Origin of the sequence: Butyricimonas muris, from assembly GCF_046365375.1 — a bacterium.
Classification (GTDB): domain Bacteria; phylum Bacteroidota; class Bacteroidia; order Bacteroidales; family Marinifilaceae; genus Butyricimonas; species Butyricimonas muris.
Genome location: NZ_JBKEIT010000011.1, coordinates 115,343 through 230,685, shown reverse-complemented (window position 1 = coordinate 230,685; position 115,343 = coordinate 115,343). Strand labels below are relative to the sequence as shown.

97 protein-coding genes (2 of these 97 running past the window's edge) are annotated in these 115,343 nt (G+C 42.8%); 94 read left to right on the top strand and 3 right to left on the bottom strand.

Annotation, left to right across the window (positions count from 1 at the left end; all coding sequences use genetic code 11):
- The 27 genes from ACK8P8_RS17940 to ACK8P8_RS17810 form a co-directional block, all read left to right on the top strand.
- Positions 1 to 430, top strand: partial view of a UpxY family transcription antiterminator gene (locus ACK8P8_RS17940; RefSeq protein ID WP_186976419.1) — the 3' portion only. The gene continues 92 nt to the left of window position 1, outside the view; the window shows 430 of its 522 coding nt (coding positions 93-522); its start codon lies beyond the left edge, outside the window; it ends in the stop codon at positions 428 to 430.
- Positions 431 to 544: 114 nt separating this feature from the next.
- Positions 545 to 1,294, top strand: coding sequence for a hypothetical protein (locus ACK8P8_RS17935; protein ID WP_369858777.1), 750 nt, complete (start codon positions 545 to 547; stop codon positions 1,292 to 1,294).
- Between the two features lie 119 nt (positions 1,295 to 1,413).
- Positions 1,414 to 3,333: a polysaccharide biosynthesis protein gene (locus tag ACK8P8_RS17930; RefSeq protein ID WP_369858776.1), complete on the top strand. Its 1,920-nt coding sequence runs from the start codon at positions 1,414 to 1,416 to the stop codon at positions 3,331 to 3,333.
- A gap of 29 nt (positions 3,334 to 3,362) precedes the next feature.
- Entirely contained in the window at positions 3,363 to 3,791 is a 429-nt protein-coding gene (locus ACK8P8_RS17925) for a BT0820 family HAD-type phosphatase (RefSeq protein WP_099293435.1), read from the top strand.
- Positions 3,792 to 3,838: 47 nt separating this feature from the next.
- Positions 3,839 to 4,636 carry a polysaccharide biosynthesis/export family protein gene (locus tag ACK8P8_RS17920; RefSeq protein WP_186976425.1) on the top strand — a complete coding sequence of 266 codons (798 nt, stop codon included), beginning with the start codon at positions 3,839 to 3,841 and terminating at the stop codon, positions 4,634 to 4,636.
- Between the two features lie 30 nt (positions 4,637 to 4,666).
- On the top strand, positions 4,667 to 7,105 hold the full coding sequence (locus ACK8P8_RS17915) for a GumC family protein (RefSeq protein ID WP_369858775.1): 2,439 nt from the start codon (positions 4,667 to 4,669) through the stop codon (positions 7,103 to 7,105).
- Positions 7,106 to 7,134: 29 nt separating this feature from the next.
- On the top strand, positions 7,135 to 8,334 hold the full coding sequence (locus ACK8P8_RS17910; RefSeq protein ID WP_227217780.1) for a DegT/DnrJ/EryC1/StrS family aminotransferase: 1,200 nt from the start codon (positions 7,135 to 7,137) through the stop codon (positions 8,332 to 8,334).
- Positions 8,335 to 8,349: 15 nt separating this feature from the next.
- Positions 8,350 to 8,880 (top strand): acyltransferase, encoded by a 531-nt coding sequence (locus ACK8P8_RS17905; protein WP_410026115.1) that lies wholly within the window; start codon positions 8,350 to 8,352, stop codon positions 8,878 to 8,880.
- A gap of 81 nt (positions 8,881 to 8,961) precedes the next feature.
- Complete coding sequence (locus ACK8P8_RS17900) at positions 8,962 to 9,576, top strand: sugar transferase (RefSeq protein ID WP_227217777.1); 615 nt, start codon at positions 8,962 to 8,964, stop codon at positions 9,574 to 9,576.
- A gap of 23 nt (positions 9,577 to 9,599) precedes the next feature.
- Positions 9,600 to 10,781, top strand: a complete 1,182-nt coding sequence (locus ACK8P8_RS17895; RefSeq protein ID WP_227217776.1) for an ATP-grasp domain-containing protein — start codon at positions 9,600 to 9,602, stop codon at positions 10,779 to 10,781.
- Positions 10,782 to 10,803: 22 nt separating this feature from the next.
- Positions 10,804 to 12,075 (top strand): ATP-binding protein, encoded by a 1,272-nt coding sequence (locus ACK8P8_RS17890; protein ID WP_369858774.1) that lies wholly within the window; start codon positions 10,804 to 10,806, stop codon positions 12,073 to 12,075.
- A gap of 12 nt (positions 12,076 to 12,087) precedes the next feature.
- Complete coding sequence (locus tag ACK8P8_RS17885; protein ID WP_227217774.1) at positions 12,088 to 13,503, top strand: MmgE/PrpD family protein; 1,416 nt, start codon at positions 12,088 to 12,090, stop codon at positions 13,501 to 13,503.
- 19 nt (positions 13,504 to 13,522) lie between these two features.
- Positions 13,523 to 14,527 carry a glycosyltransferase family 2 protein gene (locus ACK8P8_RS17880; RefSeq protein WP_227217773.1) on the top strand — a complete coding sequence of 335 codons (1,005 nt, stop codon included), beginning with the start codon at positions 13,523 to 13,525 and terminating at the stop codon, positions 14,525 to 14,527.
- Between the two features lie 16 nt (positions 14,528 to 14,543).
- Positions 14,544 to 15,989, top strand: a complete 1,446-nt coding sequence (locus tag ACK8P8_RS17875; protein WP_227217772.1) for an O-antigen polysaccharide polymerase Wzy family protein — start codon at positions 14,544 to 14,546, stop codon at positions 15,987 to 15,989.
- A 25-nt stretch (positions 15,990 to 16,014) separates the two neighbouring features.
- Positions 16,015 to 17,550, top strand: a complete 1,536-nt coding sequence (locus tag ACK8P8_RS17870; RefSeq protein WP_227217771.1) for an oligosaccharide flippase family protein — start codon at positions 16,015 to 16,017, stop codon at positions 17,548 to 17,550.
- 105 nt (positions 17,551 to 17,655) lie between these two features.
- A complete protein-coding gene (locus ACK8P8_RS17865; protein WP_227217770.1) occupies positions 17,656 to 18,627 on the top strand; it encodes an aldo/keto reductase family protein in 972 nt (323 codons plus the stop codon).
- Positions 18,627 to 19,757 (top strand): phosphonopyruvate decarboxylase, encoded by a 1,131-nt coding sequence (gene aepY, locus ACK8P8_RS17860; protein WP_227217769.1) that lies wholly within the window; start codon positions 18,627 to 18,629, stop codon positions 19,755 to 19,757. Before ACK8P8_RS17865 ends, aepY begins: the two co-directional genes overlap by 1 nt.
- Before the next feature lie 59 nt (positions 19,758 to 19,816).
- Positions 19,817 to 20,719 carry a peptidase gene (locus ACK8P8_RS17855; RefSeq protein ID WP_227217768.1) on the top strand — a complete coding sequence of 301 codons (903 nt, stop codon included), beginning with the start codon at positions 19,817 to 19,819 and terminating at the stop codon, positions 20,717 to 20,719.
- Between the two features lie 93 nt (positions 20,720 to 20,812).
- The gene (locus ACK8P8_RS17850) at positions 20,813 to 21,958 is read left to right on the top strand and encodes an HpcH/HpaI aldolase/citrate lyase family protein (protein WP_227217767.1); all 1,146 of its coding nucleotides are present in this window, start codon (positions 20,813 to 20,815) and stop codon (positions 21,956 to 21,958) included.
- A 17-nt stretch (positions 21,959 to 21,975) separates the two neighbouring features.
- Positions 21,976 to 22,485, top strand: a complete 510-nt coding sequence (locus ACK8P8_RS17845) for a fumarate hydratase C-terminal domain-containing protein (protein WP_227217766.1) — start codon at positions 21,976 to 21,978, stop codon at positions 22,483 to 22,485.
- A complete protein-coding gene (locus ACK8P8_RS17840; RefSeq protein ID WP_227217765.1) occupies positions 22,478 to 23,338 on the top strand; it encodes a fumarate hydratase in 861 nt (286 codons plus the stop codon). The genes ACK8P8_RS17845 and ACK8P8_RS17840 overlap by 8 nt, the downstream gene beginning before the upstream one ends.
- Before the next feature lie 462 nt (positions 23,339 to 23,800).
- Positions 23,801 to 24,178: a LytR/AlgR family response regulator transcription factor gene (locus tag ACK8P8_RS17835; protein ID WP_099293413.1), complete on the top strand. Its 378-nt coding sequence runs from the start codon at positions 23,801 to 23,803 to the stop codon at positions 24,176 to 24,178.
- A gap of 375 nt (positions 24,179 to 24,553) precedes the next feature.
- On the top strand, positions 24,554 to 25,117 hold the full coding sequence (locus ACK8P8_RS17830) for an RNA polymerase sigma-70 factor (protein ID WP_186976451.1): 564 nt from the start codon (positions 24,554 to 24,556) through the stop codon (positions 25,115 to 25,117).
- 74 nt (positions 25,118 to 25,191) lie between these two features.
- The gene (locus tag ACK8P8_RS17825; RefSeq protein ID WP_369858772.1) at positions 25,192 to 26,358 is read left to right on the top strand and encodes a FecR family protein; all 1,167 of its coding nucleotides are present in this window, start codon (positions 25,192 to 25,194) and stop codon (positions 26,356 to 26,358) included.
- Positions 26,359 to 26,420: 62 nt separating this feature from the next.
- Positions 26,421 to 30,011: a SusC/RagA family TonB-linked outer membrane protein gene (locus tag ACK8P8_RS17820; RefSeq protein ID WP_369858770.1), complete on the top strand. Its 3,591-nt coding sequence runs from the start codon at positions 26,421 to 26,423 to the stop codon at positions 30,009 to 30,011.
- Positions 30,012 to 30,023: 12 nt separating this feature from the next.
- Positions 30,024 to 31,433, top strand: a complete 1,410-nt coding sequence (locus ACK8P8_RS17815) for a RagB/SusD family nutrient uptake outer membrane protein (protein ID WP_369858769.1) — start codon at positions 30,024 to 30,026, stop codon at positions 31,431 to 31,433.
- Between the two features lie 111 nt (positions 31,434 to 31,544).
- On the top strand, positions 31,545 to 33,524 hold the full coding sequence (locus tag ACK8P8_RS17810; protein WP_369858768.1) for a TlpA family protein disulfide reductase: 1,980 nt from the start codon (positions 31,545 to 31,547) through the stop codon (positions 33,522 to 33,524).
- Positions 33,525 to 33,571: 47 nt separating this feature from the next.
- Here the strand turns inward: ACK8P8_RS17810 and ACK8P8_RS17805 are convergent, their stop codons facing one another.
- Together ACK8P8_RS17805 and ACK8P8_RS17800 are read right to left on the bottom strand one after the other, a co-directional pair.
- The gene (locus tag ACK8P8_RS17805; RefSeq protein WP_369858767.1) at positions 33,572 to 34,969 is read right to left on the bottom strand and encodes an alpha/beta hydrolase family protein; all 1,398 of its coding nucleotides are present in this window, start codon (positions 34,967 to 34,969) and stop codon (positions 33,572 to 33,574) included.
- 340 nt (positions 34,970 to 35,309) lie between these two features.
- Positions 35,310 to 36,476, bottom strand: a complete 1,167-nt coding sequence (locus ACK8P8_RS17800) for a metallophosphoesterase (RefSeq protein WP_369858766.1) — start codon at positions 36,474 to 36,476, stop codon at positions 35,310 to 35,312.
- Between the two features lie 117 nt (positions 36,477 to 36,593).
- Here ACK8P8_RS17800 and ACK8P8_RS17795 point away from each other — a divergent pair, with 117 nt between their 5' ends.
- The 53 genes from ACK8P8_RS17795 to ACK8P8_RS17535 all read left to right on the top strand — a co-directional run bounded on the left by ACK8P8_RS17795 (position 36,594) and on the right by ACK8P8_RS17535 (position 99,130).
- On the top strand, positions 36,594 to 37,130 hold the full coding sequence (locus ACK8P8_RS17795) for an RNA polymerase sigma factor (protein ID WP_176555120.1): 537 nt from the start codon (positions 36,594 to 36,596) through the stop codon (positions 37,128 to 37,130).
- 63 nt (positions 37,131 to 37,193) lie between these two features.
- Positions 37,194 to 38,339: a FecR family protein gene (locus tag ACK8P8_RS17790; protein ID WP_369858765.1), complete on the top strand. Its 1,146-nt coding sequence runs from the start codon at positions 37,194 to 37,196 to the stop codon at positions 38,337 to 38,339.
- Positions 38,340 to 38,427: 88 nt separating this feature from the next.
- Positions 38,428 to 41,970 (top strand): SusC/RagA family TonB-linked outer membrane protein, encoded by a 3,543-nt coding sequence (locus ACK8P8_RS17785; RefSeq protein WP_369858764.1) that lies wholly within the window; start codon positions 38,428 to 38,430, stop codon positions 41,968 to 41,970.
- 19 nt (positions 41,971 to 41,989) lie between these two features.
- Positions 41,990 to 43,474 carry a RagB/SusD family nutrient uptake outer membrane protein gene (locus ACK8P8_RS17780; protein WP_369858763.1) on the top strand — a complete coding sequence of 495 codons (1,485 nt, stop codon included), beginning with the start codon at positions 41,990 to 41,992 and terminating at the stop codon, positions 43,472 to 43,474.
- Between the two features lie 9 nt (positions 43,475 to 43,483).
- Positions 43,484 to 44,506 (top strand): hypothetical protein, encoded by a 1,023-nt coding sequence (locus tag ACK8P8_RS17775; RefSeq protein ID WP_186976469.1) that lies wholly within the window; start codon positions 43,484 to 43,486, stop codon positions 44,504 to 44,506.
- Between the two features lie 105 nt (positions 44,507 to 44,611).
- On the top strand, positions 44,612 to 45,538 hold the full coding sequence (locus ACK8P8_RS17770) for an ABC transporter ATP-binding protein (protein WP_186976471.1): 927 nt from the start codon (positions 44,612 to 44,614) through the stop codon (positions 45,536 to 45,538).
- Between the two features lie 25 nt (positions 45,539 to 45,563).
- Positions 45,564 to 46,460, top strand: a complete 897-nt coding sequence (locus ACK8P8_RS17765; RefSeq protein WP_410026114.1) for an ABC transporter permease — start codon at positions 45,564 to 45,566, stop codon at positions 46,458 to 46,460.
- Positions 46,382 to 47,860, top strand: coding sequence for a Gldg family protein (locus ACK8P8_RS17760; RefSeq protein ID WP_410026113.1), 1,479 nt, complete (start codon positions 46,382 to 46,384; stop codon positions 47,858 to 47,860). Before ACK8P8_RS17765 ends, ACK8P8_RS17760 begins: the two co-directional genes overlap by 79 nt.
- Positions 47,861 to 47,907: 47 nt before the next feature.
- Positions 47,908 to 48,834, top strand: coding sequence for an ABC transporter ATP-binding protein (locus ACK8P8_RS17755; RefSeq protein WP_369858761.1), 927 nt, complete (start codon positions 47,908 to 47,910; stop codon positions 48,832 to 48,834).
- A 40-nt stretch (positions 48,835 to 48,874) separates the two neighbouring features.
- Positions 48,875 to 51,211 carry an ABC transporter permease subunit gene (locus ACK8P8_RS17750; protein WP_369858760.1) on the top strand — a complete coding sequence of 779 codons (2,337 nt, stop codon included), beginning with the start codon at positions 48,875 to 48,877 and terminating at the stop codon, positions 51,209 to 51,211.
- 87 nt (positions 51,212 to 51,298) lie between these two features.
- Positions 51,299 to 52,636 carry a MutS-related protein gene (locus ACK8P8_RS17745; RefSeq protein WP_369858759.1) on the top strand — a complete coding sequence of 446 codons (1,338 nt, stop codon included), beginning with the start codon at positions 51,299 to 51,301 and terminating at the stop codon, positions 52,634 to 52,636.
- The gene (locus ACK8P8_RS17740; protein ID WP_410026112.1) at positions 52,633 to 53,964 is read left to right on the top strand and encodes a MutS-related protein; all 1,332 of its coding nucleotides are present in this window, start codon (positions 52,633 to 52,635) and stop codon (positions 53,962 to 53,964) included. The genes ACK8P8_RS17745 and ACK8P8_RS17740 overlap by 4 nt, the downstream gene beginning before the upstream one ends.
- 17 nt (positions 53,965 to 53,981) lie before the next feature.
- The gene (locus ACK8P8_RS17735; protein WP_410026111.1) at positions 53,982 to 55,319 is read left to right on the top strand and encodes a TolC family protein; all 1,338 of its coding nucleotides are present in this window, start codon (positions 53,982 to 53,984) and stop codon (positions 55,317 to 55,319) included.
- Between the two features lie 14 nt (positions 55,320 to 55,333).
- The gene (locus tag ACK8P8_RS17730) at positions 55,334 to 56,521 is read left to right on the top strand and encodes an efflux RND transporter periplasmic adaptor subunit (protein WP_369858756.1); all 1,188 of its coding nucleotides are present in this window, start codon (positions 55,334 to 55,336) and stop codon (positions 56,519 to 56,521) included.
- Between the two features lie 38 nt (positions 56,522 to 56,559).
- Complete coding sequence (locus ACK8P8_RS17725) at positions 56,560 to 57,300, top strand: ABC transporter ATP-binding protein (RefSeq protein ID WP_369859071.1); 741 nt, start codon at positions 56,560 to 56,562, stop codon at positions 57,298 to 57,300.
- 95 nt (positions 57,301 to 57,395) lie between these two features.
- Positions 57,396 to 58,616 carry an ABC transporter permease gene (locus tag ACK8P8_RS17720; protein ID WP_369858755.1) on the top strand — a complete coding sequence of 407 codons (1,221 nt, stop codon included), beginning with the start codon at positions 57,396 to 57,398 and terminating at the stop codon, positions 58,614 to 58,616.
- Positions 58,617 to 58,795: 179 nt separating this feature from the next.
- Positions 58,796 to 59,716 carry an ABC transporter ATP-binding protein gene (locus ACK8P8_RS17715; RefSeq protein ID WP_186976488.1) on the top strand — a complete coding sequence of 307 codons (921 nt, stop codon included), beginning with the start codon at positions 58,796 to 58,798 and terminating at the stop codon, positions 59,714 to 59,716.
- A 20-nt stretch (positions 59,717 to 59,736) separates the two neighbouring features.
- Positions 59,737 to 62,079 (top strand): Gldg family protein, encoded by a 2,343-nt coding sequence (locus ACK8P8_RS17710; RefSeq protein WP_227217791.1) that lies wholly within the window; start codon positions 59,737 to 59,739, stop codon positions 62,077 to 62,079.
- Positions 62,080 to 62,227: 148 nt separating this feature from the next.
- Positions 62,228 to 62,806, top strand: a complete 579-nt coding sequence (locus ACK8P8_RS17705; RefSeq protein ID WP_303180809.1) for an RNA polymerase sigma-70 factor — start codon at positions 62,228 to 62,230, stop codon at positions 62,804 to 62,806.
- A 310-nt stretch (positions 62,807 to 63,116) separates the two neighbouring features.
- The gene (locus ACK8P8_RS17700; protein ID WP_227217793.1) at positions 63,117 to 63,416 is read left to right on the top strand and encodes a helix-turn-helix domain-containing protein; all 300 of its coding nucleotides are present in this window, start codon (positions 63,117 to 63,119) and stop codon (positions 63,414 to 63,416) included.
- Complete coding sequence (locus tag ACK8P8_RS17695) at positions 63,413 to 64,669, top strand: type II toxin-antitoxin system HipA family toxin (protein ID WP_303180808.1); 1,257 nt, start codon at positions 63,413 to 63,415, stop codon at positions 64,667 to 64,669. Before ACK8P8_RS17700 ends, ACK8P8_RS17695 begins: the two co-directional genes overlap by 4 nt.
- 154 nt (positions 64,670 to 64,823) lie before the next feature.
- Complete coding sequence (locus ACK8P8_RS17690; RefSeq protein WP_303180807.1) at positions 64,824 to 65,963, top strand: FecR family protein; 1,140 nt, start codon at positions 64,824 to 64,826, stop codon at positions 65,961 to 65,963.
- A gap of 247 nt (positions 65,964 to 66,210) precedes the next feature.
- A complete protein-coding gene (locus ACK8P8_RS17685) occupies positions 66,211 to 69,678 on the top strand; it encodes a TonB-dependent receptor (protein ID WP_303180806.1) in 3,468 nt (1,155 codons plus the stop codon).
- A 13-nt stretch (positions 69,679 to 69,691) separates the two neighbouring features.
- Positions 69,692 to 71,656 (top strand): RagB/SusD family nutrient uptake outer membrane protein, encoded by a 1,965-nt coding sequence (locus ACK8P8_RS17680; protein WP_303180805.1) that lies wholly within the window; start codon positions 69,692 to 69,694, stop codon positions 71,654 to 71,656.
- Positions 71,657 to 71,716: 60 nt separating this feature from the next.
- Positions 71,717 to 73,102, top strand: a complete 1,386-nt coding sequence (locus ACK8P8_RS17675; RefSeq protein WP_369858753.1) for a DUF4959 domain-containing protein — start codon at positions 71,717 to 71,719, stop codon at positions 73,100 to 73,102.
- A 5-nt stretch (positions 73,103 to 73,107) separates the two neighbouring features.
- Positions 73,108 to 74,634: a DUF4998 domain-containing protein gene (locus tag ACK8P8_RS17670; protein ID WP_303180802.1), complete on the top strand. Its 1,527-nt coding sequence runs from the start codon at positions 73,108 to 73,110 to the stop codon at positions 74,632 to 74,634.
- Between the two features lie 104 nt (positions 74,635 to 74,738).
- Positions 74,739 to 75,410 carry a hypothetical protein gene (locus ACK8P8_RS17665; protein ID WP_303180801.1) on the top strand — a complete coding sequence of 224 codons (672 nt, stop codon included), beginning with the start codon at positions 74,739 to 74,741 and terminating at the stop codon, positions 75,408 to 75,410.
- A gap of 10 nt (positions 75,411 to 75,420) precedes the next feature.
- Positions 75,421 to 76,191 carry a hypothetical protein gene (locus ACK8P8_RS17660; RefSeq protein WP_303180800.1) on the top strand — a complete coding sequence of 257 codons (771 nt, stop codon included), beginning with the start codon at positions 75,421 to 75,423 and terminating at the stop codon, positions 76,189 to 76,191.
- Between the two features lie 35 nt (positions 76,192 to 76,226).
- Positions 76,227 to 76,799: a hypothetical protein gene (locus ACK8P8_RS17655; RefSeq protein ID WP_303180799.1), complete on the top strand. Its 573-nt coding sequence runs from the start codon at positions 76,227 to 76,229 to the stop codon at positions 76,797 to 76,799.
- Positions 76,800 to 76,823: 24 nt separating this feature from the next.
- Positions 76,824 to 77,531 (top strand): hypothetical protein, encoded by a 708-nt coding sequence (locus ACK8P8_RS17650; RefSeq protein WP_303180797.1) that lies wholly within the window; start codon positions 76,824 to 76,826, stop codon positions 77,529 to 77,531.
- Positions 77,532 to 77,548: 17 nt separating this feature from the next.
- A complete protein-coding gene (locus tag ACK8P8_RS17645; RefSeq protein ID WP_303180795.1) occupies positions 77,549 to 78,151 on the top strand; it encodes a hypothetical protein in 603 nt (200 codons plus the stop codon).
- Between the two features lie 23 nt (positions 78,152 to 78,174).
- Positions 78,175 to 78,807: a hypothetical protein gene (locus ACK8P8_RS17640; protein WP_303180793.1), complete on the top strand. Its 633-nt coding sequence runs from the start codon at positions 78,175 to 78,177 to the stop codon at positions 78,805 to 78,807.
- A gap of 14 nt (positions 78,808 to 78,821) precedes the next feature.
- Positions 78,822 to 79,907, top strand: a complete 1,086-nt coding sequence (locus ACK8P8_RS17635) for a redoxin domain-containing protein (protein ID WP_369858752.1) — start codon at positions 78,822 to 78,824, stop codon at positions 79,905 to 79,907.
- Between the two features lie 47 nt (positions 79,908 to 79,954).
- Positions 79,955 to 80,626 carry a hypothetical protein gene (locus ACK8P8_RS17630; RefSeq protein WP_369858751.1) on the top strand — a complete coding sequence of 224 codons (672 nt, stop codon included), beginning with the start codon at positions 79,955 to 79,957 and terminating at the stop codon, positions 80,624 to 80,626.
- Positions 80,627 to 80,636: 10 nt separating this feature from the next.
- Positions 80,637 to 81,410 carry a hypothetical protein gene (locus ACK8P8_RS17625; protein ID WP_369858750.1) on the top strand — a complete coding sequence of 258 codons (774 nt, stop codon included), beginning with the start codon at positions 80,637 to 80,639 and terminating at the stop codon, positions 81,408 to 81,410.
- Positions 81,411 to 81,445: 35 nt separating this feature from the next.
- Positions 81,446 to 81,964, top strand: a complete 519-nt coding sequence (locus ACK8P8_RS17620; protein ID WP_369858749.1) for a hypothetical protein — start codon at positions 81,446 to 81,448, stop codon at positions 81,962 to 81,964.
- Between the two features lie 28 nt (positions 81,965 to 81,992).
- On the top strand, positions 81,993 to 82,724 hold the full coding sequence (locus tag ACK8P8_RS17615) for a hypothetical protein (protein ID WP_369858748.1): 732 nt from the start codon (positions 81,993 to 81,995) through the stop codon (positions 82,722 to 82,724).
- The gene (locus tag ACK8P8_RS17610; RefSeq protein WP_369858747.1) at positions 82,721 to 83,392 is read left to right on the top strand and encodes a hypothetical protein; all 672 of its coding nucleotides are present in this window, start codon (positions 82,721 to 82,723) and stop codon (positions 83,390 to 83,392) included. Before ACK8P8_RS17615 ends, ACK8P8_RS17610 begins: the two co-directional genes overlap by 4 nt.
- Before the next feature lie 21 nt (positions 83,393 to 83,413).
- Positions 83,414 to 84,157, top strand: coding sequence for a hypothetical protein (locus ACK8P8_RS17605; protein WP_369858746.1), 744 nt, complete (start codon positions 83,414 to 83,416; stop codon positions 84,155 to 84,157).
- Positions 84,154 to 84,840 carry a hypothetical protein gene (locus ACK8P8_RS17600; RefSeq protein WP_303179910.1) on the top strand — a complete coding sequence of 229 codons (687 nt, stop codon included), beginning with the start codon at positions 84,154 to 84,156 and terminating at the stop codon, positions 84,838 to 84,840. Before ACK8P8_RS17605 ends, ACK8P8_RS17600 begins: the two co-directional genes overlap by 4 nt.
- Positions 84,841 to 85,289: 449 nt before the next feature.
- The gene (locus ACK8P8_RS17595) at positions 85,290 to 86,879 is read left to right on the top strand and encodes a PD-(D/E)XK nuclease domain-containing ATP-binding protein (protein WP_099294674.1); all 1,590 of its coding nucleotides are present in this window, start codon (positions 85,290 to 85,292) and stop codon (positions 86,877 to 86,879) included.
- Positions 86,880 to 87,088: 209 nt separating this feature from the next.
- Positions 87,089 to 87,715 carry a DUF6266 family protein gene (locus ACK8P8_RS17590; protein ID WP_369858745.1) on the top strand — a complete coding sequence of 209 codons (627 nt, stop codon included), beginning with the start codon at positions 87,089 to 87,091 and terminating at the stop codon, positions 87,713 to 87,715.
- Complete coding sequence (locus tag ACK8P8_RS17585) at positions 87,712 to 88,410, top strand: hypothetical protein (RefSeq protein ID WP_303179911.1); 699 nt, start codon at positions 87,712 to 87,714, stop codon at positions 88,408 to 88,410. The genes ACK8P8_RS17590 and ACK8P8_RS17585 overlap by 4 nt, the downstream gene beginning before the upstream one ends.
- A gap of 29 nt (positions 88,411 to 88,439) precedes the next feature.
- Entirely contained in the window at positions 88,440 to 88,709 is a 270-nt protein-coding gene (locus tag ACK8P8_RS17580) for a hypothetical protein (protein WP_186976506.1), read from the top strand.
- Complete coding sequence (locus ACK8P8_RS17575; RefSeq protein ID WP_099293337.1) at positions 88,706 to 89,074, top strand: 3TM-type holin; 369 nt, start codon at positions 88,706 to 88,708, stop codon at positions 89,072 to 89,074. Before ACK8P8_RS17580 ends, ACK8P8_RS17575 begins: the two co-directional genes overlap by 4 nt.
- Before the next feature lie 191 nt (positions 89,075 to 89,265).
- Positions 89,266 to 89,646, top strand: coding sequence for a type II toxin-antitoxin system RelE/ParE family toxin (locus ACK8P8_RS17570; RefSeq protein WP_227217804.1), 381 nt, complete (start codon positions 89,266 to 89,268; stop codon positions 89,644 to 89,646).
- Positions 89,636 to 89,944: a helix-turn-helix domain-containing protein gene (locus ACK8P8_RS17565; RefSeq protein ID WP_227217805.1), complete on the top strand. Its 309-nt coding sequence runs from the start codon at positions 89,636 to 89,638 to the stop codon at positions 89,942 to 89,944. The genes ACK8P8_RS17570 and ACK8P8_RS17565 overlap by 11 nt, the downstream gene beginning before the upstream one ends.
- 116 nt (positions 89,945 to 90,060) lie before the next feature.
- Positions 90,061 to 90,663, top strand: coding sequence for an N-acetylmuramoyl-L-alanine amidase (locus ACK8P8_RS17560; RefSeq protein ID WP_369858744.1), 603 nt, complete (start codon positions 90,061 to 90,063; stop codon positions 90,661 to 90,663).
- 131 nt (positions 90,664 to 90,794) lie between these two features.
- Complete coding sequence (locus ACK8P8_RS17555; RefSeq protein WP_099293335.1) at positions 90,795 to 91,421, top strand: DUF6266 family protein; 627 nt, start codon at positions 90,795 to 90,797, stop codon at positions 91,419 to 91,421.
- Positions 91,422 to 91,512: 91 nt separating this feature from the next.
- Complete coding sequence (locus tag ACK8P8_RS17550; protein ID WP_176555116.1) at positions 91,513 to 91,686, top strand: hypothetical protein; 174 nt, start codon at positions 91,513 to 91,515, stop codon at positions 91,684 to 91,686.
- Between the two features lie 507 nt (positions 91,687 to 92,193).
- Positions 92,194 to 93,897, top strand: coding sequence for a TldD/PmbA family protein (locus ACK8P8_RS17545; RefSeq protein WP_099293327.1), 1,704 nt, complete (start codon positions 92,194 to 92,196; stop codon positions 93,895 to 93,897).
- 94 nt (positions 93,898 to 93,991) lie between these two features.
- Positions 93,992 to 95,641, top strand: a complete 1,650-nt coding sequence (locus ACK8P8_RS17540; protein ID WP_227217807.1) for a metallopeptidase TldD-related protein — start codon at positions 93,992 to 93,994, stop codon at positions 95,639 to 95,641.
- Between the two features lie 192 nt (positions 95,642 to 95,833).
- Entirely contained in the window at positions 95,834 to 99,130 is a 3,297-nt protein-coding gene (locus tag ACK8P8_RS17535; protein ID WP_369858743.1) for a golvesin C-terminal-like domain-containing protein, read from the top strand.
- Between the two features lie 2 nt (positions 99,131 to 99,132).
- Here ACK8P8_RS17535 and ACK8P8_RS17530 read toward each other — a convergent pair whose 3' ends face one another.
- Positions 99,133 to 99,516, bottom strand: coding sequence for a response regulator (locus ACK8P8_RS17530; RefSeq protein ID WP_099293323.1), 384 nt, complete (start codon positions 99,514 to 99,516; stop codon positions 99,133 to 99,135).
- Between the two features lie 265 nt (positions 99,517 to 99,781).
- Between ACK8P8_RS17530 and ybaK the strand changes: the two genes are divergently transcribed.
- From ybaK to ACK8P8_RS17460, 14 genes are all read left to right on the top strand, one after another.
- Entirely contained in the window at positions 99,782 to 100,264 is a 483-nt protein-coding gene (ybaK, locus tag ACK8P8_RS17525; protein ID WP_099293319.1) for a Cys-tRNA(Pro) deacylase, read from the top strand.
- A gap of 293 nt (positions 100,265 to 100,557) precedes the next feature.
- A complete protein-coding gene (locus ACK8P8_RS17520; RefSeq protein ID WP_369858742.1) occupies positions 100,558 to 101,355 on the top strand; it encodes a metallophosphoesterase family protein in 798 nt (265 codons plus the stop codon).
- Positions 101,336 to 101,995 carry a hypothetical protein gene (locus ACK8P8_RS17515; RefSeq protein WP_099293315.1) on the top strand — a complete coding sequence of 220 codons (660 nt, stop codon included), beginning with the start codon at positions 101,336 to 101,338 and terminating at the stop codon, positions 101,993 to 101,995. The genes ACK8P8_RS17520 and ACK8P8_RS17515 overlap by 20 nt, the downstream gene beginning before the upstream one ends.
- Positions 101,996 to 102,106: 111 nt before the next feature.
- Positions 102,107 to 103,243 (top strand): PDDEXK nuclease domain-containing protein, encoded by a 1,137-nt coding sequence (locus tag ACK8P8_RS17510; RefSeq protein WP_369859070.1) that lies wholly within the window; start codon positions 102,107 to 102,109, stop codon positions 103,241 to 103,243.
- A gap of 102 nt (positions 103,244 to 103,345) precedes the next feature.
- A complete protein-coding gene (locus ACK8P8_RS17505; RefSeq protein WP_369858741.1) occupies positions 103,346 to 105,529 on the top strand; it encodes a patatin-like phospholipase family protein in 2,184 nt (727 codons plus the stop codon).
- Positions 105,530 to 106,168: 639 nt separating this feature from the next.
- Positions 106,169 to 106,690: a UpxY family transcription antiterminator gene (locus ACK8P8_RS17500; RefSeq protein WP_303179915.1), complete on the top strand. Its 522-nt coding sequence runs from the start codon at positions 106,169 to 106,171 to the stop codon at positions 106,688 to 106,690.
- Between the two features lie 105 nt (positions 106,691 to 106,795).
- Entirely contained in the window at positions 106,796 to 107,554 is a 759-nt protein-coding gene (locus ACK8P8_RS17495; RefSeq protein ID WP_369858740.1) for a hypothetical protein, read from the top strand.
- 10 nt (positions 107,555 to 107,564) lie between these two features.
- Positions 107,565 to 108,962: an MraY family glycosyltransferase gene (locus ACK8P8_RS17490; protein WP_369858738.1), complete on the top strand. Its 1,398-nt coding sequence runs from the start codon at positions 107,565 to 107,567 to the stop codon at positions 108,960 to 108,962.
- Between the two features lie 16 nt (positions 108,963 to 108,978).
- On the top strand, positions 108,979 to 110,184 hold the full coding sequence (wecC, locus tag ACK8P8_RS17485; protein WP_369858737.1) for a UDP-N-acetyl-D-mannosamine dehydrogenase: 1,206 nt from the start codon (positions 108,979 to 108,981) through the stop codon (positions 110,182 to 110,184).
- A 2-nt stretch (positions 110,185 to 110,186) separates the two neighbouring features.
- Positions 110,187 to 111,341 carry a non-hydrolyzing UDP-N-acetylglucosamine 2-epimerase gene (gene wecB, locus ACK8P8_RS17480; RefSeq protein WP_369859069.1) on the top strand — a complete coding sequence of 385 codons (1,155 nt, stop codon included), beginning with the start codon at positions 110,187 to 110,189 and terminating at the stop codon, positions 111,339 to 111,341.
- 47 nt (positions 111,342 to 111,388) lie between these two features.
- Positions 111,389 to 112,681, top strand: coding sequence for an oligosaccharide flippase family protein (locus ACK8P8_RS17475; protein WP_369858736.1), 1,293 nt, complete (start codon positions 111,389 to 111,391; stop codon positions 112,679 to 112,681).
- On the top strand, positions 112,678 to 113,697 hold the full coding sequence (locus ACK8P8_RS17470) for a WaaS/CpsH family glycosyltransferase (RefSeq protein WP_369858735.1): 1,020 nt from the start codon (positions 112,678 to 112,680) through the stop codon (positions 113,695 to 113,697). The genes ACK8P8_RS17475 and ACK8P8_RS17470 overlap by 4 nt, the downstream gene beginning before the upstream one ends.
- Positions 113,698 to 113,718: 21 nt before the next feature.
- Positions 113,719 to 114,924 (top strand): O-antigen polymerase, encoded by a 1,206-nt coding sequence (locus ACK8P8_RS17465; protein WP_369858734.1) that lies wholly within the window; start codon positions 113,719 to 113,721, stop codon positions 114,922 to 114,924.
- Between the two features lie 24 nt (positions 114,925 to 114,948).
- On the top strand, positions 114,949 to 115,343 hold the 5' portion of the coding sequence (locus ACK8P8_RS17460; RefSeq protein ID WP_369858732.1) for a hypothetical protein. The gene runs 235 nt beyond the window's last position; the window shows 395 of its 630 coding nt (coding positions 1-395); it begins with the start codon at positions 114,949 to 114,951; the stop codon falls past the right edge of the window.

The following is a 115,343-nucleotide window of genomic DNA, read 5'->3' as shown; positions in this document are numbered from 1 at the left end:
TGAGAATTTTCTCCCGTTAGAGGAACAGGTGCGGGATACGCCGCTTGGACGGAAGATCATTCGAGTACTTTTGATTCACGGTATGATTTTTATCCGTACGGATAAGGTGACGAGTTTCTCCTTAATTAACGAGCATTCACTAAATATCGTTTACTTGAAAGATTTAGAAGGACGTCGTTCCTTGATCGTTCCCGACAAGCAGATGGAAGATTTCATGTTCCTGCTGGATTTCTCTCCTGATGGTATCGAGATATTGAATAAAGACCTCAAGCGAGGTGATCGGGTTCGGGTTATCAAAGGACCCTTGCAGGGGCTGGTGGGAGAACTGGTGCGCCTGAGGGGACACAAGCGGGTGGTGATTCGTTTGGAGGGAGTGGTATCAATCGCCACGTCTTACATCCCGGGTTCTTTTCTGGAAAGAATAGAGTAAAACAAAAGGATTAATTTAAGATTTATGAATTATGAATTACGATTTATGATTTAAGAAAGTGCCAACAAGTACAATTAAAATCATAAATCTAAAATCGTAAATCAAAAAATACAAATGGAAAAAGGTTTATTTCACAATTTGTACAAGCGATTGGAGGAGCTTGACGTTCGGTCATATCCCCCGGGGCAGTTGTCGGGCTTGTTACACGGTTACCTGACGGTGTATTCTATGGTACGGGTATACCCGTGGTTGGAGAATGATTTCGGCACCCCCGGTGATATTCACGAGCGAGCGAAATCGATCGTTCACTTGTTCCCGAGGCAATTGAGAAACGAGGATGTCCCCGTCGATACCCGTGCCGGTTACGCGGCGGACATGATGGATGTCTATCAGGTGTACTCGGATTTGGGTTACTTGAGAAACGGTTTGGATGCGGCGTACCGGATTTTTGCGGCACGGGGGAATGGTAAGATTGCGTTGCCTTGCCGTACTCCGAATGTTTGTCGTTTATTGTGCAATTGTTACTATTTTGCCGGGGACAAGGAATGTGGAGAACTTGCCGGACGATTGGTAACAGAGGTGTTGGGGTATATGCGGGGCGGAAACCGTGGAATGTTGTTATCTTGGTGGGATGCTATTTGTTTGTATGATGACGTTGTAGGTGCGATGGAGTTGCCGTTGGAAGAACACGGGCGATTCGGGGAAGAGCGTGCGCGTTTGGTTGTCACCGTGAGGCAAGAGGAGGAGGAGATTGTTAAACGATTCCTGCAATCGCGGGAGAATGATTTTGATGTTACAGTAAAAGTGTTTAATATACTTGCAAAGCGGGAGTTCGCCGTTTGCAACGAGAGATATACCGGGTAACGCAACCCCCGGTAACAGCGTCACCCTCGACGGTACTTCATAGGCCGGATCAAGCTATTAATACCGGAGGGGACGCTTCTTTAAACTTTTAGAGAATAAGAAGCCTTATCATTTTATAAATGGAAAATTTGATAAACGAGGTATCCAAGTACTTGGTTGAAAGGAAAAGATACGTGAGTTATAAGGTGATTCTTTTGGCGGATGTTTATTTGTCGCTTACTAGTTCGCTTGTGTCGCTTTTTTTTATTGATAGTTTTATCGCGGATCTGTCTTGGTCGGCTTATGCCACGGTACTGTTTGCGGGAGGGGTGACGACTTTTTTAGTTTTTTGGCTCTCGGGAACGAGTAAGAACATCATCCGTCACGCGTCAATGAAAAGTATGGGGAGATTGTGTTTCGCTATACTTTTGAGCGATATTCTTTTAGGAGGAGTGCTTTTTTTGTCCGGTTGGTGCTTGTTCGGCCATCATCTTTTTGCTTTTTGCTTGCTTGATTTTCTCGTGACAACGGTAGTTTTAAGCGGTTTTCGCGTAACGCTGGTACTGGTTTACGATTACGCGATTTCACGGGATGTTTCGGGTAAAAGCCGTGTATTGGTTTACGGGAGCGGGGATAAAAGTGTTGCACTCAAGAAGCGGATGTACACGAGTAAACACTATCAAGTAGTGGGGTTCGTGAACCCGGAGAGGTACTTGAAGTCCTGCGTGATATCCGATTTGCCGGTTTGTTATTTCGAGGACGAGGAAAATTTTTCCCGTTTCGTGAAGAAATATAACATTAACGCGTTGTTGTATCCCTCGCACGAGGAGGCTCGTCGGGAGGCGGATCGTTTGGTGCGTTTTTGTTCGGATTGCGGATTGAAAAATTTAGTGACGCCTCCGGTTGACGTGCTGGGCGATGGATTGAAGAAGACTATCGTTCGTGAAATACGGGTTGAGGATTTACTGGGGCGTGAAGAGATCAAGATAAACACGCGGGAGTGTGCTGAAAATTTTGCCGGCAAGGTGGTGATGGTCACAGGAGCGGCGGGCAGTATCGGTAGCGAGTTGTGCCGCCAATTGACGATTTTGAGTGTGGGGCATTTGATCCTGTTTGATAACGCGGAAACCCCGATGCACGAGTTCCGCATGGAACTGGAAAGAAATTTTCCGGGTTTGAAGTTTAGCCCTTTTATCGGGGATGTCCGTCAGAAGGAACGTTTGCGAATGGCTTTTGAAAAGTATCGTCCGGCGGTGGTTTTCCATGCCGCGGCTTACAAGCATGTTCCTTTGATGGAGGAGAATCCCTGCGAGGCGGTGCGGGTGAACGTGATTGGGTCGAGGTTGGTAGCGGACTTTTGCGTGGAGTACGGGGTGGAAATGATGGTAATGATTTCGACGGACAAGGCGGTGAACCCGACGAACGTGATGGGAGCCTCGAAGCGATTGGCTGAAATCTACGTGCAGAGTTTAGGGTTGGCGATGGAACGGGGAGAGGTAGAGGGGAAGACACGTTTCGTGACCACTCGTTTCGGGAATGTGCTGGGGAGTAACGGTAGCGTGATCCCGTATTTCAGGAAACAAATCGAGCAAGGCGGTCCGGTAACGGTGACAGACCCGAGAATAACCCGTTACTTTATGACGATCCCCGAAGCTTGTCGGCTGGTGATGGAGGCGGCGGTCATGAGCGCGGGGAACCAGATCTTCGTTTTTGATATGGGTGAACCGGTGAAAATCGTAGACTTGGCGGAAAGGATGATTCGATTAGCCGGGTATATTCCGGGTGAAGATATTAAAATCAAGTTTATCGGGTTGCGTCCCGGGGAGAAACTGTACGAGGAAGTGTTGAGTAACGAGGAGAATACCCTCCCGACGGGACATGCCAAAATTCGGGTAGCGCGGGTGCGTGAATACAAGCGGAACGATATCCTGAAGGTTTACGATAAATTGGCAGAATTGGCCTTGGCGGTAAAGGTGGAGGATACGGTGCGGCTGATGAAACGGGTAGTGCCGGAGTTTAAGTCGAATAATTCGGAGTACGAGAGGTTGGATGTGAAATAGACGAGAGTTGAAAATTGAAAAATTAAGAGATGATAATAGCTGTGGATTTCGACGGTACGATCGTCGAGCATAAATATCCGGCAATCGGTAAGGAGCTTCCTTTCGCCATAGAGACATTAAAAAAGTTACAATCGGAACACCATAAGTTAATCTTATGGAGTGTACGCGAGGGCAAGCTTTTGGATGAGGCTGTTGCCTTCTGCCGTGATCGCGGCTTGGAGTTCTACGCCGTGAACCGTGATTATCCGGAGGAGGAGAAAGAGCAAAACAACCATTTCTCCCGTAAGTTGAAAGTAGACATCTTTATCGATGATCGTAATCTTGGAGGTCTCCCGGATTGGGGTATGATCTACGAGATGGTGAGCAAAAAACTTTCCTATGAGGATTTGATGCGCGAATACGAGTCGGAATACGAACCGAAGAAATCGAAAGGTCTTTTCTCTCGTTTGTTTCGTTAAATCCGCGTCATCTGTGTTCAATGAAATAAAAATGATAACAAAATAATATGAAAATCAAAAGATTACTACTTTTATTGGCTTTACCTCTGTTGGTAGCGAGTTGCACCTCTTACAAGAATGTACCTTACCTCAAGAATCCAGAGGCTGTGAACGATTTTAAGGAGACACTTCCTTTGTATGACGCGAAGATCATGCCGAAAGACTTGTTGTGTATCACGGTCAATACGACAGACCCGAAGGCCGCGACTCCGTTCAACTTGACGGTGCAGACTCCGCTCAATGCGGCTTTGACAAATATCAGTACGACTACGCAACCGACCATGCAGCAATACTTGGTGAATAACAAGGGCGAGATCGATTTCCCTGTTATCGGTCGCTTGGCGGTGGGTGGTCTTACAAAGAACGAGGCCGAGGATTTGATTCGCGAGCGTTTGAAACCTTATTTGAAGGAATCCCCGATCGTTACGGTTCGTATGGCTAATTACAAGATCTCGGTATTGGGTGAGGTAGCCCGTCCGGGTAGCTTCACGATCGGCAACGAGAAGGTGAACGTGCTGGAGGCTTTGGCTATGGCGGGTGATATGACGATCTATGGTGTTCGCGATAACGTGAAGCTAATCCGTGAGGATGTGAACGGCAAGCGTAAGATCATCAACCTGAATTTAAACAATGCCGGAATCGTGACTTCCCCGTATTATTACCTGAAGCAGAACGATATTATTTACGTGACCCCGAACAAAACAAAGGCGAAGAATTCCGATATCGGTAACAGCACGACCCTTTGGGTGAGTTCGATATCGATTCTGGTATCTATCGCCGGTTTATTAGTGAACATACTTAAATAATTGAAAATTGAGAATTGAAAATTAGGAGAGATGGTAGACGAACAGATAAATAGTAATAGGAGCTTGGAGAATGAGGAACAAGAGATTGATTTTCTCGCTCTTTTATTCAAATACCTTTTTTATTGGCGTTGGTTTGTTGCTAGTATATTGATATGTTGTATCGCTACTTACCTGTTTCTGCGTTATCAAACGCCTGTGTATAATATTTCCAGTTCCGTGTTGATAAAGGAGGAGGATAAGCGAAGTGGTTCGGGTAACAATCCATTAGCGGCTATTCAAGATTTGGGCATGTTTTCCATGACAAATAATTTTGATAACGAGGTGGAGATCTTGAAATCCCGTACTTTGATAAAAAAAGTCGTGAATGACTTGAATTTAAATATTCGTGTAGCGAAAAAGCGAGCGTTCGGTTACGCGATTCCTCTTTATAAGAACACTCCGGTGCGGATTTATATGACACCGGAAGAAGCTTCTAAACTGGAGGAACCGATAAAGTTGGAACTCGCCTTTACGAAAGCAGGGAAATTGTCTGTTAAGGCTGAATATGTGCAAGACGGGGAAGATCAAGAGATGGTGCAGGCATTTGACCAATTGCCGGCGGTGTTGCCGACACCCGTGGGCGTTTTAAGCTTTACGCGAGGTGATACCTCGTGTATGGAAGAAGAGGAAATCGCTTTACGTGCGACTATAAACACTCCGATAGAGACCGCTGAGGAGTATATGAAAGATTTGAGTGTGAGTGCCTCTTCCCAGACCACGACCATTGCAAAGATCAGCGTGAAGAATACGGTAAAGGAACGGGGAGTGGATTTTGTTAATCGTTTGGTAGCGTTTTATAATCAAGACGCGAACGACGAGAAAAATGAGGTAGCCCAGAAAACCGCCGAGTTTATCGAGGAACGTATCGGTATCATTAACCATGAGTTGGGTGCGGCGGAGAGCGAGCTCGCGGATTTCAAGCAACGGTCCGGTCTGACTGATTTGACAAATGATGCCCGTTTGGCTTTGCAAGAGAGTTCCAAGTATGAGCAACAACGTGTGGAGAACGCCACGCAAATCCGTTTGGTTCAATATCTGCGTACCTATATCAACGATCCGGTCAACCAAGAAGAGGTCATTCCTGCAAACGTGGGATTGCAAGATCAAAATCTGGCTAGGGTGATTGAGCAATACAACACGATGATCGTCGAGCGTAAACGTTTGTTGCGTACCTCTTCGGAAACCAACCCGGCGGTGATAAACATGAATACGGGAATCGAGGCGATGAGGCGTAGCGTGGAAACAACAGTGAATAGTGTTTTGCAAGGATTGCAAATTGCCCAAAAAGATATAGAGCGTCAAGCGAGTAAATTCGAGAGCCGGATCAGCGACACGCCCAAGCAGGAGAAAGAGTTTATGACGATTTCCCGCCAACAGGAAATCAAGGCAACTCTATATATCATGCTGTTGCAGAAGCGAGAAGAGAATGCGATCACGTTGGCATCCACGGCTAATAATGGTCGTATTGTAGAGGAGCCCTTACCCGGCAAGGAGCCGGTAGCCCCGAGGAAGCTCGTTTTTTTATTGGCAGCTTTGGTGGTCGGCATGATTGTTCCGGTGGGAATCATCTTTATCGTGGAATTATTGAAATATAAGATTGAGAACCGGGGTGATGTAGAGCAATTGACGAATGTTCCTATTCTGGGAGAATTACCGTTAAGCCCTCATAAGTCATCAGATAAAGGTGCTATCGTGGTACGCGAGAATAAGAACGACATGATGGAGGAGACCTTCCGGGGATTGCGAACCAATCTGCTCTTTATGCTACAGAAAAACCAGAAGGTCATACTTTTCTCCTCCACGCAGCCCGGCGAGGGAAAATCTTTTGTGACCGGAAATCTCGCTGTCAGCTTGGCTTTTTTGGGAAAGAAAGTGATAGTGGTTGGTATGGACATCCGTAAGCCCGGCTTGAACAAAGTGTTCGGGCTGTCGAGCAAGAGGGAAGGAATCTCCAATTACTTGATGAACCCGGAAGACACCGATCTTTTCGGGCTCGTGCGGTCCTCCGGCATTCACCCGAACGTGGATATTCTTTTGGGTGGAACAATTCCCCCGAACCCGACGGAGTTGGTAGCCCGTGATGCATTAGAGAAGGCGATAGAACAATTGAAAGCCCGTTATGATTACGTGTTATTAGATACGGCTCCGATTGGAATGGTAACAGATACGGCTATAATAAGCCGTGTAGCCGATATGTGCGTTTATGTTTGCCGTGCGGATGTGACTCCAAAAGCCGCTTTCTGCTACATCAATGTTCTTAAGGACGAGCATAAATTCGATAAGTTGGCAGTTGTGATTAACGGAATCGACTTAAGCAAACGCAAGAACACCTATGGCTACGGTTATGGTAAGAAATACGGTTATGGCTATGGAAAACATTATGGCTATGGTTATGGCTACGGGTATGGTTATGAGTCTCAAAAGAAGTAATAAGAAAATTTTAGAAATTACAAAGAGTCATGAGAAATATACTGTTTAGTCCTCCTGATATAACAGAGATAGAGATCAATGAGGTCGTTGAGGCCTTGAAGTCCGGTTGGATTACTACCGGGTCTAAAACAAAAAAATTAGAACAACTTGTTGCGGAACGTTGTCGTACCCAAAAAGCCGTTTGTTTGAACTCAAATACGGCATGTGCAGAGATGACTTTACGCATATTAGGTGTAGGAGCTGGTGATGAGGTAATAGTTCCTGCCTACACTTATACAGCTACGGCAAGTGTGGTCGAGCATGTGGGGGCAAGATTGGTCATGATAGATTGTGAGCCCGAGAAGTTCACGATGGATTATGAGAGATTAGAAGCTGCTATAACCGAGAGAACAAAAGCTATAATTCCAGTGGATTTGTTCGGTATCCCCTGTGACTATGATACAATTTTTGATATAGTAGAACGGAAAAAGAATTTATTCCAGCCAAGTGATAACTTGATTCAAAAAGCATTGAATCGAGTTATCGTTATGGCTGATGGGGCGCATTCTTTCGGGGCTTCATATAAACAACTCCCAATAGGTTCTGTTGCGGATTTCACGAATTTCTCGTTTCATGCTGTGAAAAACTTGACAACGGCGGAAGGTGGTGCGGTTACATGGAGAGATATTGAAGGGATAGATAATAATGAGTTATATCACCAATACATGTTATTGAGCCTTCACGGTCAGAGTAAAGACGCATTTGCAAAAACGAAGTTAGGTGCGTGGGAATATGATATCATTGGGCCATGGTATAAATGTAATATGACAGATGTTTGTGCCGGCATAGGTTTAGGGCAAATAAGAAGATATGATGGGATTTTGTCCCGCCGAAGAGAAATCATAGACCGTTATAATAAAGGATTAGCAGGTTTACCAGTTACAGTGCTGACACATTATACATCAGATAGGATGTCTTCCGGGCATTTATACGTTATAAATCTGGACGGTAAAGATACCGAACAACGGAACAAATTTATAGAGAGAATGGCAGAATTAGGAGTTGCTACCAATGTGCACTATAAGCCGTTACCTATGCACACCGGATATCAGAAACTTGGATTTAAAATAGAGGACTATCCGAATGCTTATGAGCAATTTAAAAATGTAGTGACGTTGCCGCTTCATACCTGTTTATCGGACGAAGATGTGGATTATGTGATCGAGTGTGTGAAGGAATGTTTAAAATGAAATAAGATATGACATATGAAAAGATTGTATCATATAGTTCGAATCTCTTTGCTGAAAAATGGGTTTCAAAGGGCAAGGTATCTGAAACAGAAAAATATTTTTGCCTTAATAGGTGAGAATTGTTTTTGGCAACCTAGAAATGTTCCTCCAGAAGCAAAACTTATAAAATTGCATGATAATGTAGTGATTGCGTCAGAAGTATTGTTCGTTAATCATGATGTTATTCATTATATGTTAAAAAATATTAACAGGGGGGGTAATTTGAACCTTGGTGCTATAGAAATAGGAAGTAATGTTTTTATAGGAAGTAGAAGTATAATTCTTCCCGATACAAAAATAGAAGATAATGTGATAATAGGTGCTGGTAGTCTTGTTCGAGGAAAAGTGGCAGGAGGAGGCATTTATGCTGGAGTACCCATTAAGCGTATCGGTGAATTTGATGATTTAGCGGCTAAACGTAAAGCGATGCCTGTTGATAAACGTAGGAAGGTTGAGCGATTTGACGATGTTTGGCGTGTATTTAATAATAAATGGGAACGTTCGTAAATTACACAGGCGATTGTTGTTAGTTTGAATTTTATTTTGAAATATGATTAGTGTATTTTGTAGTTGAATTAAATTTTAGGTATGTATGAACGATATATAAAACGAGGAATAGATTTTATTCTTGCGTTGATAGTTTTGCCATTTGTACTATTTGTAATAGTCATAATGACTCCATTTATTCTTATCTCAGCTCCAGGCCCAATATTCTATAGTGGATTAAGAAGGGGACGTAAAGGAATACCTTTCAAAATGTATAAGTTTCGTTCAATGTATGTTAATTCTCCGGATGTAAGGAACGCTGATGGATCTACATTCAATGGACAGGATGATCCTAGAGTGACACCAATAGGTCGGTTTATGCGGAAGACTTCTATTGACGAAATACCACAATTGTTGAATGTCTTAATTGGGGATATGAGTTTTGTCGGACCGAGGCCTACTTTAGCGACGAAATCATTTGATGAGGTTGAAGTCGAAAGAAGAAAACGATATGATGTGAAACCGGGTATTACGGGATATGCCCAAGCTTATTTTAGAAATTCTATTTCTCAAGAAGATAAATTTAGATATGATTTATACTACGTAGATCATGTTTCTTTTAAGTTAGACTTGAAGATTATGTTACAGACTGTGTTTTCTGTGATAAGACGGGAAAATATTTATGTTTCAAGAGAAAAAAATAATGATAATCGATAAAATTAAACAAGAGCTATTTATAAGTGAAACGATTGTTAATTATAGGAGCTTCTATTTTGCAATTACCTGCAATACTGAAGGCTAAAGAAATGGGTTTGTATGTCGGGGTTGCTGATTTTAATCCACAAGCGATTGGTATATCTTATGCCGATGAATACTTTAATGTAAGTACAATTGATGAAGAAGGTGTGTATCTAGCAGCAAAAGAATTTAAAGCGGATGGTATTGTCACACTAGCCACAGACATGCCAATGCGGGCTGTTGCTTATGCCACACATAAACTAGGTCTTGTTGGAATATCATACGATACGGCGATTAAGGCAACTGACAAGGGAGAAATGATAAAAGCTTTTGAACTTGCAGGGGTGGAACATCCATGGTATTATATACTCCGTACACCAGAGGAATTGAGTAAGGTTGTTCAGGAAATTACGTATCCCTGTATCAGCAAGCCTGTAGATAATGCGGGTAGTAGAGGCGTTATTTTAATTGAAAGTTCTAAGGATTTGGAGAATGCGATTCAATATAGTTCTCTAAATGGACGAAATGGAGGAGTGATTGTAGAGGAGTACTTAAAAGGTCGTGAGGTCAGTGTTGAGGTTATGGTTATTAATTGTGATGTCCATATTTTACAAGTTACTGATAAACTGACAACAGGGAGTCCTCATTTTGTCGAGATGGGACACAGTCAGCCTAGTTTATTGGGTAATAAGGATATTTTGGCGATTAAAGACTTGGTAAAGAGAGCTGTGAGATCTATAGGTATTAATAATGGACCGGCTCATGTGGAAATAATGCTAACAGATCGAGGACCGAAAATGATTGAACTTGGAGCCAGGATGGGAGGAGATTGTATTACAACACATTTAGTGCCATTGTCTACGGGTATTGATATGGTGAAGGCTACGATACAAATAGCGTTGGGAGAGAAATCTTCTATTGCTCCAAAATTTGATAAAGGGGCGGCGATACGTTATCTAAAAGAGACAGAAGGTATTATTAAAAATATTTCGGGTGTTGATATAGTAAATAAAATGGATGGTATTAAGCAAGTTGTGTTGACTAAAACCGTAGGTGATATCGTTGGTCAAATTAGTAGTAGTGTAGATCGTGTAGGGTATGTAATTGCTCAAGCGAATACAGTTCAAGCTGCTATCGACCTCTGTGAAAATGCCATGAAACAGATCTATATTACTACAGAGTAATAATAAAAACTTGAATATTGTTATGGAATTGAAAGGGAAACGTCTTTTATATATAGGTGGAAGTGCTTCAATAAATGATATTGCATACTATACTAAGAGCCATGGCATAAAGTTACTTGTCGCAGGGAAATTTATATCACAAGATATACGTTCTTTAACAGATGAACAATATATTATTGATGTTTGTGATAGAGAATGTTTGAGGAAACTACTGGTAGAGCGGGCTGTTGATGGTATATTGGTTATCGGAAATGAGGATATTATAACTAGTGTGATTGATGTGGCTGAGGGCATAGGGCTTGATTTCTATGTGAAACGTGATCAATGGAATGAATTGCAGGATAAAAAGAATTTCAAAAAGAATTGTATAAAGTATGGTATTCCTATTGTGGAGACGTACGAACTGACAAGTGATTTTCATTCAGATCAAATACCTCAGAGTGCTTATCCGGTTATTTTGAAGCCGGCTGATAGTTGTGGGTCAAAAGGAATCTCGATATGTAATTCTGGAAATGAATTGAAACAAGCGATTCAGAAGGCCAAATTATATTCAAGAACAAATCGATTCTTATGTGAAAAATATATGGATTGTCCAGAGATTACCATTAAATATTTATTTGATCGTGGAAATATGTATGTGTGGGAAATAAATGATCGATTTGTTAATAGAGAACAGAAGAATGTGGGGGCAATAGCTGATTGTACTATATATCCATCAAAACACGTGAAGCTATATTTTGAAACGATGCATCCGAAAATGATCAAAATGCTTAAAGATTTTAATTTTTATAATGGAACGATGTTTGTACAAGCATTTGTTGATGGAGAAGTTATTCGGCCTTATGATCCCGGGATTAGGTTTTCAGGAGGATTATCCTATTTTATCACAAAGCATGTTTTTGATGTAAATCCATTGGAGTTGATGATAAATACGTCACTTGTTGGACGAATGTGTTTAGGAGATGAAAATCTTATTGAACGAATAAGTGTAGATATGAATGGTCGTTTCTTAGCCAATTATTCAATTTTAGCAAAGAGAGGAACTATTGCTAAAATTGAAGGTCTGGATCGTGTTGCAAAAATGCCAGAGGTGTTTAGAATGCTACAGTTACTTCATGTAGGAGATGAGGTTAAAATGATAGGTACTTTGCAACAGGTTTTTGCAAGATTTCATATAGAAGCCAAGAATAGAGAAGAGTTGAATAGGGTGATAAATGAAATATATAGCACAGTTCAGCTAAAAGATACAGAAGGAGAAGATATGAAGCTCTGTCAAAAAATCAGTATATTATAAGTAGGTTTAGATATGGAGGGATATACTGATGTCTTAGTTGATTTTGTTGTTGCGCTTAAATATGAGGATTTACCGCATGGTGTCATTGAACAGACTAAATTGTTTATAGCTGATTATTATGCAGCAAGTATAGCAGGATATAGAGTTAATAAGCAGTTTAATAGGGTGGCAATGTCTATTATAAAAGAAGAGGGAGGAGCAGAACAAGCGTCAATATTATTTGAGAAGAAAAAATATCCAGTGGGTAATGCCGCTTTTATGAATGCGGCTTATGCACATGGCGCAGATATGGATGATGGCAATCGAAAATCAGCGGGTCATATAGGGACTCATGTAATATCTGCCGTTTTTGCGTTGGGAGAGAAGCTAGGTGTAGCATGGAAGGATATTATTGTTGCCATAAATGTAGGATATGAATTTTTTAATAGAATAGCGGGTGCTGCCCAGCCAGGACTTTATAACAAGGGTTTTCATTCTACAGGGATTGCTGGTGCGATGGCTTGTGGAGCTGCTTGTGCTAAACTAATGAGGTTAGATAGATGCGGGGTCTATAATAGTGTATCTTTAGCAGCGATTCAGTCTAGTGGTTTGATTATTATAGATGAAAGTGGACAAAGTTGTAAGCCGATTAATCCTGCAAATGCGGCAAGGATAGGTATCCTTTCTGCTTTAATGGCAGAAAAGGGATTATTGAGTTCTCGAAATCCATTGGAGAGTAAAAAGGGGTGGTTTCATGCTTTTACAGATCATGTTGATGAAACGATCCTTTTGAGAGGTCTTGGTGTTGATTTTACTATTGGTGAAAGTTATTTGAAGTTATATCCAACATGCCGTCACACACATTGTTGCATTGACGGTGTTCTGAAAATTCGGGAACGGATGAATGATAAGAATACTTTTTTACCTAAGATTATAGAGAAAATTGAAGTGTATATTTATCCAAGTGCGATTAAGTCAGCGGGAATAATTAGGAATCCTCGTTCACAGGAAGAGGCGAAATTCTCAATTTATTATGCGATAGCTGTAGCATTCAGCAATGGAGATTTCTCCATAGAGGATCTTCAGGTTGAAAAAGCGGATTCTGTAATAAATAATTTGTTAGCGAAAATAGAATTAGTACCAGAGCCTTTGATGGAAGATAGAGCGTGTGGGATTAGGGGAGCTCGAATAAAAGTTGTATTGTGTGATGGAGAAATTTTAGAGGAAACGATATTAATACCGAAAGGGGAAGGAATAGGAGCGCTTGATTGGAATGATCTACAAATTAAAATGCACGCATGTTCATATGGAGTTGTCTCTAAAGAAACGTCTAATCGATTGATAAATAGGTGTATGAATGTTGATGTTAATGAAACTTTCGGATCGGTTATGTCATTTTTCGATAAGGATTTGCGATTGTTGGGTTATAAAGATCAACATGATTGTTAATGAGTAAAAGTAAGTAGATATGTCTAAAGTCTCGATTATTATCCCTGTATATAATGCGGAAAAAACACTTTGTAGGTGTCTTGACAGTTTAGTTGCACAGACTTATGAAGATATAGAGATAATTTTAGTAAATGATGGCTCTGTTGATAGTAGCCGGAATATTTGTGAAACATATAAAGATAAATTCTCTCAAATTTTATTGATTAATCAGAAAAACGCTGGACCTGCTACAGCTCGTAATGCTGGAATAGATTGTGCAAGTGGTAAATACATTTCTTTCGTGGACGCAGATGATTATGTTGAATGTAATATGATTGAAGAAATGGTTTGTGCTGCGGAAACTAGTCATGCGGAAATGGTTATCTGTGGGTATAATCAAGAGCATTCAGGCATTATTGTAAAACATGAATATAAATATGATTCTGGATTATATGTAGGGGAAGAAGCCAAGAAAATAGCAATAGATTTGATTAGTGATGTATCTACTAAAAGAATACCTCCTTATTCATGGGTAAGAATGATATTAAAAGATTCTTTGGAAAATCCTAAAATTCGATATGCAGAAGGGATGATTCGGAGTGAAGATTACTATTTGTTTGTACAGCTTCATTTCCGTGTAAAGAGATTGTATTTATTGGCAGATAAACCTCTTTATCATTATATGGAAATAGACAATTCTGTAACTCATAGATATGTTCCAAACTATTGGGCTTCAGTGAAAGAAATATATTGTGGATTGTTAGAAAAACTTCCTGATGATGAGGAAATTAAGAAACGATTAGGAGTGATGCTTACGCAGCGTTCTTTGGTTGCTTTAAATAATGTATCCAAAAAGAAAAGTAAGGATATGTTAAGAAAAGAGTTGTATGAGATAGTTTTGGATGAAGATTTGAATTTTGTTATTTCTAGGATGAATGATACCTCATATTTGAAATCTTATGTTTGGTTAATGAGTAATCATATATATTTCATTATATATTGGAGGTATTTGTTGAAGTTTTATGGAAGTAAAATATTTTCATAATTTTAATTAAGTGGAAATGATAAAAGTAGACAGGGTGAAATTTAATACTATATTTCGATTTAGCTTAGCATTCTCTTTAATTTCGATATATATTCTTGCCGTAAAAGATTATTCAGTAGTAATAATTCTTCCTTGCATGGTGTTTCTATTAGGTATGTATTTTTGTGTCAAGAATATTTACAATAATATTTTTTTATTTTCATTTTTAATTTGTTTCTTCACTTTCCTATTAGGTGGACAGTTACTCGATAAATTCATTAATGTGTATGGTTACGATTTTTCAGAAGATATAGAATTACATACTGATTTAGTTTTATTGATTGGGCTGACAGGGTTGATGTTTGGATATTTTTTGGCAGATAAAACAAAAGAAAATAGGCATGTTTTTAGTGCTGTGGATTATAATAGCACTTATTACGTGAACGTAAGAACTGTTAGTAAATATTTATTTTTTGTGTCATATGCATTATGGATACTTATCTTGTTAGATAATATTCTCTATGTTGTTCAATATGGATATATTAGTTACTATTTATCATATTCGAGTAGAGTGCCTGCTCTTATAAGAGTGTTTGGTTATATGGCTCCATCAGCATTCTTTTTGTATCTTGCAACAATGCCTGCCAAAAGAGAAGCTAAAATAGTTATTATTATGTACTCTTTTTACCTATTATTGTCGCTAGGAACAGGGAGACGAATTTATTTTATGACAGGAATCTTGATCATATTTGCTTATATGATGCTACGAAATGTTGTTAATCCTGAAAGAAAGCCTTGGATTAGTAAAAAACAGTTAATTTATATAGGTGCATCAATTCCTATATTGTTAATGTCTATGTATTTATTTGAATATATTAGATCAGAACATGTGGTGGGTACAGCTTCTGCATATTCCCCTTTACTAGGTTTTTTTGTTCGCCAAGGAACCTCTATAAATGTTATCAAATATACAGAATTATTTGAGGCAAGGCTAGATCCTGATGCTTATTATTCATTATATAATACTTTAAAGTGGTTACAAGATAGTTGGATTGATCATCTATTGAATTTAAATTTGAACTTTGAATTTGGACGGCAATCATTGGAAACTGCAATGTCTGGAACGTATCTTGCTGATTTCGTGTCGTATAATGCTAATCCGGCTATCTATTTGACGGGTATGGGATATGGTTCCTGTTATATAGAGGAATTATATGTTGATTTTGGTTATATCGGAGTATTCTTAGGTAATGTTATATATGGTATTCTGTTGTGTGTGTTATTAAAAAATGCGATAAATAGAGGAAATATATGGAGGATTGCGATTGGATTGTTTATGATAGATGCAATATTTAAAGCTCCAAGAGCTACATTCGATGCTTTTTGGGGACAGTTTTTGTATTTTAATTCGTGGGGGCCATTTTTGCTGATCTTTATTTTTGTTAATGTTTACATGACAAAGAATAATAGATATGTGAGATAGCTTGTTATAAACTCTATTTAGTGTAATGGTAGTAGGTTCTAATAGTATTTCCAAAAATAATAAACGTATCGCTAAAAATACATTTTTCTTATATATCCGGACGTTTCTGATAATGTTAGTGTCCCTTTACACCTCACGTGTGGTGTTGAGAGTGCTGGGTGTTGAGGATTTTGGAATATATAACGTGGTTGGAGGTATAGTAGCGATGTTAAATATTATTGTAAATACTTTATCCAGAGCTAGTACTCGTTTTATTACCTTTGCTTTGGGAAAAGGCGATGAGGAAGAATTGAAACAAGTCTTTTCAACCGTGATTTGTGTTCATCTTCTTTTGGCCGGACTTCTTGTTCTTGTAGGGGAAACTGTTGGTTTGTGGTTTGTATGTAATAAATTGGTTATACCGGCAGAAAGAATGACCGCTGCTTTATGGGTGTATCATAGTTCTATTTTAATTGCAGTTATCACTTTTGTAAATATACCGTATAATGCTTTGATAATTGCGCATGAGCGGATGGGTGCTTTTGCTTATATTTCTATAATAGAGGTGTTTTTGAAGTTGTTAATAGCATGGGCTTTGATTTATACGGCTCAGGATAAATTGATCGCATATGCCGTACTTCTATTTGTCGTTCAACTTTTAATACGGATAGTATATGGCTATTATTGTTCTACTCATTTCCCGGAGTGCAAGGTTAAGTTGGTTTGGAATGTACAATGGGTAAAAAAGATCTTTGCTTACGTGGGATGGACATTAAATGGGAGTTTTGCGATTGTGGGATATACGCAGGGTATTAATATACTCTTAAATCTTTTTTTTGGCCCTGTAGTCAATGCAGCACGAGCTATTGCTATTCAAGTAGAAGCCGCTGTTGTTGCTTTTGTGCAGAATTTTCAAACAGCGGTAAGACCTCAGATTGTAAAATCATATGCCGTATCTGATATGTTGTATATGCATAAATTGATTATGATGTCTTCAAAGTATGGTTTTTTTTTGATGCTATTAATCGTTTTGCCACTTACATTGTGCATAAATCCAATATTAAAGATATGGTTAGAAGATGTGCCTGAATATACTGCCGGTTTTGTACGTATAATGTTTGCTGTTGCACTGTTATGGCCTTTACGCGGTGCAATGATTGATGCAATTCATGCGACGGGGGATATAAAGAGGTTTCAAATATATGAAGGGACTTTTCTTTTATTGACTGTTCCTATTGCTTATCTGGCATTGAAATTTTATCATATTTCTCCAGAAATGGTCATGTGTATCTACCTTTTTGTTGAACTTTTAACACAGGGCATACGAATTTGGATTGTTTTGAGTAAAATATCTATTTCCTATCGTTGTTATTTTAGAGAAGTCTTATATCCGATTGGTATATCTTCTTTGTTTGCTTTTATTCCACTCTTCTTGATTCGTATGACAGAAAACGAGGAATTTTCTAAAGTTGTGCTTTATATGGCTACGTCTTTTTTTTACGCATTGATGTGCATATTGATTTTTGGAATGAAACGGACGGAGCGGATTTGGGCATTTAATTATATTAAAAAATTAGTATAGATATTTATAAGGAAAGTGACTTTCTGGTGATGAAGTGTATCAGTTGGTTAATACTGAAGGAACGAAAGTTCGGAAGGTTATGAAAATCATAAAAGGAGGTATAAAATGAAGTTAGTACTTGGAACAATGACATTCGGAGAGTCCGTATTTGCTCCGAATGTGGGTGAGTTTGTTGAGATGTTTCTGGATGCGGGATATGAGGAGCTTGATACGGCATACGTCTACAACGAAGGGAAGTGTGAAAAGCTGTTGGGAGAGGTTCTGCCTAGACTCCGCAACCCGTATAAAATTTCAACAAAAGTGAATCCTCGGATTACCGGTAAGTTGGACGGAGAAGCTGCCTATATTCAATTGAACGAGTCGTTGAAAAGATTAGGGGTTCCTGCAGTAGATACTTTCTATCTTCATTTCCCCGATCCTGCAACATCGGTGGAAAACGTTTTGGAGGCCTGTAATAATCTCTATCGAGAAGGAAAATTCAGAGAGTTGGGACTTTCCAATTTTCCCGCATGGATGGTTGCGGATGTATGGCGGATATGCGATAAAAACGGTTGGGTATCGCCGACCGTGTTCGAGGGCATTTACAACCCTTTGACCAGAAAAGCGGAAACTGAATTGAACGCATGCCTGCATCATTTTGGAATACGCTTCTATGCCTATAATCCGATGGCAGGTGGATTGCTCACGGGACGTTATGGAAGATATGAAGACACTCCGACAGATGGGCGCTTCACTCATCGTCCTAACTATCAGAAGCGTTACTGGAAAAAGAGCTATTTTGACGCTGTAGAAATTATCAAATCATCCTGTGAGAAAGAGGGTATTACTATTATTGAAGCAACTTATCGTTGGCTTGCTTATCATTCTATGTTGAGTGCAGAACGCGGAGACGCGATTATTATAGGTGCATCCAAGTTGAATCATTTGAAACAGAATATGGAAACGGTGAAAGCGGGTTCCTTGCCGGATTCTATTGTAGATGCCTTTGAAAAAGCGTGGCAGACCAGTAAGGCGGACAGTCCCGAATACTTCACTTTGTATAAAGGTAAAGGCTCTGTAGGAGGAGAGAAAAAATAATGTTGAATCAAGAAAGAGTATTTGAAGAGTTAGCAAAGCATGGTGTTACTTTCTTCACAGGTGTGCCGGATTCTTATTTGAACGGTTTTTGCAACTATGCCCTAAATAATTGTGGAAGCAGGAATATTATTGCTGCCAATGAAGGGAATGCGGTTGGTATTGCCTCCGGGCATTATTTCGCAAGTAAAGAGATTTCGCTTGTCTATATGCAGAACAGTGGGCTGGGAAATACGGTGAATCCTCTGGCAAGTCTTGTGGATAAGGATGTGTATGCTGTTCCCATGCTTTTGCTCGTCGGCTGGCGTGGGCAGGGAAACACTGAGCCGAATCATCCGCAGCATAAATTACAGGGGGAGATTACACCTGAACTGCTGGAAATCATGCATATCCCTTACACCATCCTTGAGGATGATGATGATAAGTTTGCTAAGACTGTGGAGAAAGCGGTCAAATATTGTAAGGAAACTCGACAGCCTTACGGTTTGATTGCACCGAAGGGTGTCATGGCGGCGAGCGATAAGCCGAATAACGTGGACAATACTTATCCGATGAGCAGGGAAGAGGCAATGGAAATCATTTTGAACAATATGCCGGGAGATGCCATCTATTCTGCAACGACAGGAAGAGCAACCAGAGAACTGTTTTTCTTGCGAGAAAAGAGATGCGAAACAAAAGAGCATGATTTTCTGAATGTCGGTTCTATGGGGCACGTGAGTTCTGTTGCGCTTGGGATTGCATTGGAGAAACCCGGACGGAAAGTTGTTGCTTTGGATGGTGATAGCGCCTGCATGATGCATATGGGTGCGATGACAATGGTCTGCAAACTTGATGTTCCAAACTTTATGCATATTGTATTGAATAATGGAGCGCATGAATCTGTGGGAGGACAACCATCTGCCGGTCATAAGGTTGACTTTACAAAAATAGCGGAAGCGTGTGGTTATGCGACAGTCGGACATTCTGTAACAACGGAAGTGGAATTGGTGGAGGCTTTGGATGTTCTACGTGATTGTGGTAAAGCATCTTTCATTGACTGTCGAATTCATAAGGGGTTGAGTAGGAAATTGCCTCCGATTGTATTTGACCACCGGGAAGTGATTGATGCTCTGATAGATGATCTGAATAAATGAAGAATTACAGTGAGAAATAAAATAGAGTCCCGTTTTAATCGGGAGAAAGAAATGTGATTATGAACAGTATGGAAAAAACAAGAGAATTTCTGAAGTCAATCGGGCTTCCTGGAGGGGATGCATATGATTTGCCGACTTCTGAAAAACGTTTCGTTGATGGCGGACAATACCGCTTTGAAGTCCCCGGGATTCAAGGCCCGAAGGTAATGCAGGCTCTTCTGGAGGCGATGGATGGGTACGGGCTGTATCTGCACCGTGTAACACAGACACAGGGTATTATGCGTTTAACTGATGAGGAAATCTGTAAGATGGTGGAGCTTGCTCACAAATGGCAGACCGATCTGATTCTTGCCATCGGTCCTCGAGCAACCACGGATACATCAGCATCGGTGCATACGGAGGAAGGTGTGCGTATGGGGTATCGTCTGCGTGGTCAGGAGCAGATTGTCCGTGCCATAGAGGATGTGAAACGCGCCGCCCGTCTAGGATGCCGCGGTTTCTTGGTTTATGATGAAGGATGCTTGTGGGTATTGAACGAAATGCGCAAAGCGGGAGAGATTCCCGCAGACTGTCACTTTAAGATATCTGCCCATACGGGACACGGAAATCCCTGTTCCGCAAAACTGTTGGAGAGTATTGGTGCAGACTCTATAAATCCTGTTCGTGACATCCAGCTCCAAATGTTGGCTGCTATGCGCCAGGCGGTGGACTGCCCAATCGACATTCATACCGAAAATCCGAAGTCCACAGGTGGTTTTATCCGTCATTATGAGGTACCGGAAATGATCCGTATTGCCGCACCGATTTACCTTAAGACCGGAGGTTCCGTGGCTGCGACTCATAGTTGGAACAGTACCGAGGATGATGCGCGTAAGCGTGCAAAACAGTGCAGTCTAGTGAAGCGCATGATTGATGAGTATTATCCGGAAGCAGTTTGGTCTCCGAGAGGTAGTCTGCTTTAAGATTGAGTTCTGATAGATTGAAAAGTCTGCATACATTGTCCGGAATCAATGTCAAAACATTATTCTGATAGATAGTAAAGGAAGAAAATAATCATGAGACATCATAGGTATAATCCGGGTTTCAAGTTTGTCGTGGAACCTGAGCCTTTTAATAAATATACTGACCGAGAGTTGCTTCAGTATTGCCTTGGCGCAACTATGTATATGCCGGGTTTTAAAGATTTTACTCCAAAAATATTAAATAACTCGATACCTGGCTTGACAACCATAGTTCTATGTTTCGAGGATGCTTGCCCGGAAGAAAAAGTTCCGGAGGCTATGAAGAATGTTCATTATTTGTTGGCAACGGTAACAGAAGCTGTGGAAAATGGAACGCTGGATGTCGATAAGGTCCCGTTGATTTTTGTCCGTATTCGTAACCTCGCTCAGTTCAAAGCGTTTGGGGAAAAACTGACGAAACAGGAGGTTAAGTCATTGTGTGGTATTAATTTCCCGAAATTTACCGCAGAGAATGGTTACGAATATTATGTATATCTGCAAGATCTGAATGACCGTTTTGATGAGATCCTTTATGGCTTGCCGATTATTGAGGATGCTGAGGTTGCCTACAAAGAAACCCGTATGCCTGAGTTGATAGGTATTAAAAAGATTTTAGACAAGTACCGAGACTTGGTGTTGCAGGTTCGTGTTGGGGGAACGGACTTTAGTTCCGTTTTTGGTGTGCGTCGTGGTGTTGATTATTCAATTTATGACATCATGATGGTACGTGAATGCTTGTCGGATATCATCAACGTTTGTGGACGTAACAATGATTATGTAATTTCGGGTCCGGTCTGGGAGTTTTTCCGTGTTCCAAAGGAATTGATGTTTGAGGAACTTCCACATCATGGCATTGAAGATTATCTGATGAAGCGTTTACCCATCGTAAATAATGAAATCGATGGACTGCTTCGGGAGGTCATTCTGGATAAAGCGAATGGATTCGTTGGACGTACTGTTATTCACCCCACCCATGTGAAGTTTGTTAACGCGCTGATGGCGGTAACGAAAGAAGAGTACGATGATGCCTGTCAAATTCTCGGTACGGGAGGTGGTGTAGTAAAGGGTTTTGGCGGCAATAAGATGAATGAAATCAAGCCGCATACTAATTGGGCGAAGAAGGTTTACAATAGAGCACGTGCTTTTGGCGTTATTGAGAATGAAAGCGCTTATGTTAAGTTGTTTGCTGTAAACGAGTAATGCGATAGAAGAATATTATGAATATTGAAATACATACACCTATCGCAGAAGAGGTTGCGGCCGGCTTGCAAATTGGAGATACTGTTACTATTACAGGTTATATACTCTGTGGTCGCGACGCTGTATTACCTATGGTAGTAGAAATGGTAAAAGAGGGCAAAATAAATGAACTTGGTGTTTCTCTACCGGGAAATGTCATCTTTCATACAGCGGTTAGTCCTGCTGGTGTCGGACCGACATCCAGTAATAAATTAGAGATTGAGAGTAGTATTGAGCCGCTAAGTAAAGCAGGAATCAAATTGCATCTTGGAAAGGGAGCGATCCATAAGGAAACGGTGGAAGCCCTAAATAAGTATAATGCTGTTTATGCGGTTATTCCACCCGTGACAGCTTTGCTTGCAGATAAAACCATTGAACAAAAATTAGTGGCTTTTCCACAACTTGGTATGGAAGCGTTATATCAATTGAAGGTTGTACGATATCCGGCTATTATTGCGGCAGCACATGGGAGGAGCATCTATGAATAAGAGTTTTGAGGAGATAGTTTCACTTGTTTGCGAAACCATTGTAGAGGCTGGCTCTACTTTTCGTGAGGATAAAAAGGAAGCTTATAAAAGAGCAATTATATCGGAAGATAATAAGAAAGCTAAGTGGGTTTTGGAGACCATACTTGCAAATGCGGAAGCTGCGGAGAAAAATCATTGTCCGCTCTGTGATGATACCGGCATTCCACATATGGTACTGGAAGTTGGCCGGGATGTGGCAGTGACAGGTCGGATGTTAGACGCTATTAGGGAAGGAATAGCTGAAGGTCTGCGTAAACTTCCAGGACGACCCATGGGCATTATGGGAGATGACAGTCATAGAATTGACCAGTCTGGTGGCCTGAATCCGGATAGTGCCGGAGTGGAGCCAGCCCCGATATTGCTCCGACGTTGTCAAGACAATGTTGTCAGATTGCATATTCTGATGTTTGGTGGCGGTCCTGCGATTAGAGCAAAAACCTATCGAGTATTCCATAAGCACAATACGCGGGTGGTGTTGGATGAAATCGTGAGTTGGGCGACAGAAGCTGTTGCTCAGCTTGGGTGTTCACCGTGTACATTGGCTGTAGGTGTTGGGAGGAGTCATTTTGAGGCTACATCTATGATGCTTCAGGCACAAGTGGATGGTAGATATGATTTTCAAAGTGAGATGGAACAGGAAATCACAAGACGTGTGAATGAAGCAAATATTGGACCTCTTGGTCTTCATGGTAAGACAAGCGTGATCGCGACTTTTATGAAGGTGGGACCACAGCGTGCAAGTGGCGTTCGAATTGTCTGTGTTCGTCCGAACTGCTGCTTTGAGCCAAGGATAGCGAGTGTTGAACTTGAGTGATCACTTACAAAGCGATGAATAGAATGGTAAGTTGTCACTTTAGGTCGTATTGATTGGCATCATCCGAATCGATAGTTTCGCTACGAATTAAAAAACATGGTGGATCATGAACAATAAAAAGAAAGAAGGAGGCTTCTACGCCTCAAAAGTTCGTTTGTTCTTAAATGAATATGGTGGCATGAACTAGGAAAAGTTCTGCAAGATAGAACGTGCGGTTTTGAGAAAAAGTTTGTTGTGAGTTATCAGTTCATGAAAGTAGAGCGTGAAGGTATGGAACGTGTGTATAGAATAGATTGGACGGATGTGATTCTGAAGTAACTTTTAAGTTGATGTTTTTCCCGTCAGAGGGTATAACGAAAGTTGTAAATGCTTTTGTTATACCCTTTTTGTTTTTTAGAGTTTCGCCACATGGGGCGTTTGCAGGTGAAAAGGTCATTTCGCGAGATATAAAATCAGGAAGTTATGAAAGAAACGAATGATCAATCGCAACGTCTCGTGGGAGATTGTTTTTTTGTACGTCAGGGAGAACGTATGGAGAAGTGTTTTTACTCGGAAGTCTTGTACGTGGAGGCTTCGGGGTGTTATAGTTATATTTATCGTCGGGATAAGCCCCGGCTTTCGATCGCCTATCCTCTTTTAGTGGTGGAACCTTGGTTGCCGAGGGATATGTTCCGCCGGATTCACCGGAGTTATATCGTGAATCTTCGGGAAGTGGAGGGATTTATAGGTAAGGCGATCTGCATTGCAGATCGGGTGTTGCCCGTGAGTCCACTTTACCGGGAAGAGGTGTTCGGGTGTTTCCTGTTCTGGGAATTAAAGCGCAAGAAGAAGGTGCAATAGAATGAAGGGATATAGAAGATAAGAGTAGTTAATCGTTCTTGTGAGGTGACCTTTCAAGGGAAGTTTTGTTTAGATAAATTTTCCGGGGATTCAGATGATAAATCGGGGCATTCGGATAATTTGGTTGGTAAAGGGCGTTCCGGGATGTACTTTTGGAATACAATTAAAAATTACAAAAGATTATGGGAGTGTTACAGAATGTGATTAGAGAGCTAGGTAAAGAGGTTTGCCGTTTTACAGGAGGAGTGGTACAAGATCAAATACCTCGTGAGTCGGATATCGTTTTAATCGTTTTTTGGGACAAGTAGGGCGGGGAATCAAAATTCTTTCTTTATATTTGTAAATCCAAACGATGTACAGGACACGAATAAATTTATGTCAGAACGGGAAGAAATAGAATGGCTGCGGGGATTGAAGGCTGGGGAAGACGGTGCTTACAAGGTGCTGTTCGAGAAATATTATGCCCCACTCTGTGCTTTTGCCACGGGGTTCGTGAATGACGCGGCTGCGGCGGAAGACATCGTGCAGGAAATTTTCTTCAAATTATACACGGACAAGCCGACATTCGAGGCGGTGGTTGCCTTGAAATCTTACTTGTATCTGGTGACGAAGAACCAGTGTCTGAATTACTTGAAACACGTTCGTATTGAACAAGAGTACGTGTCTTTGATGGACGAGAAGGAGAAGACAACCTTCTTTTTCAACCAGATCGTGGAGCAGGAGTTATTAATGTTGCTTTCGGAGGCGATCGAAGACTTGCCGGAGCAGACGGGCAAAGTATTTCAACTGGTCATGGAGGGGTTCGATAACGCGGAGATAGCGGAAAAATTGAATCTTTCGATTGACTCGGTGAAATCTCATAAAAAGCGTGGTAAGCAATTCTTAAAGAATAGATTAAGCGATATCACGGCTATCCTTTTGATTCTATCCAATTGTTAAAATCGCGGGAAAATGACATTTCGGTGACACTTTTTTGCCACTCGGTTGTTTTTAGTCCGTAAACAGATAAAGAAATGAAAGAGGCATTTGAAATAGCACGATTGATAAGGAAGAGTCTGCGGGGCGAATTGTCCGGGCAGGAGGAAAAGATACTTTCCGACTGGCGGCAAGCGTCACGTGATAACGAGGCGGCTTTTCAAAAAATGACCTCCGGAAGCTTTTATACTGACGGGACGGAATTGTGGGAAACGTTCGATTCTCGTGTTGCTTACGGGCGTTTTCTACAAAGGAAATACCAACAACGCCGCTCGAGGAGGCTGTTGTTTCGTGCGGCTCGTGTGGCGGCTGTTGTTCTACCGCTCACGATAGCGATTGTACTTTATATCGGTCTCGGGAAAGAGAGCGTGCCCGCGACGGATTATGCCGCCGCCGCGACCATTTTGCCGGGAACGAGCAAGGCGGTGTTGACGACGGGCGACGGGAACACGATCATGTTGGGACAGGAGTATTCCGACAGCACGATTATCGCGGACGGCACGCGGATCGATGCCTCGACGTCGGGGCTGACTTACGCGGGTATTTCAGGGAACAGCGCTCTCGTGTATAATAAACTGGAAATACCGCGGGGCGGGGAGTTCTGCCTGACGTTGTCCGACGGGACGAAAGTGTGGCTGAACTCGGCGACTTCAATCCAGTACCCGGTAGCTTTCGGGACGAAGGAACGAAGGGTGTTCGTGCAGGGAGAGGCGTATTTCGAGGTGGCGAAGGATGCCAAGAAGCCGTTTATCGTGCAATTCATGAGTTCGGCGGTGACGGTGCTGGGAACATCGTTCAACGTGCGGGCTTATCCCGAAGAGGGACACTCCTTGACGACGCTTGCCGAGGGTTCGGTATGTATCACGGGGGGCGACAACACGATAAGCATAAAACCGGGCGAACAGGTGGAAGTGGATGCTTTGTCGGGTGATATGGTGAAACGGGAGGTGGAGGTACGGGATTTTACCAGTTGGAAAGACGGACGATTCGTGTTCGTGCGACGACCGCTGGAAGAGATCATGCGAACGTTGGAACGATGGTACGATATCCGGGTAGTGTTCAAGGACGAGGAGGCGAAACGGATTTCTTTATCGGGTGATTTAAGACGATACGATAATTTCTCCCGTGTGGTGGAAATGTTGGGACTGACAGGAGATGCACGGTTCGAGATTAAAGGAAATGATGTCTATATAACTACTGAGTAGAGTTGCCCCGATGGCCACGGGGGAACGAGAGTGTGAACCATTTAAAATTAATAATTTACGTTATGAAGAAGAACCAGAATAAGTCTCTTCCGGGAGGTTTATGGTTATTAAAAAACCAACTGATGATGAAATTGACGGTTGTTTTCCTCTTCTTGTCGTCGTTCGCCGTTACGGCACAGAACGTGACGATAAAGATGCAAAACAGCACGTTCACGGGAATAGCTAAAGAGATACAGAAACAGACGAACTTGACCTTCTTGTACAATGACGCGAAGGTGGGTACTATCGTGAATTTGAATCCCGATTTCACGAACACGGACGTGAAGACGGTACTTGAATATTGTTTGCGGGGAACCGGTTTGACTTTCTCGATCGTGGATAACACGGTGGTGATATCTCCCGCACGGGTGACCGCCCAGACGGGAAGGAACGATTTGAGGGTTTCCGGTAAGGTGACCGACGAGAAGGGATTACCCTTGCCCGGCGTGAATATTTTAATCAAGGGGACGACGGTCGGTTTCGTGTCTGACGTGGATGGGAAGTTCTTGGTATTGTGCAGCAAAGGCGATACCTTGCTTTTCACGATGATTGGCTTCGAGTCCCGGATGATGGCCGTGAGTGACGACACGCCGGTCACGGTGCAGATGAAAGAAGCTACCGAGTCGCTGGACGAGGTGGTCGTGGTATCGACGGGATATACCCGCTTGCCTAAAGAGCGTGCCACGGGATCATTCGGCGTGGTTACCGCCAAGGAATTGGAGAAACGTCCCAGCCCGAATATACTGAACCGTTTGGAAGGTGTAGTCCCCGGCGTGTACGTGGATATCAAAAATTCGGACATGACATTCCTGTACGGGTCTAACCGTTCGGACGGGCAACTGGAGGAACAGAACAATATTTCGATGAATATCCGGGGAAGAAGCAGTTTCTCGGATGCGATGGCTCGCCCGTTGCTTGTTGTTGACGGATTCCCGACAGATATGGAATTGAAAGGTCTGAACCCGAATGACGTGGAGTCGATCACTTTCCTGAAAGATGCGGCAGCCGCTTCTATCTGGGGTGCCCGTGCGGCTAACGGGGTGATCGTTATCGAAACGAAAAAAGGAAAGAAAAACGGCAGACCGGGTACGGCGGTGAGTTTCGGAATGAATATCATGACGTCGGGTTCACCGCGTTTCAGTTCGTTGCCCGTGATGAATTCGGTGGAGATGATTGATTACGAGCGGGAGATGGTGGAGAAAGGTTATATCACTCGCCCGGTAAGTTCGGCATGGGGAGCGGGGTACGCTATCTCGGACGCGGCGAAGATTTTGCTGGATGCCAAGGACGGCGTGATTACTCAAGCGGACGCGGATGCACAATTGGAGAAATTGGCAAGCCGCAAGTCATACCGTGACGTGAAAAAGTATTTATTGCAACCGGCTTTCTCGCAACAGTATAACCTGTCATTCAGCGGGGCTTCCGAGCAGATGTCTTATTTCTTGTCGGCTTCTTACGCGAATGAACAGTCAAACACGAAAGGCGAGCAAGGTGACCGTTTCACGTTGACTTCCAATTTGAATTTCAAGATTATGAATTGGGCGACATTGACCACGGGTTTGAGGGCTTCGTTGATCAATATCAAGAACAACGGTCTGGGACTTTCCGCGATGCAGGCGTCGCTGGGTATACTGCCTTTGATGCCGTATAATCAACTCGTGGATGATAATGGCAACCGGGTGGATTATTACCGGTATGAAGAGGATTTCGTGAAGGAGAAAGAGGAACAGGGATACAAGAACTGGAAGTATAATTATCTTGACGAGTTGGATAACATGGATAATACGCGGAAGGAGCAAGCTGTTTCGCTGACAATGGGATTGAATATTCCGGTTCCGGGCGTGAAGGGATTGGCGTTGGACGGATCGTTCATGTACGAGAAAACGAACGCGAGAACCAGAAATCTCGAGAACGAGGATACTTACGCTTCACGTGACAGGTATAATTATGCCACGCGATATAACGAGAGCACGGGTGAATTGACACACGGGCTTCCCGATGGCGGATTGTTGAACCTTTCTCACACGGATTCCCGGAATTATAGTTTACGGGGGCAATTGAATTACAATAACACGATTGACGAGATTCATCAAATATCCGCATTGGCGGGGATGGAATTCCGCGAAACCAGAATGTGGCAGAGCAGCGCGTGGTATTACGGTTACAACGGACAGACCTTGCAGTCGGCTTCCCAGATAACGAATCCCTACACGAATATATGGGGGTGGACTTCTTACTTGAACGAGGGCAGCCCGGAACAGGATTTGCAACGCCGTTTCCTGTCATATTACGGGAACGTGTCGTACACGTTGATGAGTAAATACGTGTTGACAGGTAGCGTGAGATATGACGACTACAATAATTTCGGTGTTGACCGGAAATACCGGGCTACCCCGATGTGGTCGACCGGGTTGGCATGGCATATCGGCAGAGAGGATTTCATATTGGATAACGCGGGATGGTTGAACAAGTTGACTTTCCGTGCCACCTACGGGTATAACGGGAATATTGACCAGAATCAGTATCCGTTCACGCAGATATCCTTGACGACGGGTAATGACGGGTACACGCAATTGCCTTCTTCCAGTATTAACTTTGCGGCGAATCCTTCCGTGCGTTGGGAGAAAACAGGCGTGTTGAATTTCGGTTTGGACTTTGCCGTGCTGAATAACAGGCTTTCCGGTTCTATCGAATTGTATCGCAAATATTCGAGGGATTTATTTGCGGATTACGTGATTAACCCGATATTCGGGGCAAACGCCTCGTCGATGTACACGCTTTCCCGTAATGCGGCAAAAGTAAACGGTAAAGGTTTGGATGTGGCGTTGAACGGGACTATCGTACAGAAAGGAGATTTCAGGTATGAGGCAAGCCTCACATACTCCTATAACACGAACGAGGTGAAATCTTCGCCTTACGAGATGTCGTCTTATTTCTACTCCAGTGGTGGCGGTAGCGGTCGCATGTTGGAAGGGTATAACATGAGCAACTTCTGGGCTTACCGTTGGGCAGGTCTGGACGAGAACGGGGATTCACAAGTGTACAATGCGGACGGGGAGATCGTCAAATCGACAGAGAATGTGACAAATGATGACCTCGTGTACGTGGGAACTTTGACTCCCAAGTATTTCGGCGGGTTCTTCAATACCTTCTCGTATAAAGGGGTGTCGCTTTACGTGGGTATAACTTATAAACTGGGATATATCTTCCAGAAACCGACGATCGCCCAACAGGCAGGGGGGAGAAACACGTATTACGAGATTAACGAGGATATGGCAAAACGGTGGCGAGAGGCAGGCGATGAAGCGACTACAAACGTGCCCCGTATCGGAACGAATGCGAATAGTTTCGTGCGCTACCGAGGTGCGGATATACATATCGAGAAAGGAGATCATATCAGGTTGAGAGAGATTTCATTGACTTATAATATCCCGTCCAAGTGGTTGAATAAACTCATGATCAATAGCGGGTCTGTCGGTTTCAGCGCAAACAACGTGGGGATGATCTGGAAAAAGAATAATGCGGGTATCGACCCCGACTTTATCCCGAACAGTCGTAACTTGACCATGTCACCCACGCCGTCTTATAATTTCTCGTTAAACCTTAACTTCTAAAGCATGAACGATATGAACAAGAATATATTATTGAGTTTGGTTGTCGGGCTTTCCTGTTCGCTTTCCGCCTGCTCGGATTGGGTGGATATCAAGACGAAGGGGAAATTGATCCCGGAGGAAACGGTGAATTACCGTTATCTGATGAATAACACGGAGAATTTCAAGTACACGCTTGCGTACCATGATGTGGCTTCGGACGACATCAATATGTCCGATGAAACGCAGCAGAACGCTGTATACGAAACGGATAAGTTTATCCCGATATACACGTGGGCGGACGAGATTTACAGTCAGTCGGAAAATGATCAGGAGATGAATGCCGTTTATCAAGTGATTTATAATTGTAACGTGGTGATCGATGAGGTGATGGGTAGTAAAAACGGAACGCAGGCAGAGAAACTATCGATCCGTGCCGAGGCGCTCGTGCATCGTGCCGATGCTTATCTGGCATTGGTGAACGTGTACGGTAAGCCCTATAACGCCGCGACTGCCGCGACCGATCAGGGGGTGCCTCTATTGACGACTCCCCGCGTGGAGGGTTCTTTACCCCGTGCGTCCGTGGAGAGAGTGTACGAGCAGATTATCAGTGATTTGAACGATGCTTTCGAGTATCTGCCGGACGTACCGCAGTTCAATTTCTACCCGAGTAAATGTGCCGTTTACGCCTTGAAAGCGAGGGCTTATTTGCTGATGGGGAATTACACGGAGGCAAAGGCTAATGCCGTGGAAGCGTTGAAGTTGCAGAGTGGACTGGAGAATCTGAATCTTTATATCGGTGATGCGGTAACTTACCCGGAAAACTTGAAGGACAAGGAAGTGATACTTGCCAAGATGCCGAGAACGACTTTCTCGTTAAGTTCTTATAGTGCCGTTGATCTCGTGTTGAGTGATGGTTTGTTGAACTTGTTTGACCGAGATTATGACCTGCGTTACCTGTATTTCACCAGACCGATGTCCGAGTTGGGCGTGGAGTACATGGGACGGATCTATTTCAAGAATCATTTGTATAATAGTAGTTACCCGAAGTATGAATCCCGTAGCATGGGTCCCTCCGTGCCGGAAATGATGTTGATTGAAGCGGAATGTTGGGCTCGCGAGGGAAAGACGACGGAGGCGATGAATATCCTGAACACTCTGCGGGAATATCGTTTCTCCCCGGACGAGTACTATACGTTAAGTGCCGCGACTGCGACCGAGGCTTTGGGACACGTGTTGCAAGAGCGACGGAAAGAGTTGATGTGTCGCGGGTTGCGCTGGATGGATCAACGCCGTCTGGCGAACGATCCCGATTTCCCGACACAGACCGTTACCCGCGTGTTTAAAGGTACTACTTATACTTTACAACCCGGTGCGGTACGCTACACGTTCCCGATGGGCGAGTTGTACTTGGAGGAAAACCCGGAGATCGGGCAGATAGAATAAAAAGAGTTCGTAAGGTTCATAAAGTTATAAAGTTCATAAGGTTAGGTATGCCTATTACTTTATAAACTTTATGAACCTTATAAACTTTATAAACTTGTTAATTCGTATTGTATGAAAAAAATCACATTGTTAGGAAGTATCGTGGTACTTCTGTTTATCTCGTGCGCTTTGAGCGCACAAAATCGCAGACCGTTTCATATTATCCCGCTAGTGCCTGTCGTGGGGCAGGAGGTGAAGTTCACGTATGATAACTCGTTGACTTCGCTTGCCGGGGAAGAGACTGTTCACGGGACGGTCTATTACTGGCAGGATCTGCGCTGGGAGGCGGAAGACTTGAATCTGGTGAAAAACGACACGGCTTGGGAGGCTACTTGCATGATTCCTGACCGGTGCGCGTTGGTGGTATGTAAATTTTACGCGGGTGACAAGCAGGATTCGGGCGGACGTGCGACTTATGCCACGATGACTTTCGACCGGGACGGGCGGAACTTGCCCACGTCGTACATCGGGTGGGGTATGCTGCGCAACAAGAAGTTGGAATCGTTACCCGGTTATTGCGAGGAGGAGGCTTATATTGATGATGACGTGATGCGTTTCTGGCTTAATCAACAGTTACTGAAAGATCCGGGAGCACGGCAGTACGTGTTTTATTACGCTGCCAAGTTATTGAATCAAATGATGCCGGGAGAGAAACACGAGCAGATGTTGAGCGACGTGAATTTTATCGTGAACTTGCCCGAGGTGGACGAGGAAACCCTCTTGAAAGCATTGGAAGTTGCCCGGAATATCGTTAAGGATACAGCGGTTGCCGCCGCCGTGGAACAGCGTATATTAAAGGAATACCCTGACGGGATTCTCGCTCGTGACCGGGAGATATGGCGTATATTCAGAATTAGTGATCCGGACGCGAAGACGCCCGAGTTCGAGGCATTTCTGAAGCGTTTTCCTGTGGAGAAATTCCGTGACACGGAAACGGAAATGACCGGTATGTACCTTGGTAAGATATTCCAATCGGTGGTTTATCAGCCTATTATCAAGAAGGACGATTACAGCCAGTTGTACAAGTATATTCATGATGTGCCCCAGAATTTGTTGCTCACCTTTTACTGGCATATGGTACAAGTACCTTTGAGCACGAACCAGCGGACGCCGGAACAGGTATTGCCTTTCGCGAAGTTGATCTATGACGAGGTGATGACCCGTCCCCGCGAGGGTTCTGCCCGGGTGTATTCCGACCGGGAATGGAAACAGCAACTGCTCGCCAGGGGAAAAGACATGATTCTTGCCCATGCTTCCGTGCTGGCTGCCACCGGGTCACCTGCCGAAGCCTTGGAACTGATGGAGGAGATAAAGGATATTTACGCTTACAAGTCAGCCGTTTACAACGAACTGTACGTGCAGTTGTTGCAGAAGAATGATTATTCCTCGCTCGTGATCCCGACTATCATTACCGGGGTTCGGGAAGATGCCGTGACTCCCGGAATGTTGGATATTTTGCGTGCCGATTACTTGAAGACACACAAGAATGACAAGGATTTTGATGCTTACGTCAATTCTTTGAAGTCACGGGAAAAGCAGCAGGAGATGCAGGCGCATTTGAAAGAGTCGATGATTAAAGAAAAGATCACGCTTTATGCCTTGGAAGATTTGGACGGGAAAAAGGTTGATCTTTCCAAGATGAAAGGAAAGATTATCGTGTTGGACTTCTGGGCAACGTGGTGCGCTCCCTGTAAAGCATCTTTGCCGGGAATGCAGATGGCGGAGAACAAGTACAAGAATGATCCTGACGTGGCTTTCTATTTTATCGCCACGATGGAAACAAAAGCCGATTTCCGGCAGAAGATCAGGGAATTTCTGAAAGAGAAAAATTATTCTCTTGACGTGCTTGTCGATAACGTGAATCCCCAAACGGGTACTCGGTCGGCTGTTTACGACGCGTATTGCAAGGCGTTTAAATTCTCCGGTATTCCCCACAAGATGATTATTGACGGAGAGGGAAACCTGCGTTGGAGCGTGGGCGGGTACATGGGTAGCCCCTCTGCTTTGGCGGAGGAGGTTAGCTTCGTGATAGAAACATTAAAGGCGGAATAAACGAAATGAATAGAAACGGGAGAGTGTTACCGACTCTCCCGTTTTTATTATTTATTGGTTTCCAACCAGTCACCCAGTATTTGTAAGGCTTCTTCCGAGAATACATCTTCAAGATCGGGTATTTCTTCCCGTGTTCCGGTAACACAGCGTTGGAACATATGATTCAAGCCGGGGAGTTCCACGATTTTATAGCGGGTATTGCCACCTTCATCCAACAGTTTTTTTATCGAAGCAAGGTTCTCGTCAGAGGGAACCATGATATCCCGGTCGCCGTTGAGTGCCAGCACGGGACAAGTAATCCTCGGGATATAATCGGCAGGATTGTATTGCACCATTTCACGGTACCAGCGACTTTGTGCCTGATAAAGGTATCGGCTGAAAAAAGATTCCTCCCTGCCGCCGGTGAGGTTTACGGCTTCGAGAATCGCCTTGTCCTGGCGGGATATCCAATTGTCGAAAGCGGCACGCAGGGGGCGTTCAAGAGGCTGCTCGAGAGGAACGGAATGTACCGTTTGAAAAAGAGTGTTGAATAAATCCATAAACTGTCCCACTTGCGCGGAAGTGATGCCCGGGGTGGTTTCAAGAATCGCTTTATTCTGCGATTCCAGAATCTGCAAACCGTCCACGCCGACACCCGCGAGGGAAACCACGAATGAAACATCGGGAGATTCTGCCCCAAGTATAAATGCCACTTGACCGCCTTCGCTGTGCCCGATAACCCCGATACGTTCTTTGTCGGTCTCGGGACGTGTTTTCAAGTAATCGATGCCTGCTTGCGCGTCACGGGCAAAATCTCTCGTGGTAGCCATTTCATACATGCCGTTTGTCTGTCCCGTTCCCCGGTCGTCTGTCCGCAGGACAATAAATCCCCGCCTCGTCAGTTCATCGGCCACGCGAAAGAAAGGTTTGTGACCGGAGAAAGTGCCGTCACGGTCTTGCTTTCCGGTGCCGGATACGATAATCGCTGCCGGGAAAGGTCCTTTCCCTCGCGGCACGGTCAGCGTCCCCGCTACCTGTATGGAGTCGCACGAGGTATAGGTGATGTCTTCGGAACGGTAAGGATAGGGGGGACGGGGATTTTGTGGGAAGTAGAGAGGTTGCAGGCTGTCGACCTTGCCAAGATTGAATTCCCGGGTTTTCCCGTACGTTGTCACTTTTGCCCGGATAGAATCCTTGCCGGAATGGAATGTCCCTTCAAACTGAATACCGTCCCGCTCGACAATTGCCAGAATGTCCTCGTCGGAGAGGACGAGCGAATCCGCTTCCGCGTTGTTTACCCATTGTTCCGGGAGCGACAGGAAAGCCCGGTTTATTCCCTCCGGTGTAGTTTGTAACTCGATAAAAATCCGTTTACTGCCTGCTTGTCCCTGCCATGTGCGCGGCGTGGAAGTACAACCGAGTAACGGTAAAAAGAATAATAACGTGATTGTTTTAAGGTATAACATACTTTTGTGATTTTAGTTTCACTCAAAACACCCGAACGGGCGAAAAGTGTCACCGGAAAGGGAAATTTAGAATTTGAAATGAAAGGATTCCCGAAGCGGAGAGAGTAACTAGCTCTCCCTCTGTTTATAGAGGGAAACTGGCGAGTAAGCGAGGGCAGCAGGGAAGCTTGCTTCCTTGTTGCCGAGCGAGAGCCAGTTCGAGACCGGTTTCCGGGCTCAATACCCCGAAGGGGGGAGGGAGTTTTTGTATATGGTGATCGTAAACTCCTCCGGCACTTCGTGCCACCTCCTCTATAAACAGAGGAGGAGCTAAGTTACAGCCTTGCTTCGGTTCTGAATCCTACATTTTTTTCAGCGTGATGACCGTGATTTCCGGCCATGCACCGAAACGCAAGGGCATAAGCCCGATGAATCCCAGCCCGACGTTGACGTACAGACCTCGCGAACCTTCCATGTATAGTCCGCTCCATTCGGGGTACATGAGGGAGGAGGGAGAGAGGCGACCGAGGGCGAATTGCATGGCGTGCGTGTGCCCGGAAAGCGTGAGATCGATGTCCGTGTCGAGCACTTCCCGGCGCCAGTGCGTGGGGGTATGACTCAACAACAGCTTGAAAGCGGTTTGTTCCGTGCCTCGCGTGGCGAGAGGGAGATCGCTGTATCGGTCGAGAGTACGTCCGCCGTCGTCCCCGACACCGATCAAGGCAATGCTATCCGTGTCACGGTGCAGCATCACGTGTTTATTGTCAAGTAGATGCCAACCCATGGCAGCTTGTCGTTCCTTGATGTCTTGCAGGTTCTTTTCACGAGCTTTCTTGCTCGACCAATGACGGTACGGGCTGTAATCATGATTCCCGAGTACGGAATACACCCCGTCGGGTGCTTGCAGGCGGGAGAGAATATCCTCGAAAGGATCGAGCTCCGCCGCCTCGTTATTTACAAGATCACCCGTGAACACGATGATGTCCGCCCGCTGGGCGTTGACGAGGGCGACGGCTTCTCGCAACGCCTCCCGGTTATCGCGCCAGCTTCCGGTGTGTATATCCGAGACCTGTGCCACCCGGTAGCCGTCGAAAGCTGCGGGGAGATCGGGAGAAGTGAAGACGATCTGTTTTACCTCGAATTGTTTCCGTCCCCAAAACGTGCCGTACAAAATGACCAACATCGTGGCGGCTCCCGCGACAACACCTAACCACGCGAAGGGATGGGACTGTAATTTCAGCGTGTATCTTGTCGGCAGGTCGAGTAGCGAACAAATGGAAAAAATCACCTTGGGCAGCACGATGGCAAGGTACGTGATCGTGAAAATCCCGATAAAAGATTGTCCGCCGTGTCCGCCTCGTGAAAACAGTAATATCCATAGAAGACCAAGCATCAAGATAACCGACGGCACGAACCACAGCAATCGGGTACGTCGGTTGGCGATATGCCGTTTGATATATAGCTTGTAAATATAGATGTCCGGAATAACGAGTAAGAATATAAAATAGATGGCTAATTTTTCGATCATAGTTCACGAGTATATTTTTTGAAACTCAAAGTTATAATTTCTTTTTTGTTTGATGCGTTATTGATGAAAATATATACCTTTGTCGTGTTAAGTCACGTAATACGGGTGATAGGAGTAATGGTTACATCTGAAAATCAAAAGCGATTTGAAACGATATATCTTGAATATTTTCAAGCTATACGGGATTTTTGTAGCTCCTATCTAAAGGATGAGGAGTTGGCACGGGATGTAGCCCAAGATTCGTTTTTCTCGCTTTGGAATCATTTTAATCCGGTTTTCTCGGAGAAGGAGATCCTTTCTTTTTTGTACACGTCGGCACGGAATAAATGTTTGGATCATTTGCGATTGCAAAAAGTGATCGAGAGTAAGTTTCAGGAATTGAAGGACGAGGTTTACGGTGAGGAGTTTTTTCTGGACGAGGTGACGCGTAATGAAACTTACCGGATCGTGCGCGGGGCCGTGAATAAGTTGCCCGAACGTTCCCGGCAGATTGCCACACTCACGTTGCAGGGGTATTCACTGCAAGAGATCGCCGACGAGTTAAGTGTTTCGATCAACACGGTAAAGACTTTGAAAAAAAATGCTTATGAGAAGTTGAGAGAAATGATTAGTAACCAGTATATTGTATCCGTGCTGTTGAAAATATTCATCTAAATTATATTTTCCATTCACCCGTTTTTTCGACTTCTTCGTATGATGTGTATTAAAACAAGTGCGATGAAGCGTGAAATAGAAAAACGAATAGATTTGGCGAGGCAATTCGCGAAGCGTCTGGCGGAGGAGAAGGTGAGCCGGGAAGAGGGGGAGGTTCGTGCCCCGGGGAAGGAATTGCCTTTACAGGAACTTTATGATGATATAGAGGTAAATCTTCCCCGTGTGTGTTGGGAGCCGACGGGGCAAGAGGAATGGGAGGTTTTCCGGAAGAGGTATTTGTCCAAGGGACGGGGACGTCGCCTCGTGTTGAGGTATTCGGCAGTTGCGGCTTGCGTGGTGGCGGCATTGACGGTGGCGTTGTGGCTGTATTTCCCGACTCAGAAGCAAGTAAAACCTTTGATGATTGTGCCCGTGGCGAGTAATTTACCGACGATTTCCGTGAGTGACAAAGAGTATGTTTTGGATTCCGCGGGGATCGATCGTTTGCAACGTCAAAACGAGGTAGCCGTGAAACAGAAAGGGAAGGAGTTAACTTACGTGACGGATACGGGTGCCGTGGAGGAACCCGTGTGGCACACGATACGGGTGCCGCGGCAGGCGGAATTCTCGTTGGTGCTCGGCGACGGTAGCCACGTGCGGATGAACACGAATACCGTTCTTCGTTATCGGGTGCCTTTTACCGGAACGACCCGGGAAGTGTGGATAGAGGGGGAGGCGTATTTCGAGGTTGTCCCGGACAATACAAGACCTTTTGTCGTTCATTTCGCGGATAATAGCGTTACGGTATTGGGGACGCAATTCAATATTTCCTGTTACAATGAACAACCGAGTCGTACGACGTTGGTCAGCGGTTCCGTGTGTTTGAGTGATTCACGGGATTCGGTGGTGTTGCTCCCGGGGCAGGAGGGGGTGATTGCCACGGGTGATAAAGGTATCCGCGTGCAGGAGGCGGATGTGGATGTCAATACGGCATGGTTGAACGACCGGTTTTATTTCAAGGAGCGTTCGTTATTCGAGATCATGAGGGCTTTGAGTGATTGGTATGACGTGACAGTTCGTTTTAACGACCGGGATCTCGGGAGTATGCTTTTTTCCGTGGAAACGAAACGTTACGAGGATATCGACAGCGTGCTGGAGATTCTAGAAAACACGAAAAAGATTTGTTTTGTTAAAAAAGATGACGTGATCGAAGTAAGACGTAATGAATAGAAAAGCGGGAAGTTCTCGCGAAACTTCCCGTTCTCTATATTCTCGCGGAGCGAGAACTAGTTGTTATTTTAAAATTCAATTCAAAATTATGAAAAAAAACGGTTACACCTGCAAGAAAGGAGTAATAAAATTCCCTCTTGCATTTGTTCACAGGTTTTTGTACCTGTTATTAGGTTTTGTTTTCTTGTCGAGTGTCCCGGGGAACGCACAGGCACAGGAGAAACGATTTGATTTGAAGATGCAGAACGTGTCTTTGGATCGGGTAATTGAAAAGTTGAGGGAGGTAAGTAACCAGACTTTCGCTTACCAGCTTGACGATGTTAAGGCTTATACCAAGATTAGCTTTGACGTGAAACAAAAAACGGTGGGGGAGATTCTTGACGAGTGTTTAAAGAAAACGGATTTGACTTGGAAACAGGTGGATGAAACCATTATTATTTACAAGCGTCTCATGACGAAGGAGGTGAAAGCGACGGTGATCAAGGGTGAAGTGCAGGACATAAACAAAGCACCGATACCGGGTGTCACAGTCAAGTTAGTGGGAACGACAGTGGGTGTTGCCACAGACAGCGAGGGTAAGTACACGATTTCGTTGCCGGTGGAGAAGGGGACTCTGGAGTTTTCTTGTATCGGTTACAAGACGAAACAGGTGGCTTTCTCGGGGGCGAAGGATATGTTGCGCGTGAGTTTGGAAGAGGACGTGGCGGCGCTGGATGAGGTGGTCGTTACTGGGTATCAGGTGCTTAAAGAGAAAGCATCGGCGGGGTCTATCAGTAAGGTGAATATGGATGACTTGGTGTTGGACGGTACGCGGACTTTGGAATCGGCTTTGCAAGGTAAAGTTCCGGGAATGATGGTAATCAATCGTAGCGGTTTGACGGGGACCCGCCAGAGAGTACGCGTGCGGGGAACTTCCACGTTGTTGGGTAACGCTGAACCTGTGTGGGTGGTAGATGGAATCATTCAAGAGGATCCTCTTCCGTTCAAGACGAATGATTTCAATAATTTGGATCCGAGTAACACGGATATGATCAACGATTTCGTGGGAGGTGCTATTTCTTGGTTGAACCCGAAAGATATCGAATCAATCACGGTGTTGAAAGATGCTATTGCTACGGCTATTTACGGAACGAAGGCCGCAAATGGGGTAATTGTGATTACTACTAAGAAGGGGAAAGTGGGACGTATGTCTATTAGTTATTCTGGAGGAATGTCGTATTCTCCGCGAATGAATTATAATAAATTGGAGTTGATGAACTCGCAACAACGCGTGGATGTTTCCCGTGAGGCTTACGAAACTAATATCCCTTTGTCTGGGAACCAGAATATCGGGTATTCAGCTTTGGCGAAAGCTTATCGAAATCGGGAGATTACTCTGGAAGAGTTTACTGCTGCGGCAAAACAGTTGGAAAAGAATAATACGGATTGGTTTAAAATATTTTTTAGAAATGCCATTAGTCACAATCACACGGTAAGTATCTCGGGGGGAACGGAACAGGCAACATATCATGCTTCTTTCGGTGTGAGTGATAATAACAATACGGCGAAAGGAAACGGTAAAACTCAATACACGGGTAACGTGAGTGTATCTGCCCGTCTGTGGGAGAAGATTTCGTTATCAACCTCACTTGCCGGTAGTGTGTCGGAAACTACAGCTTTCGTGGGGGAGGATCCTTTTGCATATGCTTCTAAGACCAGTAGGGCTATTCCGCATAAAGATGCCAATGGGGAGTTATCTTTCTATGAACATAAGGATAACGGATTTTTGTTTAACATGGAGAATGAATTGAAACATAGCGGAAACGAGAACAGATTAGCTTCTTTGAATGCTAGTTTGAGTTTGCGCTGGCAGATTTTGGAGTCATTGTCATACTCTATGTCCGGTTCATATAGTAACTCCCGTGTGGACGGAGAGACTTGGCGTACGGAGCAGACAAATTATATTGCCAATATGCGGGGGTATAATTTTGAAGAATATAGTAAGGGGGATGCTAAATATGATTCCTCTAAACTTCCTCATGGAGGAGAGTTGACGCAGTCTATGAGTGGGTCTGTGGGATGGAGTTGGCGTAATCAATTGGATTTCGTGAAGGTATTTAACGGAAAACACTCTGTTACGGCAGCTCTTGGGTACGAATTGAGAAGTTCTCGGGGGAAAGGTTCCTCGGAAACAACTTACGGGTATATGCCGGATAGAGGTAAGGTTATTGTGAACATACCCCCTTTTTATTCAGGTACACAAAATATTAGTGATTTATTCCGTACGACGCCTTCTATCAGTGACAGTAAATCGAATACAATGTCTTATTACGTGACTTTGGGATATATGTTTGATGACCGTTTTGCGTTTAACGTAAGTGCTCGCGGAGATGCTTCCAATCGTTTCGGGCAAGATAAAAGTGCCCGTTTTCAACCTGTGTGGGCATTGGGCTTTCGTTGGAATATGGAAATGGAGCCTTGGATGCAGAACCAGAATTTTGTGCGAGGTCTGAATTTTCGTTTTTCCTACGGGTATCAGGGAAATGTGGTGGAGAGTGTAAGTCCGTATTTGATTGCGACAATTGGTAAAGATCCGAAAACTTATGATTATACTTTGACTGTAAAGGATTTGCCTGCGCCGAAGTTGAAGTGGGAAAAAACGCAGAACATCAACTATGGTATCAGTGGTAGTTTGTTCGATAATAAAATTTCATTCTCGTTTGATGGGTATTACAAGAAGACAACCGACATGGTGACGAGTTTGGAGGTTCCGTATGAAAACGGAGTGGCGACTCGGCCTATTAATGGTGGCGAGATGTCTAATTCCGGTTGGGATGCCAGTTTTGGATTTACTCCGGTGAAAGGGAAAGATTTTATCGTTTCTTTGGGTTTTAACATGGGGAAAGTGTATAATAAATTGGAATCAAGTATTGAACCAACGCACGAGTGGACAGAAGCCGCAAGCGGTAATTTGAGTAAAAAGGGGTATGCAGTATCCAGTTTCTGGGCAATGCGTTTTGCCGGTTTGAATCCCGAACACGGGGGACCAATGTTTGATTTGACGGGGGCGGAATTGGAAGAGGCAAAGACGGATGCCACGCTCTATATGGATTACGCCGGGAAAATGGAACCGGATTTTAATTGCGGAGTTTCTTTTTCTATTCGTTACAAGACATTGTCGTTGTCCAGTGGTTTGTATTTAAGTGTAGGTAATCAAACTTTTTTGGCTCCGATGGGAAAAATGACGCAAAGTATCCCGAGCGAGTATGAAAATATGTCTACCGAGTGGGTGAAACGTTGGAGGAAGCCGGGTGATGAGAAAATTACTAATGTGCCTGCGTTACCGAATATGATTACTACTGCCAGATATATAAAGGTGGTGGATTTGGAGTATAATCCTTATGATTTGTATGCTAAATCAACGGCACGTGTGGTAGATGCTTGGTTTTTGCGTTGCGGCAGTATATCGCTTTCTTATTCATTGCCGGAAAGATTGTTACCGGGTACATTACAACATCTCGGTATGTCGTTCTCGTTGAATAATCCTTTCCAAATTAGAAGTAAAGATTTCAAGGGACGCGATCCGGAAGTAGCATTGGGGGGACAACCCTTGCAAAGAACTATGTCATTGGGAATTAGTGTAAGTTTTTAATTAATAAAGGAATACGAATATGAAATCAAAATTGTTTTTACTATTCCTGGCGCTTTGTTTTATTCAGTGTGATGATTTTTTGGAGGAACAGAGTCAGAGTGAAGTTCGTCCTTCGACGGTGTCGGATATGGAAAAAATATTAGAATCCGGTGCTTATCCGACCGAGGAAATGGGAGCTTTGATGAATCGGAAAACGGAAATATTCACGGATAATGTGAGAAGTAACATTGTCGAAGCAGGTTATCAAGCACAGAAAGAGAATGAAATGTGGCGTTTTAGGTGGGACCTTCTCATGTTTAATGAAGATGGGGGAGGTAATGATATTTCTTTTTGGAAAGTTCCGTATGAACGGATCATGGGTTGTAATTTGGTACTGGAGTATATAGACCAAATGGCAGGAAGTGATGTAAAAAAAGCTCATATTAAAGGTGAAAGTTATGTTTTGCGCGGATTGTATTACTATATATTGGTGAATTTTTTTGGTGTTCCCTATAATTATGGTGATCCGACTATAAATTCAGGAGTACCATTAAAATTGAATACCGGTGTTACAGATGAGAAATTTAAACGTAATTCTGTTGCCGAGTGTTACGAGCAAATATTGGAAGATTTGGAAACGGGAACACGTTTGATGAAAGAGGGGCAAGAAGCCCAATCCAATGATGTGTTGCGTTTACGTTATCCGGTAGGGTGGGCACTCTTGTCAAGGGTTTGTCTTCACATGAATAAGTGGGATGAGGTTATTCGTTATGCTGATTCTGTATTGGATATCCATCCTCAATTATTTGAGATGAAATCTGCAACATCTTATTCAAGTGGTGTTTATGATTCAAGAACTCCTATGGAACTCTTATGGTGTTGTGTTGAAAAAGATGAAGATACCATGGCTTTGTATCCTTGTTCACCCTCGGAAGAGTTGTTGGATCTTTACGTGTTGTATGACATAAAGGAAGGTCTTTCTGATTTGAGAATTGTAACGTCTAATACGTTCGCTTATTTTGTAAAACCGACGTGGGGGGACAATGCTGGTATTTATGTTAACTCCAAAAAAGGTGTGAATGGAACATATTGGGTGAATGGCGGGATTCGTACGGCAGAAGTGTATTTGAATCGGGCAGAAGCTTATATCCGTAAATATATAGAGACACATAATGAGGAAGATGCTTATTTGGCGTTGAACGATTTGAATGAATTGCGTCGAAATCGTTTAAGCGCAGGATATGTGGATATGACGATGGCTGATTTTACTAATGCAGATGAATTGTTGGAATTTTGTTTAAGGGAGAGACGTCGGGAATTGTGTTATGAAGGGAATCATCGTTGGTTTGACTTGCGTCGTTTGGGTATGCCCGAGATTACTCATATTTTCTTGGATAATGATAACGGACATGAAACAAAATATGTTTTGCAGAAAAATGATTCACGGTACGTGTTACCTATTCCCGGAGAGGTGTTGAGAAGAAATCCGAACTTGACAGAAATAGTTAATGGTAATAACAAATAATACATGACTATGAAATTCAGATATTTATTATTTATCTTTTTTTGTGTGGCATTGTGGACAGGATGTTATAATGAAGATGATATTGTGCCCACGGAGGGAAATGAGATGATGTATTCTTTGCCGCAAGGAACTCATGAATATGATGATGATATTGTGCAATGGTTTAAGGACTATGGTTTTTATACAGTTTATGAGTACGATGTTAAGGATTTATACTGGGCAAATACCGGGTGGGAAGAACAAGTTGAACCTAATTTAGGAGGTTATTTGACAGCAAAGAAAGCCGATCCTGATTATGTTGCTCCGGTGTTGGGTATGTTTCAAGAATTTTTCTTGGATTATTATTCGGGAGATTTATTAAAAGAAGCTATGCCTTTGAAAGTTTTCTTGTGCTCAGAGTTGTGGCAGGGAAGTTGGTATAATAATCGTTTAGAGGGAATTATGGAACGTGGTGATTCAATTGAACTAATGGTATATAGGGGATACGACTATATTGCTTTGAATGGAGCGAGAAAAGATTTTGAAATCACGGAAGGTGTGAAAACAGAATTTATGCGGGGACTTCATAAGATTTTCTTGAATATATTGTATAATAAGGCTATTATGACTGTTCAAGATGACTTTGCTGCTGTTTCTAAATATGTGGCGTATAGCAATATGTATCCTTCTGATCCAAATGATTTTGATGCAGCTTCCAAGATGAACTGTTTTGCACAAGGATATTTGAATATCCAAACGGCAAAAAGTATTTATTCGGTGGATCAAATGAAAGAGTACGATTTTATGTTTTATTTGAATTTGGTAATGAGTTATTCATTGGCAGAATTGGAACAAGAGGAGGCTTATTGGAAATCTTGGGATAATCAGCCGTACATGGATTATCGTGGTTTGTTAAATCCGCGAAGAGGATTTGATAAAGTACGTCAAAAATACGAGATTATGGTTGAGTATATCGAGAGTTTCGGTGTAAATCTGGACCGCATCCGTTTCCCGGAGCGTTTCGAGCCCGAGGGAGAAGAAGGAAACGATTGATGTTAGTTTAATTTTTTAGTGATCATTTATGTGATGCATCGCCCGTCTTTTGATGGGACGGGCGATGCTTTTAGGGAGTATTGTATGTAAAAATATAACGGTGTTATGGAAGAGATTATCGTAAAAGTAGAACGTTTGTCACATCGGTATAGTATCCAGTGGGCAGCGAGAGATGTAAGTTTTGAGATTCCCAAGCACGGGATTTACGGGTTGCTGGGTGCAAACGGGGCGGGGAAATCGACCGTGATGAATATCATGTGCGGGGTGTTGAAGCAGACTGAGGGAGATGTGATAATTGCGGGTGTGAACACGAAGCGGGACACGATTGCCGCCAAGCGGCATATCGGTTTTTTGCCGCAGAAACCTCCTTTATATCAGGATTTAACGGTAGAGGAGTATTTGACACATGCGGCGGATTTGCGTTGGATGGCACCTCGGGAGATTAAGAAGGCGGTGGAAGAGGTTATGGAACGTTGTGCCATCACTCACTTCCGTAAGCGGTTGTTAAAGAATCTGTCCGGAGGATACCAGCAGCGGGTAGGTATTGCGCAGGCTATCGTGCATAAGCCGGACTTAGTGGTGTTTGACGAGCCAACCAACGGTTTGGACCCGAACCAGATCGTGGAAATTCGTCGTTTGATCAAGAGTATTGCGGAAGAACGCACGGTGATTCTCTCCACGCATATCCTGTCGGAGGTGCAGGCTACTTGTGACCATATATTGATGATGGATCACGGGAAATTGGTTTTTTCCGGTACCGTGGACGAGTTTGACAATTACATCGTGCCGAATACGATATATGTTCACTTTGCTAATGCGCCTACTGCCGAGGTGTTGGGACAAGTGGAAGGAGTGACCGGGGTGGAGGACTTAGGCGGACAACAATTCCGGGTGCGTTTTACCGATGCGCAGGAGGTGATCGAACGCCTAGTGGATCTGAGCACCGAACAGCATTGGCGGATGCAGGAGATTCGGCAGGAGAAAAATTCGCTGGATACGATATTTGCCAAGTTGACCGAGAAGGGAAATTAATTGCTAAACGTTAAAGAGATTTATTATGAGAGCCATATATAAAATAGCGAAGACGGAATTACAGATGCTTTTTTATTCGCCTATCGCTTGGTTATTGTTATTGTGTTTTATTTTTCAGACGGTGTTCTTTTACACGGGTATGCTCGAGGGATTCGTGCTTGACGTGGAAAATTCGGGGAGGACTTATTGGTGTTCTTATCGTTTATTTGTTATGGGACATGGCGGCGGATCGGGTTTGTGGCCGAGCGTGGTGAAAATCCTGTACTTGTATATCCCCTTGTTGACGATGGGGGTAATCAGTAAGGAGTTGAGTAGCGGTTCGATAAAATTATTGTATTCTTCACCGATCAGCAACACGCATATCGTGTTAGGAAAGTTTTTGGCGATGGTGGCGTATGCGTTTTTGTTGACCTTGATATTGTTCGTGTATGTCGTGTTTGCTTGGTGCACGATCGATAACTTCGAGTGGGCATGGATATTGACCGGGTTGTTGGGAATATTTTTGTTGACCTGTACCTATATGGCGGTGGGTATATTTGTTTCCAGTTTGACTTCTTATCAGGTGATTTCAGCGGTAGGTACGTTTATCGTGTTGATGTTGTTGGGTATGGTGAGCGGCTGGGGACAGCAGTATGACCTTGTGCGGGAAATTACCTATTGGTTGGGGATGAACGGACGTGTGAATACTTTTATTAGTGGTATGCTTTGTAGCGAGGATTTGATTTATTTCTTGACAGTGATTGCTTTGTTCCTGATGTTGACGATTATTCGTTTGCATGCTATTCGCCAGAAACAGAAATTCACGATTACGCTTTACAAAAATCTCGCGGTGATTGCTTTGGTTTGCCTAGTGGCTTTTATTTCGTCACGTCCGGCATTGTTAGCTTACGCGGATACGACTTCCACGAAAAAAACACGTTGACTCCCGTGGCTCAAGAGATCGTGGGGAAATTGGATGGGGGATTGACGATTACTTCTTACGTGAACGTGCTTGACTCGAGATACGGTACTTACGCTTATCCTCATTTTATCATGAAGAATCGAGAGGCTTCTCGTCACTTTACACGTTTCAAGCCGGAAACAGAGTTGAAAGTCGTGTATTATTATGCGGATCCGAACGAGGGGATGCCGGGACGTCCTTCCGCTTGGCAGCAAGCCCGGCGATTGTGCGAGGTGTACGAGATGGACAGTACGATGTTGTTGTCGAGAGCTGAGGTGGATAAGATGGCGGATTTGGCGTCACAAGGATATAAGTTTATACGGGAAGCAGTCCGCGAGAACGGACAAAGAGAGTGGTTACATGATTTCACGGGTAGAGGATTGTTGGAAGAGGGTGCGACTGCTGTGGCGTTGAAACGTATGGTTATGGATGTGCCCAAGATCGGTTTCGTGACGGGACATAGGGAGAGAAGTATGTACGGGGATGTGCCGTATGACATGGGATACTTGTTGACGCATAGATGGAATGGCGGTTCCTTGGTAAACCAGGGATTTGATATGGTGGAGATAACCTTGGATAAAGATATTCCAAAAGATATTAATATATTGTGGATCGCAGATATGCGCACGGAGTTGACTCCGGAAGAAGAGAGCGTGTTGGGGAAATATATTGAACGGGGTGGAAACCTGATGTTTATGGGAGAACCCAGTCACCGCGAGGCTCAAAACAAGGTGTTGGGTAAGTTCCTCGGGTTGGAATTGACACCTTTGTTAGTGGGACCGGATGTTCGGTTCAAGGGAACTTTACCGACGGCAAACCTTTTGGCAACGGTTCCGACCCAACGGGTGAAAGATTTGATGTACCAGATGAAATCTACTTATCGGATTGCCCACGAGAATTGCGCGGGGATCGAGCAAGTGGAGGATAAGGGGTTCAAAGTGGAAGCTTTCTTGAAAACGGATACGATCGGTCCGGTGTGGACAGAATTGGAAACCACCGATTTCGTGGATGACACGGTGAAATTCAATCCGGCAGTGGGAGAGGTGTCCAAAGTGTTTAATACCGCGGTGGGGCTGACCCGTCAGGTGGGAAACAAGGAACAACGGATTATGGTGACGGGAGATGCCGATTGTTTGTCGAATAACGAGTTTGTAATTACGAGAGGGGTTTCTGCTGCCAATGGTAATTTGCTGGCGGGATGCGCTCTTTGGATGTCATACGGTGAGGTACCCTTGGATACGCGGCGTCCGGACACGAAGGATTCAACCGTGTCGATATCTATGGCTTGGTACAGGATATTTAAAGCCGGGTTTAAATTCGGGTTACCGATCTTGCTGCTGGGATGCGGGGTGTTTATTTGGTTCCGGCGGAGAGGAAGATAAGCGAGTGTGAAAATTTTGGTATGATAAAAAAGAAATAAAAGATATTTATGGAAGAAGCTATCGTAAAAGTGGAACATTTGTCACATCGTTACAGTGTGCAATGGGCTGTCAAAGATATTAGTTTCGAGATCCCGAAGAGAGGTATATACGGTTTGTTAGGCTCTAACGGGGCGGGGAAATCGACCGTGATGAATATTATATGCGGGGTGTTGAAGCAAACGGAAGGAAATGTGCTTATTCATGGTGCGGATACGCGTTTGGAACCTTTGGAGGCGAAGAAACATATCGGGTTCTTGCCTCAGCAAGCACCCTTGTACACGGACATGACAGTGGAGGAGTACTTGACGCATTCGGCTTATTTGCGCCGGATGCCGGATAAAAAGATTAAAGCGGCAGTGGAGGAGGTGATGGAGCGTTGCTCTATTATGCATTTCCGGAGCCGTTTGATCAAGAATCTTTCCGGGGGATACCAGCAGCGTGTAGGGATCGCACAGGCTATCGTGCATAAGCCTGCCTTGGTGGTGTTTGACGAGCCGACAAACGGGTTGGACCCGAATCAGATTTTGGATATTCGTCGCTTGATACAGGATATTGCGAAAGAGCGGACGGTGATTCTCTCCACGCATATTTTGAGGGAAGTACACGCGATATGCGACTACCTGTTGATGATCGAGCAAGGGAAGTTGGTGTTCTCCGGGACGGTAGACCAGTTTGATAATTATATCGTGCCGAGTACTATATTTCTACAATTGGCGGACGCCCCGGCTCCCGAGGTGTTGATGCAGGTGGAGGGTGTGACTGGCGTAGAGGAGCTAGGAGGACAACGTTTCCGCATCTCGTTCGAGGAAGCGGAAGGCGTGTTGGAACGCTTGATAGAAGCCAGTTCCCGCAATCGCTGGCGATTGATGGAAATTCGACCGGAGAAGAGTTCGCTGGACGATATTTTCGCGGCATTGTCGAAACAAGCGCACTGATGTATGAATTTAAGGTATGTGACTATAAAAAAATGAGATTATGAAATTGATATATAGAATAGCGAAGGCGGAGTTGCGGATGCTTTTTTGCTCTCCGGTGGCATGGTTCCTGTTGGTGATATTTACTTTGCAGACCGCTATGTACTTCACCGGAAGATACGAGTGGTTTATGAAAGGGAATGAATACGGGAGTGGGAGAACGATGATGGCTTCCATGTCTTTGTTCGCGAACGGGATTTGGGGTATCGTGCAAAATTATTTGTATTATTATATTCCGTTGTTGACGATGGGGTTGATCAGTCGGGAGTTGAGTAGCGGATCTATCAAATTGTTGTATTCGTCGCCGATACGTAATTCGCAAATTATCTTGGGTAAGTTTTTGTCAATGGTGATTTATGCCGCTTTGATGTGCGGGATACTGTTGCTTTACGTGGTTTACGCGGCATTTACCGTGGAGAATTTTGAGTTGCCGGTAGTGTTGGTCGGTTTGTTGGGATTGTTCTTGTTGACTTGCACGTACGTGGCGGTGGGTATTTTCGTGTCCAGTTTGACTTCTTACCAGTTCGTGGCAGCTATTGGGACGTTTATCATCTTGATGCTGTTGAGCATGGTAGGCGGCTGGTGGCAGGAGTACGACATCATTCGTGACGTGACTTATTGGTTGAGTATCAACGGGCGGGCTTCTACTTTTATTATGGGTATGCTTTGTTCGGAGGATGTGTTGTATTTCCCGGTTGTGACGGCTTTATTCTTGTTTCTAACGGTGGTACGTTTGAACGCGGTGCGTCAGAAAGTGCGTTGGCAGGTTTCTTTCGGTAGATATATGGCGGTCATCTTGATTGCTTGTACGATAGGATATTTTTCTTCCCGCCCGAAATTGATGGGGTATTACGATGCTTCCTCCACGAAATGGAACACGTTGACGCCGCATAGCCAGGATATCGTGTCTAAATTGGATGGTGGCTTAACGATTACAGCTTACGTGAATATCTTGGGACCGAATTATCAGATGTTCGCTTTCCCCGATTTTATTCAACGTAATCGGGAACAATTTAAACTGTATGAACGGTTTAAACCGGAGATGAAATTGAAGGTAGTGTATTATTACGACACGATCACCCCGGCTGACGGGGTATACGGGGAAACCTTTGCCGAAAGATTGGCGAGCAAGAATCAAACCGTACACCAAGCGGCTAAGAAAATGTGCGAGTTATTCCAATTGGATACCGTTCACCGGGTATTGAGTCCAGAAAAAATTCGGAAGATAGCGAATTTGGAGGGAGAGAGAACGTTTGCTTGGGAATTGGTGCGTGAAAGTGGTGAAAGAGCTTGGTTGCGTACGTATGATGACCCGATGCAACCTTTCCCCGGAGAGGCGGAGATGTCTGCTGCCATGAAACGGATGACGTTGGAAGTTCCGAAGATCGGTTTCGTGAAAGGTTACGGTATGCGTTCCATTCATGATACGAAAACTCGCGGTTATCACTTTTTCGCTTACAAGAAAGATTTCCGTCAGGCATTAGTAAACCAAGGTTTTGAAACGGTAGAAATTGATTTAGAGAATGGTATTCCATCCGATGTGAATATTGTAACAATTGCTGATATGCGCGAACCCTTTACCGAGAACGAGGAACAGGTTTTGGCGAAATATATCGAAAGAGGAGGTAACTTGTATATTTTGGGCGAGCCGAGAAGACGGGACGTGATGAATCCCCTGTTGAACAAGTATTTTGGCGTGGAACTATTGGAAGGTACGTTGGTTCAATATCGTTTGGAATGGTTACAACCGGATATATTGAATTGTATGATTACTCCCATGGCGAGAGAGTTTAGTTACTATTTCGGGTTGGCTAATGGAGTCATGTTACCGACGACTGCCGGGTTGGAGCAAGTGGCTGACCGGGGTTTCAAAGTAACTCCCGTGTTGGTAAGCGATACATTGAATATTCAGAGGAAAGAGAATCGTTCATATGCCGTGTGGAACGAAATGGAGTCTTTGGATTACGTGGAGGAGCGTTTGACACTTAATCCGGCGAAAGGTGAGGTTGCTAAGGATTATTGCACGGGAATGGCATTAACCCGTATGGTGAACGGTAAAGAACAACGTGTTATGATCTTGGGAGATGCCGATTGTATTTCTAACGGGGAAATCACGGAAGGTCGTTCCCAGACGAACTTCATCATGGACTTGGGTACGTTCCATTGGTTGAGTAATAATGAATTACCTATTGACGTGAGAAGACCGGGTACTAAAGATAACCGGGTAGACATCGGAAGATACGGGTTCTACGTGATGAACTGGGGATTCAAATGGATTATCCCGTTGTTGCTTGCCGGTGCCGGAATCGTGTTGTGGATTAGAAGGAGATCCAAGTAATTAAGTGATTTATGATTTACGATTTATGATTTCGGAAGGCCGGATGATTGAATCGTAAATCTAAAATCTAAAATCATAAATTGAATCATGAGTTTCAAAATAGATAAGCAAACATTGACGGATTTGGCTATATTCGGCACGGGTAAGAACCAGTCTGTTTATGAGATTTTTAACCGGACTCACTCTCGCGGGGGTGCCCGGTTGCTGGAAGAGATGTTCCAGTATCCTCTTTCTGAAATAGATGCCATTGAAAGCCGGAGTAAGGCTATCGCCTATTACATGGATAGCCGGATGTCCTTTCCTTTTCGGGGGGCAATATTTGATGCGATTGAATTTTACCTGAATAACACGGACAGCAGGACTCAGTTGATGGCACAGGACAATACCTTGGGACGGAAGGTAAAAAACATCATGGGTTCCGACACGGATTATACATGGATACACAATGGAATCATGGGATGTCTGGAAATGTTGAATACCTTGAATGACTTTCTGGATTCCGGGGGTGAAGCGAGTGATCAGAATGTCAAGAAAGCCAATGACGAACTGAAAACATTGCTCGCCAATGAGAAATGGAATTGGTATCGACAGGAGAAAGGGAAGAAGAAAGTAAATTACGAGCAAGCGGTAAAATACGATAAGGTGTTCCGGTTTGAAGAGCGGAGTAAATTGTTCAAGATGATGTACAATATATACTTGATGGACGTGTATATTACCGTGGGTGAAGTCGCCAGAGAACGGAATTTCGTGTTTGCCAAAGCTTTGCCGGCGGGGGAAAACGTGTTGAAGATGAAAGGCGTTTTTCACCCGTTCCTGAAGAAACCCGTGGGGAACACCATTAACGTGGACAAGAACAGCAATGTCATATTTCTCACGGGAGCGAATATGGCGGGTAAATCAACATTCATGAAGTCTTTCACGATAGCCTTGTTTCTGGCTCACGCGGGATTTCCCGTGCCGGCGGAGGAGATGGTGTTTTCCGTGCGTAACGGGATGTTCACGACCATTAACTTGCCGGACAACCTGAGCATGGGGTACAGCCATTTTTATGCCGAGGTATTGCGTGTCAAGAAAGTGGCACAGCACTTGTGCCAGACGGAAAATCTGGTCGTCGTGTTTGACGAACTTTTCCGGGGCACGAACGTGAAAGATGCTTATGATGCCACGTTGGCGGTGACGGAAGCGTTTGCCGGGATACCGGATTGTTTGTTCATGATTTCGACTCATATCATCGAAGTGGGGCAGGTTTTAAAGGAGCGTTGTAAAAACATCCGTTTCGTTTACTTGCCGACGGTGATGGAAGGAAGTGTGCCGAGATACACGTATCAATTGACAGAGGGAATCACGAATGATCGTCACGGGATGATCATTATCAACAACGAGAAGATAATAGAAATAATAAACGGGGAAGGGGGCACGTTATGAGTTTCGAGACAGACAAGCAGACATTGGAGGATTTGAATATCTTAGGGCGGTATAAGAATAATTCGGTTTACAGTATTTTTTGTGATACAGTAACACGCGGGGGGGAACGCCTGCTGGAAAGGATGTTTCTCAATCCTTTGACGGATGCCGCGGAGATTAACCGACGAACCCAAATCTTCCGGTATTTCAAAGAGCATGATATTGCCTTTCCCGGTGAAACGAGAGAGTGTGATATCGTGGAGCAATATTTGTCGGGCGCCAGCGGTAAACATTGGGTATTTAATCTGGCGGTTCTATTAAGGGCGAAAACGCTGGAATTAATAGGAAATGATACCGTTATAAATCAATGGCATGAACAAGTGATAACCACGTTGTTTTTCTTGCAAAAAGCCCAGAGTTATTTAGACGAGATTGTCAAGACAATCACGGGAAACCCGTTGGAAGAGAGAATCAAGTGGGGACATTCCCTGTTGCGGGACAAGGCGCTTGCCCGCGTGTTGAGTTTTCGGGGAGAAAAGCTAAGTTTGAGCGAGATGTTTAAGTTTGACAAGATATTGCGTTGTGATTTAAACAAGAAACTCGTTGATTTCGTGAAATTATTTTATGAAATAGACTTGAATACCGTGGTAGGGCGGGTTGCCCGGGAGCGGGAATTTTGTTTTCCGGTGGCTTATGCGGATAGTGAGGTTTCCATGGGGATACGGGGTTTGTTTCATCCCGCTCTTCCGGGTGCGGTGTCTAACGATCTGGAAATCACGAAAAATAGGAATATCTTTTTCCTGACGGGAGCGAACATGGCAGGTGAATCCACGTTGATGAAATCTTTCGGCATAGCTGTTTACATGGCACACATGGGATTCCCCGTGGCGGCGAAAAGTATGGAGTTCACGGTACAGGACGGGATATATACTTCAATCAACGTGCCGGACAACATTAACTTGGGATACAGCCATTTTTACGCCGAGGTTTTACGGGTGAAAAAAGTGGCCGTGGAAGTGAGTTTGTCAAAACGATTGGTCGTGATCTTTGACGAGTTATTCAAGGGCACGAACGTGAAAGACGCTTTCGACGCCACGCTGGCAGTGACACGGGCTTTGGCAAATCGTCGGGCTTGTTCTTTCATGATCTCCACGCACATCATTGAGGTCGGTCAAGAATTGGGGAAGACGTGTGATAACGTGACTTTCGCGTATCTCCCAACCGTGATGAAAGACAAGGTGCCGACTTACACGTACCGTTTAGAAAATGGGATAACGAGTGACAAGCACGGGATGATTATTATTAATAACGAGCGAATCGTGGAAATCATTCGTTCGAGAGTAAGATAAACTGCAAGAATTTATTTATGAGAAAATTAAATGATGTTTATTCACGTTCGGGAAACGTGAAGTGGGGAAACCTTATGTCTTTGGTGTGCATATGTATCATAAATTTGAGTGCGATAGACGGGATGGCACAACAGAAGCCATGGTCTTTGCGGGTATGTATTGAACATGCCAGAGAACATAATCTTCAAGTAGAATACGCCAGAGTATCTTTGGAAAATACTTCGGTTGACTTGTCAAGGGAGAAAGCCCAGCGGTTACCATCACTTGATTTTTCGAGTACCCAGGGGTGGGGACACCAAAAGTCAAGTTCCTACACGGGTAGCTATTCCTTGAACGGAAATATGGCGCTTTACCAGGGAGGCAAACTCTCCCGTTCCATTCAGCAGCAGGAATTGGTTGAAAAAGCCATGACGCAAGATGTACTTGTTGCCCAAAATGATATTGAAATAGCGGTGACAAAGGCATATTTGCAAATTCTGTACGCGAATGAAACTTTAAAAACCGACAGGCAGACGCTGGAAAGTTCCGGAGAGCAATTGGCTCGGTCGAAAGCCTTGCTTGATGCGGGTTCTATCAGCACAAGCGATTTCGCCCAAATGGAATCTCAATATAGCAACGATCAATACCGGGTGATACAATCCGAGAATGATCTGGCTTTTTCCAAGTTACAATTGAAACAACTTTTGGAACTCGGACCGGAAGACGATTTCGATGTTGTGTTCCCGGAATTGGACGAGAGAAATGTGCTCGTTGCTATTCCTGGGTTAGATGAGGTCTACCGGGAGGCATTGCGGGTTATGCCTGAAATGAAAAGTAGCCGGTTGAACGTTGAATCGGCAATTCTGGGTGAAAAAATCGCCAAGGGAGATTACTTGCCAAGTATCTCGCTCACGGCTTCCGTCTCCACGAATCATGATTCCAAGAGTTCGGGGTCTTATTTTTCACAAATGGATGATCGCTTGAATGAAAATGTCGGGATTAATATCAGCATTCCGATCACGAACCGGAAGAAAGCTCGTTTAAATGTTTCAAAAGCTAGGCTTCAAACCGAGCAATCCCGGCTAGCCGAACGTAATACCCGAAAAGATCTGTTGCAAACCGTGGAATCATTACATCAGGATGTCGTGGCTGCCCAAAGTCGCTATTCGGCAGCCAATCAACGGGTAAAATCGGCTTACACGAGTTATCGGCAGGTGCAAGAGGAATTTGATGCCGGAATGAAGAACCCGGTGGATTTGCTGGTGGAGAAGAACAATTACCTGTCCGCGTTGCAGGAACAGATACAAGCGAAATACCAAGCAGTCCTCGCGTTTAAGCTATTGAATTTTTACAGGAATGAACCGATAGATATATAATTTGATAAAAATAATTGAAGATGAAAAAGATAGTTATTGCAATAATTATTGTTGTGGGAGCCATACTCTTGTTTTTCTCCTTTCGCCCGAAAGAGAAAGAAACCGTGAATTACGAGGTGTTCGAGGTTAAGAAAGGGGATATTCGTAACACGATCACGGCGACGGGTACGATAGAACCTATTACCCAGGTAGAGGTTGGAACACAGGTTTCCGGGACGATAGCCCGTATTCTAGTGGATTATAATTCAGAGGTGAAAAAGGGGCAGCTTATCGCTGAACTGGATAAAACCGTGCTGGAATCGGAGTACGAGTCGCAGTTGGCAACGCACTATTCCAACCAGAACGAGTACGATTACCAGAAGAAAAATCACGAGCGCGTGGCAGGATTGCACGCCAAGAATTTGGTGAGTGATTCGGATTTCGAAACCTCCGAATACCAGTACGAGAAAGCTCGCCGGGCGTTGGAACGCTCCCGTTCTGATTTATTGAAAGCGAAGACGAACCTGAATTATTGCATGATATACTCGCCGATAGACGGGGTCGTTATTTCCCGAGCCGTGGACGAGGGACAGACCGTGGCGGCAATGTTCAACACGCCGAAATTATTCGTTATCGCGAATGATTTGAGAAAGATGCGGGTGATTGCCGATGTGGACGAGGCGGATATAGGTCAGGTAAAAGAAGGTCAGAAGGTGATATTCACGGTAGACGCCTTCCCGGACGAACATTTCGAGGGAGCGGTGACACAGGTACGATTGGAACCGATCGTGACATCGAACGTGGTTACTTACGAGGTGGTGATTGACGCACCGAATCCGGATTTGAAGTTGAAGCCGGGTTTGACGGCGAGTATCACGGTGTTGACGCACGAGAAAGCGGATGTTTTGATGATTCCCTTGCGTGCCTTGCGTTTCCAGCCCGAGAATGAAGACGGGGAACTCGTTGCTCCCGAGAAAACAAAGGTGCAACCGGGAATGAAAGAAACGAAATCTGTTTGGATACAGACCGCCGAGGGATTGAAGAATAAAAACGTGCGTACCGGTATCTCGGATGGGATCTACACGGAAGTACTGGAAGGTGTTCAAGCCGGGGAAAAAATAATTACCGGGATACATCTGCCCGCTAAAGTGACTGAATCCATAAAGACAAAACCGGGTGGAAATCCCTTGATGCCTAACATGACCGGGGCAAGACCTCATTAAAGTAGATATATCATTTAATTCACGTTATGAATACACAAGTGAAAGATATAATCAGAATAGAGAATCTTTGCCGTGATTTCGTGGTGGGTTCGGAAACGGTACACGCTTTGCGTGATGTTTCTTTTTCTATCCAACCGGGGGAGTTCGTGACCATCATGGGCACGAGCGGTTCGGGAAAGTCAACCTTGTTGAATATGCTGGGTTGTCTGGATATTCCCACGTCGGGGGAGTATTACTTGGACGGGAAGCCCGTGCGGGAGATGGGGAAAAATGACAGGGCTTCCTACCGGAATTTGAAGATAGGCTTTATTTTCCAGTCCTACAACTTGTTGCCCAAGACTACGGCATTGGAAAACGTGGAGTTGCCCTTGTTGTACAACCCGTCCGTTTCTAAACGGGAAAGAAAGGAAAAAGCGTTGAACGCCTTGAAGGCGGTAGGTTTGGAGAACCGGGTGAATCATCGCTCCAACCAGATGTCCGGGGGACAACAGCAGCGGGTGGCAATCGCCCGAGCCATGGTGAACGACCCCGTTATCTTGCTTGCCGACGAGGCGACGGGTAATTTAGATACCCGCACCTCGTACGAGATTCTGGCTTTATTCCAGCGGCTGCATGCCGAGGGGAGAACGATCATCTTCGTGACGCATAACCCTGAAATAGCGGAGTTCAGTAGTCGCAACATATTACTTCGTGACGGTCGGGTAGTCGAGGACAAGAAAAACTCGAGAATCGGTTCCGCCCGGCAAGTGTTGGAGGCGTTACCGAAAGAAATTGATTAATTCACGATTTATGAATTAGGATTAATAAAAGCGCTAGTTAGGGAGGATGATAATCATAAATCTGAAATCATAAATCATAAATCTAAAATGAATAAATGAATTACGGTAATTTGATAGTAATAGCCCTTCGGGCATTGAGTAACAATAAATTGCGAGGGTTCCTTACGATGTTGGGAATCATTATCGGTGTCAGCTCGGTGATCTCGATGCTTGCCATCGGCGAGGGTTCGAAGTACACGATAGAGAAACAAATAGAAGAACTAGGGGCTAACATGGTGGTTATCAACCCGACGAATGCCATGGTAGGAGGAATCCGGCAGAATGGAGTGCTTGTTCAGACCTTGAAATTGGAGGACTACCAGGCCATCGTTTCGGAGGTTCCCTACATGGAGAGTTGTTCCCCTTACGTGTCAAAATCGGGTCAAGCTATTTTCGGTCCGAATAATGCCCCGACCACGGTTTATGGGATTAATGAAGATTACATGGATATCCGTCGGCTGACGGTTGACCGAGGAGAAATGTTCAGTGATCAGGATATGAAAAATGCCGCCAAAGTATGCGTGGTGGGACAGACGATCGTGGATAATCTTTTCAAGAACGGCGAGGATCCTCTCGGTCAGGTCATTCGTTTTGACAAAGTGCCTTTCCGTATCGTGGGAGTTTTGGCTCCTAAAGGCTATAATTCCATGGGACGAGATCAGGATGATATCATCTTGGCTCCTTTCACGACAATACAGAAAAGATTGTTGGCAATCCCTTACATGCACGGTATTTACGTTTCGGTTATAGACGAGAAATACACGGGCAAGATGATGCAAGAGATCACGGGAGTGTTGCGGCAGACGCATCGTATTCCCGCGGGGCAGGAAGATGATTTCACGGTTCGTTCGCTGGAAGAGATGAGTAAGGTGCTGACGATGGCGACGAAGGTGTTGACGATACTCTTGGCTTGTATCGGTGGTATCTCTTTGCTTGTCGGTGGCATCGGAATCATGAACATCATGTACGTTTCCGTCACCGAGCGCACGAGGGAAATCGGTTTACGAATGTCTATCGGTGCCAAGGGGCGGCATATCTTGTTCCAATTCTTAATTGAGTCGATTATTATCAGCGTGTCTGGCGGGATTATCGGCGTGGGGTTGGGAATCGGTGTTTCATTGGCACTTCGTTCCCTATTGGGATGGCCGATATCCGTGTTACTGTACTCGGTGGTGATATCGTTTCTTGTCTGCACGTTCACGGGTGTTTTCTTCGGTTGGTATCCCGCCCGCAAGGCATCCCGGCTGAACCCGATAGACGCTATCCGTTACGAGTGATAAAAATGTGCGTGCTTTTCTATAAATCATCTTGAACAACAACACAAGATGGAAGGCTGTCCGGAAACGGGCAGCTTTTTTGAATTATAAGTCGGTACTTTTTTGTTTTTGAAGTGTTATAAAAAAGCAAGGCTCGTGAAAGAGACGCTTGATCAAAGTTATGAATTAAAATCGTATGTATGGAAAATCCAATTGTAAAAGTTGAACATTTGTATCATCGTTACACGACACAGTGGGCGATCGAGGACATCAGTTTCGAGATCGACGGCTCCGGTGTAGTGGGTTTGCTGGGCTCGAACGGGGCGGGGAAGTCGACAACGATGAATATTATTTGCGGTGTGTTGAAACAGACTCAAGGGAAGGTATTTATTAACGGGATTGATACGTTGAAACACCCGGTGGCTGCCCGGAAATATATCGGTTTTTTACCACAAAAACCACCCCTCTATCCCGATTTGACGGTGGACGAGTATCTTCGTTTTTGCGCGGAGATTCACTGGATGGACAGGAAAAAGATCAAGACGGCTATCGGGGAAGCGGAGGAACGTTGCGGGATCACGCACATGAAAGACCGCTTGTTGCGTAATCTTTCGGGCGGTTACCAGCAACGCGTGGGTATCGCGCAGGCTATTCTGCACGATCCGAAGTTCGTGGTGCTGGACGAGCCCACGAACGGGTTGGACCCGAATCAGATACTGGAAGTGCGCCAGTTGATCCGGGATATTGCCGAGGAGCGTACCGTGATGCTCTCGACGCATATCTTGTCGGAGGTGCAGGCTACTTGTTCCACGATCAAGATGATTGAACACGGGCGGGTTGTTTTTTCCGGCAGCGTGGATGAATTTGATAGTTATATCGAGCCGAACACGCTTTACGCCACTTTCGATTTGCCCCCTTTGCCGGATGAATTGATGGCGATGCCCGGCATCAGACGGGCGGAAAGCGTGGGAAGTCATGGTGTCCGCCTGACGTATGACGGGGATCGGGATACGATAAAGCTGATTATCCGGGAGAGTGTGGCACGGGGATGGGAAATGACGGAAATTAAGGTCGAGAAAAGCTCGATGGAAGCCGTGTTCGCTAAATTGTCAGGGAAATAATTTAATATGGAGGAAAAATTATGAGAGCAATATACAGGATAGCCCGTTTGGAGTTGTCAAATCTTTTTTATTCGCCGGTAGCGTGGCTTTTACTCGTGCTTTTCGTGTTTATGACAGGTATGGGATTTGCCGATATGATGGAGATGCTGGCAAGGCGGCAAGAATTGGGAAGCAGGGGATTGTACGCGATATCCCGGGTGATATTTTATACCCCCATGGGGGGATTGTGGTCGAGAGTGAGTCAGTTCCTATATTTATTGATGCCTTTGTTGACGATGGGGTTGATTAGTCAGGAATTTAACAGGGGATCTATCAAGTTGCTTTTTTCAGCCCCGATCACGGGCAGGCATATCGTGCTTGGAAAATACTTGGGCATCATGCTGTACGGTTTGTTGATGATGGCATTCCTGTTGGTTTACGTGCTGATAGCCGGATGCCTCGTGGAGTCGTTCGATTGGTCGGCGGTGTTGACGGGTTTGTTGGGATTGTATTTTTTGTTCGGGCTTTACGCGGCTATCGGGCTTTTCATGTCGACGTTGACTACTTACCCGATCGTGGCGGCAATAGGAATGTTTGCCTTGCTGACCTTGTTGAATCTGGTTTCCGGTATCTGGCAGGAATTTACCTTCGTGCGGGAAATCACGTATTGGTTGTCGCTTGGCGGTAGGGCGAGCACGTTTATCAAGGGATTGATTTGCAGTGAAGATATTTTGTATTTCGTGCTTATGAGCGTGATGTTCCTGTGTTTCGCAATATTGAAATTGCAGTTGCGGCGGGAGAGCTGTTCTTTTGCAGGGAAAGCCGCGCGTTATCTCGGGGTGTTTCTCGCGGCGGTTTTCTTGGGGTATCTGACTTCCCGTCCGACGATGAAGTGGTATCATGATTCGACACACACGAAGAGCAATACTTTAACACAAGCGAGTCAGGATATCGTGGCACAGTTGGACGGCGGATTGAAGATAACGACTTACGTGAATCTGTTCGGGAGCATTCACAGCATAACGACGAAAGGTATCAATAGTGATATAGCCCGTTACGAGCGGTATATCCGTTTCAAACCGGAAACCAAACTCGATTATGTCTTTTATTATTACACGGACACGACGACCGAGGCTTTTAAAAAGAGATACCCGGAAAAGACTTTGTACGGGGCGGCTAAGGATGCGGCTAAATTGCAGGGAACCCGGTTGGGAAAATATCTTTCCCCGGAGGAACTGGCTAGAGAAGAGGCGCTAAGAAATATAGATTTAAGTGACGAGGGGTATCGTTTCGTGGCTTTGATCGAACGGGATAACGGGCAAAAAACTTTTCTACGGGTATATGCCGACATGAATCGTCTTCCGGGTGAAACGGAGATTTCCGCGGCGTTGAAACGAATCGCGATGAAGTTGCCTCAAGTGGGTTTCTTGTCGGATCATGGCGCCCGTTCGATTGTCGGGGATAAGAATCGGGATTATTCTTATATGGTTGCCGAGAAAATGTACCGGAAGTCGTTACTGAATCAAGGGTTTGACGTGACTGACGTGAATTTGAAGCGTAACCCGGGGGTGTTGGATAGTTTGGACGTGCTTGTTGTGGCGGAACCTTTGGAACCTTTCACGAACGAAGAGTTGAAAACTTTGTATCGTTACGTGGAAAGCGGGAGGAATCTGGTGATCGCCGGAAAACCGAAGAGTTATTCCCATTTGACTCCTTTGATGGAGTATTTAGGATTGAGTTTTGAACCGGGTATTCTGGTGCAACAACAGATTGACGAATATCCCCCGCATTTGTTTCTTTGCCGGGCAACGGAGGAGGCTCAAGAGATATCCCGCCTATGGAAGAGTCTGTACGTGAACACGAACATGGGACGCCGTCCTGCGTCTCTGGTGATGCCGGGAGCCTTGGCTATCGAGCAGAAAGCGGAGAAGGGTTTCCGTGTAATGCCTTTGTTTCAAGGGCGGGATTCTGCCGCTTGGAATGAATTGGAAACGATCGATTTCGTGAATGACACGGCACGCCTGAACCCGAAAGCGGGAGAGCGTGCCGGGGTGAAAACGACGATGGTCGGATTGGAACGGGAGCATGCCGGGAAACAACAACGGATTATCGTGCTCGGTGATGCCGATTGTTTCAGCATGGGCGAACTGTCCACAACCCGCCGGGGGATATCGTCGGCGAACGGGGACTTGATTATGTCGATGTTCGACTGGCTGTCTTACGAGGAATTACCGGTGGATACTACCCGTCCCGATCCTATTGATAATAAGTTGAACTTGGGTATGGATGCCGGGGGAACCTTGCAAATCGTGTTGAAGTGGGTATTGCCGGCATTGCTTCTTTTGCTGGGAATACTGGTGCTGATCCGAAGGAAGGGGAAATAAGATAAAGTTCATTAAACTATAAAGTCCGTAAAGTTTATAATATCGTGATAAACCTTACGGACTTTTTTGCTTTCTCGGGTGTTTTCGTGTCAAAGATTTTGGTGAAAGGGAAACTTTCTCTATTTTTGGAAAAATATTTATTCCAATAATGAGGTATGACGGGCGTGACATAGCAGAAGAGGATTGGGTTAAAGGATTGAAGGACAATTCAAGTGAGGTTTTCGAACAGGTATTTCGGGAGATGAGTCCCAAATTATACAGGTTCGCTTTAGCCTATACCATGAATGCAGATACGGCAGAAGATATCGTGCAGGATACTTTTATGCACCTGTGGTCAATGGCTGCTTCTCTGCCGGATGAAACCAATATCAGCAGTTATCTTTATTCTTCCGTGAAAAATTCTTGTCTGAATTATTATAAACATCTCCAAGTGGAAGATTCTAACCGGACGAAACTGACGGAAGCATTGATATACGTCGGTACGCTGGAGTACGAGGATAACAGCGCCTTGTTCGAGAAAGTTCAAGAGTGCCTGCAAAAATTACCCGACCAACAACAAAAAGTATTGGAACTAAAGATATTCCGGAACATGAGTTACAAAGAGATCGCTCGTGAACTTGATATCTCGGAAACATCCGTCCATACCCACGTGAAACGAGCTTACAAATTTATCCGGGAATCCTTGCCGTTACTCTATGCGTTTATGATCTTGAAGGGAACGATTTAATTTTAGATTTATGATTTTAGATTTATGATTGGGGACTGCGCGAGACGTGCGTCTATTCTGTGATTTAGCGATTCTTGATTTTTGTGATTTATATTTGCATACAGAAACTCCGCCGAAAAAGTGTATATTTGTACGAAAACTCCGCCGAGTTTATGTACCAGTCTGATTACCGGAAAGAAAAATGGTTAGTTAATTTGCCTCTATATGCGGTAAGTGAACTTGTCAAGATAGAATAGAAATATCTATATTTTTGTCCGATATTTGCTATTAAATAAAGAAATATCTATATTTGTGGAAAGTTCGAGTTTTTATGGAGAAGGATATTTATGCATATAGTAATCGGGAGATAGCAGCTTCGCTAGGGCGAAGATTTCAGGAATACAGGAAGCGAATGGGATACACGCAGAAGGTTTTGGCTGAAAAGACCGGGATTAGCGTGTTTACGATCAGTTCTTTTGAAAAGGGTACGGGGGTGGGATTGTCACTGACAATATTTATCTCCATGATGCGTGCTATTGAACAGTTAGAGCAAATGGAGGCATTGTTGCCCGATTTGCCGGAGAGTCCGAAAGCACTTTTTGAAAGAGCACAAAAAAGGCATAAGCAATGAAAATGAATGTAGTCAAAGTGATACTCTGGGGACGTACCGTCGGGTATGTTTCGTGGGACAAAAAAAGTCGTCGTGCGTTTTTTCAGTATGATGACGCTTATGTTGCAGACGGTAGGGAGTTAGCTCCGCTGACCATGCCGTTAACAAGTGAACGTACTCGTCGTAATATGGTTTGGCCGGGAAATACAGATAAACTTTATCAGGGACTTCCACCTCTGTTGGCTGATGCTTTGCCTGACCATTGGGGAAATTCTATTTTTAAGGCATGGATGCGGGATAATGGCATTCGTAGTTCGGATGTGACACCCGTGGATCAGCTTTCTTTTATTGGTTCTCGTGCTATGGGGGCATTGGAATTTGAACCGGCGCAGGATTTGGGAAGTGATAAAGCTTTTGATGTAGATGTGCAAAAACTTTATGATTTTGCACGAGAAGTACTATCGTCAAGGGAAAAGATTACTTTGACATCAGAATGTTCTGTATTGTGGCAGGAGTTGGTAAAACTTGGAACCTCTCCCGGGGGAAAACGTCCTAAAGCAATCGTGGCGGTTAACCCACGGACAGCCGAGGTAAAATCAGGACAAACTGAAGTGCCGGAAGGTTTTATCCATTATATTCTTAAATATGATGACGGCTCTTCGTTTCCATTTGCTCGAATGGAATATGTTTATTACAGGATGGCTGTGATAGCGGGAATAGAGATGATGCCTTCTATGCTTCGACAATACGAGGGAGTAACGCATTTTCTCACGCAACGTTTCGATCGTGTGGGGAATGAACGTATTCATACCCAAACGTTGGCGGCAATGGCCCCGGGGGCTGATGATTATGATGATTTGTTCGAGGTGATTCGTCGATTACGGTTGCCTTATAAAGATAGTGAACAGCAATTCTTGCGTTTGGTTTTTAATGTTCTAGCCCGAAATGTCGATGATCACTCCAAAAATTTCTCGTTTTGTATGGATAATACCGGAACGTGGCGATTATCCCCGGCTTACGATCTTACCTTTGCGGTTGATACATCGGCTCCGGCGTATGTGAATAGGCATTCATTATTTGTTAATGGAAAGGATGACAAGATAACTATTGCGGACTTGTTGGAAGTAGCTGCCCGAAATGATATCCGAAACCCCAAAGAGTTGATAGAGAGAGTACGTGCCGTGATAGCTGATTTCCCGTCAATAGCTCGTGAAAACGAAATTCCAGACGAGATTATACAAGTACTCCGAAAAGAAATAGGGAATATCTATTAATCCGTTTTTTAATAATAGAAAAAATATTATCTAATTAACTTGTTTGTTATCAATCGTGTAAAGTAATTTTCAATTTTCAACTTTCAATTTTCAATTATTTTTTGTCCCCCATTTTTCCCTAACGTTGTCTTAATAATAAAGACAATGAAAAATCATGGAAATAGATAAAATCAGACGGGTAGTTTCGGGTAAGGCTTCCGAGGAAGAGCGGGAAGACGTGAGAGTCTGGATGGAAGGAGCGGAGGAAAGGAAACGGTTTCTGAAGGATGCGGAAGAGTATTACAGGGGTAAGGTGTTAGGAATCGGGGAGGAATCCCGACGAGTGGCGCGAATGTGGCAACGAGTGTCTCAGTCCCGGAAGAAGCGTCGGATGGTTGTTTTGCGACGTTGGATTTCTGTGGCTGCATGTGTGACAGCTGTTGCAGGATTGATATTGTGGTGGGAAACGCTAAAAGAGGAGAATGTGTTGAAGCGGGTACAACCTTTGGAGGTTGCTCATGCCAAGGGGGTGAAGTTAATTTTACCGGACGGCAGTTCTCACGAGTTGTCTTCATCTGAAACTATACAAGCAGATGTTCCCGGCTTCGAGGTGAAAGCGACAAGTTCAGTGCAGGGACAGAAACAATTTGTTGACACTTTATCGGAGCCCGTGGTGGAATACAATGAAATTATTGTGCCCCGTGGTGGGGAATACACCTTGACTCTTGTCGATGGGACAACCGTGATCTTGAATTCGGAAACTCGCATGCGATTCCCGAACACGTTTGTGGGAACGGAACGAAAAATATTTTTAAGCGGAGAGGCCTATTTCGATGTTGCCCGGGATGAAAACCGCCCTTTCCTCGTGGAATTTCAAGGGGGAAAAGTGAAGGTGTTGGGAACTCGGTTTAACGTGCAAGCGTACTTGGGACAAAATACTTTTGCTACCTTGGTTTCGGGGAAAGTGGAGATTTCTTCCGGTCGGGATTCTGTGGTTTTGCATCCCGGTGAACTATGCGAGATTTCTTCCGTGGATCGCATGCTTTCCGTGCGTGAGGCGGATATGATGTCCGTGTTGGCATGGAAAAACGGGGAGTTTGTTTTCAAGGATGCTTCCCTAGAGCAAATCGTGAGAGCATTATCCCGCTGGTACGATACTGAGATCGAGTACGATGCTTTGGAATTGCAGGATATGAAATTTCATATTTATATGGATCGGGCTAAAACTTTGGAAGAAGCTTTACAAGTAATTTCCAGAATGGGGGAGGTAACTTATGAAATAGTTGGGGGAAAAGTAATCATTAAAAAGCAGTAAAAGACAACGAGAGATGTTGGTCCACCTCTCGTGTAAAAGTCTCTGTATATTTCAACAGTCACATTAATAACACAAAACTATGAAAAAAAATCGACAAAAAGTAATTCGGGATCCTTAGAAAAAAGTTTTTAGTATAAAAAACAATTCAATTACAATGATTAACAGCGATTGTGGCGAAGGAGACGTTGGTCCGTTTTTTTCGCTTGGGATATCGCATTTTATAAATGTCACATTAATATTAATTTTTATGAGAGAAAATCGACGAAAAATTTGGGGACTTGTTCCCCGTTGGGAGGAGAAGATATTGAAATGGGGGCTTTGCCTATTGATATGTTGCTCCTCTGTTTACGTGTCGCAGGCTCAAACGGAACCCCGGGTGAACTTGGAGCTCGTGAATGTTTCATTGGTTAAAGCAATTGAAGAACTGCGGGTACAGACGAAGTACAATTTTCTTTTTAACTCCGATGAGTTGCGTAATTTTAATTCCGTGACCATTCAGCTAAAGAATGTTCAGCTTAGACAGGCTTTGGATTCTTTATTGTCTCCGAGAGGGTTGGAATACGTTATCGAGAAAGAAACTGTTATTATTAAAAAGAAAGAAGTTAAGCAGGCAGCAGTGCTTTCCGTAAATGGTAGGGTATTTGACGAGAAAGGTAACCCTCTCCCCGGGGCAACTATTGTTCTTCACGGGTCAACGCATGGTGTGGTTTCTGATGCTGACGGACGTTTCACGATAGCAGCCGGGCCCAGAGATATTTTGCAAGTTTCTTTTATCGGGTATAAAACGGAAACCATTGAAATCAAGGGAAAAACGCGAGTTAATATATCCTTGAATCCCACGGAAGAAAACTTGGAAGAGGTAACAGTTGTGGCTTTCGGTACGCAGAAGAAAGAGAGCGTGGTAGGTTCTATCACGACGGTTCGTCCCATGGATTTGAAGACATCCAGTAGTGACCTTACCGCTGGAATGGTAGGAAAGATTGCGGGTATTATCGGCTGGAAAACAAGTGGGCTACCAGCGGCATTGACGGAGGATGAGATGAATACAAAATTTTACATCCGCGGTATCACCTCTTTTAATTCTAACGCAAATACGGATCCATTGATTTTGTTGGACGGAGTGGAAAGTTCCAAATTGGATTTGGCTCGCATTGCCCCAGAAGATATCGAAAGTTTTAGTGTGATGAAAGATGCTTCAGCTACAGCCATGTATGGTGCTCGCGGGGCGAATGGGGTTATTTTGGTAACAACTAAGAAAGGTGAAGAGGGGGACGTGTACACGACAGCCCGTTACGAGATGGTAGTTAGTGAACCTACAAAAGAGATCGATGTGGTAAATCCTATTGATTACATGAAGTATTACAATCAGGCTATCATGAATCGTTCCAATTCCGGGACTCCTAAATATAGCGTGGAGCGTATCAACCGGACGGCTTCCGGGAAGTATCCCTCGTGGGTATATCCTGCAAATGATTGGTACGATGTGTTGTTCAAGAACAGGAATATCAATCATCATGCGGGACTTACTATTCGCGGCGGTTCGAAAGTTGTCCAATATTACTCTTCCGTTAACTACAATCGCGACCAAGGTTTGTTGAAGACGGATCGTTTGAACCAGTTTGACTGCAACATCACGAACAATCAATTCACGTTCCGCACGAATTTGAATATAAATTTGCATGCCGGGATCAAACTTCTGGTTAATGCCTCGGCTACATTAGATCGGTATCATGGACCCATGGTAGATACAAAAACGGCCTATTCTCTTGCCTTTAACGCTTCGCCGGTGGATTTTGCCCCAACTTATCCGGCAGACGATAAATATAATTGGCCTCACATCCGATTCGGTACAACATCGGCTGGTACTGATGGTTATCAGACGAATTTAAACCCCTATGCTTTGGTGCAACAAGGATACGTTGAACGAACCCGTTATTCTACGATTAATAAAGTGGAGTATATTCAAAATTTATCCGCATTGCTCAAGGGGTTGGAGTTGAGGCTGAGCGCATCTCTGGTACAAAGTGGATTGTATGATCAAGGTTTTTCAACAAGACCTTATTACTATTACATGAGTGATTATAATCAAGAGACCGGCAAGCACGTTTTGGTACCCAATCCCAACGATGGAAATATGCGAAGCAAGAGAACCCTAGATGTGGGGTCCAAAAACTCTACAACTGATACGCGGATAACTTACGAGGGACGCCTTTATCATAGTGCTGCATGGGGAGACCACCAAACTTCATTGACCGGGGTATTTCAAATGTACGAACGTACGTTCAATCCGATAGAGGCCGTGTTGGAAGGGCAACCCCAGCGTAACTTGAATTATTCATTCCGTGCTTCTTATGGATATAAAGACCGTTATTTTATCGAAGCCAGCGGGGCGTACAATGGATCGGAACGTTTTGCGGAGAACAATCGCATGGGCTTCTTCCCTTCTTTCGGGGGAGCTTGGGTGGTTTCCAGTGAAGATTGGATGCGCCCTCTTTCTAAAATATTACCTTACCTGAAATTTCGCCTTTCGTATGGTAGGGTCGGTAACGATGGAGTCATATCTACTCCCCGTTATGTGTATATACCTAAAATAGGAAAAACGCAATTACAAACATCCGGAGATTGGATACGAAATCCACAGCAAGCTTTTTATCGTAAAATAGTAGAAGCTTATCCTAACGAGAATATCAAATGGGAAATAGCCGAAACGACCAATTTTGGTATCGAAACACAGTTTTTCAATGGTATCGTGGAATTGCAGGCAGATATATATCAGGAAATACGGCACAACATCATATCGCAACGTACGATTATCCCCGCACATATGGGTATCGAGGTCCCTCCTTTGGACAATGTTGGTAAAACTCGTTCCCGCGGAGTAGATCTTTCCGGGAAGATTCAACATTCATTCAACAACGATCTTTGGTTTATCTTGAACGGTACGTTGACTTACAATAAAGTTACTTATAAGGCGATTGAGGAGGCCGGAGACAAACCGGAATGGCAACGTAAACCCGGTAAGGATATCAGTCAGGCAATGGGATACATTGCCGAGGGACTTTTCAGGGATCAAGCCGAGATCAATAATTCCCCGCGGCAGGATGGCGATGTGATGCCGGGGGATATCAAATACCGCGATATTAACGGGGATAACGTGATTGACGTGAACGATGCCGTGTTTATCGGTTATCCCGAAAATCCCCGGTTGGTATACGGTTTCAGCGGTTTCTTGAATTATAAAAACGTGGAATTCAGTTTTTCATTCCAAGGCTCGGGGAAACGTACGTTTTTCATGGATCCCGTGGCACTGAGTCCCTTTGTCAATAACCATGCCATGTTAAAGGCCATTGCCGACGATCACTGGTCGGAGGACAACATGCGTAAAAAAACATTCTGGCCGAGACTTTCTCCTAATTCAATAGCGGAGCACAATCCCATGGAAAATTGGTATGACCAAGAGAATGCCGAAGTACGAAAGAGCACTTATTTCATGCGTGAATGTCGTTTTCTGCGTTGCACGGCGATATCTTTGGCTTACAATTTACCCCGGAAATGGTTGGACGCGTTAAAATTACATACGGCAAAACTGACGTTTAGCACGAATAACCCCTTCTGTATTACCGATTTCAAGGTTTGGGACGTGGAATTGGGTGAAAACGGGTTTAATTATCCTATTCAAAGGACTTATTCCGTGGGATTGAATGTTAGTTTCTAAATCTAAAACAAGTATGATAAAGAAATATTTATTACATGGCTTATTATTCGTTACATCGGTTTTTCTTGCTGGGTGTGAGGGATATCTAGATGTCGTTCCGGAAAATGACATTGAAACGATTGAGACCAATTTCGAGAAAAGAGAAGATGCTTTAGAATGGCTCAAGACATGTTATGCCGCATTGGAGGCTGATGTGGCAAGCAGACGTAATAATCCGGCTTTTTTCGGTGCGGATGAATTTTGTGGCGGTGATAATGCCCGCAACGCAACATTTACTTATGGCTATGCGGATATGTTGAAAATAGGTGACGGTTTGCAGATGGCACAATCTCCTTACGGTAACGTTTGGCACAGATCGGGACATTACGCGGCCATTCGTTATTGTAATATCTTTTTGGAAAACATCGATCATGTTTATAATATGACAGATGAAGAAAAGAAGATTTGGTCGGCAGAAGTGAAAGCGGTGAAAGCTTTCTATTATTTCGATTTATTGCGTCGTTACGGTCCGATTATCCTTATTGATGAGAATATTCTTCCGAATGCAAGTATCGAAACGATGAAAAAGACACGGCGTCCGATAGATGAATGCGTGGAAGCTATCGTGAAATTGTGTGATGAAGTTATACCGGTTTTACCGCAAATGAACCAGAAAGAGGACGAACATGTTCTGTTTTTCAATCGGGAAGCCGCGGCGACCTTGAAAGCTTTGACATTGTTGTATGCCGCTTCTCCTTTGTTCAATGGTAACGTGTCGATGAAAAACTTCAAGAATAAAGCCGATGAACAGTTATTCCCCGATTATGACAAGGAAAAATGGCGAAGAGCGGCTCTAGCTTGTGATTCGGCGATTATGTTTTGCGATATGGCTGGTAAAAATTTAGTATCCGGAAGCGGAGATCGTCCATCCCCGTTATTAAACACGATGAAAAATATTGAACGTACGTGGATCGGGGATGGATATGATTGTAAGGAAGCGATATATATGGTAAATACACAGAATTCTGATATGCAATATCCTTTTTATGGTTATTTTGCTTCAGATGCCCAATATACCGAATACTACTGTTGGAATAGTTACGGATGTTTGGGAGCACCGATGAAAATGGTCGAGATGTTTTACACGGATCATGGACTACCCATCGACGAGGATAGCCAATGGTTGGCCTCTCAATATGCTTTCACGAAAGAGGTGGATGAAAAATATCGGAATGTTCTTCCTCTAGATGAAGAGGTTTTAAGTTTGCACCGTCATCGTGAACCGCGATTCTATGCTATGATTGCGGGTGATCGTATGTTATGGTACCGGAAAGTCGCTTCATACGGTTCAGCTCAATATAAAGCTTTACCCATGAAAAATCGACAAGGGGAAGAAACCGGTTCTAGGTTTAAGCGTTTGGATGAGACAAGCGCACAAAATGTTACCGGTTACTGGATAAAAAAATGGATTAGTTCCGAGATTCAAACCAGTACATATATAAATAATATGTCTAGTGTTGTGGCTCCTGCATATATATTTCGTTTGGCAGAACTTTATTTGGCCGCCGCAGAAGCATGGAACGAATGCGACGGACCGAGCGAAAAGGTATATAATTATTTGGATGAAGTGCGCGAACGGGCTGGTATACCCAAGGTACGCGATGCTTGGAATACTTATGCGAAAAACCCGGACAAAGTGGGCACGCAAGCGGGATTACGCGATATCATCCAACAAGAATGGAATATCGAATTCGCTTTTGAAGGTCGTCGTTATTGGAACGTGCGCCGTTGGATGACAGCAGAGAAGGAATTGAATGTTCCGCAGTACGGATGGAATGTACTTTCCCCTACCCGAGAAGGTTTTTATTGTCAAACTCAGGGGGGGCAACCTATCGTCGTGTGGAAGAAACGCAAGTTTGAAGTTCCGAAAGATTATTTTACCCCTATACGGGCAGAAGAGATTTTGGTATCCGGTATTGTACAAAATCCCGGGTGGTGATAAAATAATTGTGAATTTACAATTTTAAATTGTAGATTAATGATGTAAAATTAATTGACTATGAAGAATTTATTATTCATTTCGTTACTAATATTGGGACTTTTGGGCTGTAATGACGATGAGTCCGGAATAGTGCATGTCGATTTGCAGCCGTCAGAGGCATTTTCGTTCACACCCGTGCCGGGAGGTGCCGTGATGCGCTATAAACTTCCGGCTGATCCTGAAATCGTCGGTTTAGAAGTACGCTACAACGATGCTTGGGGACAGGAGATGCTCCGGGTTGGCGGGACAACTTGCGATTCGTTGCAGTTGGTCGGTTTCAACGAGAAAAAGGAGAACGTTTCGGCACAAGTCAACCTGTGCTTTTATAATGATCGAAAATCTCAATCTTTTGACGTGACTTTTTCCACGGAAGATTCTGCTCCCGTGACTTTTTTGAAAAGTGCTGAAATTTTTGCAAATTGGGAAGGTTTTTCTTTACGGTTTAATAACCCGGCAAATGCAACGGGTATGGCTCATGTATTTTACCTTGGGATCGATCCGCAAAGTCAATTGCCGGATACTATATTAGTTAGCAGCTTCTTGTTGGAAGAAACGGATGGAAATGAGATCATTAATTACAAGATGCAACAAGACATCAAGGATCCTACCATCGTTGTCCGTGCGGAGGATTTCAGGGGTTATATCGTGGATGAAAAAGTATGGCCGAACGTGAAATCCCTTGTGTCGGGCAAACTGAATCCGGATAATTTCACGTTTTTCTGTGATCGAGTGATTGTACACGAAAAGCACAAGCTGGGGTCAGAATATTTGTTTGATGGAGATAAGAAGGGGGAAATTCTCGCTTTGGAGGAGAACCGAGGCAAAGCCTGTTCGTTCATAGCCGGTCCTAATTCTGCGGGAGAAGATGCGGTACCCATGTATATGGATTTGAAGCAAAATCGCGTATTAAGTAGTGTGCGATTATATGCTGTATATCATAGCGAATACTTGGGGAGACGTGGTTATTGGGAGGATTCTAGTACAGAGGGGGGAATGAATCTTTGTTATGGAGACAATGGCAATGAATTGCCATGCGAGGTAACTATCTACGGATTGAAAGATGATGGACAAGTTGCATCCACATTCGAGACAATAGATTGTAAAGAGGGTTGGGTAAAATTAGGCTCGTTCAAAGAGGACAAGAATCTTCCGGAGAAAGAGAGATGGACTTATCCCGCTAGAAATATTTATCCACCTCGTACGATACAGCAGGTACAAGCTTCACCCGAGGTATTTATGGAAGTGATCATTCCTGCCATAGAACAGGGGGATGGATATAGATACGTGAAAATGGTGATTGATGAGGTGTTTAAATATCCGTATTCCGGGGGGAATATAAATAATCACAATCCTTATAATTATGTGCAATTTCATGAGTTGGAAATTTACACGGAAAAAGAATAATAGTTATGAGAATGAATAAATATATCAAGATATTGCTCTGCGTGTCGGCATTTGCTGTAGCATGCGATAACGAAAGTTTGGAAGATACCTATAAGGAATACGCGGGCGAAGGAGAGATCCGTTATCTGGGGAAATGTACCGATCCGTTGGTTACCCCGGGGTGGAAACGCATCATTGTGACTTGGCAAAATAATACGGATCCTTGTATTGAAAAAGTTAAGGTGAAATGGGCATTGGACGAGGTGAAAGATTCCGTTTTTTTGGAGCGTGGAGTAGCGGAGTATAATATCAAGCAATTGAATGGCGAAGAATTGGAGGATGGGAACTACGAAATTGCCATTAGCAGCGTGGCTGCCGATGGTAAAACTTCTATTCCTGTTATTGTCTATGGGCGTCCTTACACGTACGATCATGAAGATATTAGATCTTTTAACAGGATTATTTCCAAGATCTATATTATTCGCGATCGTTTAGTTCTTTCTTTCTTAGGCTGGCAAGACAATATGCGGTCAGCCTCGTTGAAATACACGAAGAAAGACGGTTCGGCCGGAAATCTGGTATTGAATAAAGAATTGGTTGATAAGCTTTTCCATTTGCTCCCGGACGAGATCGATGCTAATGAACCCTTGACATTGTATCGTAATGGAGAACTGATCGGCTGTCAGGATGTGATTGATTTTGAGCCTTACGTTTTCTCTACGGTGAAGACATTTGAGGCTGATTTTAAACGAGAATTAAAACGTCAATTCGGTTTCGAAGAGATCCCCGTTGAATGGATAGAGCAACGGGAAACGTTGTACTTGGATTGGAGTTTGACTTCATTTATCGATCTATTGAATTTCCCCAACCTCAATAAGGTTGTCTTGGGCGAAAGGCGGTATTTCAGTTCCGCGGAGGCCGCTGTCGATACCGTTTACGGGCAAAGTGCTATTAGCGAAAAAGCTGCTTCTAATTTTGCTTTAAAAGTGTTGAAGGAATTGAACGGGTTGACCGTAGAACGGTATAACAAGCATTTCCAAGGACTTGATGATAACTTACTGGTGGAGAAAGGAGTGACTGAAATTCCAGTAAGAAATATGATTGATTTAAGTGATGCAAAAGTCGACATGTATCCTGCAGATGATGAAAATATTCCCTCTCGTTTGGAAAACCTGATCGACGGGAATTATAACACGAATTGGAATCCTATGTACACGTCAAGTTATCTTACTTATGAATTGACTTTTGATTTGAAAGAGAGCAAGCGGATCAATGGTCTTCGTTTCGTGCAGGCGAATTATAGCGATAATGAAGATGCGATTTCTCTAGCACCGGAGATGATTAAAATTTACGTGTCAAATGACCAGATGAGCTGGAAGATTGCTACTTATCTGGAGGAGTCCACGATCGGTAAGACGAAAGGTGAAATCAATGATGTTGATTTCACGGATGAAGTAAAAAATGGTTCATACCGGTACGTGCAAGTGCGTATCAACGCCGGTACTTTCGGTCAGTATTTCGCCTCGAGAGTCGCTGAAATCGGTTTGTATTAGAGTTAATTCCACGTTTTGAATTCATGAAGATATGTCAAAAGCCTTTTGGGCTTTTGACAGAATCTTCTCTTCTACCTAATGTTTGATATTTAAACGATGAAACTATGAGAAAACTCACCTTATTATTAAGCTTTTGTTTTTGTGTCGTTGGAGCTTATGCGCAAGAATCGGAACAAGATAAGAAATGCGTGATAGAGATGAAAAACCTTTATCGAAAATCGATTCATTCCAAGTATCAAGATACTGTTACCTTGTATCCTTTAGAAGTATATATTGATGGGATGTTTGAATTTAAGGATTGTAAGCCGGAGCTTTATAAAGAATCTTGTGGAGGTTTTGTTGTGATTTGTGATACGTGTCGTAGTGGTGAAGATATTTTCAGAATGTACGCTACTCAAGGGAAAACAGCAGAAGAACAAAGCCAAGAATTTGAGCAAAAGACAGAAACATGGGCGGCCCAATGGGTAAAGCAATTTGTTCCGAATGAGGTAGTGAATATGGTTAAAAAATTCATGCAAAAAAAGCATGCGGAATACTACGATTCATTTTTTGTTACCTGTCACGCAAATGCAGAAGGTGATATTGTGAGTGTTCGTTTTATGATTACGACTGAAATATACGAGCAATTGACGGTTCGGCAGGTGAAGAACCTTTATCAGAACGTGAAGAAAGAGAAAATACCGTTCTTGACGGAATATTTCCCTTTAGAAAAACCGGATACGACTGTTTCTATTGAATTTAATATTTGTGATTTAATTCAAAAAGGATTAATTTGAATTTTGAACCATGAAAAAAATATTGATGTTGTGTATAGGAATTGTGGTATTGTGGGGATGTCAGAAAGAACACGAATTATTTTTGCACGAGGAATCGGAATTTATCGGATCGAGGGCTCCCGGAGATTACGTGTTTAGTCAATTCTATATCCCTTATAGTGGATCTATATTCCCGTGGGAAAACAAACGAGCCCTTACAACAGAAGAAATGAATCATTTAGCACATTCTTTTAATATTTATCTACCAGCTTCTTCTCCGGTATGGTATAAAATCTGGGATGAATTTAGACTAAGACAAGTAAAGGTCATGATTGGAATCGATAAAACATTAGATAAAAATTCTGGAGCATACTATCGGCAAGGTACGATTTTTTTCAACGAAGATTATATAAAGAGAGAATTATTTTATTTTCAACATGAATTGTTACATGTCGTGCAGCAGTTTGTGTTGGGGTATGATATGGATTCAGAAGTTGGAATGCGGAATCACGAGTATGAGGTTGCTATTGTTTTGGATATATTGAACGTGTTTAGTAGAAAAAGTACGCTGGATGATCCGAGAGAATATTTCGGTAGACCTGCCGGAGAAGCTGGTGAAAATTATGATAAGTTTATGAAAGAAATAGTTAAATCATCCATAGAAGGGCGATTGATGGTGAATTCTGATACTTTCCAGTTTCATGCTTGGATTAATGAGTGGGGTGGGTATAGAGATTGTGATTATCAAGCTTCGTTAATGCCTCGTTTGGTTATGTGTATGATAAATATGCTGTTTGAATGATTGGAATTGAATTGTAATAATTAAATTATAGAGTCATGAAAAAGTTTATTTTACTGCTGGGCATTTGTTTTTGTGTCGTTGGCATTATTACAGCAAAAGCAGAGAATACGGATATGAATAAAGAAAACTTTCATTCATTCATTAACGAGCAGCAAGATAGCGTGAAAATGCCTGATGTGGAGAATGATGTATTTGTCATTTTAACATCTGACTCTATAGCAACATCAGAGGGAATCTATCGATATGAGAACACGGTTGACACGACAGGTGTAATTTCATCTCTTATACTCTATGAGGTAGAGTCAAAATCTAAAGGAATAAGTTTTTGCTTTTCTCATTATCAATTAAAACAAGGTCATGCAGACGAACAAATGAAGATAATATTCCGTGATGACATGAAAATAGTAACGTTATCGAGAAAATTCTTATCTCAAATTAAGCCTATTGATTTAGACGAAAAGTTTCCTCGTATGCGACAAGAAGACGAGAAAGAATTTCTTGATAAATATTCAAAAAAACGAATATGGATAATTGACAGAAGGTATATGACAGACACTTTGGTAACATTAGTTCCCATGAGTATAGCTAGGGTGTCTGTGTTTTACTGAATGGCAATTTAATACTAATGAACGATGAAAAAGCCTCTGCTATTAGGAATAAGTTTGCCTGTCATTTTTTTTCTTGGTTGTCAAGAATCTCTATTAGAAGAGCCCTTTATGGATATTGAAGGTGAGGAGATTGCTGCACTTCACGAGGCAGATGGCAGAATAGCCCGAATTATTGCTTCTGGTTCCTCGCTAAATGATGGACAACGTTTCCTTTTATTACAAAGTTTGTACTACTTGGAAGCGAGATACCCCGAGTTGGAAAAAGTTATCGAGTATATCATGGGGATGCGGGGTCCCATCATGTTTAAAATGGACTCGAGTATTGTTGGCGATGCATCATATGATTCTTATACGATTTCTTTCAAGTATGAATATTGTATCGAACCGGAAAGGCTTCTGGAGGAAATCTTGCATGCCGCTCAAGATATACTTTACGGTTATTCCGCTATGCAAAAAGCACGTAAAAACGTGGAGTTCGAGGTTCGGGTTTTTCGGGATATTTTGGAATATAGAGCTTGTGAGCAGAACCATGAAATGTATAAATTTCGTCCACGTGCCAGTCATTTAGATTCATATAATGCATGGTTATTTTGTCTTAGTATGAGGAATTTACAAAATAAAGCTCTAGAATCATTTAATGAGTGGGTTCAAGGGTGGGATAATTCAGAATATCTGTATACGAGTTTTGATCTTTTGTTTTATCCTCAATTGATACCATTGTTTAGTTTCTGATTTTAAATATTCGAGTTATGAAAAGGATAATTTTATTCGTTGTTTTTTTAGTTTCTTTTTTTTACGTACAAGCCCAAGAGTTTGATCTATGTAAATATGTACATTACCGTAATGCGGATAGTATGATGTTTGTCATTACAGATTCGAAAATTAACAAAGATACCAATCTTTTTAATCGTTTCACTCGGATCTGTGGACCAATGGATAGAGTTCCTGATTTTAAAAAAAACAGGGAGGAATGGATAATTGATATCAAGGGTAAGATACTCTCGGAAGAACTTGAAAGAATCTTACAGGATTCGGTTATTTGGGCAAAAATATTTTTAATTGGAGTCCATTTTGATCATGAAGGAAATATGTTGACGGTGTCTTTCGTGATTGATAAAGTCATTTATGAGCTTTTGCCTGAAAATTGGTTGAAAGATATTTTTAACCGATTGATGAAGGAGAAAATCAATGTTTCGGATTTTTATGATTTTGGTAGCTATCGAGAAAGGTCAGCGATGATAACGATTCCAGTTAACGATTTGGTTAATGGTCATATACGAGGCGAATTTGAATGTCACAATAGTGGTGGGGGAGGATTTGGTTTAATGCGTGAAAATAAACCGCAGGAATGATATTTATTTTTAGGTATTTAACTATGAAAAAGGTGATTTTATTTTTCAGTTTTTATTGTTTTATTTCTGTATTACATGCTCAAGAGTTTTGGATTACGCAGGGAGGGTATTATCTTACTCCTGATAATGTCCTTGTTTATATTTGGGACTTGAAGATAAAAAATGAACCGGAACAATTGTTGCGTTATATTCGATCTTTGCATGAATCAGATAAAACTTCAAACTTTTCAGAGAATCGGAAAAAATGGATTGAAAAAGTAAAAGATAAAATATCTACGAAAGAGATCGAAAGAAGATTGAAAGATTCAGTTTTGTTATCAAAAGATTTTTTTATAGAAGTTAGTTTTGATAAAGAAGGGAAGGTGTTTACAGTAGGTTTCACTATCTCAAAACCTATTTATGAGTTATTGCCTGAAAAATGGTTGAAGGAAACATTCAGTCGATTGATGAAAGAAAAAGTTAAGGCTTCAGATTTTTTTGATTTTAGTTCACGTCCTGAAAGAATTGGTCAAATAACATTTTCGGTTACAGACTTGATTACAGGTCGTTTCAGAGAGGAAAAAGAATATTATAAAGAGCAATACGAAAGAAAACCTAAAGATTCTTTTGCTTTCCCGTGGTTGGGAACTGGGGTAATTAAGAATATAAACGAATAACATTAATGAAGATCATGAAAAGAATAGGATTATCTATATTGCTGGTAGTTTGCACGTTCATGGCGAGCGTGGCACAAGAAGGTTTTAAAATCACGGGACGCTTGGGAGGAACTCTCGAGGGAAACCTCGTTTTGGCGGCAAGTGGATCGGAAGGGTTGGTTAAATTGGACGAGGCGGTGATGGTGAACGGTGATTTCGAGTTTGCAGGACGGGTTGACGGACTGGTTCTCGCCTATATATTGACGGCGGAGCAACAACCGGTAGCCACGTTGATGCTCGAGAACTTGGAATACACCATAGTGGCGGGAGAGAGTGGAATCGAGGTACTGGGAGGTGGGGAATCCCAAAAGATCTTGAATCAATATAACGCGATCAACCAGACTATCGCCCGAAAGAAGATGCTTATGGAGCAGGAAACTAGAGCCGCTTATGCGCAGCAGAACCAGATGAAACTGCAAACGTTGCAACAGCAGTTCCAGAAAGTGATGGAAGAAGCGGGGGCGAAACAGGCAGAATTGTTCCGAACCTACAAGGATTCGCCAGTGACGGCTTTCGTGATCGCTTCCGGCATGGGGCAAATGGATTACACCTCGTTGAAAGCCGTTTACGACGGGTTGGGCGAAACGGCAAAAAACAGTCCTTACGGTCAGGCTATCGTCCAACAGTTAGCCGTGTTCAAGCAAGTGGAGCCGGGTTCCGTGGCGCCAGACTTCAAGGGAATCACGTCGGGAGGCGAAACGATTTCCCTTCACGGGATCAAGGCGAAAGTGAAACTAGTGGACTTTTGGGCATCGTGGTGCGGTCCCTGTCGTCAGGAAATGCCCAACGTGGTGAAAATCTACAAGAAATACCGAGAAGCGGGCTTGGAGATCATTGGCGTGTCGCTGGACACGAAAGTCCCTGACTGGCTGAAAGCCATGAAGGACGAGAAAATGACTTGGCCTAACATCATGGACGAACAACAGGGAATTGCCGCCCGTTACCTTGTCCGGGGCATTCCCCACACGGTATTGCTGGACGAGAATAACCGCATTGTCGCTAAAAATCTCCGGGGGAAGGCTCTGGAAAAAAAGATTGCGGAGTTGTTGGGGAAAAAATAAGAAAACAGGACTAATCTAAGACTGCATTAATAATTAAATACGAAGCCATGAAAAAACTCATTTTACTACTAGGCATTTGTTTGTGTGTTGCGGGTGTTCACGCTCAAGAATCGGAACAAGATAAAAAATGCGTGATAGAGATGAAAAATCTTTATCGGCCATCGTTTCACGATAATTATAGAGATACCGTTACTTTGCACCCCCTCCGGGTGGTTATTGGCGAGGTGTTCGAGGATAAGGATATCGATCCGGAAAGGTATAAAAAACTTTGCGGGGGACATGTGATTGTTCTTGATACTTGCAATTGTCGTGACGATGCTTTTAGGATACTAGTACCTTTAGGTAAAACACAAGAAGAACAAAAACGTGAATTTGACCAAAAAAAAGAACAGTGGGCAGCCCGGTGGGTAAAGCAATTTGTCCCAGAGGAGATGTTGACTATAATTAAAGAATTCATGCAAAAAGGACATGATGATGTATTCAATTGTTTTTGGGTCACTTGTTATGCGAATGCGGAAGGTGATATCTTGAGAGTGCGGTTTAGGATTACGACAGAAATATACGAAAAATTGATGGTTCGACAGGTGAAGGAGTTTTACCAAAACATAAAGAAAGAGAAAATACCGTTCTTGACCGAATACTTTTTCTTCGAAAAACCGAATTTAACTACTTCCATTAGTTTTGATATTTGTGATTTGGTACAAAAAGGGTTGATTTAAATTTCCGGGTATGAAAAAGATATTGATGTTGTGTATAGGAATTGCGGTGTTGTGGGGATGTCAAAAAGAAGATAATTTGCTTCTGGGAGAAGAACCTGCATTCATCGGATCTCGCGCTCCGGGGGATTACTTGTTTGCGCAATTCTATGCTCCTTATAGCGGATTCGATTTTTCGGGAAACAAGTGTGCGTTGAATCAAGATCAAGAAAAACATTTCCGAAGTGAATTTGATTATGTAATACCTGCTTCTTCTCCGGTATGGTATAAAATCTGGGATGAATTTAGACTAAGACAAGTAAAAATCGAGATAGGAATCGATAAAACACTGAATAAAGATTCGATGTCATATTATCAACAAGGTACAATCTTTTTCGCTGAAGAATATTTTGAGGTAGATAAATCTTTCTATTTCCAACATGAGTTATTGCATGTCGTGCAGGATTTGGTGCTGGGCTATAACATGGATTTAGCAGCGGGAATGCGGAATTACGAGTACGAGGTTGCCATTGTTTTGGACATATTAAACGTGTTTAAGAGGAAAAGCATGCTGGAGGATCCGAGAGAGTATTTCGGCAGGCCTGCCGGAGAAGCCGGGGAAAGCTATGACGAGTTTATGGAGGAAATAGTTCAATCATCAATAGAAGGACGTTTGATGTTGAGCGGTCCCGGAATCTTCCAATTTCATGCTTGGATCAAGGATTGGGAAGGGTATAAAAATAGTGATTATCAAGTTTCGTTTATGCCTCGTTTGGTCATGTATATAATAAATATACTATTTGGATGATAGAAACACGAATTATAATAATTAAATATTAAGCTATGAAAAAACTCATTTTACTACTAGGTATTTGTTTTTGTGTTGCGGGTGTTTATGCGCAAAAACTTGAAACACAATCGTTAGATGAAACAGGAGATTCATTTGAAGTTAGAATCAAACATTTCAATAAACTATTCGGGGAAACTTTTACCCCTGAAAAGGTTGCTCCACTGGTTCAGGAGAAAGAGAAAGTTGCGCAACGGAGTGCTTGGAGGGAAAAGTGTGTAAGAAAAATGCTGACAGATCAGTTAAAGCAAATATTGAAACAAGTAGCAGCCACAGAGGGGGGCGGTCTGTGGGTGACGTTCTATATAGACAAAACAGGGAAAGTCTTGACCGTGAAATTTATGGTATCTGCTGGGGTTTACGTGAAGTTGTCAGCCAAAATGCAAAAAGAATTGTACAACATGGCCATGAGTGAGAAGTTAGATCCCTCCGGGTATAACTTCGATGAAACACGTACTTACGCCGTGGACGGTTTCGATTTGATGAAACGGGCTGTCGAGGAAGATAAAAAATAACATCATTCACTAACCTAACCTACAACTTATGAAAAATCTAAAATTTTTACTGGTAATTTTTCTCGGAAGCATTGTTTGGAATTGTGCGAATCCCGGGTTAGGGGATGAGGATGGAGAATTGCCTTCTGTCAAATCCTTTTACTTTACTGGTAAATTCGATATTGATAAATTATTAAAAACTGGCTATCCCCCTGAATTTGGAGCATCCGTGAGTTCCATGTCTTGGAATACGATGGGATTCAAACTATTAAATATTATAAACACGGGAAAACCCTATATTTATTTTGTAGAAAAGTACAATTTTACAGAAAATGGGGAAGTGAAAATGGAATTTGCAGGAGGAGGGAAAATATATTACTCATCTAGTGCTATAGAATTTGAATTTCGTGATGAAATTATATTTCATGAATTCTTTCATATTTTACAAAATGGCAATAATTCTCCCGTTAAAAGTAGGAACAACGAGGTTGAAGCGTATGTTGCACAAATTTTGTATGCACGAGGCAAGGGAGGTTCATCGATAGCACCACCTATTGATGAGTGTTCTGGCGATTTAATAAAACAAATGGCTTCTTTAATTGACGAGAACACGGGGGAACTTCGAGATAAAAAAGACGAGGCTAAATTTCGAGGTCTTTATTTTGATGCTTTGGTTTATTTAGAAGGTCACCCTTCGTATAGTAACGAGAATGGGTATTTTTCCGATTATTTAGATTATAGTTTACCGAATCTTGTAAAACTTTTAAAATATAAAGTATGAAACAGACTATTTTATTAGTAGTAACTTTGTTGCTCTCTAGCGTTTTGTTTGCCCAAAAGTACCAACCCGGTATCGTGAAGGCGAAAAACGTGACTTACGAAATAAAAGAAGATAAAAAACTAGGTATTTGGACATATAGGAATATCAACAATCCCGACACCACGACAAAAGAGATACCCAAACGAAATGCAATGTTTACATCAAAATTTAGCGTGAGCATACAAATAGCAAGAATCGTGCACGACCATTTGTTGCCGGAAGAATTGGCACTCCTTGCTCAAACGTTTGATAGTTTTAGCGTATGCCTAAGGGTTGATCGTGATAAATACAAATTATTACAAGTCGTTCATTTCAGTTTTAGGAATAGGTATGCCTTTTACCAGAATCTTTCCCCAAAGCATCGTAGAATAGCCGAGGAGACGCTGGAATTGCCCGATAAATACGAGGGGGTCTGGCTCAATCTCCCTCTTGAACGTCTACATGAGATAGAGAAAGACATCGTGGATAAGGTAAAACTACCTGAAGACTTGAAAGAAACATATTTAGTGGATGATTTTGAGATATGGTTGAGTACAGACAATATCTGTAACGCAACGGAGGAAAATCAGAATAGAGAGGAAACCGAAGAGAAGTGTCTTAAACGAACGGTCGAGGAAGGTAAGAAATAACATGTCATAAACCTACAACTTATGAAAAATCTAAAATTTTTACTGGTAATTTTTCTCGGGAGCATTGTTTGGAATTGTGCGAATCCCGAGCTGGAACTTGATGAGCATGTCCTAACTTTACCCGAGTTCCAATCTTTAAATTATCCTAGTGAATTTGATGTTGATAAGTTGCTGAAAGTAGGCTATCCTGCAGTTTTGGGAAATTCGGTGACATATATATCTATGACTACCTTGGGAAGCAAATTACTTAAACTTATAAGCAAGGAGAAACCTTACATTTATTTTGAAGTAAATACAGATTTTGCCGACGTGGGAACGATGAAAATGGGATTTGCCGGTGGAGGAAAAATTTATTATAGCCCCTACACGTTAGAATTCCCTTATCGAGATGAATTGCTATTTCACGAGTTTGTTCACATCTTACAGAATGAAAACCAATCCCCTCTTAAAAGTAGAAATAATGAAATAGAAGCATATTTGGCACAATATTTATATGCTAAAAATGCAGGCGGTTCAAAAGGTGCAATGCTGATTAATCCCGCATTTTCCGAACTAATACGCGACATAGCTGATAATTATATAGATGAAAATACGGGAATGCTTCGGAAGGGTATTAACCAAGAAAAGTTTAATAAATTGTATAATGATGCTTTGGATATCTTGGAAAGTTTATCAGGGTATCAAGGAGAGGGATGGTTTTCTATTCGTGACACAAATACATATTATTTTCCAAACATTATTAATCTGATAAAAAGTAACGTATGAAAAAAATTATTTTATTATTAGCATTCGTATTAATTTCTGGAATCTTGGTGGCTCAAAAGCATAAGATTGGTATCGTGAAGGCGAAAAACGTGACTTACGAAATAAAAGAAGATAAGAGAAATTGGACGCTCAGAAATATTAACAATCCTGATACTACAGTGAAGGAGATTCCTAATCGATATATAATGCTTTTACCAGCTGCTGGTTTTGAGCAGCAAATTGGAAAAATAGTGCATGATCATTTATCTCGGGAAGAATTAATATTTCTCGAGGAAAATGGGGATTCCTTTGGTGTAAGACTTCGTGTGGCTCGTGATAAGTATAAAATACTCCAAGTTGTTCATTTCTATTTTAAAAATCGGTATACTTACTACAAGAACATGTCTATTGAGCGTCGTAGTGAAATTGAAAAATACATGGAGTTACCGACAAAATACGAGGGGTTCTGGCTCAACTTCCCGCTTGACCGTCTTCATGAGATAGAAAAAGATATTGTGGATAAGGTAAGACTTCCCGCTGACTTGGACGAAACGTTCTTGGTAGATGATTTTGACATAGGTGTGCTGGCAAGCGATATCTGTAATGCGGCAGGAGAAAACCAGAAACGTGAAAAAAACGGAGATGCATGCTCTAAACGAGACACGATACAAGCGACACCCGATTTAATGAAGATCACTCGATAGAATTTTAATATTAAATATGTAAATTTTGTGCGTGCTTTTGGGCCAGACTGAAGGAATTTCTCGCACGAGAGAATGAACTTCAGTCTATTTTACACCCGTTTTTTATTGTCTGTGATCGTCAAAATTGTTTATGCTTATCTTGGAAAATTGGTAGTTGAAAAAGAGGAATGTTCGCTGCAACAAAATCTGACGATATAGGGGTGTGAAAAAGCCGAGTACGAGAAGGGGGTAAGATGTTCTCACGTTGTGCAGTCAAAGTTTAGTCGTTTCGAAACGGGGAAATAATGACAGAACAACGGGGAAAGAACGAGAGAAGGGGCTGGTTAAGATTTTAACGTGAGAGATAATTGGCAGATTTTCAGAAGGAATCGGTAAAAGTTCTTTGACATGTTGGGACATGGAAAATATTGTAATATCTTTGTATGAACAACTTTAAAACGATTTTGAAGATGAAGTACCCGATAGGAATCCAGAGTTTTGACCAAATCATCGAGGACGGTTATGTTTACGTGGACAAGACCGCCTTGGTCTACTCGTTGGTGAAAGAAGGAAAAATCTATTTTTTGAGTCGTCCGCGTCGTTTCGGGAAGAGTCTTTTGGTGTCTACACTGAAGAATTATTTTTTGGGACGGAAGGAACTTTTCAAGGGGCTGGCGATTGACGAATTGGAGAAGGATTGGTTGGTGTATCCGGTGTTTCATATTGATTTTAACGGACGGAATTTTTTGAAAGGGGAAACGTTAGAGAACGTGCTCCAAGGATATGTATCCCGTTGGGAGGAAGAATTCGGTTTAGAAAATGGAGGTTTGGACGTGGGGGATCGTTTTATCCAATTGCTAGAGAAAGCACACGAGTGGACGGGGCATCGAGCCGTGGTGTTGATAGACGAATATGACAAGCCGATTCTTGACGTGTTGGATACAAATATAGAGGTGACCGTGGATGGCAACCGGATGCTGCTGGAGGAATGGAACCGTGGGGTACTGAAAGGTTTTTATTCTGTTTTCAAGGCGGCTGACGAGCATTTGCAATTTGTTTTCCTGACAGGAGTGACGAAATTCTCGCAGGTGAGCGTGTTCAGTGGTTTCAATCAACCGAAAGATATCAGTATGGATGGTCGGTATGAGGCTCTTTGCGGGATTACGCAAGATGAGTTGGATTATTATTTTGCATCACCCATGACGGAGATGGCAGAGGTTTATCATTATGATGCGGAAGGGATGAGGCAGTTGTTGAAACGTCAGTATGACGGTTATCATTTCGGTCCGCGGTTAGTGGATGTTTATAATCCGTTCAGTTTATTGAATGCTTTGGATGCAATGATGATTCAAGATTATTGGTTCCGGAGTGGTACCCCGTCTTATCTTATTCGTCTATTGAATCACACTAGAGAAAATCTGAATGAACTGACGGGGCGTTATTATGAAACTCCTGAATTTGTGGATTACAAGGCAGACGTTGAAAAACCTTTACCGATGATCTACCAGAGTGGTTACTTGACGATCAAAGGATACAATATGCGTCGTAACACGTTTTTGCTCGATTTCCCGAATAACGAGGTGAAAAACGGTTTCTTGACCATGGTGGCTTCAGATTACTTGAAGCCGCGAACAAGCATTAATAATTGGGTACAGGATACGGTGGATACCTTACAGGATGGTGACACGGAAAAATTCCGTCGCTTGTTGACCTCGTTTTTGAGTAGTATTCCTTACACGATGCGTCGTAAGGAAAACGAACGTGAGAAAGAGCGGTATTTTCATTACACGTTCTATTTGTTGATGCGTTTGGTTAGCGTTTACACGGTTTACACGGAGAAGCAGCAGAGCGAGGGACGAGTGGATTGTATCATCGAGACCGATCATTATATTTATATTTTCGAATTCAAGTTGGACGGTACGGCGGACGAGGCATTGCGCCAGATAGAGGAGAAGGGGTACGCGTTGCCTTACTTGGAAGATGAGCGTCGGCTGTATCGTATCGGGGTTAGTTTCTCGTCGGAAACGGGAACAGTGTCGGATTGGAAGGTGGTCGAGTAATAGTTCGCGGAAAAAATTGTAATTCATTAGGAGGTGTGTTTTGCCACATCTCCTGATTTTTTTGTCTTTTTTGGTGAGAGTCTGTTATTGTCACGAATTGTCCATGTTCACCCTGCAAGGCGGACGGGTGAAAGGGTTGTATGTTTGCATCATCAAAGTTTGACGATATGTCAGTGGATTTTGGAGTATAAATTTTTAAATGAAAAATTATGGCAGAAGTAAGTAGTTTATTTAAGATTCGGGGGAAAGTGGGGAACACCGTTTTCTGTACCATGAACGGAAAAACGTTCGCGAGGGCGTTGGCGGTGAATAGAAATGATCCCAATACGCCGAAACAGCAGGCGGTACGTTCGAGGTTCCGGGTGGCAGTGCGTTTTTACCAGAAATTGAAAGAAACTTCGTTGCGGGATGTGCTGGACGTATCGGCAAAAGGGACAAGGATGAATGGTTTTTCCTTGTTTATGAAGATGAATCTGGAAGCCTTTAAGGCGAACGGGAAAATCGGGGATTTTTCGTTACTGCAATTCTCGGCAGGGAAACGCCGGGGTGTGTACGAGTTGGAGGCGGAGGTGGACGCTGAAGACCGGGTGACATTGCGATGGGAGGCTGACACGTGGGACGGATTCGGGGATGCCGACGACGGGTTGACTGTCGTGTTGTTGTACGGGAATCGTTCTTTTTCCCCGGTAGTCGTGGAGGGAATCGGGGCCAAGCGTTTGGATGAAAAGGTGACATTCCCGTTGACGAGGAGAAAAGGAACCCGGGTGCATGTTTATTGTTTTTTCGGGACTCCCGACAGGAAAGCGTTTTCTAATACACAATACCTGAAGATATGAGCAAGAAAAATGATTTATTGAAGTACTTGAATCTATTGTTTGAGGCAAAGGCGGAATTGACGGGCGATCCTGCAGCTCCGATTCGTTATAACGGTTATGAATGGGAAGGGGGGATGCGTTTGGAACTTTTGGATCTGGAATTGGCGGTTTGTCCGATGATGGCGGAGACTGCAGTCCGGGGACAGCGGAGTTTTATGATCTGGAAGATGTTGAGCGAACGGGTGTTGGAATTGGAAGAGGTGTTCTCACCCCGGAAAGACGGGACATTGCATCGCTACTTGAGGATTACGCGGGGAGATGAGTTGGTGCAGTTCAAACAGCTGGATGCCGATACACGGGAAATGATCAATCGTTTCGTGCTGGTGCAGAGAGAGTCGTACCTGCGTTATGCCCGATGTTTTTGTTCGGAACCTGCGGTGTTGCCTTCCGTGTTTACCCTGTCGTTAGACGATATGGAACTGGGGGAGTTGTTGGCTTGTTTCTATCGTTCGGGTATCGTTCGGTGTCTGACGGGGGATATGGCGGAAAAGGAGTTTATTCGTTTTTTCTGCCGGGTATGGAATCTGCCTTTGAACCCGGATTATTACTCGTTGATCAGCAAGTCGCTGGCAAGACCCCACCCGACGGCGTTGATCGAGCGATTGAGGACGTCGCTGGAAGATCATATTGAAAAATTGGATGCGAGGAGATGGTGATAATATTAATCCTATATTTATAATGAACGATGGAAAAGAATGAAAAGTTACTGGTGACGGTAGTCGAGCTGCAAGAAGGTATTTCTCTGCGTTTGTGCATGATCGAGTCGAGGTTGCGGGAGTTGAAACAATCTCCTTTCGAGCAGATGATGAGTGAGGAGGCTTTATGCAAAAAATTGGAGATTCACCGCCGCACTTTGGAACGGTACGCGGAGAAAGATAAGGTGCGGAAATGTCAGATTTGTGGGAGGAGGTATTATTATCCGTCGGATTTTATTAAAATTCAAGGCTGGAAATGAAGCCTGTAACCGGAATTGTCAGTGCGGTTGGCGAGTTGGTCGATCGCCTGACGCTCCCGGCGAGGGAGAAAAAGCAACTGGAAACGGATCTGTTGCGGGTGTTCATGGAGTGGGAACAACGGGTGATGGAAGCTCGGACTGCCGTGTTGGTGGAAGAAGCTCGTGGCAATTGGTTACAACGCTCGTGGCGACCGTTGGTAATGTTGATATTTGCCTTGATTGTTCTTGTCGGTACTTTCACGAGTCTGCCGATTCTCTCCGATACTTCCCGCTTCTGGGATTTACTGGAAATCGGAATAGGCGGATACGTGGTGGGAAGGAGCGGGGAGAAAATCATGCAGGCTTTCACGCGCAAGCGGCGCTAATTCAGTGATTTAATGATTGCCGATTAGGTAATTCCGTGATTGGGGGGCTTTGATTGATTCGTGAGCGTGAAATTGTTGGGGTGAAAAAAATGTTCTTTGATATATTGGTTTGCACGTATAATGAAATAAAGTAGTAAAATAATTGTTCTTTGTTCACTAATTAGTTATCTTTGTGCGTAGAATATTTATCTATGACAGAAAAGAGAAAATATGTCCGCCAAGTAGTGGTTTATGCTGACTACTTCAAAGAGTTCAAGAAGGACTTGTCTAGGGATGCATTGCGCAAAGTTTATCAGGTTTTTATTTATATAATGACTTTAGAGCAGATACCTGAGAAATTTTTTAAAGCTATTACCGGAGTAAAGGGACTTTATGAAATTCGAGTAGAAGAAGGTGGAAATATTTATCGTATTTTCTGTTGTATGGATGAAGGAAATCTAGTGATATTGTTTAACGGGTTTCAGAAGAAAACACAAAAGACTCCCTTGGGGGAGATCGAACGAGCTAAACGGCTTATGCATGAATATTTTGCTAATAAAGAAATGAAAGGAGGAGGAAGAGATGAACAATGAAGAATTGAAAACAATGGGATGTACCTCGATAGAGGATTTGATTACTGAAGATTTCGGTGTACCGGGGACAGCGGAGCGTGATAACTTTGAAAATAGTTGTGAGGCTTTTATCATCGGAGAACAATTGAAAGCCGAACGTTTGAAAGCAGGGATGACGCAAGAACAACTTGCGGCTAAAATCGGAACAAAAAAAAGTTATATCTCCCGTATAGAAAACGGTCATACAGATATTCAGCTTTCTACGTTGTTTAAAATATTTCAAGGATTGGGGCGGAAAATCAGCTTCACTATCATGTAGAAATTAAATCTTTTATTATAAAAGGCGTGTAAACCAATTATCAAGGTTTACACGCCTTTTTTTGCATTTGTATGAGTAAATAACTTTTTATTGTTTTAAACTTTAAATTATTTAGTATGGCATTTTCAATTTTTAATTCTCCATTTTCAATTGTCAACCATCGTTTGATGGGTGACGGGGATGGGGTGGTGCATTTGGTGTGTTCGAAGAATACACGCTCGTTAAAGGAGCCGGATATGATCGTGTTGCATTATACCGCGGGTGTGAGTGGTGAATCTTCCGCGATTTATCTTACCCGGCCGGATGTGGCGGCTTCGGCACATCTGGTAATCGGGCGGGACGGGAAAGTTTTTCAACTTGTGCCGTTCAATATCGAGGCATGGCATGCCGGAAGAAGCTGGTACGCGGGACGTGCCGAATTGAATCATTATTCTATCGGGATCGAGTTGGATAATCTCGGGAAACTCCGGCAGAAAGGGAAAAAGTTTTTTGCCGAATGTGGTCGGGAGGTCCCGGTAGAAGAGGTGTACACGGATGACAAGGGGGACGTGCCGACTTTTTGGCATCGCTACATGCGGGTACAGGTTCAGGTATTGGCACAAGTTTGCCGATTGCTTCAAAAACATTACCCGATCAAGAACGTGGTAGGCCACTCGGATATAACAACAAGAAAACAGGATCCGGGACCGGCGTTGGAAGAGGCGTTTAAAAATTTATGATTTATGATTTCCGATTTATGATTTTGATTGAGTGATTTCCGATTTATGATTTTGTAATTACGGAATCGTTTAATCGGCAATCACAGAATAAGTAAATTTTCAATTTTCAACTTTTAATTTTCAATTGTTTTATGGCAGAATTTAATTCTTATTTGTTAGGTAAAGCGAGAAAATCAGTAGGTAACATCACGTTGTGTTACACGAGAAGGAAAAATATCGCGAAAGCGAAAGTTTTTTCAAGGAAAGACAACCCGACACCGGAGATACTGGTACAGCGGGCGAAAATGAAAGCTGTGGTACAGTTATCCCGAAGTCTTCTGCCGATCATTCGGAAAGGCTTCGCGGGTGTGGGGAACGGGACCACGTCGAATGCTTTCGTGGCACGGAATATGAAAGCGGTAACCGTGGATGAGAAAAACGTGGGAACAATAGATTTCGATCTTTTGCAGGTTGCCGCGGGGATGCTTAATCCGCCAAAGGTGACCGTGAATTACGATGAGGAAAGTAAGAAGTTCCAGTTTGTGCAAGAGATGCAAGAGGAAGAGGATGGGTACGCGTTTGCCGGAGATCAAGTGTATGGCGTGTTGTACGAGACGGTACGAGAGCGGGCGAGATTAATAACGTTGAGAGTCCGCGGTGAAGGTGGTAGCACGAGTTACGCGCTACCGGATGAGTGGGACAACACTAAGGTTAAAGCGTATTGCTTCGCCACGCTGGATAATGGGAAGATGGCATCAGACAGCTTATTGATTTCTTGATTTGCCATTTTTGATTTTAGATTTCAGTCGCACGGGGCTTTGCGTCGGGGCGGCTGGCTTCTATTATTTTCAATTTTCAACTTTCAATCGTATGAATTATTTTATAATAGGAATGTTCTCGACATTGAGTTTTAATTCGGTGTTGTCGCAGATGGCAGATCATTTGTTTGCCGGAGTGATCAGTATTATCGGGGGAATCGTGAGTTCCGTGGTTGTGGCTTGGTTGAAACGACGATGGGGAAAGAGAATAGGAAGATTTGATTAACCTATTTACACATAGTGTAATAGGTGTGCGATATTGGCGAAGAATATAGTAGGGAGGTAACAGGTGGAATATTGAAGGTCGGAATTAAAGTATAAATTATTTTATTTTTATGTGGTTTTTAATAAAGAAATCTATACCTTTGCTTTGTCAATTCGAGAAATAATAAAGAAGTGTATAGCACAAATGAAGGAATAAGCCTCCGGAAGTGTGCATACACTTTTTTTGTTAAATCCGAGTTGACGTTCTATTTAATAACCGGAGGCTTTTTTGAAAACGTTTTTTTTACAAGATAGTTACATGTAAATGTAATGTTTTTTGAATTCTAATTTGTCTAGGAGGGTGAAAGTACCGTGATGGGAAATCCCCTTTTTTTATTTTTTCTCGGGTTTAACTAAAATTTAAATCGATTGCATTTTGTAACCATACAGAATCGTTTTATATTTGTTAGCGAAAATAGTGCGTGTTTTCAGACTATTTATTATTTACAAGATTAAAACTATTACACACATGAGAAAAACAGTATGGATTATTTTGAGTTGCTTTCTCACCTTGTTGTTTGTACCGAAAACTTACGGGCAGGCACAGGATAAGTTGTTGAGTTTACTCAAGGAAGAGTTGGCACAACAGATGAAGGAACTGAAAGGCGAAGAGTTTCCCCCGTATCACATGAATTACAGGGTTATTGATGTGACCACGTCCGTGGTATCCACTTCTTTCGGGGCGTTGATGAACAGTCAACAATATCGTTCCCGGACTTTAGTACCGCAAATTCGTTTGGGAGATGCAACATTAGATAATTTCAAGTTTGCCCAGATGGGGGCGCAACAGCCTTCGTCAGCCAGATTGCCTTTGGACGAGGATAATAATGAAGATGCCATTCGTCAAGCTATCTGGAACGAGACAAACAACCGTTACAAGTTTGCCGTGGATATGTACCAGAGAACCAAAGCGCAGACGACGGTGAACGTGGAGGAAGAGGATAAGGCTCCTTATTTCTCGGAAGTTCCGGTAGAAAAGTATTACGAGGCTCCGCTCCCGGTAGAAAAAACTAAAATTGATCTGGACGAGTGGGCGAAACGGTTGAAGGAAATTTCCGCCGTGTTCAAAAATCAACCCGGAATCATGCAAGGTGACGCTATGATGATTTATACCGTGGAAAGACGTTATTTCGTGAATAGCGAAGGTACGGAGGTTGTTCAGAATCTGCCGTATGCCCGGATTATGGTATTCGGGGAGACGAAGGCTGACGACGGAATGGAATTGCCGTTGAATCTTTCTTATTTTGCTTATGATCCGAAAGATCTGCCGTCAAACGACAAGATCATCGCCGACGCGAAAGAAATGGTAAAAACTCTTGAAGCATTGCGTGTCGCTCCGATGGTAGATCCCTACACGGGTCCGGCTTTGTTGTCCGGTCCTGCCAGCGGGGTATTCTTCCACGAGATATTCGGTCACCGTGTTGAAGGACAACGCATGAAGAGCGAGAGTGACGGACAGACGTTCAAAAAAATGGTTGGTGAGTACGTGTTGCCTGCTGATATGCACGTGTATGATGACCCGACAATCCGGGAATATGCCGGGGAGGATTTGAACGGTTTCTATAAATATGACGACCAAGGTGTGAAGGCTGAACGGGTAGACGTGGTTGTGAACGGCAAGTTGAACGAGTTCCTGATGACTCGCACCCCGATTGACGGGCATCCTCGCTCGAACGGGCACGCGCGGGCTATGGGTGGATTTGATCCGGTATCTCGCCAGTCTAATTTGGTGATCGAGACTTCTAACCCGAAAACTCCGGAAGAGTTGCGCCAATTGTTGATCGAGGAAGTGAAAAAACAAGGTAAAGAATACGGTTATTTCTTTAAAGAGGTAACGAGTGGATTCACGTTCACCGGAAAAGGGGGAACGAACTCCTTTAACGTTACCCCGCTGGAAGTGTACAAAGTGTTCGCGGACGGTCGTCCCGACCAATTGGTACGCGGCGTGGATCTGATCGGAACTCCCCTTTCCATGTTCTCGAATATTATTTACGCGGGAAATGACGCTCGTGTATTCACGGGTATGTGTGGTGCCGAGTCCGGTTCTATCCCTGTTACGGCAATTTCTCCGACTATTTTGGTAAACAAAGTAGAAACGCAACGGAAAGCCAAATCACAGGATATTTTACCGATTTTATCGGCTCCGGGATTGGAGAAAAAAGCTAAAAACTAAAAGAAATTTGACGTTTAGAATTTAGAGTTAAAAGGAGTGTTGGCATGAGCGGGGAAATCTAAAATCTAAAATCATTAAATCTAAAATTAATACGATGAAATATATATTATCACTATTATTGTTTTTCCTGCTGCTCGGTCCGGTTGTCGCACAAAGCGAGCAAGATCAGGTGATTTTTAAAGCCATGCAGGATGAGTTGCAGAGAAATAAGGAAAATTTGGCTTTGCCGGGAATGGATAAGCCGTTTTATTTGTCCTATTCTCTAGGAAGATATCGTCAATTCGAGGTATCGGGAGTGTTGGGGGCTATCACGAGTTCAATGGAATTACCTTGGATGGGTATCGGTTCTTCGCAATTGCTGTTGGGAAATTATGACAACACGAGTGATTCCCGTTACATCGGTCAATTCTTGAAAATAGGTATGCCTGCCGAGGCGGATTATGATATGATTCGTCAGAACTACTGGTTGGTGACGGATGCTGCTTATAAATGGGCATTACAGGAATCAGCGGCTAAAGAGGCTGCCTTGAAAGCTAACCCGCAAACACCGGAAGAGGCTGCTTTACCTGATCTGGTAAAGGCAGAGCCGATCACGAAAATAGTGGAGAGCAAGCCCTATGATATTAACATGAAAGAGTGGGAAAACGCGATTCGCGAACTTTCCGCTATCTTCAAGGGTTACAAGGATATTTACAATTCATCCGTGGGTATCAGCGGTCTGGACATGGAAGTGTACAAGCAAACCAGCGAAGGGGTAACCATGAAGCAACCGGTTTCTTACGTTAATTTCTATGCACAGGGATTCGTGAACACGGCGGATGGCGTGAAAATCGGAGATGTCTATTCCGTGTTGGTGGCTCGTCCGCAGGATATGCCTTCACTGGAAGAGCTGAAGAAAAACGTAAAAGCTTTTGCCGAGAATCTGATTAAATTGAAAGATGCTCCCGAAGTGGAAGAGTTTTATTCCGGTCCGGTGCTTTTCGAGGATGGTGCCAGTTCAGCTATTTTCACGAACAACTTGTTGAATCAAGGCGGATTGTTCGCTTACCGGAAACCTGAAGGCGGTCGTGGAGGTGCAGCCAAGACTTTGGACGGACGTATCGGAAGAAAGATCATGGATAACCGTTTGACGGTAAAGAATTACAGCACGTTGGATAAATATAACGGGGTGCCGTTATTGGGAGCTTACGAGATTGACGCGGAAGGTGTTGTTCCGGCAAAGGAGATGACGCTGGTGGATAAAGGTATTTTACGCCAGATGTTGAACGGGCGAGTACCTTCATTGAAGACTCCTCATTCCACGGGTAGTTCCAGATTCGTGATGACTGGACAGGACATTGTTTACGTGACGGCACCGGGAACAATTCATATCGAGGTGGATAAAGGTACGAAGCAGGATAAGATGAAAAAGGCCTTGATTAAGGCAGCCAAGGACGAGGGATTGGATTATGCCTATATCGTGCGTAGTATGGCAGGAACAGCTTCCCGGATTTACAAGGTAGACGTGAAAGACGGTAGCGAAACGCAGGTTCGTTTCGGTGATGTTTCTGCGATTAATCTGTCGAAAATCAAACGGGTATTGGATATTTCCAGCAAGGAAAATGTGTCCAATTATATTTTGAACCGTCAGGTGTTGTCTTCGTTGATTTACCCGGCTTCTATTTTGATTGAAGACGTGGAGATCAACAAGTCTGAACCGAAGAAAGAGAAAGAACCGGTATTGAAATTCCCGTTGCAGAGATAAATCGCCGGAGGCGAGTTACAGGTTGCAGGTTACATTCGCCTGCGGCGAGTTACAGGTTTATTTTACGAATGAACCGGATTCTGAAAGCTAAAAACTAGAAGTTATAATATACGTAACTTTTAGTTTTTAGCTTTTATCTTTTAGTTTTAAAAACTACCTTTGTGAAGGGATGGGTATGTAATTGGTATTAAAATGAGAAAGACATTTGACAATATTCGCCTGATAGCTCGTTACGAGCGGAGACTGATAGCACGCGGGAAGTTATTCTGGATTTTCATGATTTGTGTGTTAGTCGGTATTACCGGGTTTCAATGGTTATGGCAAGGAGGGGGAAGATGGGGAATTAGTTCTTGGGCGGAGGTCGCTTTGCCTTCCTATATTCCTTATTTGAACGCGTGGTTATATAGTCTGGTGCAGGGAATCATGGTCATCTTTGTCGGGGTGGATTTTGTCAGGAGGGATCGACGTTTGGAAACGAACGTGGTGTTTTTAAGCCGTCCCGTGACGAATACGATATACCAGACCGGAAAGGTGTTGGGGATACTGGAGGTGTGTTTGTTGATGAACGTGTTGACGATGGCGTGTGGGATGGGGGTACATTTGTTGTTTGGGGAGCCGGGGACTTTTCAGCCGGGAATTTATTTGATTTATATGGTCGTGTTGACGATTCCCTCGTTGATTTTCGTGTTGGGCTTGGGATTAATTATTGTCAATCAAATAAAGAATCATGCTTTGGCAATTCTTGTTTTATTTGCTTTGTTGGGGGCGTTTTATTTCGGGACAGGGGAGATTTTATGGGGTGTGTTTGACCCGTGGGGACGGGCTTTGCCGCTTTTGTTCTCGGATGTGACGGGGTTGGCAAAACCGGCATGGACGGTATTGCAGAGAGGGATTTTCATGTTGTCCGGTATCGGGTTCGTCCTGTTAGCCGTGGGAATGATGAAGCGATTGTCGGATCGGAGCAGGGTGATTCGAATCATTCGGGGAATCGGGATTGTTTTTATTCTGGCGGGAGTTTTTGACGGATTTTTGTATGTCGGGAAGTTTCAAGGGATAAATGCACGGAGAGAAATGTACCGGGAAGTATTTCAAAAGTACGCGGGAGTGGATAACGTGCACGTGAAAACTCATGATATCCGTTTCCGTCAAGCAGGGGAAAGAATGTACGTGACAAGTGAACTGGTGCTTGAGAATGAGCGCACGAACCGGTTGAAGAATCCGATACTGTACCTGAATCCCGGTTTGCAGGTGACAAGTTTGAGGGATCGGGAGGAAAATACCGTACCTTTCACGCGTGAGGGGCAGGTTGTTATCGTGGATCGGGAATTGGATTCCGGGGAGGAACTGAATCTTCGCATGGAGTACGAAGGATTTATTGATGAAGCGGTCTGTTATCCCGATTTCACGGATAAAGAGTTCCATGATACGCGTTTAGTCCTTTTTTCCCGACGCCCTCATCAATTTTTTCGTCACGGATGGTGTTATGCCCGCGTGGGTGATGATTATACATTTCTTGTTCCCGAGTGTTTATGGTATCCGGTGAGTGTGCCCACGGTAAATATATTATCTCCTTTGACTCGTCGATATGATTTTACCCGTTATACGTTGCATGTCGAGAACGTGGGAGAAAGAACGGCGATTTCTCAGGGAAATATGAACGTGAAAGAGAACGTGGCTAGTTTTGAAAACCGTAACCCTTTGCCCCGTTTAAGTTTGAGCTTGGGGTATTACGAGAAAAAGAGTATTGTTTTGGATTCTTTGGAAATGGAGATTTATCATTTTCCGGGGCATGATTTTTTTGAACGAGATTATACGGTGAGTGCAGATTCCGTGAAAATACTTTTGCAAGAACCTATAAGTCAGGTTTGGGAATACAAGGGAGGCGATTACCCGTACCGGCGTTTTGCCGTGGTGGAAACACCCGTGAATTTTATTCCCTATCAACGAAAAGGGAGCGTGGGAAGCGAGTTTATTCTGCCGGAGATGATATTTGTTCCGGAAAAAATGTATAGTGCTTATTATTTTCGTGTACAGTATTGGCCATGGGAAAATGATGAACGTACGCGTTTCGAGTTGGAGAGTGACGCTTTACGGAATATTTTGGTTTTGAATCTTCAGGATGGGGCGTTCAATTGTGTTGCCATGTTTGAAGATTTCGGGGGAATCGTGGCATCGGACAAATACCCGGGCGTCGGGGGTATCATTAATCATTTGCTGGCGGCAGAGGAGATGTATCGCGGTCCGATGATTTATTTCTCGGAAGATATGGAGTATGAAGAAGTGGTGGATTATTGGGATGGCAAGTCGTTGCGGGAAGCTTTGGAGGATAAAGATATTAAATTGAATAACCTGCGTATATTGTTGGATAGAAAATATGCTCAGATTGAGAGTCATTTACGGGCTCTCGTGGGGAGGTCGGAATTGGTGGATTTCGCGAAAGATTTCAAGAAGCGACACGCTTTTGCCGGGATAGAGCTGGACGTGTTTGTACAGGCGTTCGAGGCTCGTTTCGGGATAGATGTCCGTGATATTCTGGATAAGTATTACGAGGGGAAAATGCTGCCTGTTTTTTATGTAAGGGATATGAAGGTGGAATTGTTCGAGGAAGAGAAATACGCGCAAAAGATAGCAAGTTGTAAAGTGTATAATCCTTCGCCGATGGATGGGACTGTCACTATTCTCGAGAGGGGGACTTCCGGAGAGGGAGGGAGTTCTTCCGGAAAACATAGTTTCCTTGTTCCGGCGCGCGGCTGTAAAGAGATACGAATTGTGCTCGGAAGTGACGATTATTTTTTCTTGGATATGAATCTTTGTCAGAATATTCCCGGGAATAAGCTTATGGAGTTTGGTGAAAACCGGTTGGAGAAAACAAAAAACGGGCGTACCGGTATTTGGGATACTGACAGTACCGTGTTTTTAAGGAAAGAATCGGGTTTGGTTGTCGATGACGATAACGTGATTATTCACGAGAAGAAGAAGAGGGAGAAGTTGGCAGCTTATTTCTCTGAAAAAACAGAACATAAAAAGTATGAATATATCTATGATCACGAACGTTGGACTCACGTGACCAGTTCCGAGTGTTATGGTGATATCGTGAAAAGTGCTTATTATAAAATAGCCGGAACGGGAAAATCGGAAGTGGAATGGAGAGTGAAAATTGATGCTCCCGGGGTGTACGATGTTTTGGTGTATGTGCCGAATATCCAAGTGACACCCGCTCGCGGTACGTTTATAAAGGGTGCCCGGCTTTTTTACCGGATCGGTTCCAACGAGGGAATGACAGACGTGGAAGTTATACTGGATAACGAGGACGCCGGATGGATCTCTTTGGGTAAATTTGATTTTAATGCAGGAGAATACAGTGTTTTGCTAAGTGACCGGGGAGGGGATTCGTTAAGTTGGGAGAAAACGGAAGACTACGGGTGGGAAGGGGATGCCGTGCAGCTTATATTCGCCGATGCAGTGCGATGGGTGCCCGTGAAAAGATGAGGTCAGAAATGAGGATGAGGGGTGAGCAGGAGAAGTAATGTCTCTTTTAATTCTCTGAAATTAATCGGTTTCATGATGTACGCGTTGCAACCGCATTGATAAGCGGCTTGTTTGTCGTCTTCGTATGCATCGGCACTGACGGCTATAATAGGAATATCCTGATCCGATTCGCGTATGGCGCGAGTTGCTTCCAGACCGTCCATTTCAGGCATTCGGATGTCCATGAGTATGGCATCGGGGTGTTCGTTTCGATACATTTGAACCACCTCTACACCATTTTTCGCGTGAATGATCCGGTACTGCTTTTTTAGTATCTCCTGCAAGAGAAAAAAGTTACTTTCATTATCTTCCGCGATAAGAATGACGGGGTGTTTCTCGATGTTCATAGGCAAATTTTTAAATGAACGTTTAATCATCTTAAAATTTTGCGTATCAAGGAAAAGACTGTTTTCGTACCTTGATGGTTGAGTATGAAAGAATTAAAAATACAACTATCCGGCCGAATTTTGGTGAAAAAAGAGTATATTTGCGCAATCAAAAAACGTTGGTTTATTGCGAGTGTCAACATGGTCGTTCTTCTTCCTTTTCGCTTTGCTTTCAAGTATGTTTCGATGAAATTTGTGTATTTTTGTTCCCGCAAAATAAGGGATTATGAAAGAGAAGGTAAACAAGACTAACGCGGCAAGGTTGTTGGATAAGGCAAAAATCGCCTACGAGTTGATTCCCTATGAGGTAGACGAGCATGATTTGGCCGCGACACACGTGGCGGCGCAATTGGAAGAGAATATCGAACAAGTGTTTAAAACCCTCGTGCTGCATGGTGATCGGAACGGTCACTTTGTTTGCGTGATTCCCGGAGATCATGAGGTCGATTTGAAGTTGGCGGCGAAAGCATCCGGGAATAAGAAGGCCGATTTGATCCCTATGAAAGAATTACTTCCCGTGACCGGATATATCCGGGGCGGTTGTTCTCCTATCGGGATGAAGAAGGCTTTTCCCACGTTTATTCACGATTCATGTCTGCAATTTGAATATATTTTCATCAGCGCCGGAGTGCGGGGGTTGCAGATTCGTTTAAAACCGGAAGATTTAATCGGGTATGTCAGGGCTACGGTTTGTCCGTTAATAGGATAAGATATGTAAATTTCACGAATAACGGGGGCTGTGCCAACAGCCCCCGTCTGACTCGCGTATAGCGTTCTTTTGTTCAGCGGACGATTATCGTGCGCTATCTTTTTATTTGAATTTTATTCATCTTAGTTATGAAAAAGCAATACACATCACATGGAAAAGAACTACCTGCACGAGTTTCTAAACAAAGATAAAATAATTTTTGATATCTGTGTCTGTTTAGGGCATATTTTTTTATTTCAGCGTTTATACTGTTTGGTCTGCTTTTTGCATTATTTGGGAAAAAAGTGTTGGATATGAGAAAATGGATTTTTTTATTTTGGATGGCAATATTTATAGCCGGTTGTGATTTGATAGAGTATCATCCTTATGATGTCCGTTTATCAGGGAAATTGGATATTAACAAGAAGAATATCCCGTTGATCGAGGAAGCGTGTCGCGATAAGGATACGGTACGGTTTGTACTCATGGGAGATACTCAACGCTGGTATGACGAGACGGAGGCTTTCGTGAAACACATGAACAAAAGAGATGACGTGGATTTCGTGATTCACGGCGGGGATATCTCGGACTTCGGGTTGACAAAAGAATTCCTGTGGATACGGGATATCATGGGTAAGTTACGTGTACCTTACGTGGCTTTGCTCGGTAATCACGATATACTGGGGAACGGGATGGATGTGTTTGTTGACGTGTTTGGGGAAGAGAACTTTTCTTTTCGTGCGGGCGAAAATCTTTTTCTTTGCGTGAACACGAACGCGCTGGAGTTCGATTATTCTCATCCGGTGCCCGATTTTTCGTTTATCTATTCGGAATTGCAGGATACCGTCGGTATTTCCCGGACAATTCCGGTTATGCACGTGCCACCCGGGGATATCGAGTTTAATAATAACGTAGGGTTTGTATTTCACACGATGTTGAAAACGTTTCCCGGTATGGAGTTTTGTATGCATGCCCATAGTCATCGTTTGCGCCACGAGGAGCATTTTGACGACGGGATTCCTTATATAGGTTGTAGTTGTATGAAAGATAAAAATTATCTGTTATTTACTTTAACACCGGAGGGGTACGAGTATGAAGTGGTCTATTATTAAAGCGGGAATTATGGCCGTGTTGCTTTCGTTTACCACGTGGGCGATGGGGGACGAGAAGGATGATCGGGAGGAAAGACGTGCAGAACGGCATAAAAGAAAACTGGAACGTTACCAAAATCAATGGAATAGTTTGATCCCGAAGTATCAAAACTTGCAATTTGCCGGCTCGATCGGGTTACTCTCGGCAGGTATGGGGTGGGACTACGGTCGGCAACGGCAATGGGAAACCGAGTTTATGTTTGGTTTTGTACCGGGGTTTTCATCTAATAAAACCAAGGTAACGCTCACGTTGAAACAAAATTATGTGCCTTGGGAAGTTTCTTTGGGGAAAAATTGGGTGCTGGAGCCGCTTGAAACGGGATTGTTTGTGAATACCGTGCTGGCAAGTGATTTCTGGGTGAAAGAACCGGAGAAGTACCCGAATAACTATTACAAATTTTCGACTCGTGTTCGTTTCCACGCTTTTCTGGGACAACGTATCGCGCTGAACATGAAAGAGAATTTCCCTTTCCGTCGAATCACGGTATATTACGAGTTGAGTACTTGTGACCTGTACTTGATCTCGAAGTTCACGAATCAATACGTGAAGATGGTCGATATTCTGAGCCTCTCGTTCGGGTTGAAGTTCCATATTTTGTAAACGAGTAATAAACAGACATCCTGCTGGGGCTGACATTTAATTTACTATATTTGTACAACAAAATCAAGTTAAAACGGTTTTAGAAGATAAAGGTATATAATGAAAGAAAGTATATCATTGACGAATCAATATAATCGAGCGGCAGAAGTTATTAAAACGGCAATACTGCAAAGTCAATATCAGGCTGTACAAAAAGTGAATAGCGAGCAATTGGCTCTATACTTTGGAATTGGGCGTTATATCTCGACACATTCACGCGATAATTATTGGGGTACAAGTGCATTGACTTATATTAGCGAAAAACTTCGTCGTGATATGCCCGGATTGCGAGGATTCTCTGAAGCACACATGAAGAAGATGCGCATATTTTATGAAGAGTGGAATATGCTTGAAGATAAATCGTTCATTGCAATGAACGATTTACAACTGGTTAATGAAAGTCTTTCAACTGATGAAACGGATTCTATAGCAATTCGTTCCTTGCGAGGAACGAATTGTGAAGACTTTCCGTTAGAAGACTTTCTCCGAGTACCATTTACTCATCATTATACAATATTGTCAAAGGTCAAAGAACTCAAAGAACGATATTTCTATATTCATGAGTGTGCGATTTATCATTTATCTGTAGATGGTCTGAAAAAGGCTATTGGCAATGATGATTATCACCATCAATCGCGAATACCGAATAATTTTTTGCAAAAGTTGACATCATCGGAGTTGGCATTTCGAGCCATCAATGCTTTTAAGGATGAGTATATGCTTGATTTTATTAACGTGGAGGAATTGGGGACACGGGACATTGCAGATATTGATGAACGGGTGGTAGAGCAAAAGATTATCCATGATATTAAGAAATTCATCATGACTTTTGGACAAGATTTTGCTTTTGTCGGTAATCAGTATCATCTTGAGGTCTATGGTGAAGAATTTTTTCCGGATCTTATATTTTTCAATCGTGAACTAAATGCACTTGTTGTTGTCGAATTGAAAACAGGTAAATTCAAACCGACCTATTTGGGACAATTAAGTACATATCTCCGTATATTAGATGATAAAGTGCGAAAGCCACACGAAAATCCTTCTATTGGTATTGTTCTTTGTAAACATGCCAATAAAGAGTTTGTGGAATATGTTATTCAAGATTACGATAAACCCATGGGTGTAGCCACGTATAATACTTCTGCTGATATGCCTGAAAAATTGCGTAAGGCTTTGCCTGATATAGATGAGTTGAAGAAATTGCTTTGATGTTTTGTTTAATATTGATAATAGAGAAAACTGCTCTCAAACTTTTTCACCCGTGGCGTTGAAAGAGATTGGTGATTGGATTGAGAATTTAAAAATAAAGAAATGAAAAGATTACGCTATTCAATCATCTTCGTCCTTTTTCTCGGTTTGGCGGTCAACGTGTCTGCCCAGCGGAAGAAGGTGGGATTGGTGTTGAGTGGCGGGGGAGCGAAGGGTGTTGCACATATCGGGGTATTGCAAGTGTTGGAAAAGGCGGGCATACCCGTGGATGTGATAGTGGGAACGAGTATGGGGTCTATCGTGGGAGGGTTGTATGCCATCGGATACACGGCCGATCAATTGGATAGCCTTGTGCGGGCGCAGGATTGGATGTTCCTTTTAAGCGATAAGGTGAATCGTTACGATTTGTCGTTCAGCGAGAAAGAGTACGATGCGAAATACGTGTTGTCCTTCCCCTTCGAACGGGGAAGACGTCGTCCGGTAGGGTTTATCAGGGGACAAAACGTGTATAATCTTTTTACAGACCTGACTATCGGGCATCATGATTCGTTGGATTTTTTGAAATTGCCCATTCCCTTCGCTTGCGTGGCTGCTGACGTGCTGAATCGGCAGGAGGTCGTGATGACCGATGGAAATCTGGTGCGGGCGATGCGGGCAAGTATGGCTATCCCGGGAGCGTTTACGCCGGTAATGGCGGGTGATCGGGTACTGGTAGACGGGGGCGTGTTGAATAATTTCCCGACAGACGTGGCACGGGCCCTTGGGGCGGAAATCGTGATCGGCGTGGATGTACAAGCGGATTTGATGGCGGAGGATAAGCTGGAATCGGTTTCCGGGGTGATACCGCAGATTATCAATTTGCTTTGTATGAATAAACACGAGGAAAACGTGAAACTTGCCGACTTGGTTATCCGTCCGAACGTGAAAGGATATTCTGCCGCGAGTTTTAGTGCCCGCGCGATCGACTCTTTGTTGACAAGGGGTAAGGTGGCGGCATTGCAGGATTGGGGTGAAATCATGCGAGTGAAAGAATTGATAGGAGGGCGGAATGAAAAAGTAGCCGATCAACCAGCCGTGTACCTGCCGGAAGAGTTTGATATCCGGGATATACGCGTCGAGGGACTCACGACCAAGCAGGAAGGATGGGTACGCCGGAAAATGCGGTTGCGGGAGAATAGTGCGGTGACGCTTGCCGATATACACCGGGAGGTGGCGATGTTGTACGGGACAAAGGCTTTTTCTGCCGTGAGTTACCGTTTGTTAGGGAAACCACCTTACGATCTGGTGCTGGAATTACAGGCTCAACCCATGAGTGCCGTGAATGTCGGTTTCCGTTTCGACACGGAGGAGATGGCGGCAATTCTTTTGAACACGACCTTGAATTATAAGGCTTTGAGAGGTTCACAGGTAGCCTTGACGGGGCGATTGAGCCAGAATCCTTACGTGAAGATAGAATACTCGTTGGAAAATACTTTCCTGCGTCGGTTTAATCTGGCTTATATGTTCCGTTATAATGACGTGAATTATTATCACAAGGGGGAAAAGATGAATAATGTAACTTACCGTTATCATTTCGGGGAATTGGGGTTGTCCAGTCTTTATTTCCGCAATTTTAAGTTTCAGGTGGGCTTGCGTTACGAGTATTTCGATTATAATTCATTGCTTTTTGCCAACGAGGAAGAGATTATAGACGTTCGTCCGGAAGGTTTTTTCAGTTATTACGGGTTGGCTCAGTTAGATACTTACGACCGCCGTTTCTATCCGAATCGGGGGATCTCTTTTTTAGCTTCTTACTCGATTTATACCGATAATATGGGAACGTATGACGGGGGAGCTCCTTTTTCCGCACTATCCTTGAATTTTACCCCGGTGATTGCGGTTTCCGATCGTTTGAAAATGCTGCCCGCCGTCTATGGGCGTGTGTTGATCGGGAACAACCCGGCGTATTCATACTTGAATTGTATGGGGGGAACGGTTTTCGGGCGTTATGCCGCGCAACAAATTCCTTTTCTCGGGATCAATCACGTGGGAGTTTTTGAAAATTCTTTACTTGTCGGGCGGTTGGAGTTGCGACAACGCGCAGGAAGAAAACACTATTTTTCTTTAGTCGGGAATTATGCCATGCAAGATGATAGTTTTTTTGATATCTTCGGGCGTAAAGGTATCTGGGGTGGAGGTGTCGGTTATTCCCGTGACTCTTACTTGGGGCCTATTGATTTGATGTTTAGTCTTTCGGATTGGAACAAGAAACTCGAATTTTATTTTAATCTGGGGTTCTATTTCTAAGTTTATCCGTCCGGTTTAGTTCTACCCGGAATCCACGGTAATCCTAGGGTTATACTACCTCTCCTCTGTTACAAATTCCTTTTACACTTCTTACACCGTCATTAGGCAAGGGTGAAATAAGTGTTATACAAGTGATTTGTAAGCAAGTTAAGGTAGTATAGCCCTAGGATTACCGTGGGTTTTCGGTAGATACAGTATAATTTTAGATGAGAAGATGTGTTAAATTGATATTGTCCTACGAGAGAGGGAAAATGATGTTGTGTGTTGATTATTAGTTTTTTATTGCGTATTTATAAACGATCAATTATTGACATTAATAAAATTTGCCAGTTGACTAAAATCACAAAAACATAACCAGCTAATTACGAGAAGCAAAAATTATTATTGGAAAAGTTTGCGATAAACAAAAATGCTGTATATTTGCAACGCAATAAACGATCGTTTTTTCAGATTAAAATGTCGTTTTGCGAAACAGTTTTCGTGCATCTATTTGTGTCACTGTTTAAGTGAGGTGCGTGGAACACATGGCAATAAATCAGGACCGGTAATAAGGTTAGTGCGCGAAGCGTGTCCGGTCAATTCGTCCCTTGCAAATGGTAGAGGGATGAAAGTTCGTTTTTAAGCAGAATCAACAATTACATGATCGAGGATAAGAAAATAAACTGGTATGTCGCTTACACGCGGGTGAACCAGGAATTATTTATCAAGAAAAAACTGGATGAGCTGGGAATCGAGAACTTTCTCCCGTGTGAGGAGCAAGTGCGAGATACACCGCTTGGTCGCAAGACGATCCGTGTACTTTTGATTCACGGGATGATTTTTATCCGTACGGATAAAAACACGAGTTTTTCTTTGATTAATGACCATTCACTGAATATAGTTTATTTGAAAGATATAGAAGGGCGTCATTCTCTCGTGGTTCCCGATAGACAAATGCAGAATTTCATGTTTTTATTGGATTTCTCTACCAGTGGTATCGAGATCTTGAATAAAAACCTCAAACGGGGAGATCGGGTTCGGGTTATCAAGGGTCCTTTACAGGGACTGGAAGGAGAGTTAGTACGTTTGAAAGGGCACAAGCGGGTGGTGATTCGTTTGGACGGAGTGGCGTCGATAGCCACATCTTATATTCCGGGCTCTTTCCTCGAAAGAATAGAGTAAAACAAAACAATTAATTTAAGATTTATGAATTACGATTTGCGATTAAAAAAGTGTCAATAAGTACAATTAAAATCATAAATCTAAAATCGTAAATCAAGAATACAAATGGAAAAAGGCTTATTTCATGATTTGTACAAGCAATTGAACGATCTTGACATCCGGTCGTATCCCCCGGAAATGTTGTCGGGCTTGTTACACGGTTACTTGACAGTATACTCCATGGTACGCGTGTACCCGTGGTTGGAGAGTGATTTCGGTAACCCGTATGATGTTCACGAGCGGGCAAAAGAAATTGCCCGGTTGTATTCGGTGTTGTTGACGAACGAGGATTTACCCGTCGATTCCCGTGCCGGTTATGCGGCGGATATGATGGATGTTTACCAGTTGTACTCGGACTTGAGTTATTTGAACGATGGTCTGGATGCGGCGTATAGGATTCTGACTATAAGAGGGAATGACAAGATCGCCTTGCCTTGCCGGACGCCGAATGTTTGTCGATTGCTATGTAATTGCTACTATTTCACGGGTGACGAGGTGTGTGGCGAATTGGCAGGCAGGCTTATCACGGAGGCATTGGGATATATTCGAGGCGGCGACCGTGATGTATTGTTGTCGTGGTGGGACGCTATTTGTCTGTACGATGACGTGATCGGTGCGATGGAATTGCCAAAAGAAGAACAGGAGCGGTTGAACGAAGAACAGGCACATCTGCGGGTAAGTGTAGTGCGGCAAGAGAATGAGAAAATCGAGCGTTTGCATCAGATGGGGCAAGATGCTGATTTCAGTTTGGTGGCAGAAGTTTTTTATATTTTGGCGAAACGCGAGTTTGTGGCGTGTAATGAATATTACGTTGTGAAAGAATAATTCCGGTTGTATGTTTCTTTCTTCTTTTTTTATCAGTCTGCTGGCAACGGCGTATCTTATACCGAAGATATTATTTATATCTATCCGTAAGCATTTGATAGATCAACCCAATGCAAGGAAGGTGCATACTTGTGTATCTTCCCGTTTGGGAGGGGTGGCATTTTTTCCGGCTATCTTTTTCGCGATAGGGGTCACGGTTTCCGTGTTTTCCCGGTTTGATACGAATGTAATGGAACATTTTATGACAGCCGGTTTTATCATGGTGATGTGTGCATGTATCCTGTTATATTTGATTGGAATCGCGGATGATGTTGTGGGGGTAAGTTGGCGAGTCAAATTTGTGTTCCAGATCATAGCTGCCGGGTTGATCATTTTATCCGGTACGTGGGTGAATAACTTGTACGGTATTTGCGGAGTGTGGGAAATTTCCGCTTGGGTGGGAGTCCCTTTGACAATTTTTTTAATCGTGTTTGTTATCAACGCCGTGAATTTGATTGACGGGATTGACGGCTTGGCTTCCGGGCTGAGTTGTGTGGCGTTGTTATTCTTGGGTGTTTTATTTCTTTACGAGGGGAAAGAAACGAGTTCTTTGTTGGCTTTTACCACGTTGGGAGCGTTAATACCTTTTTTTTATTACAACGTCTTCGGGATCGCGAAGAAGAGATACAAGATATTCATGGGTGACACGGGTTCATTGGTGATTGGATTGATATTAAGTATATTAGCGGTAAAGTTTGCCTGCTTGGTTAGACAAGAGAGTGGCGGGGTGACTTACCCGTTCATCGTGGTGGCTTTTTCCGTGTTGCTGGTGCCCGGTTTTGATGTTATTCGGGTGGTACTTCATCGGTATCGTGCGGGTAAACCGCTTTTCTTGCCGGATAAGAATCATATTCATCACAAGTTCCTTGCGTTAGGGTGTTCCCATCGTAAAGCCATGTTCATGATTCTTGCCTTGGCATCGTTGTTTATTATTCTGAATATGACGTTATGCCTTTATATAAATATTAACGTGCTTATCGTGTTGGATATCGTGTTATGGACGGTTTTGCATGTATGGTTATCTTCTAAAATAAAGAAAAGACGGGATGAAGCGGCTCGTTTGGAACAGAAGCTTATTGAAGCGGGATGCCGTAATTGTAAGGAACGGGATGCGTTGAAAGTAAAATTCTTTTTGGAAAAGAAGGCCGGAAAGGTTGTTACGATTGATGATATAAAAGAAAAATCCGGTGCGGAAAGGTTGCGTGTGGATTCCATTCTTTTTGATTTCGTGGAAGAGGGACTTATTATTTTAGAAAAAAACGGTGAAACCGAGCACGGTATTTATGATGAGAAAACCACGATTCAATGGTTCGATACCCGCTTGCCGTTATTCGTGGAAAATTATTTAATGAGAATAATGAAAAACTAATTAATACATTTTGAACATGAAGGCTTGTTTTATGGGGTTGGGCTATATCGGTCTACCTACAGCAATAATTGCGGCAAAACATGGTGTGCAGGTAACGGGAGTTGATATAAATCCAAGAGTTGTCGAATTGACGAATCAGGGAAAACTTCATATCATAGAGCCCGGTATGGAAGAGATGCTTGGGGAGGTTGTCGCGAACGGGACATTGAAGGCATCGGTCGCCCCGGAAGAGAGTGATGCTTATTTTATGGTTGTTCCCACGCCGTTTAAAGGGAATCATGAACCGGATATTTCTTACGTGGAGGCAGCTACCCGTGCTGTATTGCCTTTGCTGAAAGAGGGTGATTTGTACGTGATCGAGTCTACGTCCCCGGTTGGTACAACCGAGAAGATGATGGATTTGATTTACACGGAACGCCCGGAATTGCGGGATAAAATCTATATTGCTTATTGTCCGGAACGAGTGCTGCCCGGAAATGTTATTTACGAGTTGGTACACAATGACCGGGTAATTGGAGGTGTAAACGAGATTTCTACCAAGAAAGCGATCGAGTTTTACGCTCAATTCGTGCAAGGTACATTACATCGCACGAATGCCCGAACTGCCGAGATGTGTAAATTGACCGAGAATTCATCCCGAGATGTGCAAATCGCTTTCGCAAACGAGCTTTCTTTGATTTGTGACAAAGCGGGAATTAACGTGTGGGAGTTGATTAATTTGGCGAATAAACACCCGCGGGTGAATATTCTGCAACCGGGATGCGGTGTCGGGGGACATTGTATAGCCGTGGATCCTTATTTTATCACGGCCGAATTCCCCATGGAATCGAAGATTATTGCCGATGCTCGGGAAATTAATAATTACAAGGCGTTCTGGTGTGCGGAGAAGGTTCAGAACGAGATGTTGAAATTTGAGTTGAAGCATCATCGTAAGCCTGTTATCGCCATGATGGGTTTGGCGTTCAAGCCGAATATTGATGATTTACGAGAATCCCCGGCAAAATATATCACGACGAAGGTAATGCAGGGATGCAATAACGCGGATATCTTGGTTGTGGAACCGAATGTCAGCGAGCATAAGATATTTAAGTTGACCGATTACCGGGAAGCGTACGATCGTGCGGATATTGTGGTGATGCTTGTCGCTCATGATGTATTTAAGGAATTGTCTTGGACGGACGAGAAAGTTATTCTTGATTTTTGCGGGATATACAAGAAATAATGATGAAAAGAATAATGTTGGTTTTCGGGACACGTCCCGAGGCTATAAAGATGGCTCCTTTGGTGAAAGAATTTCAAAAACACCCGAAGGAGTTTCAGACGGTCGTGTGCGTGACGGGACAACATCGGGAGATGTTGGACCAAGTATTGCATTTATTTGAAATTGAGCCTGATTATGATTTGAATATCATGAAACAAGGGCAGGATTTGTATGACGTGACGGCACGTGTTTTAACCGGGATGCGGGACGTGCTGAAAGAGGCACAACCGGATGTGGTACTTGTTCACGGGGATACGACAACTTCGACAGCAGCGGCTTTAGCGAGTTTCTATCAACAAATTCCGGTGGGACACGTGGAAGCGGGATTGCGTACCCGTAATATTTATAGTCCTTGGCCGGAGGAGATGAACAGGCAAATCACGGGACGCATTGCGGCTTATCATTTTGCCCCGACGGCTTTAAGTCGACAGAATTTATTGGAAGAGGGAATTAAACCGGAATCTATTGTGGTGACGGGGAATACGGTGATTGATGCTTTATACATGGTGGTGGATAAAATCAAGAATGATGATAGTTTGAATATTTCTTTGCGTGAAGAATTACGGGAAGCCGGGTATGATGTGGAGCGTTTGAAAACCGGAGAGCGGAAATTAGTACTCATCACGGGGCACCGGAGAGAAAATTTCGGGCAAGGATTTATTCACATGTGTTTGGCGATAAAAACGTTGACGGAGAAGTATCCTAACGTGGATTTCGTGTACCCGATGCATCTGAACCCCAACGTGCGGAAACCTATTCGGGAGGTGTTCGGGGAGAAGTCGACTTCTAATATGTTCTTTATCGAACCGTTGGAATATTTGTCTTTCGTGTATTTGATGGAAAAATCAACCATCGTGCTGACGGATAGCGGGGGTATTCAAGAGGAGGCTCCCGGTTTGGGAAAACCTGTACTCGTGATGCGCGATACCACGGAACGTCCGGAGGCATTGGAAGCCGGAACGGTAAAACTTGTGGGAACGGATTTCGAGAAAATCGTGGGTGAGGTTTCGAGGTTGTTGGAGGACGAGGGGTATTACGAGAAGATGAGTAAGGCGGTGAATCCTTATGGGGATGGTATGGCGTGTGAGAGGGTTATAGATTGTCTGAAATTGTTTTGAGTAAAAGAATTTTCGTGATGAGAATGAACGTTTTCAAAAAATAGGATATGATATTAACTAAATTTTTAATTGATAAATTAAGAATTAAATTTGTATCTGACACGATTTGGACATTGGTTGGGATGGGGGTTGTGGGATGTTCTGGTTTGTTATTGCAAACTTTAATAAATGGATATTATTCTACCACGATCTTAGGTGTTTATTCCCAAGTAATAGTTCTTTATACACTCTTTACAGCAATTTCTTGTATGGGGATAGAAACTTCGACATTAAAATATATATCGGAGCATATTGAAGATAAATTTGAAATGGGAAGTATATTAACTTCCTCTATTTTAATAATGATAGTTTCTTCAGCATTAGTTATTAGTATATTATATGTTCTTTCTTTTTTGGGTGTTTCAATTTTTAGTACTATTGAAGTGGAGAAGTCATTTTCATATATAGTATTTGCAATACCCTTATTTGCAATAAATAAGAATTTTATTGCTGTTTTTAATGCAGCTAGAAAAATGAAGCAATATTCTATTGCAAGAACTTTGCGCTGGACATTGATATGCTTATTTACAATTATTTCTGTTTTATTAGAGAAAGGAATAGAATGCTGTTTATATGCTTATTTCTTTGCAGAACTAATTCTTGTAATATATTTTCTGTTTTTTTTTAGAAGATGGTTTACTCTAAAAGGAGTTGGATTTTGGATAAAGAAACACTTAGTATATGGTTTGATGGGATTATTTATGACAGTTATTAGTGAAATGAATAATAATCTTTTGGTTTTAATTGCAGGCTACTACTTGTCATTAAAAGAAATTGGAATAATTGCTTTTGTGATGACTTTTACAAAGACAATAAATATAATATCTTCTGCAATTCAAATTAACTTTAATCCTTTATTTGTAGAGTGTTGTAAGAAAAATGCACCTAATTTAGTTCGTTCTCATATTAGTAAGATTTTTAGGATTGTGAAATATGCTGTAGCACCTTTATTTGCTAGTTCCTTATTAACGTATTATTTATATACATCTCTTTTTATGGGAAGCGACTTTAATAATACTTTTAGACTTTATATAATTGTTGCTGTAGGGGCATTGTTGTCTTTCTGTTTTCAATGGACTTCTTCAATGTTAATATTGTCACGAGAATTTAAAGGTGAAATAATACGAGTTATTGTAGTCGTTGTTTTTAAAATATGTGTTACTTATTTATTCACAAAATATATTGGTATTGCTGGTAATTTGTTATCTTATACAGTAACGGAATTGATTTCTGTAGCAATAAGTTTTTACTTAATTGATAAATTACTTCACTTTAATCTGTTGAAATTGTCATATTCATGAAGCTAATGAATTCTAAACGCATATTATTAACTGTACCTAATTTTTATAGTTATCCAGAGATAATTGAAAATGCATTATTTGATTTGGGATTTACTGTTACAAAGATTGTTTATCCTAAAAAATCAATTTATATGCCGATTTTTTGTAAATCAAAATTTAATTTTCTGCGAAAAATATATACGTTATTTAAAGATGATTTTGATGATTATAGTCTATATTGTGAAAGTCAAATAGAATCTTTAAAGTTTGAGTATTTGCTTACTATAAATATACCTCTATCACGACGGTTTATAGAGAAAATGAAATCTGAGAATTGTAATTTGCAAACCATTTATTATTTGTGGGATAGTTTACATCAATTCAATTTTATAAAATATCTTTCATACTACGATAGAGTTTATACATTTGATTATGCTGATGCAAAAGAGTTTAACATAGTATATCTTCCTAATTTTTGGTATATAGACAAAAATTTTTCTTGTTTGGATGAAAAAGAACGATATGATCTTTTTTTTGTTGGGAAATTTTCAATACATAGGGCAGAAGTAATAGTATCTCTTTTACAAAATAATCCAGAATTACAATATTATATTCGTTTATATAATAAAACACTATTAACGGAAAATGCGCAATATAGAGAATGGCTAAAGACGAAATCTGAAGATTTTATGCGGTTATTAGAAGGTATTGTTGTTAATGAAACAATTATGTTAGATGATATAAATAAGAAATTAATGAGTTCTGATTGTGTTTTGGACATTGAAAGTTATGAACAGAATGGCTATTCTCAAAGAGTGGTTCTTGCTTTAGCAAAAGGCAAAAAATTATTAACAACTAACCAAATTCTATTACAACAAAGTGGTGAAGGAGAGCAAGTTCGTGATATAAATATAGTTTGGCAAGATTTGCATCAGTGGATTGTCAATAACAATAATGACTCTGCTTTAAAAATAAAATTGCAAGAATGTGAAATTCATCAATGGTTGTGTCAATTACTTGGTTTATATCATGAATAAGTATAGATTTACTTTGATAATATGTTGGTTAAGATTAATGCTATAAATCTATTTTCACCTAAAATCGGATTCCCATTTTTGTATATTTTAATAAATATGTTGGGTTTCTATAAATTTTCATTTAGATTATTCTTGTGTTTGGTAATATTTTATTTAACTTACTATTTAGGGATTATTGTTTGCCAATTTCAATATCGAGATTATGGAATTAATCGATTGAATTTTCAAAATTGTTTTAGAGCTGGGAATGTAATACAGTCTAAGGCTCTTTATTTTTTATCAAAATGTATGACTGTTATATATTTATTTCTTATTGTATTTCAATATTTGAGGATAGGAATAAATAATGCAGATACTTTTCGATTAAATTGGCTTCACGGAATTCCAATGGGAACTTTTTGGTCTTTGTTGTTATCGTTAGGATTAATCTACTTTGTGTATGTTTTGACGAAAAAATATATTATCAAACAGGTTTCTTGTATTTCTTATATTTTTTGGAGTATTTGTATTATAGGGATTGTTTCCTTGTTAGGTAGTAGGAGTGTACTTAGTATTGTTTTTTTTTCTTCATTTTTTGTTTTTTATTGTTCGGAAAAAGTATCATCAAAGAAGACATTATACATTACTTTTATTGTACTTGTACTTTTTATATTATTACGAATAGTGAGTATTTTATACGGTAGTGATGAGCGTTTAATTTATTATTTGGAGTCGGGAAAAATAGATTATTCTAATCCGATTACAACATTGTGGAATTTTATTGTGTTGACAGTTGAAGATATTGGTTATCGAACGCAAAAAATCATAGATTCAGTTCCTGAGATAATAGGATATACAAAAGGTGAATCATTATTTTTTTCTTTTTATAGTATGTTGCCTGGGGAGCAAATTAATCCAGCTATAAAATTAAATCATGAATTATTTTTTGGTAGTAGTGAAGATGTTGGTTATCCTCCTACTATTGTAGCCCAAATTTATTTGGATTTTGGTTATATAGGTTTATTTATTGTGCCTTTAATAATAGGGTATTGGTATGAATATTTTTATATGAAAGCTCGTAAATACTGTTCTCAGAATGGTTTTTTATTCTATATGATTTTTACGTATTGTTTATTGCTCTCATGTTATGGAGAATTCTTGATATTTAATTTATTGCGATTTATTGTATTTATAGCATTTTGGAACCTATTAAAACAAATATGCCTTTCTGGATTTAGAACATATTGAATGTGAATGTTTTTTATTTAATTTATGAGAAATATTTTTTTGGTTTTTAGAAAGAAAGTAGAATTGTATGGAATAAAGAATGCTATAGGCTTAGGCCTAAAATTTGTTTTTAGAAAGCTATTTTGTATTTCGTGGAATACATATTATTTGATGTCCATAAAATCAAGGAATAAAGTGATTGTGTTACCAGAAAGAGTAGAGGTGCGACTACTTAAGTTATCCGATTTTGCTAGGGATATAGATGCTTCTTTTTTTACAAAAGAAAAAAAACGGATTTACGAGGAGAGATTTCAAGATAAAACAATGAAAGGGTTTGGGGTGTTTGAAGATGGAAAATTAGCTTGTTTTGCTTGGCTTAGTTTAAAACGTATGGAAATAACTACTACTTTTAATTTTGATTTACCATATTCTTCAGCATT

Excerpts from the sequence above, each read along its gene's own strand:
- ACK8P8_RS17575 (WP_099293337.1), top strand. The coding sequence starts at position 88,706 with ATGAAGCCTGTAACCGGAATTGTCAGTGCGGTTGGCGAGTTGGTCGAT.
- ACK8P8_RS17815 (WP_369858769.1), top strand. The coding sequence starts at position 30,024 with ATGAACAAGAATATATTATTGAGTTTGGTTGTCGGGCTTTCCTGTTCG.
- ACK8P8_RS17735 (WP_410026111.1), top strand. The coding sequence starts at position 53,982 with ATGAGAAAATTAAATGATGTTTATTCACGTTCGGGAAACGTGAAGTGG.
- ACK8P8_RS17490 (WP_369858738.1), top strand. The coding sequence starts at position 107,565 with ATGTTTCTTTCTTCTTTTTTTATCAGTCTGCTGGCAACGGCGTATCTT.
- ACK8P8_RS17720 (WP_369858755.1), top strand. The coding sequence starts at position 57,396 with ATGAATTACGGTAATTTGATAGTAATAGCCCTTCGGGCATTGAGTAAC.
- ACK8P8_RS17755 (WP_369858761.1), top strand. The coding sequence starts at position 47,908 with ATGGAAGAAGCTATCGTAAAAGTGGAACATTTGTCACATCGTTACAGT.
- ACK8P8_RS17710 (WP_227217791.1), top strand. The coding sequence starts at position 59,737 with ATGAGAGCAATATACAGGATAGCCCGTTTGGAGTTGTCAAATCTTTTT.
- ACK8P8_RS17690 (WP_303180807.1), top strand. The coding sequence starts at position 64,824 with ATGGAAATAGATAAAATCAGACGGGTAGTTTCGGGTAAGGCTTCCGAG.
- ACK8P8_RS17785 (WP_369858764.1), top strand. The coding sequence starts at position 38,428 with ATGAAAAAAAACGGTTACACCTGCAAGAAAGGAGTAATAAAATTCCCT.
- ACK8P8_RS17840 (WP_227217765.1), top strand. The coding sequence starts at position 22,478 with ATGAATAAGAGTTTTGAGGAGATAGTTTCACTTGTTTGCGAAACCATT.
- ACK8P8_RS17500 (WP_303179915.1), top strand. The coding sequence starts at position 106,169 with ATGATCGAGGATAAGAAAATAAACTGGTATGTCGCTTACACGCGGGTG.
- ACK8P8_RS17680 (WP_303180805.1), top strand. The coding sequence starts at position 69,692 with ATGATAAAGAAATATTTATTACATGGCTTATTATTCGTTACATCGGTT.
- ACK8P8_RS17810 (WP_369858768.1), top strand. The coding sequence starts at position 31,545 with ATGAAAAAAATCACATTGTTAGGAAGTATCGTGGTACTTCTGTTTATC.
- ACK8P8_RS17605 (WP_369858746.1), top strand. The coding sequence starts at position 83,414 with ATGAAAAATCTAAAATTTTTACTGGTAATTTTTCTCGGGAGCATTGTT.
- ACK8P8_RS17835 (WP_099293413.1), top strand. The coding sequence starts at position 23,801 with ATGAAAGAAACGAATGATCAATCGCAACGTCTCGTGGGAGATTGTTTT.
- ACK8P8_RS17655 (WP_303180799.1), top strand. The coding sequence starts at position 76,227 with ATGAAAAAGTTTATTTTACTGCTGGGCATTTGTTTTTGTGTCGTTGGC.
- ACK8P8_RS17650 (WP_303180797.1), top strand. The coding sequence starts at position 76,824 with ATGAAAAAGCCTCTGCTATTAGGAATAAGTTTGCCTGTCATTTTTTTT.
- ACK8P8_RS17820 (WP_369858770.1), top strand. The coding sequence starts at position 26,421 with ATGAAGAAGAACCAGAATAAGTCTCTTCCGGGAGGTTTATGGTTATTA.
- ACK8P8_RS17640 (WP_303180793.1), top strand. The coding sequence starts at position 78,175 with ATGAAAAAGGTGATTTTATTTTTCAGTTTTTATTGTTTTATTTCTGTA.
- ACK8P8_RS17715 (WP_186976488.1), top strand. The coding sequence starts at position 58,796 with ATGGAAAATCCAATTGTAAAAGTTGAACATTTGTATCATCGTTACACG.
- ACK8P8_RS17505 (WP_369858741.1), top strand. The coding sequence starts at position 103,346 with ATGAAAAGATTACGCTATTCAATCATCTTCGTCCTTTTTCTCGGTTTG.
- ACK8P8_RS17625 (WP_369858750.1), top strand. The coding sequence starts at position 80,637 with ATGAAAAAGATATTGATGTTGTGTATAGGAATTGCGGTGTTGTGGGGA.
- ACK8P8_RS17535 (WP_369858743.1), top strand. The coding sequence starts at position 95,834 with ATGAGAAAGACATTTGACAATATTCGCCTGATAGCTCGTTACGAGCGG.
- ACK8P8_RS17910 (WP_227217780.1), top strand. The coding sequence starts at position 7,135 with ATGAGAAATATACTGTTTAGTCCTCCTGATATAACAGAGATAGAGATC.
- ACK8P8_RS17700 (WP_227217793.1), top strand. The coding sequence starts at position 63,117 with ATGGAGAAGGATATTTATGCATATAGTAATCGGGAGATAGCAGCTTCG.
- ACK8P8_RS17615 (WP_369858748.1), top strand. The coding sequence starts at position 81,993 with ATGAAAAATCTAAAATTTTTACTGGTAATTTTTCTCGGAAGCATTGTT.
- ACK8P8_RS17805 (WP_369858767.1), bottom strand. The coding sequence starts at position 34,969 with ATGTTATACCTTAAAACAATCACGTTATTATTCTTTTTACCGTTACTC.
- ACK8P8_RS17935 (WP_369858777.1), top strand. The coding sequence starts at position 545 with ATGGAAAAAGGTTTATTTCACAATTTGTACAAGCGATTGGAGGAGCTT.
- ACK8P8_RS17635 (WP_369858752.1), top strand. The coding sequence starts at position 78,822 with ATGAAAAGAATAGGATTATCTATATTGCTGGTAGTTTGCACGTTCATG.
- ACK8P8_RS17900 (WP_227217777.1), top strand. The coding sequence starts at position 8,962 with ATGTATGAACGATATATAAAACGAGGAATAGATTTTATTCTTGCGTTG.
- ACK8P8_RS17590 (WP_369858745.1), top strand. The coding sequence starts at position 87,089 with ATGGCAGAAGTAAGTAGTTTATTTAAGATTCGGGGGAAAGTGGGGAAC.
- ACK8P8_RS17675 (WP_369858753.1), top strand. The coding sequence starts at position 71,717 with ATGAAGAATTTATTATTCATTTCGTTACTAATATTGGGACTTTTGGGC.
- ACK8P8_RS17705 (WP_303180809.1), top strand. The coding sequence starts at position 62,228 with ATGAGGTATGACGGGCGTGACATAGCAGAAGAGGATTGGGTTAAAGGA.
- ACK8P8_RS17470 (WP_369858735.1), top strand. The coding sequence starts at position 112,678 with ATGAAGCTAATGAATTCTAAACGCATATTATTAACTGTACCTAATTTT.
- ACK8P8_RS17610 (WP_369858747.1), top strand. The coding sequence starts at position 82,721 with ATGAAACAGACTATTTTATTAGTAGTAACTTTGTTGCTCTCTAGCGTT.
- ACK8P8_RS17465 (WP_369858734.1), top strand. The coding sequence starts at position 113,719 with ATGTTGGTTAAGATTAATGCTATAAATCTATTTTCACCTAAAATCGGA.
- ACK8P8_RS17850 (WP_227217767.1), top strand. The coding sequence starts at position 20,813 with ATGAGACATCATAGGTATAATCCGGGTTTCAAGTTTGTCGTGGAACCT.
- ACK8P8_RS17475 (WP_369858736.1), top strand. The coding sequence starts at position 111,389 with ATGATATTAACTAAATTTTTAATTGATAAATTAAGAATTAAATTTGTA.
- ACK8P8_RS17530 (WP_099293323.1), bottom strand. The coding sequence starts at position 99,516 with ATGAACATCGAGAAACACCCCGTCATTCTTATCGCGGAAGATAATGAA.
- ACK8P8_RS17865 (WP_227217770.1), top strand. The coding sequence starts at position 17,656 with ATGAAGTTAGTACTTGGAACAATGACATTCGGAGAGTCCGTATTTGCT.
- ACK8P8_RS17925 (WP_099293435.1), top strand. The coding sequence starts at position 3,363 with ATGATAATAGCTGTGGATTTCGACGGTACGATCGTCGAGCATAAATAT.
- ACK8P8_RS17555 (WP_099293335.1), top strand. The coding sequence starts at position 90,795 with ATGGCAGAATTTAATTCTTATTTGTTAGGTAAAGCGAGAAAATCAGTA.
- ACK8P8_RS17825 (WP_369858772.1), top strand. The coding sequence starts at position 25,192 with ATGAAAGAGGCATTTGAAATAGCACGATTGATAAGGAAGAGTCTGCGG.
- ACK8P8_RS17880 (WP_227217773.1), top strand. The coding sequence starts at position 13,523 with ATGTCTAAAGTCTCGATTATTATCCCTGTATATAATGCGGAAAAAACA.
- ACK8P8_RS17770 (WP_186976471.1), top strand. The coding sequence starts at position 44,612 with ATGGAAGAGATTATCGTAAAAGTAGAACGTTTGTCACATCGGTATAGT.
- ACK8P8_RS17550 (WP_176555116.1), top strand. The coding sequence starts at position 91,513 with ATGAATTATTTTATAATAGGAATGTTCTCGACATTGAGTTTTAATTCG.
- ACK8P8_RS17620 (WP_369858749.1), top strand. The coding sequence starts at position 81,446 with ATGAAAAAACTCATTTTACTACTAGGTATTTGTTTTTGTGTTGCGGGT.
- ACK8P8_RS17885 (WP_227217774.1), top strand. The coding sequence starts at position 12,088 with ATGGAGGGATATACTGATGTCTTAGTTGATTTTGTTGTTGCGCTTAAA.
- ACK8P8_RS17665 (WP_303180801.1), top strand. The coding sequence starts at position 74,739 with ATGAGAAAACTCACCTTATTATTAAGCTTTTGTTTTTGTGTCGTTGGA.
- ACK8P8_RS17745 (WP_369858759.1), top strand. The coding sequence starts at position 51,299 with ATGAGTTTCAAAATAGATAAGCAAACATTGACGGATTTGGCTATATTC.
- ACK8P8_RS17890 (WP_369858774.1), top strand. The coding sequence starts at position 10,804 with ATGGAATTGAAAGGGAAACGTCTTTTATATATAGGTGGAAGTGCTTCA.
- ACK8P8_RS17565 (WP_227217805.1), top strand. The coding sequence starts at position 89,636 with ATGAACAATGAAGAATTGAAAACAATGGGATGTACCTCGATAGAGGAT.
- ACK8P8_RS17645 (WP_303180795.1), top strand. The coding sequence starts at position 77,549 with ATGAAAAGGATAATTTTATTCGTTGTTTTTTTAGTTTCTTTTTTTTAC.
- wecB (WP_369859069.1), top strand. The coding sequence starts at position 110,187 with ATGAAAAGAATAATGTTGGTTTTCGGGACACGTCCCGAGGCTATAAAG.
- ACK8P8_RS17915 (WP_369858775.1), top strand. The coding sequence starts at position 4,667 with ATGGTAGACGAACAGATAAATAGTAATAGGAGCTTGGAGAATGAGGAA.
- ACK8P8_RS17795 (WP_176555120.1), top strand. The coding sequence starts at position 36,594 with ATGGTTACATCTGAAAATCAAAAGCGATTTGAAACGATATATCTTGAA.
- ACK8P8_RS17800 (WP_369858766.1), bottom strand. The coding sequence starts at position 36,476 with ATGATCGAAAAATTAGCCATCTATTTTATATTCTTACTCGTTATTCCG.
- ACK8P8_RS17930 (WP_369858776.1), top strand. The coding sequence starts at position 1,414 with ATGGAAAATTTGATAAACGAGGTATCCAAGTACTTGGTTGAAAGGAAA.
- ACK8P8_RS17905 (WP_410026115.1), top strand. The coding sequence starts at position 8,350 with ATGAAAAGATTGTATCATATAGTTCGAATCTCTTTGCTGAAAAATGGG.
- ACK8P8_RS17685 (WP_303180806.1), top strand. The coding sequence starts at position 66,211 with ATGAGAGAAAATCGACGAAAAATTTGGGGACTTGTTCCCCGTTGGGAG.
- ACK8P8_RS17630 (WP_369858751.1), top strand. The coding sequence starts at position 79,955 with ATGAAAAAACTCATTTTACTACTAGGCATTTGTTTGTGTGTTGCGGGT.
- ACK8P8_RS17875 (WP_227217772.1), top strand. The coding sequence starts at position 14,544 with ATGATAAAAGTAGACAGGGTGAAATTTAATACTATATTTCGATTTAGC.
- wecC (WP_369858737.1), top strand. The coding sequence starts at position 108,979 with ATGAAGGCTTGTTTTATGGGGTTGGGCTATATCGGTCTACCTACAGCA.
- ACK8P8_RS17750 (WP_369858760.1), top strand. The coding sequence starts at position 48,875 with ATGAAATTGATATATAGAATAGCGAAGGCGGAGTTGCGGATGCTTTTT.
- ACK8P8_RS17830 (WP_186976451.1), top strand. The coding sequence starts at position 24,554 with ATGTCAGAACGGGAAGAAATAGAATGGCTGCGGGGATTGAAGGCTGGG.
- ACK8P8_RS17765 (WP_410026114.1), top strand. The coding sequence starts at position 45,564 with ATGAGAGCCATATATAAAATAGCGAAGACGGAATTACAGATGCTTTTT.
- ACK8P8_RS17560 (WP_369858744.1), top strand. The coding sequence starts at position 90,061 with ATGGCATTTTCAATTTTTAATTCTCCATTTTCAATTGTCAACCATCGT.
- ACK8P8_RS17670 (WP_303180802.1), top strand. The coding sequence starts at position 73,108 with ATGAGAATGAATAAATATATCAAGATATTGCTCTGCGTGTCGGCATTT.
- ACK8P8_RS17775 (WP_186976469.1), top strand. The coding sequence starts at position 43,484 with ATGAAATTCAGATATTTATTATTTATCTTTTTTTGTGTGGCATTGTGG.
- ACK8P8_RS17845 (WP_227217766.1), top strand. The coding sequence starts at position 21,976 with ATGAATATTGAAATACATACACCTATCGCAGAAGAGGTTGCGGCCGGC.
- ACK8P8_RS17660 (WP_303180800.1), top strand. The coding sequence starts at position 75,421 with ATGAAAAAAATATTGATGTTGTGTATAGGAATTGTGGTATTGTGGGGA.
- ACK8P8_RS17570 (WP_227217804.1), top strand. The coding sequence starts at position 89,266 with ATGACAGAAAAGAGAAAATATGTCCGCCAAGTAGTGGTTTATGCTGAC.
- ACK8P8_RS17520 (WP_369858742.1), top strand. The coding sequence starts at position 100,558 with ATGAGAAAATGGATTTTTTTATTTTGGATGGCAATATTTATAGCCGGT.
- ACK8P8_RS17515 (WP_099293315.1), top strand. The coding sequence starts at position 101,336 with ATGAAGTGGTCTATTATTAAAGCGGGAATTATGGCCGTGTTGCTTTCG.
- ACK8P8_RS17740 (WP_410026112.1), top strand. The coding sequence starts at position 52,633 with ATGAGTTTCGAGACAGACAAGCAGACATTGGAGGATTTGAATATCTTA.
- aepY (WP_227217769.1), top strand. The coding sequence starts at position 18,627 with ATGTTGAATCAAGAAAGAGTATTTGAAGAGTTAGCAAAGCATGGTGTT.
- ACK8P8_RS17585 (WP_303179911.1), top strand. The coding sequence starts at position 87,712 with ATGAGCAAGAAAAATGATTTATTGAAGTACTTGAATCTATTGTTTGAG.
- ACK8P8_RS17695 (WP_303180808.1), top strand. The coding sequence starts at position 63,413 with ATGAAAATGAATGTAGTCAAAGTGATACTCTGGGGACGTACCGTCGGG.
- ACK8P8_RS17545 (WP_099293327.1), top strand. The coding sequence starts at position 92,194 with ATGAGAAAAACAGTATGGATTATTTTGAGTTGCTTTCTCACCTTGTTG.
- ACK8P8_RS17540 (WP_227217807.1), top strand. The coding sequence starts at position 93,992 with ATGAAATATATATTATCACTATTATTGTTTTTCCTGCTGCTCGGTCCG.
- ACK8P8_RS17780 (WP_369858763.1), top strand. The coding sequence starts at position 41,990 with ATGAAATCAAAATTGTTTTTACTATTCCTGGCGCTTTGTTTTATTCAG.
- ACK8P8_RS17870 (WP_227217771.1), top strand. The coding sequence starts at position 16,015 with ATGGTAGTAGGTTCTAATAGTATTTCCAAAAATAATAAACGTATCGCT.
- ACK8P8_RS17600 (WP_303179910.1), top strand. The coding sequence starts at position 84,154 with ATGAAAAAAATTATTTTATTATTAGCATTCGTATTAATTTCTGGAATC.
- ACK8P8_RS17580 (WP_186976506.1), top strand. The coding sequence starts at position 88,440 with ATGGAAAAGAATGAAAAGTTACTGGTGACGGTAGTCGAGCTGCAAGAA.
- ACK8P8_RS17855 (WP_227217768.1), top strand. The coding sequence starts at position 19,817 with ATGAACAGTATGGAAAAAACAAGAGAATTTCTGAAGTCAATCGGGCTT.
- ybaK (WP_099293319.1), top strand. The coding sequence starts at position 99,782 with ATGAAAGAGAAGGTAAACAAGACTAACGCGGCAAGGTTGTTGGATAAG.
- ACK8P8_RS17595 (WP_099294674.1), top strand. The coding sequence starts at position 85,290 with ATGAAGTACCCGATAGGAATCCAGAGTTTTGACCAAATCATCGAGGAC.
- ACK8P8_RS17790 (WP_369858765.1), top strand. The coding sequence starts at position 37,194 with ATGAAGCGTGAAATAGAAAAACGAATAGATTTGGCGAGGCAATTCGCG.
- ACK8P8_RS17920 (WP_186976425.1), top strand. The coding sequence starts at position 3,839 with ATGAAAATCAAAAGATTACTACTTTTATTGGCTTTACCTCTGTTGGTA.
- ACK8P8_RS17495 (WP_369858740.1), top strand. The coding sequence starts at position 106,796 with ATGGAAAAAGGCTTATTTCATGATTTGTACAAGCAATTGAACGATCTT.